Source organism: Nocardia sp. NPDC052254 (genome assembly GCF_040679495.1).
Classification (GTDB): Bacteria; Actinomycetota; Actinomycetes; order Mycobacteriales; family Mycobacteriaceae; genus Nocardia.
In genome coordinates, this window is record NZ_JBFAUW010000004.1 from 395805 (window position 1) to 492653 (window position 96849).

Here is a 96849-nt window from a genome sequence, read left to right on the forward strand (position 1 = left end):
AACGGCAGCGACACTCTGACCTTCCGCGACCCGAACACCTTCGCCGTGACCGGATCGATCACCCTCACCAGCCACCACGACGCCCGGCTCAACGAACTCGATTGCGCGGCAGACGGTTCGGTCTACGCCAATGTCTGGCCCACCGAGCACATTCTGCGCATCGACCCCGACAGCGGGGCCGTGCTGGCCGACATCGATGCCGGCGGCCTGCTGAAACCCACCGAGAGCGCGGGCGCCGATGTACTCAACGGCATCGCTCAGCTACCCGGCACCGACAACTTCCTCGTGACCGGGAAATACTGGCCCACCATGTTCGAGGTCCGATTCGTCCCGGCCTGAGCAGACCGTGCGCAGCCCGCGATCGGACACCCGGCGCGCCCGGATCGACGACACGCATGGGATCACAGCCCGGCCGGAGTACACGAGTCTGCGGCGTGCGAGAGAATCGACATGTGACTGCCTCCCGCGAACCCTCCGGTACCGAACCCGGTCCGTGGGACGGCGAGGAGTATCCCGCTACCCGGCGGCATCCCGGTTACGACCGGTACCCACCGCCGAACGCCCCGTCGTCGCACCCACCGTCGTCACGGCCACTGCCTCCGCTCCCCCGCCACGGTGGGGAACCGGATGTACCCGAATTCGTGACCCGGCGGATGTCGTCGGGGGAACCGCCGCCGGACCTGCCGCCGCGCACCAAGCCGATCGAGAACCCGGGCGGATCCGCCGAGCCGCACGACACCCTGGACGCGGGACGGCCCACCACCGAGCGCCCCCGCCCCAAGGACGCGAAAATAGCCGGACGCCAGCGGGTCCCGCGCAAGATGACGGTGACCCGGGTGATGGCGATGCGCACCAGGGACCTCACCGAGAAGGGTTTCCACACCTTCCAGCGCGCCGCCCGTGCCGACGGTGCGGGCGAATCCGGGCTCACCGCACTCGTTTACGCGACGATGGCCAATTTCGCCCTCGACGCGGCGATCGCGGTGGCGCTGGCGAACACCCTGTTCTTCGCGAGCGCCACCGCGGAATCCAAGACCAAGGTCGCGCTGTATCTGCTGATCACGATCGCGCCGTTCGCCGTCATCGCACCGCTGATCGGACCGTTGCTCGACCGTCTGCAACGCGGACGCCGGCTGGCGCTGGCGGCCTCGTTCGCCATCCGGATCCTGTTCGCGATCCTGCTGATCTTCAACTTCGACAGTTGGGCGCTGTACCCGCTGGCGCTGTGCATGATGATCTCCAGCAAGTCGTTCGCGGTACTCAAGAGCGCGGTGACACCGCGGGTCCTGCCACCCGGTATCGATCTGGTCCGCACCAACTCCCGATTGACGGTGTTCGGTCTGGTCGGCGGCACGCTGGGTGCGGGCGCGGTGGCCGGTATGGTCGCCGCCGTCGCCGGTTCGGTCGGCGCGCTGGTCTTCGCGGCGTTGATCGCCGGGGCCGGGACCTATCTGAGCCTGCGCATCCCGTCCTGGGTGGAGGTCACCGAGGGCGAGGTCCCCGCCACCCTGGGCTATCACGCCCGCCGGGGCGGTACCGAGGTACTCGACCGGGACGAGAGTTCGCCGGTGAAACCGAGCCGCCGGCGCCAGCCGCTGGGCCGATCGGTGGTGACCGGACTGTGGGGCAACAGTGCCATCCGTGTGCTCACCGGCTTCCTGACCTTCTACGTCGCCTTCGTCGCCAAATCGACCGAGCACCGCCCGGTACAGCAGGCCGCGATGCTCGGACTGGTGGGCGCGGCCGCGGCGATCGGCAACTTCGCCGGCAACGCCACCGGCGCCCGGCTGAAACTGGGCAGGCCCTCGCTGATCGTGGTGGAGTGCACCGCGGCGTGTACCGCGGCCGCGGTGATCGCGACCCTGCTCGACAATCTGCTCGGCGCCGCGGTCGCCGCCCTGGTCGCCTCCTGTGCGAGTGCACTGGCCAAGGTCTCGCTGGACGCCTCGATTCAGGACGATCTGCCCCCGGAGTCGATCGCCTCCGGATTCGGTCGTTCGGAGACGGTTCTGCAATTGTCCTGGGTGATCGGCGGTGCGGCGGGCGTGCTGCTGCCGACGGTCTATTGGGAGGGTTTCGCGGTGGTCACGGCACTGCTGGCGCTGGGACTCGCGCAGACCTTCGTCAGCTACCGTGGGCATTCGCTGCTCCCCGGATTGGGCGGTAACCGTCCGCAGCACGCCAAGCAGGAAGTCCCCCTAGCGACAGGAAATCAGCCACAGTGACCAAGCCCAGCACCCGCACGATCCTCGCGCTGGCCCTGGCGGCAGTTCTGGTGGTCGCCGCGGTCACCGCCGGCATCGTGGCGGTGGCGGTCCACGACGCACGCGAGCCCGATCCGGCGGTCACGGCCTACGCGCACGGTAGGACCGTGACGGTCCCGCCCTACCTCTACTGCACGATCGGGGAGCCCGATCAGCACGGCAGGGTCGAGCCCGCCTGCAAGCGCAGCGAGACCGTCGCGCAACTGAATCCGCCACTGGGCTATCCGGTACAGCTCTCGCTGCCGCGGCACGTCTCCGACGCACCGTGGGTGATGGTGCTCGAGTACGAACAGATCGGCCACCCCGGCAAGACCGTGCAGCACCTGGCCTCGTACCGCAATTATCCCGAGGGCACCCGGGCCGTCACCGTGGACAGCCATCCCGAACCGAATCTGCGCCTGATCGGGATCGAACTGCAGTTGCTGCTGCTGGTCCGCGACGAGGCCGGCAACGAATCGTTCGCGCCGTATCAGGCGTGGTCGATCATGGCTTCCTGACGCGACCTCTTCGCATGGCCGCTCGCGGACTCAGTGATCGAGTTCGCGAGCGACGCCGCGCACCACTTCGGCGATGCGCTGCGCGGTCTTGCGGTCGGGGTACTTGCCCTTGCGCAGATCCGGCTGCACCGTCGCCTCCAGCAGGGTGATCATGTCCTCGATCATCCCGTGCAGGTCGTCGGGCGCCTTGCGCGGATGCGAAGGGGCTTCCTTGCGCCCCTGGGCATTGCGGCCCTGCGAATTGCGCACCGAGGGCAGCGGATCGAGCAGCTTCAGGCTCAGCGCCTGCGGGCCGCGCCGGCCCGCGGCCATTCCGAATTCGACGCGCTGGCCGGGTTTGAGCGCCTCGACGCCCTCGGGCAAGGCAGAAGACCGAACGTAGACGTCCTCACCCTCATCCTGGGAAAGGAAGCCGAAGCCCTTGTCCACGTCGTACCACTTCACCTTGCCGGTCGGCACCGCACTCACCCGTTCGTCATCGTTGCCCGATCCGCCCCGCGGGACGAATCCGGACCCGGTCGTGATTCCGGCCGTTCGCCGGAACCTGTCTCTGTTCGACAAGAACGCGCCCCACACAGCTATGCAGGACGCGATTGCGACGAGTCTACCCCGGTGGGGGTATCGGTAGCACATCCGTTTTACGGTGCACCAATGCCGGATTCCCCCACCCCAGACTCTCCCGCACCCCGGACGCCCCGGCGTTCCGGTGAGGTGTTGTTGCGCGTGGCCGTAGGACTGTTCGCGGTCGGCGTGCTGGCGATCATCGCGATCTTCCTCACCCCGCTGGTGACCGACGCCGACCCCCCGCTGTGGCTCTATCTGGTCGCGATGGCGGCGACGCCGCTGGGCCTGCTGCTCGCCATCGTCTTCGCGCTCTGGTCCGGTCGTCGGGCGCGATGAAAGGACGGACGGCGCTGAATGAGATTTGCCAACACACCCATCATTTACACGTGTGACCTTCGTCACATAACAACAGTATAACGCCAGGGTCACGACCAGCACTCGACGCAGACACGCCGTACTCACCTGCACAGACGCCGATCCGGAAGCTATTGGGGCACAGCGCGACCGGTCATACACGCCGGTTACCAAATAGTGATTTTTCAGCCGGTTCGTCGTACCGTCTAACGCAGCCGGGGCATCCCGGCACCACCGGCCCGCCGCACCGAACCTCGCCCCGCGGGTACGGACCCCAAGGAAACCCAGGGGCGAGGGCGGGGAACCCACGTTCCCACAGAGGATTTCGGAGCCCACCGGATGTCGGGCCTCGAACCTTCGCAGGGAAGCGGGAACGTCCGGAAACGGTCGCTCCCTTGGGGTGAAGTCCCGGAAATCCGGGACCGGACGGCCTCTCAGTCCGAACCCGACAGCTCACCTCGCAGGCGCGTACGAGAGGAAGACGACCCGACATGAGTGGACGCCATCGCAAGCAGACCAACACCGGTCGCACCGTCGCCAAGGTCGCTGTCTCCACCGCGATCATGGGTGGCGCGGGTGTGGCTCTCGCTGGACACGCCGCCGCGGCTCCCGATGCGGAGTGGGACCAGCTCGCACAGTGTGAATCCGGTGGTAACTGGGGCATCAACACCGGCAACGGCTACCAGGGCGGTCTGCAGTTCTCGCAGTCGACTTGGGCTGCTCACGGTGGTACGCAGTACGCCCAGAGCGCCAACCAGGCCAGCCGCGAACAGCAGATCTCCGTCGCCGAGAAGGTGCTCGCCACCCAGGGCTGGGGCGCGTGGCCTTCCTGCTCCTCCAATCTCGGCCTGCACGGCAGCGCGACCCAGCGCGAAGTTCCGGCCTCCCCCGCGCAGAGCCCCCAGTGGCAGGCTGCCGCCCCCGAGACCCAGGCTTCGACCCAGGCCCCCGCAGACAGCAACCAGCAGGTCTTCTCGGCCGTGCAAAAGGCTGTCGACGCCGCCCAGTCGCAGGGCGTGCAGCTGCCGCAGCCGGCACTCGATGCCTACAACGCGTTCAAAGCCAGTGGCGCCAAACTCGATCCGTCGATCGTCGACTTCTACCAGGCGAACAAGGGCCTGTTGCCCAACTGATCGCCCGCGCGAGAACCTCCGCAACGAGAGAGGCCCGCATCCATTCCGGATGCGGGCCTCTCTCGTTTCGTGTCAGCGGTTGATGACCGTGTGCGGATGCACATACGGCAGATCGGTCGCCGGCACGGGAAATTCCGTCTCCTCGCCGTAAGGCGACAGGCCACCGGAACGAGCCGACGACAGTTCGGTGACCGCGTGGTCACCATGGTCCACCTGGGGCCAGCCGTTGTCGACGTAGGGTTTCTTCGATTTGTTCACCACGGCCTCATTCTGGCATGTTCACTCGCCGTAGTCTGGATTGGATGACCACGATCGATGCCCGGGCCTCCGACGACGGCGCCGGGACGCATTCCGATGCCGGCACCGGTGCCGGTGAGCCCGGCACGCTCACCGGCTGGCTGAGCGCACGCAGCGACGACGATCTCGTCCGGCTGCTCGATCTGCGCCCGGACCTGGCGGTGCCGCTACCGGGTTCGATGACCGTCCTGGCCGCCCGGGCCGAACAGCGGGCGTCGGTGCTGCGCGCCGCCGACGATCTGAACACGCTCGAATTCGCGATTCTCGAAACCCTCGCGGCGAACGGCGCATTCGGCGGCGACCGCCAGGATTCCCCGCTGTCCCGCGCGCGCCTGTTCGAAGCCCTCGCCGATCGAGCGCCGGTTCCCGCGGTCGAAGCGGCGCTGCACCGATTGATCGACCGTGCGCTCGTCTGGGGTACCGAGACACTGTTCACGGTGGCGGCCGCGCCGGACGCGCTGCCCTGGCAGCTGGGCGCCACCACCGAATTGCCCGATGCGCTCACCGAACCCGAGATCGAGACCGCCCTGCGCGAGATCGGCGGCACGGAACGGGCACTGCTCGACAAACTGGCCACCACCGGTCCACGCGGCCGCACCCGCGATGCCGCACCGGGCACCGACCCGGACCGGCCCGTGCAGCGCCTGCTGGCTCGCCGCCTGCTGAACCCGATCGACGACGAGACCGTGGAGCTCCCCCCGGCCGTGGGACAGGTGCTACGCGGCGAGCCGGTCACCGATCCCCAAACGCTCACACCCCCGCTGCCCCGGCAACGCGAGCACACCGCCGCCGATGTGAACGCCGCGGCCGCCGGTGAGGTCGGTGAGCTGCTGCGCCACAGTGACGACGTCCTCGAGGTGCTCTCGCGCATGCCGGCACCGGTACTGCGAGCGGGTGGCCTGGGCGTACGCGAACTGCGGCGGATCGCCAAACAGGCCGGTGTGGACGAGGCCCGGGTGAGCCTGCTGGTGGAGGTGCTCGCGGCGGCCCGACTGCTGGACAAGGGAATTCCCGATCCACCCCCGGACGGCGATACCGGCGAGGACCACTGGGCACCCACCATCGTTTCGGACGGCTGGCTGACCGGCCCCGCCGCACGGCGCTGGACGGTGCTGGCGCACGCCTGGCTCGAACTGGACCGCTTCCCGTGGATGATCGGGCTGCGCGATGTCAACGACAAGCCGCTGGCCGCGCTCTCGGCCGAACTACGCTCCGCGCACGCCGTCCCGGACCGCCGCGCCATCCTCGCGGTGACCGCGGAGTATCCACCGGGTACCGCGATTTCCGGCGCGGATGTGGCGCGACTGCTCGCCTGGCGAATGCCGCGCCGGCGCAGGCATTTCCGCATCGAGGCGGTGGAGCGGACGCTCGCGGAGGCAGCGGCCCTGGGCATACTCGGCCGGGGGGCGCTGACCTCGGCCGGACGCGCACTGTTACACGGCACCGTCGCCGATGCCGAGGCGGAGATGGATGCGGCGCTACCGGAACCGGTCGACCATGTGCTCGTCCAAGCCGATCTGACGATCGTCGCTCCCGGCCCGCTCACACCGGATCTGCGCGAGCGGGTCGAGCTGGTCGCCGACATCGAATCCGCCGGCGCCGCGACGGTCTACCGGATCGGCGAGGGATCGGTACGCCGCGCGCTGGACGCCGGAATGACCGCGGCCGAACTGCATCAGCTGTTCACCGCCCATTCGCGTACACCGGTTCCCCAATCGCTGACCTACCTGATCGACGATGTCGCGCGCCGGCACGGGCGGTTGCGGGCCGGAATGGCGCAATCGTTCGTGCGCAGTGAAGATCCGGCCCTGCTGGCCGAGGTACTGGCCGCGCCGGTGGCCGGTGAGCTGGCACTGCGCGCGGTCGCACCGACGGTGGCGATATCGCAGGCCCCACTGGGCGAGGTACTCGAACATCTGCGCGCCGCCGGATTCAGCCCGGCCGGTGAGGATTCCGCGGGGGCCATCGTGGATCTGCGGCCTCGTGGGGCGCGGCTGTCCACCCGGACCGGCGAGCGCCAGGCCTGGCGGCCCACACCACCCAGTACCGAACAGCTCCGGCTGCTGGTGGGCGAGCTACGAGCCGGTGAGAAGGCCGCGCGCAGCCGATCCGGGCAGCGGGTACGCAGTGACGGCACCCGCACCAGCACGGCCGCGGCCCTGGCACTGCTGCAATTGGCTGTCCGGGTGCGCCGTCCCGTGCACATCGGCTATGTCGACGCGCAAGGGGTGGCCACCCAGCGGATCGTCGAACCCGTACGCGTGGCCGGCGGTCAGCTGGATGCGACCGATCCCGACACCGGTGCGATCCGGCACTTCACGTTGCACCGGATCGCGTCGGTGGCCCTGGTCGAGTGATACCGGGGCGGAGCCGGCTCAGCTCTTGGGGTTGGCCAGGCAGAACGTCGTCTTGGGATCGGACAGGGTCAGGAAGGTCGAATTCGCGTCACAGAGGAATTCGTCGCTCTGCCCGTCGACCCGCTTGACGACCTTCACCGTGGCCTCGGTCGAATCGCATTCGGCGACGGAGAATCCGGTCGTCTTGTCGTCGTGATAACAGCTGCCCTGTTTGAGATTGGGAGCCAGGCACAGATAAGCCGTGGTACCGCCATTGAAGGTCTCCTCGTACGAGGAGTATTCGGTCCCACAGTCCTGCTTCTTCTCGGAGGACGACTTCACCGTGTACACGGCGTCGGCCGAGGAACAATCCACCGGCTCGGTCTTGGAGTCGGCGGGCGATCCCTCCCGCACATTGATGCACTCTCCGACCTTCGCGCGGGCGGTGTCGGATTTGGCAGCATCGGAAACCATCGAACAGCCGGTCACTGCCAGAGCGGCAACCGCCGTCAGTACCAGCACGAGACCCGCAATCGGTCTCGGTCCTGCGAACTTCACCTACGAAAACCTTTCTCGCCGAACCGTTCACCCACGGCGAACGTGGTGGGGAGAATACCCGCCCGCCCTGCCGGGCGGGTTCCGCCTCACATATGCAGCGCATGCAGGCCATTCATGGCCCACAGGGAATAATTGATGACACTGGGCAGCAGGTGGCTCAACATCTGGAGCCCGAGGGAATTCACGATCGACACCTTTCGAAAATCCGTACGTATCGGACCACACGCACGCGATCAGTAGTCGATATCGTCGCCCGAATCGTTACGCTCGGCACCATGCAGCTCGAGGAGATCGCCGCTGAGCTCTATGCCCTCGATCCGGCACAATTCGTGTCCGCGCGCGACGGGCGGGCCCGCGCCGCCCGCGCGGCGGGAGACAAGCCGCTGGCCACGGCGATCACCCGGCTGCGGCGGCCGACCGTCGCGGCCTGGGCGGTGAATCTACTGGCACGCAACGCATCTCGAGAACTGGGCGCACTACTCGATCTCGGCGAGGCACTGGGCCGGGCGCAGCGAACGCTGGCCGCGGAGCAGATGCGGACGCTGGCCGGACAACGGCGCACGGCGGTGAACGCGTTGACGCACACGGCCGCTCACCTGGCCGCCGAATCCGGGAAGACCCTCACCGAACCGGTCCTGCAGGCGGTGGCCCGGACACTCAACGCTGCGCTGGCCGAACCGGAACTGGCCGAACGGGTCCGCGCCGGAGTGGTGGCGGCGGCGGCCGACTACGCCGGTTTCGGCCCCGCCGGACCGGAACTGGCCGCGGTGCCCGATGCCGACGCGGCTCCGCCACCGCCGGTGGTGCCGGGCGATGCGCTCACGGCCGCGACGAGCGCGCTGGAATCCGCCCGGACGGAGCGGGATTCGGCCCGGGCCGAACTCGACCGCAGACGCGCAGACGTCGCCGGTCTCGCCGAGCGGATCGCCGCGGCCCGGGCCGAACTGGACCGGGCCGAGGAAGCACACCGGTTCGCCGCGACCGGCCTGACCGCCGCCGAGATCGCGGTGGATCGGGCCGAAGCGGAACTCGGGCGGGCCGAGGCAGCCGTCGAGGACCTGCGCGACTGATCCGCCACTGGAACGGTTGCCGCCCGGCCGTTTCCGATCAACCGCGCAGGTCACCCGGGTAGAGGTACTGATCCGGCGGCGGCGTGGCGGAGTCGAGCCAGGCCGCGAAGAACCCGGTCAGATCCGTGGCCGTCTTGGATTGGATGTAGCTGCGGAATTCCGGCATCGAGGCATTGCCGTAGGCATGCGCCTGCACGAATTGAGCCACCGCCGGGAAGAACACATCGTCGCCGAGTTCGTGCCGCAGCGCGTGCAGGAACAGCGGCCCCCGGGAGTAGACCGTGGTGAATTCGTTTCCGGCGCCGGGATTCTGCAGCGGGATTTCCCAATACTTGGGCTTGTCCAGCATCTTGGCGATCGTCTTGCGATAGAGGGCGTCGACATCTTCGCCCTCCTTGCGTTCGGGCCACAGGTAATCGGCGGTATAGCTGGCGAAGCATTCGTTGAGGCACACATCGGACCAATTCCGCACCGACATGGAATCACCCCACCACTGGTGGGTGTTCTCGTGGATGACGGTGTTGAGATCGGTCCACGGCGCATAGATCGGCCGGGTCTGGGTTTCCAGGGAGAATTGCAGATCGGTGTCGACGTAGATACCGCCACCGCTCTCGAAAGGATAAGGGCCGTAAATGGATTCGATGAAGTCCAGGATCTCCGGCAATCGCTGTTCCAACGCCTTGCCCTTCTCGGCGCCGGGAGCGAAGGCGCTGATCAGCGGGGTGCCGTTGGCGCGCTGCTGATCGAGGAAATCGAAGTGGTCGATCGCGACCGTGGTCAGATATCCGATGCTCGGGTGTTTCGAACTCCACGTGACCGTGCGCCGGTTGCCGTCCACCCGATCGCTGACCCGCAATCCGTTGGACATCGCCTGCCACTCCTGCGGCACGGTGACCCGCAGATCGAAGGTCGCCTTGTCCAGCGGGGTGTCGTTGAGCGGGTACCACGATGTCGCCGAATGTGGTTCGCCCGCAGCGAAGGCGCCGCCGCTGGGCGAGATGGTCCAGCCGGAGTCGGGGGTGTCGCTCTCGGTACCGCCGTACTCGACCATGACGGTGAACGGCAGCCCGGGCAGGATCGGCAGCGCGGGAGTGACGGTGAGCTCGTGCTCACCATTGCGGGAGAAGCCGGCCGGGAGATTGTTCACCGATACCCGGGACACCGCGGGCCCCGCGTAATCGAGATTGAACGCGCGCAACGCCTGGGTCGACGTCGCGTCGATCCGGGCCGTGCCGGTGAGATGGCGGCTGGGCGGGTCGTAGTCGATGGCCACGTCGTAGTGCCCGACGTCGTAACCGCCGTTACCGTCGTCGGGATAGTAGGGATCGCCGAGACCCGGTGCGCCGGTGAACGGATCGGCGGCCGGTTGTGCGTGCGCCGGCACCGGCTGTGCCTGCGCGGGTAACACCAGCGCGACCCCGAACAACGCGCCGGAAACCAGATATCGTGCCCATACTCGCGATTTCACCCCAGCCACCTTCCCACCCACGGCGTGCGGACCAACCGACGATGCTAGTCGGCGGCGGACACCACCGGTGCGAAGGCCTCGTCAGCCGCGCAATTCCTCCGGCAACTGCTGCGGATCCAGCAGCAGCCGTTTGGAATCCACCCGGCCGACCTTCTCCGCGAGACCGAGATTGTCGGCCAGCAGCTTCCACTCCACATCGCTGATGGCGGCCCGCGCGCGTTCGACGACACCGAGATCGCGCGTGCCCCAGGCGATCGGCATCGCGGTGATCGGCTGGCGCAGATCGCCGACCGACCGCGGCGCCCGATCGGCCCGTACGGTGACCGCGGGTACCTGCTCGCCCGCATCGGTCCGATGCCCGGGTAGCGCCCGCACCACCCGGGTGATCAGCGCGTAGCGCGGAACCGCACCCGGCTTGGCCAGATTGACCAGCGCCAGCAGCGTGACGCCCTTCCCCTGCCGGCCCGAGACCACCGCCGGAACCAGCTCGCCCTCGGCGTAGAGCTTCTCGATGCGCGAGCGATACGGCGTCCACAGGGCCACGAACAAAGCCGTGATGGTCCCCAGTGCGAAGGCGACCGCCAGCAGGAAGGAATAGGGATGGTTGAGCCAGATCAGTCCGGCTGTCCCCAGTCCCAGCAGCACGGCCGCGGTGAAGGCCAGTACGCGCAGCCGCCGGATATCGCGGACGACCTCGTTCACCGCCCGGGCATGATCGCGATCGACCGCGAATTCGAAGCGTCGCACGTGTCAAATCCTCATATCTGTCGGCCGTGCCTTTCCGATCGGCGGCGCTTACCCGATCGCCGGGCCCAGTAGGTCGTCCGCATCCGTTATGCGATAGGCATATCCCTGTTCTGCCAGGAAACGTTGCCGATGTGCCGCATATTCGGCATCCAGCGTGTCACGCGCCACCACGGAATAGAAGTGCGCCTGGCCGCCGTCTGCTTTCGGACGGAGCAAACGCCCCAGCCGTTGTGCTTCTTCCTGGCGGGAGCCGAACGTGCCCGAAACCTGTACCGCCACGGATGCTTCCGGCAGATCGATGGAGAAATTGGCGACCTTGCTGACCACCAGCACCGGAATCTCGCCGTTGCGGAAGGCGTCGAACAATGACTCGCGTTCCTTCGTCCGGGTCGAGCCCTGGATGACCGGGGCATTCAGGTGTTCCCCCAGCTCGTCGAGCTGATCGAGATAGGCGCCGATCACCAGGCTGGGCGCATCCCCGTGCCGGGCCAGGATCGATTCGACAACGGGCAGTTTCGTGCGCGCGGTGGAACAGAGTTTGTAGCGCTCCTCTGGTTCCGCGGTGGCATAGGCCATACGTTCGGCCTCGGTGAGCGTGACGCGCACCTCGACACAGTCGGCGGGAGCGATCCACCCCTGCGCCTCGATGTCCTTCCACGGGGCGTCGTAGCGTTTCGGGCCGATCAGGGAGAAGACATCACCCTCGCGACCGTCCTCGCGCACCAGTGTGGCGGTCAGCCCCAGCCGCCGCCGCGACTGCAGATCCGCGGTCATCCGGAAGACCGGTGCGGGCAGCAGATGGACCTCGTCGTAGATGACCAGACCCCAGTCCCGGCTGTCGAACAGTTCCAGATGTTTGTATTCGCCCTTGGTCTTGCGGGTGATCACCTGATAGGTGGCGATGGTGACCGGCCGGATCTCCTTGCGCTCACCGGAGTACTCCCCGATCTCCTCCTCGGTCAGCGAGGTACGCGCGATCAGCTCGCGCTTCCACTGCCGGCCGGCCACGGTATTGGTGACCAGAATCAGCGTCGTGGCCTGTGCCTTGGCCATCGCGGCCGCGCCGACCATGGTCTTACCCGCGCCGCAGGGCAGTACCACGACTCCGGATCCACCGGCCCAGAACGAGTCTGCCGCCAGCTCCTGATAGTCGCGCAGCTCCCATTCGTTGGTGCCGAAATCCAGATCGATACGGTGGGCCTCGCCGTCGACGTAGCCCGCGAGATCCTCGGCGGGCCAGCCGATCTTCAGCAGCATCTGCTTGATCCGGCCCCGCTCGGAGGGATGCACCGCGACCGTGTCGTCATCGATGCGGGAGCCGAGCATCGGCTGGATCTTCTTGTGCCGCAGCACCTCTTCGAGCACCGCTCGGTCCAGGCTCGCCAGCATCAGGCCGTGCGCGGGATGTTTGACCAGTTGCAGCCTGCCGTAGCGGGCCATGGTCTCGACCACGTCGACCAGCAGCGGCTGCGGTACCGCGTAGCGCGAGTAGTTGACCAGCGCGTCGACGACCTGTTCGGCGTCGTGCCCGGCCGCGCGCGCATTCCACAGCGCCAGCGGCGTCACCCGGTAGGTGTGCACGTGCTCGGGCGCGCGTTCGAGTTCGGCGAAGGGTGCGATCGCCTGCCGCGCCGCGCCGGCCTGCTCGTGATCCACCTCGAGCAGCAGGGTTTTGTCGCTCTGCACGATGAGCGGTCCGTCCGTCACGGCACCTCCTCCAGATTCTCGGGCCGGCCCCCGTCGCAATTGTTGCCGGACCCCCCGACAAACCTTCATCAACCCTACGCGAGCTGCGCAGATGTTCGCCGATAGCGGATCCGGGCCGGGATCGCGCGTCTTATCCGCTGGTCAGCGGCGGCCAGTCCAGCGCGGGGCCCGGCGGGTCGGTGCGCAGGCGGGCGGCGATCCAGGAATCGCGGCGCACACCGCGCTGCAGCCCCGCCCGGCGCAGGTAGCCCTCGTAGTGGAAACCCGCCCGCCGGGCCACGGCCGCGGAGGCGACATTTCCGACGAAGGCACGCCATTCGATCCGGGTCAGCGCGAGGCCGCCGGTGGCGAAGCCGAAATCACAGGCCAATCGCACACTTCTGGTCATCAGACCGCGACCACGCGCCGTGGCAGCGAGCCAGAAGCCGATTTCCGCGGCACCGTCGTCCGATCTGGCATCCAGGCCGAGCATGCCCACGACCGGCCCACCGGCGGCGGTCCGGACCGCCCACACCGGGCTTCGCCCCGCCCAGCCGGGCGCGACGACATCGGACAGGAATCCCATGGCATCGGCACGCCGATAGGGCACCGGAACCACCGTCCACTCGGCGATGGACGGCTCCCGGCAGCAGTCGACGACGGTGTCGGCATCGGCCGCCACCGGGCGCGACAACCACACCGTGCCATCACTCAGTACACAGTCCCGCACCCCGCCCATGCTGGCATGCGACCCGGCGGTGGCCCAGCCGATTTCCGGCGATCGTAGAATCCCACACGATGGTTGCCGCTCTACTCGCCGATCTGTTCGAATCCCATCGGGCGCACCTGCTCTCGGTGGGATACCGGCTGACCGGCAGCGTGGCCGATGCGGAGGACGCGGTCCAGGAGAGCTGGCTGCGGCTGGCGACCGCTCATCAGTCCGAGATCGAGGATCTGCGCGCCTGGCTGACCACCGTGGTCAGCCGGATCTGCCTGGACCGGCTGCGCAGTGCCGCGTCCCGGCGCGAAAACTATGTGGGACAGTGGCTTCCGGAGCCGATCGTGACCGGTCCGGTGCCGTCGAGTCGGCCCGACCCGCTGGAATCGGTGATCCGGAAACAGGACTGCCGATTCGCCGCCCTGGTCGTCCTCGACGCGCTCACCCCGCCGCAGCGGGTGGCCTTCGTCCTGCACGATGCCTTCTCCGTACCCTTCGACGAGATCGCCGAACTGCTCGAGGTCACCCCGGAGGCGGCGCGGCAACTGGCGGTACGGGCGCGAAAATCGCTGTCCCGCGGCCCGGAACCGGTTGCCGACGCCGAGCACCTGGCGGCGGTTCAGCAGTTGCTGACCGCCATGGCCACCGGTGATGTGAACGCGGTGGCGGCCGCGCTGCATCCGGATTCGGTCTTCATCGGCGACACCGGCGGCACGGCCCGCACGGCGCCGCGGGCGATTGTGGGGCCGGACAAGATCGCGCGGTTCGCGCTGGGACTGGTCCGGATGTACCGGATGGCGCCGGAAGAACTGTCGCCCGCCGGGTCGGGCCCTTTCGAATTCGTCAGCGTCAACGGGCAACTCGGCCTGCTGATGCACGAGCGCGCGCCGCACGACGGCGCCCCGGGCTCACCGGAACGTGTGATCGGATTCGCCGTGCGCGACGGATTGGTATGGGGCACTTACGACATCGCCAATCCCGCGAAGCTCGGCGGAGTCCGTCTGCCGCCCGGGACGATGTAACCGCCGGAACACACGTCGGGCGCTCCGGCGGCTCGACCTTCCTCGTAACCCACACCACGACAAGGTCATTACGTCCCTGCCCCCTTACGAGGTCGATCCGGTCCACATATCCGGCGTACTGGAGCCCAGGCCCCAATTGCCGGTCGTCGATCCGGTGCCCCAGTTCGGCGTCGAGGAACCCCAGCCCCAATCGTTGCCGAAGATGTTGTGCAGGGTGTCGTTGATGTATCCGATTACCGTGCCCGCCGCCGGATGCAGCAGAAGGTCGAGATACGAGGCCATACTTCGCCCCTTTCGAGCCACCACCGAAGTGGTTGTGAGATAGAACACGGGGAGGCTAGCTGCCGCTAGGACACCTGACAACCATGCAGGTCAGAGCGATCAAACTAATGTGAAACATAGTTGTTCGCTATCACATCGCAACTGTGGCGAACGACCGGCAAGCGGGCCGGCACGGGCGGGTCGCTACGTTGAGACCATGTCAGCCATCCCCACCGTCGCTCGCCTGCGGCCATTCGGTGCCACGATCTTCGCGGAAATGACCGAACTGGCGGTGCGGCACGACGCGGTCAATCTCGGCCAGGGGTTTCCCGATACCGACGGCCCCGCCGCGATGCTGGAGGTCGCCCGCACCGCGATCGCCGAGGGCGGCAACCAGTACCCGCCCGGTCGCGGGATGCCGGTGCTGCGCCGTGCGATCGCCACGGACCGGCGCCTGCGCTACGGCACCGACTACGACGTGGACCGCGAGGTGCTGGTGACCGTCGGCGCGACCGAAGCGCTGGCAGCGGCAGTGCTGGGCCTGGCGGAACCGGGTTCGGAAGTGGTCCTGATCGAGCCGTACTACGACTCCTACGCCGCGGTCGTCGCGCTCGCCGGCGCCACCCGCCGCACCGCACGCCTGGTGCCCGACGGCCCCGGATTCGCTCTCGACCTCGACAGTCTGCGCGCCGCGATCACCCCGAAAACCCGGATGCTGCTACTGAACACACCGCACAATCCCACCGGCGCGGTGTTCTCCCGGACCGATCTGGAGGCGATCGCCGATCTCGCCCGGGAGCACGATCTGGTGGTCGTCTCCGACGAGGTCTACGAACATCTCGTCTACGACGGCAACACCCACATCAGTATTTCGACGCTACCGGGCATGTACGAGCGCACCGTCGTGGTCTCCAGTGCCGCCAAGACCTTCAGCGTCACCGGCTGGAAGATCGGCTGGGCCTGCGGACCGGCCCCGCTGATCGATGGCGTGATCGCCGCCAAACAGTTCCTGAGTTTCGTCGGCGGCGGGCCGTTCCAGCCGGCCGTCGCCTACGCGCTCGAACACGAGCAGGCATGGGTGCGGGAGCTGCGGGACAGTCTGTCGGACAAACGCATTCGCCTGTCCGAGGCACTCGACGACGCCGGATTCACGGTGAAACGCAGCGATGCGACCTACTTCGTCTGCGCCGACATCAGCGCGCTGACATCCGCCGACGCGCTGACCTTCTGCCGCGAGCTACCGGAGCGGCTGGGCGTGGCCGCGGTGCCGCTGAGCGTCTTCGCCGACGATCGCGCGGCCTGGGACCGCTCGATCCGCTTCGCATTCTGCAAGCGGGACGACACCTTGGACGAGGCGGTCCGCAGATTGCACGCGGCCCACGGCCCGAACCGGTCCTGAGCCGCCGCCGGTGACGAAAGACGACGGCCCGTAACCGATTTCGGAACGGATGAAGTCAGCGGCGGCGAGCCACCGCGTCGGCCAGCCGATCCAGCTGGATGGCGGTGGTGTCCCAGTCCAGGCACGCGTCGGTGATCGACTGACCGTAGGTCAGCTCCGCGGCATGTCCCAGTGTGAGGTCCTGACGCCCCGCGACCAGGAAGCTTTCCATCATCACACCGACCACCGTGCGATCGCCGGCGGCGATCCGGTTCGCGATGTCGGTGACCACGTCGACCTGCTTGGCATGGTCCTTGTTGCTGTTGCCGTGGCTGGCATCGACCACCACTCGCCGCGGCAGTCCGGCCTTCTCCAACCGCAGGCACGCCTGGGCCACGGATTCCGCGTCGTAATTGGTGCCCGAGCTGCCGCCGCGCAGGATCACATGGCAGTCCGGATTACCGCTGGTACGGATGAGTGCCGAGCGGCCGTCGAGATCGGTACCCGGGAAGACGTGGCTGGCTCCGGCCGCGCGCACACCGTCCACGGCCACCTGAACGTCGCCGTCGGTGCCGTTCTTGATGCCGACCGGCATCGACAGCGCGCTCGACAGCTGCCGGTGGACCTGGCTGGCCGCGGTCCGTGCCCCGATCGCGCCGTAGGAGACGAGATCCGCGATGTACTGCGGGGTGATGGGATCGAGGAATTCACAGGCCACGGGTAGTCCGAGCCCGGTGATGTCGACCAGCAGCCGCCGGCCGAGTCCGAGCCCGGTTTTCACATCGAACGAACCATCCAGATGCGGATCGTTGATCAGGCCCTTCCACCCCAGCGTGGTCCGCGGCTTCTCGAAGTACACCCGCATCACCACATGCAGACGATCCGACAGTTCGGCACTCTTGGCGGCGAGGCGGCGGGCGTAGTCGAGGGCGGCCTCGGGATCGTGGACCGAACACGGGCCCACGACCACCATCAGGCGATCGTCGGCGCCGTCGAGCACCTGGACGGTAGCGGCGCGACCGGCGCGCACGGTGTCGGCGAGCGCATCGTCGATGGGATGTTCGCGGCGCACCTCGGCGGGCGAGAGCAGAGGACTGATCTTCAGCGTGCGCTGATCGTCGAGGTCACTGTGCGGCGCATCGACATCTGCTGCTGTGGTCATGGTGATGGGTTCCTTATCTCAGGCCGACCCATCCGAGCGAATCCCGTGGAGCCGGTCTGTCATCCGGCTCGTGGGTGGGTGAAGGTCAGCGCGGGTCACCGACCGACCCACCCGGGGCCGGCTCGATAAACCAGAAATACGCGCGCTGCACGAGGGCGACTGTACCAGGACGGCCGGAGCCGAATCGGTGGACAGGTCGCCGAACGTGACCATCCCCACACCTCGCCCGGGAAGCGGCGGGGCCCGGCCGGGATCGAAAGATCCTGTGCCGGGCCCGGATTCGTCCGCAACCGATCAGCCGAACATACCGGGCTGGTATTCACCGGCCGGGGTTCCGGCGATGACATTGAGCCGGTTGTAGGCGTTGATCAGGGCGATCAGCGCGATCAGCGCGGCGATCTGATCCTCGTCGTAGTGCTTGCGGACCTGCTGCCAGGTCTCGTCGCTGATACCGCGGTGGATATCGGCGAGACGGGTGCCCTCTTCGGTGAGTGCGAGCGCGGCACGCTCGGCCTCGGTGAAGACGACGGCCTCACGCCAGGCGGCGACCAGGTTCAGCCGCACCGAGGTCTCGCCCGCGGCGGCCGCGTCCTTGGAGTGCATATCGGTGCAGAAGCCACAGCCGTTGATCTGGCTGGCACGCAGTTTCACCAGCTCCTGGGTGGGCTTGGGCAGGGTGCTGTTGTCGACCACCTGGCCGGCGTTGCCGATCCGCTTGACGAACTTCATCGCGAGGTCGTTGCCGAAAGAATTGAAACGGGGTTCCATGACCGGTGTCCTCCTGTTGTGGCGTTGCTACATGAGGGAGACGACGTCGCCACACCCAGTGTGACACCACCGGATGTGACGCCGGTCACATTCCGATATTCGCGACCCGCAACCGGCCCGGCCCCGGCGTCAGCGCCGGGCGAACGAGAAATCGACCTGGGTGAGTTTCTCCGACAGATCCCACAGCCGACGCGCGGTGACCTCGTCTCGCGAAGCCGCCGAAGAACCGGATCGGGTCGGATGGCCACGCAAGCCACCCAACGAACCGGGACCGTAGAACGCACCCGGCTCGACCTTCGCGGTTGCCGCGTAAAGACTTGGCAGGGCACCCATTTCGGCGGACTGGGCGAGAATTCGGTTACCCAGCGACATGATCGAATCCAGGAAGGATTCGGTATGCGACTGCAGTTCGGTCGAGGCATAGCCCGGATGCGCGGCCACCGAGACCTTCGACGACCCCGACGCCGTGAGCCGGCGCTGCAGTTCGTAGGCGAACATCAGATTCGCCAGCTTGGATTGACCGTAGGCACGCCAGCGCTCGTAGCGACGATGTTCGTAATTCGGATCGGTCAGGTCGATCCGGCCGATCAGATGGGCCCCGCTGGCCACCGTCACAACCCGCTCGGAGATCTTGTCCAGCAGCAGGCCGGTCAGCGCGAAATGGCCCAGATGGTTGGTGCCGAACTGCATTTCGAATCCGTCGGCGGTACGGCGCAGTGGCAGCGCCATCACACCGGCGTTGTTGATCAGCACGTCGACACCGTCGCCGTCGATTCCGCGCGCGAATTCGCGGATCGAGGACAGATCGGCGAGGTCCAGTCTGCGCACCTGCACCCGGCCGCCGATGCTGTCGGCGACCGCGCGGGCCTTCACCTCGTCGCGGCAGGCCATGATCACCTGCGCGCCGGCGCCCGCCAGGGCCCTGGTCGTCACCGCGCCGAGACCGCTGTTGGCACCGGTCACAATGACCGTGCGACCGCTCTGGTCCGGAATATCGGAGATGTTCCAACCGCTCACCCGGTCGAGTCTAGGCCGGTCGCAGCCACGATGTGTCGTTGTGGGCATGCGGGCGGTCGCGGCGGCGGGGCGGCCGGGCGGGCCTGCGGCCCCGCGCTGATATAGGGTTGCCTAACCTATCTAACGGCGGCAGCGACGCTGCGCAGCTCGACCCGGGAGGCGTACCCGTGACTTCGACAAGCTCGGACCGGCAGGATCTGCTCGATGGTTTCGTACCGTTTCCCCCCGAATTCGCCGACCGCTGTCGCGCCGCGGGCCATTGGCGCGGCGAGCCACTGGGTGAACTGCTGCGCACCGCGGCGCGTACCTGGCCCCAGCGAACCGCCGTACACACCGGCAGCGGATCGCTCGACTACGCCGAACTGGACCGGCGCTCCGATCGAATGGCGGCCGGACTACTCGGCGCCGGTATCGAATCCGGTGATCGCGTGGTGGTTCAGCTACCGAATGTGAGCGAATTCGTCGAGGTGCTGTTCGGCGCGCTCCGCGCGGGAATCGTGCCGGTACTGGCATTGCCCGCGCATCGGCAGGCCGAGATCGAACATCTGACGCGGCTGGCGGGCGCGGTGGGATACATCGCTGCCGACCGGGTCGGCGACTTCGACTATCGCGATCTCGCCGGCACGGTCGCCGAACGGGTGCCGTCGCTGCGGAAGATCTTCATCCTCGGTGACCCCGGCCCGCATCTGGACCTGGGTTCCGTTCCACGCGAGGATGTTTCGCTACCGAAGGTCGATGCTTCCGGTATCGCGCTGATGCTCGTCTCCGGTGGCACCACCGGGCTGCCCAAACTGATCGCGCGCACCCACGACGACTACGCCTACAACGCCCGAGCCAGTGCCGAACTGTGCGAACTCACCCCCGACGACGTGTACATGGCGACCCTGCCGGCCGCGCACAACTTCCCGCTGTCGTGCCCGGGCATCCTCGGGACGATCTCCGCCGGCGCGTCGATCGTCATGTTGTCGGATCCGAGTCCGGAGAACGCATTCGCCACCATCGAGCGGTCCCGCGTCACGGTCACCGCGGTGGTCCCGCCGCTGGCCCAGTTGTGGTGCGCGGCAACCGAATGGGAGGAAGCCGATCTGTCGAGCCTGCGGCTGCTGCAGGTCGGCGGGGCGAAACTGGCCGAGGTCAACGCCCGCGAGGTCACTCCCGCGCTGGGTGCGAAACTGCAGCAGGTCTTCGGCATGGCAGAAGGACTGATCAATTACACCCGGCTCGACGACCCCGACGACCTGATCTGCATCTCCCAGGGCCGCCCGCTCTCACCGGCCGACGAGGTACGAGTCGTCGACGGCGAGGGCAATGACGTGGCGCCCGGCGAGGAGGGTGAGCTGCTGACCCGCGGCCCTTACACCATCCGCGGCTACTACCGTGCGCCGGAACACAATTCCCGCGGCTTCACGCCGGACGGTTTCTACCGCAGCGGCGATCTGGTGCGACTGCTGCCCAGCGGCCATCTGATCGTCTCCGGCCGCATCAAGGATGTGATCAACCGGGGCGGGGAGAACATCTCCTGCGACGAGCTCGAGGAGCATCTGCTCGCCCATCCGGCGGTCCGGCACGCCGCGGCGGTGGGCCTGCCCGATCCGGCCCTCGGCGAAAAGGTCTGCGCCGTACTGGTGATCGATGGTGCGATGCCCGGCCTGGTGGAGATCAAGAACTTCCTCACCGAGCGCGGACTGGCGACCTACAAGCTGCCCGACATCCTGCGGCAGGCCGACACCCTGCCGTTCACCGCCGTCGGGAAGATCGACAAGAAGATATTGCGGGCGACCCACGACACCGCGAACGAAGCCTGAGCAGAGATCGGGCCGGAACCAACGAGTCCCGGCGGGTGGCACCCGCCGGGACTCGTTCCGGATTCCGGTCGCTCAGGCTTCGACCACGTAAGGCGCTACGCTGCCGAGCTTTTCGCAGGTCTCGGTGAATTCACGCTCGGGCTGCGACTGCGACACGATCCCCGCGCCCGCACGCAACCAGGCACCCTCGGTGGTCTGATAGATCGCGCGCAGCACCAACGTCGCCTCGAGCGCGCCCGTCGGCGACACGGTCACCACCGCACCGGAATACAGTCCGCGCGAATCGTGGTCCAACCGGAACACCGCGTCCACGCCGGCGCGCTTGGGAATTCCCGAGGCGGTCACCGAGGGGAACAGCGTCTCGAGCGCGTCCCACGAGGTCTTCCCGTCCGCCAGCGCACCCCGCACCGTGGAGGCCAGATGCTGCACACTGCCACGCTCGCGCACCGCCATGAAATCGGATACCGCGGTACTGCCGGGCACGGCCACCTCGGCGATCTCACCGAACGAGGTCTGCACCGAGATCGCGTGCTCGACGATCTCCTTGGGATCGCCGACCAGTTCCGCGCGGGCCGCGGCATCGGCCTGGGCGCCGCGACCGAAGGCACGGGTACCGGCCAGCGGTTCGGTGGTCACCACCCGGTGGTCGTCGACCGAGGCCACCAGTTCCGGACTGAATCCCGCCGCTTCCAATCCGCCCAGTCGCAGCAGGAAGGAGCGAGCGGGGGTGTTGTTGGCACGGCCCAGCCGGTAGGTCTGCGGAACATCCACGGGGAACGGCAGATCCACCTTGCGCGACAGAATCACCTTCTGATAGCGCCCGGACCGGATCTCGGCGACGGCCTCGGCGACCCGGCCCCGGTAATCGGTCGGATCGATGTTCACATCGATCGGGCGAGCCTGTACCGGTGCCGCATCGCCCGCGTGGGCGATCAGCTCGTGGATCTCGCCGGTCTCGTGCGGCGTCGCACCCGACACCCGCACGCCCGCGGCGTCGATACGCACCTCGATGCGCGGAATCATCAAATGCGCCAGCGTGGTCCGCTCGGGAACGTGTGCCGCCGCGTCCAGCGCCCAGGCACAGAATTCGAAGCCGATCCAGCCATAGGCATTGCGGCCCGCCAGCGGCAATTTCGCCAGCGCCGCGTCGATCACCGCGGCCGGGCGTCCCCGCCAGGGCTCGACGGTGGTGCTGCCCTCCCATTCGACCCGCAGTTCGCCGGAATCCAGTTCGATACCGCCGATCGGATCGGCGGCGAACACCCAGCCGCCGGGGCCCTCGTAGCAGACGTACTCACCGAATCGGTCGGCCGCGGCCAGCGCGGCCATGGCATCGGCGGGTGCGACCGCCGCCCGACCCATCGCCACCGGACCGTCTTCATAACCGCTTCGCACCCGCTCGTCCGTGGTCGACACCGTTCCTCCAAGGTTATGCTTACCTAACTACCAGAGGTGAGGTTAGCATTACCTGCCCTTGCAGGTCTTGTGCCGGATCGCACACCGATCTCGCTTTTCGTGCGTCGCGCCCAACTTCCTGCGGGAATGCGCATCCGGGGGCTTGAATGGTGGAGCGCCGTAGAGGGAGGGTCCGCCATGATCGATCACGTCGCCGGGATTCCGGCTCCGATTACCGCGAACGATATGCCGCGTTCGGTGGTCGCCCTGGTGGACGCGGTATCGGCGGTCGAGCGCGAACTGATCGGCGGCTGGCTGGCCGAAGGAGGCGTCACCGCGGAACTCGGCGTCGACGCCGCGGTCACCCAGATCGATCTGGACCCCACCGCCGTGGCCGCCCGGCTGGTGGGCCGGCGCGACGATCCGCTGGTGCTCCCGGTCCGGGTGCTGTGGCTGCCGGCGGAGCGAGACGGGGTGCGCCGCACCACCTTCGCCGATCTGGCCCTGATGAGCAATCCGCGCCGTCCGCGCCGCATCCTGCAGCGCCGGCTCGTGGACAAGGCACCCGACCGGCATCTGATCCTCACCGGCCAACCGGCCCGCCTCAGCGATCTGCGCGCGAACAACCCCACCGTCGCCGGCAGTTCGGAGCCGTTCGCGCGCGCGATCGTCCGTGCGGGAACGGTGGCCCTGGAACGCGCCGAACGCGCCGTGATCGGCGACCGGTACAAGGTGCCGCGGCTGGTGGTAGAGGAAATCCTCGACTCCCCCGAATTCCTGCGCCGGCTCGACACCATCGCGACCGAATCCGGCGGCGAGCCCCGGGAGGTGTACCGGCGCGCGGAGAAGGCGCTTCGCGAGCTCGTCGCCGCGCAGAGCCGGCTGGTGTCGGACCTGTTCACCCAGGCCATGCGGCCGGTGCACGCCTCGACCTGGAAGGTCGACGCCGACCGCACCGGGCTGGCCGCACTGCGGCGGCTCAACCGCAATCATCCACTGGTGTTCCTGCCCTCGCACCGGTCCTACGTGGACGCCTTCGTCCTCGGGGATGCCCTGGCCCGCAACGATTTCCCGCCCAATCACGTCATCGGCGGCGCGAATCTGAGCTTCTGGCCGATGGGACCGATCGCGCGGCGCACGGGCACGGTCTTCATTCGCCGCAGCTTCGGTGACGACGAGGTCTACAAGGCTGTGGTCGAGGAGTACTTCGCGTATCTGCTGGCCAAGCGATTCAATCTGGAGTGGTACTTCGAGGGCGGGCGCACCCGCACGGGCAAGCTGCGCCCACCCCGGTTCGGACTGCTCAACTATCTGGCCGCCGCCATCCGCGCCCGGCGGATCGACGATGTGATGCTGGTACCAGTCTCGATCACCTACGAGCGGCTCAATGAACTCGGTTCCATCGCGACCGAGCAGGTCGGCGGCACCAAGAAGGCCGAGGGGCTCACCTGGCTGGCCCGCTACATCCGCAGTCAGCAGCATTCCGCCGGACGGGTGTACGTCCGCTTCGGCGAGCCGCTGTCGGCGCGCAACCGGCTCACCGTCCATGGTGACCCGCTGCAGCAGGCATCGGGCCACGCGCACGACGACGATCTGTCGGAACGGGAACGTAAGGCCGTGCAGCGCTTGGCCTTCGAGGTCGCGGTCGGGATCAACGCGGTCACGCCGATCACGGTCAACGCGCTCGTGACACTGACCCTGCTCGGCGTGCACGAGCGCGCCCTCACCCTCGGCGAGGTGCGCCATGTGCTGGAGCCGCTGCTGGGCTACATTCGCCGCCGCGCCCTGCCCACGGGCGAACTCGAGACACTGCGCGACGATCAGGGGCTCGCGGTCGTGCTGGAACAGTTGTCGACGGCGAAGGTGGTCACCGTCTACCGCGGCGGCCTGGAACCGGTGTACTCGATCGAGACCGGCGCCCATCTGGAGGCGGCGTTCTATCGCAACAGTGCGGTGCACTGGTTCGTGGACCGGGCGATTCTGGAGCTGGCGATCCTCGAAGTGGCCGATCAGCAGGCCGGTGCGGCACCGGGTATCGAGGCGATCTGGGATGCCGCCTATCGCCTGCGGGATCTGCTGAAATTCGAGTTCTTCTTCCCCGACCGCATCGAGTTCGCCGCCGCGATGAGCGCGGAAATGCTTCTGGTGGATCGAGATTGGGAACAGCGCGACAACGCCGGCGAACTCGTCTGCGCCCTGGCCGATTCCGGCTTCATCATGGCCCACCGCGTGGTGCGGTCGTTCTTCGATGCCCAGCTCGTGGTCGCCGAGCGCCTGGCCGCCGCCGATCCGGCCGAACCACTGGACCGCAAGCAGTTCATCGACGAATGCCTGGCCGTCGGACGCCAGATGCTGCTACAGCAGCGACTGCACAGCCCGGAATCGGTGTCGTCCGAATTGTTCTCCAGTGCACTGAAACTCGCGGAGAACTACGGCCTGCTCGATCCGGGAACCCCCGATCTGGCCACCCGCCGCCGCGAACTGGCCGAGGAGCTGGCCACCATCGGCGCCCGGATCTCGCGTGCCGCCACCCTCGACCCGTCCAATCGCGCACCACGGGAGACCGTGTGAATCTCGACGAAGCGATCTCGGCCATCCGGACGGGCCCGCAGGGGCCGCGGGTGGCCGCCGTATTCGATTTCGGCGGAACGGTGGTGGCCGGATTCACTCCTGCCGCCGCACCGCTGCGGATGCTACGGCACCGCGACGCCGGACACGCCCTCGCCGATACGCTGCTGACCAGTATCCGCGGTTCCCGCACCGAGGGCGAATACGAGCGATTCCTGCAACGCACCACCCATGTGTGGGCAGGGCATTCGCCGGACGAGCTCACCGACATCGGCGAGCGACTGTTCCGCAGCACCATCCACGGCCATGTGTATCCCGAAGCGTGGCAACTGATTCGGGAACACCGGGACGCCGGGCACACCGTCGTGCTGGCGAGCAGTCTCACCCGGTTCCAGGTGCTGCCCACGGCCCGCGAGCTCGGCATCGACCACGTACTGTGCACGGAAATGGCGGTCTCGGAGGGCGTTCTCACCGGTTTCACCGAGGGGAAACCGCTGTGGCGCAACGAGAAAGCTGCCGCGGTCCGGCGTTTCGCGCTCGAGCACGACATCGATCCGGCCGAGAGTTACGCCTATGCCGATGCCGCACCCGATATTCCGCTGCTGGAGTCGGTCGGCCATCCGGTCGCGGTGAATCCGGGCCCGCGTATGGCCATGACCGCGGGGGAACAGGACTGGCCCATACTGACCTTCCGGCCACGCGAATCGGCGCGCGCCGGCGATTACGCCCGCACCGCAATCGGTTTCGCGGGCCTGCTGAGCGGCGCCGCCGCCGGGGTCGCCGCCAGGGCAACGACCCGCGACCATCGATCCATGGCCGACGCCATGATCGCCACCGCCGCCGATGCCACGCTGCGCACCACCGGTGTGCGCATCCGGGTGACCGGCGCCGAATACGCCCGGCGGCCCCGGCCGGCGGTGTTCCTGTTCAATCATCAGAGCCAGTTCGACATGGTGGTGCTGGCACAGGTCCTGCGTTCCGGATTCACGGCGATAGTGAAGAAGGAGGTCACTGCCAATCCGGTCTTCGGCCCGCTGCTGCGGTTCGCCGACGCGACCTTCATCGATCGCTCCGATACGACGAGTGCGAAGGCGGCGCTCGAACCGGTCGTCGATACGCTGCGCGGCGGCTTGTCGCTCGTGGTGGCACCGGAAGGCACGCGGTCGTTGACGCCGCGGATCGGCCCGTTCAAGAAAGGCGCCTTCCACATCGCGATCGCGGCCGGGGTTCCCGTCATTCCGATCGTGATCCGCAATGCGGGCGAAATCGCCTGGCGGAATTCGGCGATCGTCCGCAAGGGCACGGTGGATGTGGCGGTACTACCGCCGATCGATGTCGGCGACTGGGATCCGGGCGAGATGGATGCCGAGATCGCGGGCGTGCGTCAGCTGTTCATCGATACGCTGCGCGACTGGCCGGACAGCGACTAGCTGTACCCGGCCATCAGGTTGGTGACAACTAGACGCTGCGGCCGACCAGCAGCTTCCACGGCATGAGGGCCGATTCCAGCTGCACCTTCAGGCTCATCTTCGACGCGCCCTTGGTGCGCTCCTCGAAGCGGATCGGCACCTCGGCGATCGAGATCCCCTGCTTGATCGTGCGGTAGTTCATCTCGACCTGGAAGGAGTAGCCGTTGCTGTGGATGGAGGCCACATCGATGGCCCGCAGCGTATCGGCCTTCCACGCCTTGAATCCGGCGGTCGCGTCCTTGACGCCGAGCCGCAGGATCGCGTTCACGTAGAAGTTCGCCCAGGCCGACAGCGCCTTGCGGTACCACTTCCACTCCGCGGCGGTGGAACCCCCGGGAACGTAACGCGAGCCCAGCACCACTCCGGCGCCGGAGCTCTCGAGCTTGTCCAGCATGGCGGGAATCACCTCGGCCGGGTGGGACAGATCGGCGTCCATCTGGATGATCACATCGGCGCCTTCGTCGAGCGCCTGGGTGATACCGGCGATGTAGGCGCGGCCCAGGCCGTCCTTCTCGGTGCGGTGCAGCACACTCACGGTGTCCGGGAGTTCGACGGCCAGCTTGTCGGCAACCTCACCGGTACCGTCCGGTGAGTTGTCGTCGACGACGAGAACGTGCAGGTCGGCAACCGATAATGCGGTGAGTCGCTCCACCGCCACCGGCAGGTTCTCCCGCTCGTTGTAGGTCGGCACCACCACGGTCACCTTCACAAGTCGCCCTCCGCTCGAATCGACCTGACTGCGCGCCCACTCCGGATTCGGGCACAACGCTGCTGTGGAGAACCGTAGCCCACCTCCCTGAGGGCCGACGAGCTGCCCGGGAGCACCTCAATCCTTGCCGTCGCGGGCATCCTCACGGGCATTGCGCTCACGCACGATCTCCAACGCGCGTTCGGCGGTGGCCCGATCGGGGTAGGGACCCATCCGATCGGCGAACCAGCAGCGTTTGCCCTGTTCGGGACGGTTGTGCTTGAGGCAGTAGTACCAGCGGTCGTCGGAATCGCCCATACCGATCATCGTTGCATCCGCCCGGCGAGCTGTCAGCGAACCCACGATTCCCGGCGCCTTGTGGCCCTTGACACATCAACGGCGTTGAATGTACGTTCATTCACAACAAATGCCAATTCACTCACACCCCTATTCGCGAGGACAGGCCATGGATTTCTCGACCTATGAGCAGCTGACGTTCAAACGCCTCGAAGACGGCGTCCTGCTCATCACCATCGACCGGCCGGAGAAGTACAACGCCGCCGATGAGCAGATGCACGCCGAGCTGGCGCGGGTCTGGTCGGATGTGTCCGCCGACCAGGAGACCCGGGTCGCGGTGATCACGGGCGCGGGTAAGGCCTTCTCCGCCGGCGGCGATCTGGCCATGGTCGAGCGGATGGCCGGTAACCACGAGCGGGTCGCGAACATGCTCCAGGAGATGAGCGATCTGGTCTACAACATGATCAATTGCGAGAAGCCGGTCGTGGCCGCCGTCAACGGCGTCGCCGTCGGCGCGGGTCTCGTGGTGGCCCTGCTCTCGGACATCTCGATCTGCGCCGAGGACGCCAAGCTCGGCGACGGGCATGTGAAGCTCGGCGTCGCCGCCGGCGATCACGCCGCGATCCTGTGGCCACTGCTGTCCGGTATGGCCAAGGCCAAGTACTACCTGCTGACCGGCGAGATGGTCGTCGGCGCCGAGGCGGAGCGGATCGGCATGGTCACCAGCGCGGTGCCCCGCGAGCAGGTACTCGACGACGCACTGGCCGTCGCGAACAAGCTCGCCGGCGGTTCCCAGCTGGCGATCCGGTGGACCAAGAAGGCGCTCAACAACTGGCTCAAGCAGGCCGGTCCGATCTTCGACCAGTCCGCCGCCTACGAAATGCTCTGCTTCATGGGCCCCGACGTCACCGAGGGTTACACCGCTCTGCGCGAGAAGCGCGCACCCAATTTCCCCTCCGCCCGCGCGGTCACCAGCAACTGAGGAACGAAATATCATGAGCGACAACAACATTGCAGTCGTCACCGGAGCGGGTTCGGGTATCGGGCGCGCGATCACGCTGGCGCTGGCCGCACGCGGCGACAAGGTCGTGGCCGCCGACCTCGACCTCGATGCCGCCAAGCGCACCGCCGAGGAGCGGTCCGATCGCATCTTCGCCATGAAGGTGGACATCGCCGACGCCGCCCAGGTCGCCGCCCTGCGCGACCAGGTGCACGCCGAGGTCGGCGTCCCCTCCGTGCTGGTCAACGCCGCCGGCTGGGATCGCACCGACAAATTCCTCAATGCCACACCGGAATTCGCACAGAAGGTCGTCGCGATCAACTACCTCGGACCGGTCCACATGTGCAGCGCGTTCCTGCCCGGCATGGTGGAGGCCGGCGGCGGACGGGTGATCAACCTCGCCAGCGACGCCGGCCGGGTCGGCAGCTCCGGCGAAACCATCTATGCCGGCGCCAAGGGTGGTGTCATCGCGCTCACCAAGTCGCTGGCCCGGGAGATGGCCCGGCACTCGATCACCGTCAACTGTGTCTGCCCCGGCCCGACCGACACCCCGCTGTTCCAGTCGCAGGACGAGAAGCTGAAAGAGGCTCTCATCAAGGCGATTCCGTTCCGCCGCCTCGCCCGGCCCGAGGAGGTCGCCGCACCCGCCCTCTTCTTCGCCTCCGCCGACGCGTCGTTCATCACCGGTCAGGTGATCAGCGTCAGCGGCGGCCTCACCATGGCCGGCTGACCGGCCGGCGGAGATCTCGGAGGACGAATCAGATGTACGACGCGCATGCCTACCGGCAGTATTTCGAACACGATTTCACCTATCTCAACGGTTTTCGGCGCAACGTCCACCGCTACGCCCACCGCCCGGCGATCGAGGACCCCCTGACCGGGACCACCCTCACCTACGCCAAACTCGGCGAGCAGGTCGACCGGCTGGCCACCGGCCTCGTCGACGCGGGCGCGGCACCGGACGATGTCGTGGCCTATCAGCTGTTCAACGGAATCGAGTTCGCCAGCCTGTATCTGGCGACGCAGGCCGCGGGCGCGGTCGGTTCACCGATGAACTTCCGGCTCGCGGCCGGTGAGACGTCGTACATCCTGAACTCGAGCCGGCCGCGGATCTTCGTCTACGACACCGATCTCACCGAGATGGTGCGAGATGCGCTGGAGCGCAGCACTCATCGCCCGCAGGTGCTGGTCGCGGTCGGTGCGGGCGAACCGCTACCGGGCGCCATCCGCTTCGGCGAGCTGTTCGCCGAGACGGCGCGGCCGCTCGACATCCAGCGCACGGTGTGGAACGAGACCACCCGCCTCTACACCTCCGGCACCACCGGAATGCCGAAGGGCGTCCCGCTCAACAGCATGGCCGAGATCTTCAGCGCCCACGACGTGATCATGCACTTCCCGCTGTCGCCCGAGGACAAGACGCTGAACATGACACCGTGGTTCCATCGAGGCGGATTGTATTGCGCCGGACCCAACCCCACGTTCTATCTGGGCTCGTCGCTGGTGCCGATGCGGGCCTTCGACGCCGACGCCACGCTCGACTACGTGCAGCGTTACGGACTGACCTTCCTCATCGGCGCGCCGACGAATCTGGCGATGCTCGCGCACGCGCAGGAAGCCAGGCCGCGTGACCTGTCCACGCTGCGCGGCATCGTCACCATGGGCGCCCCGCTGGAACGGGAGGCGGCCCTGCGGTATCAGAAGGTGTTGAATCCCAACATCTTCAACGGCTACGGCAGCACCGAGGGCTTCTGGAACACCTTCCTTCGGCCCACCGATCTGCCCGCGATGGCCGGTACCGCGGGACGCGCGTGCATCGATGACGATGTCGCGGTGGTGCGGGTCTTCGACGATCGGCTCGCCGAACCGCACGAGACGGTGGCCAAGGACGGTAGCGAGGTCGGTGAGGTCATCGTCCGCTCCCCCAAGGGCGCCAACGCCTACTCCGATTCACCCGATCAGGAGGCCCGCAAGTTCCACAACGGCTGGCTCTACATCGGTGACCTCGCCACCTGGGACGAGCGGGAATTCGTCACCATCGTCGGCCGCAAGGACGACATGGTGATCTCCGGCGGTGAGAATGTCCATCCGGTCCAGGTCGAGGAGGCGCTCAACGAGCACCCCGGCGTGGATGATGCACTGGTGGTGGGAATTCCGGATGACCGCTGGGGACAGCTCGTCGTCGCCTATGTGGTCGCCGGAGATCCGGGACTCGGCGTCGCGGATCTGGATCGTCACTGCCGCGACCATCCGATGCTCTCGGCCTTCAAGCGCCCGCGGGCCTACCGGTTCGTCGACTCGCTGCCGGTATCGGCCACCGGCAAGAAGTTGCATTACAAAGTCACCGAACAGGCCCGCGCCGATGCCGCGGCCGGCCTGTTCACCTATCCGGACAAGGAAAACGCATGAGCGCCAACCGCCCACCCGCATTCGACGCACTCGATCCGCTGAGTCTCGATTCGCTGCTCACCGAGGACGAACGGGCCGTACGCGACAGCGTGCGCGGCTTCTGTGCCGAGCACATCACCCCGCACATCGCCGAGTGGTTCGAGGCCGGAGACCTCCCGTCGGCTCGCGAACTGGCCAGGGAGTTCGGCAAACTCGGTGTCCTGGGGATGCATCTGGAAGGCTACGGCTGCGGAGGTTCCTCCGCGGTGCACTACGGCCTGGCCTGCCTGGAACTCGAGGCCTGCGATTCCGGAATTCGCTCGCTGGTCTCGGTGCAGGGTTCGCTGGCGATGTTCTCCATCTGGAACAACGGTTCCGAGGAGCAGAAACAGCGGTGGCTGCCGGGGATGGCGGCGGGTGAGATCATCGGTTGTTTCGGTCTGACCGAGCCCGATGTCGGTAGCGATCCATCGGCCATGCAGACCCGTGCCAAGCGCGACGGCGACGACTGGATCCTCAACGGCCGCAAGATGTGGATCACCAACGGCTCGATCGCCGATGTCGCGGTGGTGTGGGCGAATACCGACGAGGGCATCCGCGGCTTCATCGTGCCCACCGACACCGAAGGCTTCACCGCGCACACCATCAAGCACAAGCTCTCGCTGCGGGCCTCCATCACCAGCGAACTGGTTCTCGACGAGGTGCGCCTGCCCGCCGATGCGATGATGCCCGAAGGCCGCGGGGTGAAGGCGCCGCTGTCGAGTCTGTCCGAGGCGCGTTACGGCATCATCTGGGGTGCGATGGGCGCGGCCCGCTCGGCATGGCAGGCCGCCCGGGACTATTCGATGCAGCGCAACCAGTTCGGGCGGCCGATCGCCGGATTCCAGCTCACGCAGGCCAAACTCGCCGACATGGCGGTCGAGTTGCACAAGGGCCAGCTGCTCTCGCTGCATCTGGGCCGGCTCAAGGATTCGGTCGGGCTGCGTCCGGAGCAGGTGAGCTTCGGCAAGCTCAACAACACCCGCGAGGCCATCGAGATCTGCCGCACCGCGCGAACCATCCTGGGCGGCAACGGTATATCGCTCGAATTCCCCATCATCCGGCACATGGTCAACCTGGAGTCCGTCCTCACCTACGAGGGGACTCCGGAGATGCACCAGCTCGTTCTCGGCCAAGCCTTCACCGGCCAGAACGCCTTCCGCTGACAGATTTTCCGTTGACAAGAGGTCATCACCGATGAACGCACGACTCGAGTACGACTCCGAACACCGCCAGTTCCGCCAGGTGGTCCGGGATTTCGTGCAGCAGACCGTCACCCCGGTGCACGAGGATTGGGAGCGGGCGGGCTGTCTGGACCGATCACTGTTCACCGAGGCCGGCAAGCTCGGCCTGCTGGGATTCCCGGTGCCGGAGCCGTTCGGCGGTCCGGGAGTGGAGGATTTCCGCTATCACGCCATCGTGATCGAGGAGATCAACCGGGCCGGTGCGGCATCGGCCGGCATCGCCTTCTCACTGCAGAACGATGTGGTGCTGCCCTATCTGACCGACCTGACCGACGACGCGCAGAAGGCCCGCTGGCTTCCCGGCGTCGTCACCGGCGAGACGGTGCTCGGGATCGCCATGACCGAGCCGGGCACCGGTAGCGACCTGACCGGCATCCGCACCACCGCGGTACGCGACGGCGACGACTACATCGTCAACGGCAGCAAGACCTTCATCTCCAACGGCCAGAACGGCGATCTGTTCGTCGTCGCGGTACGGACCTCGCAGGACAAGCACAAGGGACTCACCCTGCTGGTGGTCGAGTCGAGCACCCCCGGATTCGAGCGCGGCCGCAATCTGGAGAAGATCGGCCTGCACGCACAGGACACCAGCGAGCTGACCTTCACCGATATGCGGGTGCCGGTCGCCAATCGGCTGGGCGAGGAGGGGGCGGGCTTCTACCAACTGGTCCGCAACCTGCCCCAGGAGCGGTTGTCGCTGTCGATCGGCGCGGTCGCCGCGGCCGAGGGGGTGCTGGCACAGACCCTCGACTACGTCCGGGAACGCACGGCGTTCGGCAGTCCGGTCTCGTCCTTCCAGAACACCCAGTTCGTCCTCGCCGAGCTGGACACCGAACTGGATATCGCGCGAACCTTCATCGACGACTGCCTCGCCGAACATATCGATGGCGGCCTCACCGCGGCCCGCGCGGCGCGGCTGAAATGGTGGACCACCGAACTGCAGATGCGCGTCGCCGACAGGTGCCTGCAACTGCACGGTGGCTACGGCTACATGCGCGAATACGCGGTGTCGCGGGCCTTCGTCGATGCGCGCATCCAGAGCATCTACGGCGGAACCACCGAGATCATGAAGACGATCATCGCCAAGGACCTGGGGATCTGATCGACGGCCGGCCACTCTACAGTTGAGTGAATCGTCGTTCATTCGACTGCATTACAGAAGGGTATGCCCGATGGCGAAGAGAACCGCACCGATGGAACTCGAGGAGGCGGTGCGCGCGGTGCGGACGAGTTCGCGCCGACGCCAGCTCCTCAATGCCGCCGTCGCCGTCATGCAGACCACCGGATTTCATCAGATGTCGATGCAGGCACTCGCGGAACAGGCCGATGTCAGTGTCGGGCTGATCTACAAGTATTTCGGCGGTAAGGAAGATCTGCTGCTGGCCGCCATCGTCGATATTCTCGACTCCTTCCGGGACGAGCTCGATCCGGCAATGGACGCCGTCGGCGAGGACCCGGTGGAGCGGCTCGCGGCGGGATTCCGGCGCTATGTGGAGATCGTCGAGGAGAACCTCGACGCGGTCGTTCTCACCTACCGTGAGAGCCGGACGCTGGATCCGGAGGGACGGGACCGGATCAAGGAACTCGAGGTCGAGACCTCGGCACCGCTGCGCACCGCCGTCGAGAGCGGTATCGCGGCCGGGCTGATGAACGATCTGGATCCGGATCTGGTGGTGTTCAACCTGATGATGCTGGCCCACACCTGGGCACTCAAACATTGGCATTTCGCGTCGCGCTACACCGTCGACGAGTACATCCGGGCACAGCTGCGTTTCGTGCTGCCGACATTGCTCACTTCCGGTGCCGCGCAGACATATCGACATCTCATGGAGTGAAATACAGTGACAGTCACCACTTCTCGCAACGGCGCCGTGGGCACCATCACCCTGGATCGCGCACCGGTGAATGCCTTCGACGAACAGCAGGCTCACGAATTCGCCCTGGCAACAGCAGAACTGGACGCTGATCCGGCGGTCGGAGCGATCGTGGTCCGCAGTGCCAGGAAGGTGTTCTGCGCCGGCGCGGACATCGCCATGATGGATTCCTGGCGGGAACTGCCCGACCGTGGACAGCGCCTGGAGAAGTTCTGCCTGCTGCTCCAGGAGGCATTCGCGACGGTCGCGGCATCGGCCAAGCCCACCATCGCGGCGATCGACGGTGCGGCCACCGGAGGCGGTTTCGAACTGGCGCTGTCCTGTGACTTCCGGATCGCGCGCACCGGCGCCAAGATCGGGCTGCCCGAAGTGGGGATCGGTCTGCTGCCGGGCGCGGGCGGCACCCAGCGATTGACCCGCCTGGTCGGCCCGGCCACCGCGTACCGGCTGATTCTCGGCGCCGAGCTGGTCGACGGCGCCACGGCCGAACGCCTCGGAGTGGTGCAGTGGGCGGTCGACGATGTCGATTCCGCCGCAACGGCCCTCGCCGAGCGCCTGGCCGGACTGCCACCCGCGGCGTATGCCGCCGCCAAACGCTGCATCGACGCGGCCGGGACGGGCGACGGGTATGCCCTGGAACGCAGCGAAATCGGCGCCCTCATTCACACCGAGGAGACCGCCCGCCGCCTCGACCGGTTCATCTCCGGATAACGAATTCGGCATTCCGGACGGCCGGGTGGTGCATAAGGTACGCCCATGGGTAGAGCGTCCGCCTTGGTTCGAGTAACAGCCGCCTATGTGATCGCCGTCCTTGCCGGGCTCGCATGGCTGGTGTGGGGGCCGGGCAGTGGTCGGGCATGGCTCGACGGGTTGATCGCGGATCTGATCGCCACCGTCGTCATCTTCGTGGCGAGCCGGATCTACCGGAATTCCAGTTTCTACGATCCGTATTGGAGCGTCGCACCGCCACTGCTGGCCTTCTACTGGTGGATCGACGCCGGCGAGATCGCCGACACCGCGCGCTGGTGGCTGATGATGGTGATCATGCTGGTGTGGGCCGTGCGCCTCACCGGCAACTGGATCCATACGTTCACCGGTCTGCGGCACGAGGATTGGCGATATCCGATGGTGCGCGAGCGGGCGGGCCGATTCGAAATCGCCGCCGATCTCTTCGGTATCCATGTCTTTCCGACACTGCAGGTCTTCCTCGGGCTGATACCGGTGTACGTCGTGGCCACCAGGGCCGGCGAGGCATTCGGAGTACTCGACATCGTCGCCTTCGTGATCGGAGTCGGTGCGGTCACCATCGAAACCGTCGCCGATCTGCAGATGCATCGCTTCGCGGCCACCAAATCCCCGGGACAGGTCATGGATCAGGGGGTATGGGCCTGGTCGCGGCACCCGAACTATTTCGGCGAGGTCTGTGTCTGGCTGTCGTTCGCACTGTTCGGCCTGGCCGCGGCACCGGGTAGCTGGTGGGTACTCGTCGGCGCCCTCACCATGCTGGCCATGTTCCTCGGCGTCAGCATTCCGATGATGGAGCAGCGCAGTCTGCAACGACGGCCCGCCTACCACGATGTGGTGCAACGGGTTTCGGTGTTCGTGCCGCTGCCGCCTCGCAAGCGCGCGGCATGACCAGGCCCCGGGTACTGATCGTCGGGTTGGGCGATACCGGCATCCTCACCGGTATCGGGCTCGCGCGCTTCGCCGACGTCACGGGCATCACCGCGAAACCGGGTTTGGTCAGCGGTCAGGAACTCGGCATGCGGCTGGCCCGGCCGCAGGAGTGGATGCGCGACCACCGCATCGCCTACGACCGATTCCGGGGCCTCGACCGGATGCGGATCGTGCACGGCAGCGCCGTCGCGATCGACACCTCCGCCCGAACCGTGCGGGTACACCACCCCGATGGGTCGACCGACGACGAACCGTACGAACTCCTGGTGATCGCCACCGGCGTGACCAACGGCTTCTGGCGGCACCCCACCGTGCAAAGCGATGCCGAGGTGGACGCGGATCTCGCTGCGGCACATCAGCGTGTCGCCGATGCCGGGACGGTGGCGGTCATCGGCGGTGGTGCTGCCGCGATGAGCTGCGCGGCGCAAGTGTCCGAACGCTGGCCCGCGAAAGACGTTCATCTCTATTTTCCCGGGGAACGCGCTCTGCCCGAACACCACTCGCGCGTGTGGCGGCGGATCGAGGCTCGGCTCACCGGACTCGGCGTCACACTCCACCCCGGGCACCGCGCGATACCGCCGCCGGGCGACGAGGCCCGGCAGCTCACCTCCGGTCCCGTCGGCTGGTCCACCGGACAACCGCCCACAGCGGCGGATGTCGTCGTCTGGGCAATCGGACGGGTCCGGCCCAATACCGCCTGGGTACCGCCGGACATCCTCGACGATCGGGGTTTCGTGCGAGTGCTCCCGACCCTGCGCGTCGAGGGCCACGACGACATCTTCGCGGTGGGCGATGTCGCGGCCACCGATCGACTGCGCACCTCGGCGCGTAACCAGGGACACAAGCTGCTGGTCCGCAATATCCGTTCGGCGATGGCCGGTTCGCCGCTGCGGGCCTACCGCCCACCGCGACGGCGGTGGGGATCGGTGCTCGGCGTCCAGCACGACGGCCTGCTGGTGTTCGCCCCGAACGGCCGCGGCTTCCGCTTCCCCCGGTGGACCATCGGTTCGCTGCAGCGCTACATCGTCCGCCGCGGTATCTACGGCGGGGTGCGCACGGCACCGAAACGGAGCGGATCGGGCGAGCGCACGGCCTCGTCGGCGTGACTCGACCACGTGGCCGGCCGGGGTGGACCGGCTACGGAACCCAGGTGGTGACGACGCCGGGTGTGTACCTACCACCGGAGAGGACGACGACGGCGACCTGCCCACTGCCCGTGTCGACAATGGCCGCGGGCGGAATGCCGTTCAACCCGTCGGAGAGCCGGGCCGCACCCGAGGCGCCGGTGGAAAGATTCACCCACCGCAACGGCGCCGAATAGCATCCCCAGCCCCTCGGATCCGCCCCGGTGATCCTGATCTCGCCGGGCCGCTCACCGGTGATGGCGACACAGTGGGCGGGCAGCGAATCGACACTGCCGTTCGGATTCCCGTACGGGGCGGGGTCGAGCTGGAACGGAATCGTGTCCGCGCGCGCGACACCCGCCGACAAGCCCAGTAGCACAGCGATCGCACCGGCCGATGCGAGTCCGCGAACCGATGTCATGACCTCGTACCTCCATGGTGCCGACGGACCCCGGTTGGAACTCCTCACAATACGACGGGCCCGGGGCATACCGGTCGATTCACCACACCCGGCTCGATCTTCGACGCCGCACCGGGCGGCGGCTTCCGCGTTCCTGCGGGTGAACCCGGTGGCCGCGGGCAATACTTGCTCAGGTGAGCGGCTCCGAGAACGACAGTTCCACCGGCGACAACAGCTCTCGTGGAAGCAGTTCCGCGGACGACTCCGGCGACCAGGTCCCCGCCTGGGCGCGCCGCACCGCGGGCGAATCACGCTGGGCGGCAACGGCCGCCATCGTCGGCATCATCGTCCTGCAACTGCTGCTGCCCGCACATTTCCAGCTGCGACCGGTCTGGCTGCTCCCCGCACTCGAGGTGCTGCTGCTGATCGTGCTCGTGGTGAGCAGCCCGGTTCGCCTGGACCGGGAGGAGGTCTGGCTGCGCTGGTGCAGCCTGGGTATGGCCGCACTGCTGGGTTTCGCCACCGCCTGGCAGGTGTTCGGCCTCGTGGCGGGCCTGCTCGACGGCACCCTCAGCAACGACCCACCCGTCCTCCTCGGCTCGGGTGCGGCCATCTGGCTGACCAATGTCACCGTATTCGCGCTCTGGTACTGGGAATTCGACCGCGGCGGCCCCGCCGCCAGGGCCCACGCCCGCAAGCCTCTCCCCGACTTCCTCTTCGTCCAGATGCAGAACCCCGACCTGTCCCCCGCGGACTGGGAACCCGAATTCCTCGACTACCTCTACCTGTCGTTCACCAACGCCACCGCCTTCAGCCCCACCGACGTGATGCCCATGTCCCGCTGGGCCAAGACGCTGATGATGGCCGAATCGGCACTGTCGCTGATCACCGCCGCCCTGGTCATCGCCCGCGCGGTGAATGTGCTGAAGTAGCCGGCCGGCACCTCGGGCGAGCGACATCGATTGCCGGGCACCGTCGCTCGCCGTGCGTCCCGGCCACGCCGCCCCGATCAGGACAGCCCGGTGGAGGCGTCCAGGGCCGCGGTGATCTTGCGGGCCATCTCGTCCCGGACGGGGCTGGGGTCGTCCCGGCGGGTCCGGGTGGCCTCGACGGCGACCAGAACGGCGCTGCGGAAGTTGTCGGCCTCGACACGATCCTGTCGCGCGAGGGTGTCCATGGCGGCGGTCAGTGCCGGCAGGACGTGGTCGGCGAGTTCGGCGACGGATTTGCCGGTCAGTGTGATGTCACGCGATTTCGCGGCGAGTACGTGCCCGACCGGACCGGTCACGGAGGTCAGCGCGAGGGCGCCCCGGGTCGAGGCCCGGTGGGGTTTGCCGGTGACATCGGCGGCGGCCATCAGCGATACGGCGCCGTAGGCGGCGGTCCGCAGGGTGGCCTTGTCCTGGTCGGTGAGGGTGACGATGATCGACATGATGGTGTGCTCCTTCGAATCTGTCCGGCTCGACGTCGTTGCCGCCGAGCCGGAACCGGTGACGGAAGAAACCATCGCGTGCGGTCCTGACATCGAGCTGTCACCGTCCTGACAAGACCCCTGACAGGATGCGCACGCACTCACCATGACGACTCGCGCCCCGGCACCGGCCGCGCGAATGATCCCGCCCCGGTCGCGAGCTCCTCCGAGAACGCGGTCGCACAGCGCGCCGTGTGTCGCTGCCATCGCACAGCCACTCGACGCCGGAGCCCGATCCGGCGATCTCGCGCCCGCAAGATACCCCGGTGCAACCGGGTGTCCTGTGGCGCATCGCCCCCGCTGCCGCTCCAGCCGGGCAGACCGGCCGGTGAATTCACCGTGGTCCGCCCGTGCAACGAACGTGCGACACAGGGCGGGTCAGGCCGGACAACAGCGGTCAATCCTGGCACCGACCCCGGTTGCCGAAGAACACGAAAAATCCCCCCGACCAGGTGATCGAGGGGATTGAAAGTGGCCAAGGCCGGGATCGAACCGGCGACCTTCCGCTTTTCAGGCGGACGCTCGTACCAACTGAGCTACCTGGCCGGAGGCACCCGTACCGAATGCCGTATAACAAAGCGACCCTGACGGGACTCGAACCCGCGACCTCCGCCGTGACAGGGCGGCGCGCTAACCAACTGCGCTACAGGGCCTTGCATGCTCCAACAGTGTTGCCACCGTACCCCCTACGGGATTCGAACCCGCGCTACCGCCTTGAAAGGGCGGCGTCCTAGGCCGCTAGACGAAGGGGGCCCGCCGGATCTCTCCGGCCGTTTCTCAACGGCTTCCGTTGGGAGCTCGCATAGCTTATGACAGGGGTTGCGCTATTCCCAAATCGGCTGGTCAGAGGCCCAGATTCAGGTCCTCGAGGCGAGCGGAGGCACGCCAGCCGTGGCGGCGGAATTCATCGAGCCACTCGGGAGTGGCCATCGCCTCGATGATCACCTCCAGCGCCTCGGTGAATCGAGTGCGCAGATCGACACCACCGCCGAGAAGATCGACGATGTAGCGCTGCCCGGCGAGCGAGGCCGCCAGGGTGCGGGTGAACCGATCCGGGTCGGCGTCCGGGCGCAACTGTTTGCGGTCCACAGCCCGCACCGCGAGCTCGCGCGTCGTGCGGCCGACGATCCGGCTGCCTCCGACACGCGCGTCCTGATAGAACTCCGGTTCGATGACGAGCCGGAACTCCGCCTGGGTGATGATGTCGTTGTCCAGCCGCAGGGCCACCTCGTCGATCATCCCGTGCAGGATGTCCAGCGGCTCGAGATCCGTTCGCGCCTGCCATCTTTCACTGGTGGATCGATAGCGTTCGAGGGCAGCGTCCAGCACCGCCCGGGCCAGATCTTCCTTGGAATCGAAATGGAAGTACATCGCACCCTTGGTCGCGCGGGAGCCTTCCAATATGCGATTCAGCGATGCCGCGGCATAACCGCTCTTGCCGAATTCAACGGCGGCGGACCTGATGATCGCCGCTCGTGTCCGGCGGGCCCGCTCTTGCTGCCGTGCCATGCTCGAAACGCCTCCGAAGCTGCTTGCCGCCCGAGGAACCGAGAAGGACGGCCCTCGACGAGAAGTCATAAGATTTTCAATTACTTTGAGTCCGGGCCACTGCCCGGTTTTCAGACTTTGGTTCGAAAATTCGCAGGAATACCTGAAACACACCGGCTGGTATAGTTTCGACGCCCGGGTGCGCCGCAGGGGGTGCGCACCCGGGTTCATTCGTCTCGGATACGCCTCCCGCGACGTCGCCTCTGCGGCGCCGTGACCACCCTGGCCGGTCGCGACACTTTCGGATATAACAACCTTCGGCCGATTCCCAACCGCCGGAAGAGTTCCCGGTTCCGCCGGAATTCACCAAGCGATAACCGTACCCGTAATCCGAGACCGGCGTGTCGGGTACCGGAAAGTCATCCGGGCCGGAAATCGCGACCGATCGCGGCAAATGCCTTGTTGGCGGCCGCACACGTGAATCTCGCCTCGCCCCAGCAATGTTCATCGTCACACACCGACACCGCATCGATCCGCCACTCGCTCCGGCCGCTGCGCCGCCTGCCGGGCGGTTCCATCGATACGACCACCTCCGTACCAAATATGTTGCCACGCACTACGTTTGGCTAATGCTTCCATACTTCCGCGCTGAAACAAATTGTTGAGCAAGGAGATTGCCAGGCCATCACCCCACGACGCACCATTCGCCGGGGCTCGTTCCCCCGCCGAATGACCCCGGCTCGACGCCACCGCCGCGGCCGGCGCGCAGTCGGCATCGGCCCTCCCGGGCCGCACACCGCGGCTCGAACCGGGCCGCGACACCCGTCCGCGACCAGCGCGGATACCCACCGCCACACCGCCACCCAGATACCGGTTACCACTTCCGCGCGCGAAACACTTAGACTTGCGCCTCGCGCCCCTATAGCTCAGTTGGTAGAGCTACGGACTTTTAATCCGCAGGTCCCAGGTTCGAGCCCTGGTGGGGGCACCAGCGGGAGGCCGGAGCGACGTCGCTCCGGCCCTCCGTCGATCTACCCCCCGGCCGCGTCATGAAACAACCGCGACCAGCAAATTTCACCGAGAGTCCGGATTCGAAGCTAACGTTCGGATTTCTCCCGCGATACACCGTGACGCACAGGTTCACCACTTACACTCCATGCGGTCGGTACCGTGTGCCAACACCCCATATGAGTGGTCAGCAACGCTGTGAACTCGTACAGGTGCGCTTCGCATCACACCTACGGTGCCGTAAGGTATGGGCGGCGGCGGCAGGCCACAAGGGGGCGACCAGCTATATAGCAGGACAACATCGAAGGGCATATGTATGGCAAGGGATCTGACTCAACTCGAGCTGCTGACGGAGTTGGAGCCGGTTGCCGAAGAGAACGTCAACCGGCACCTCTCGATGGCCAAGGAATGGCACCCGCACGACTATGTGCCGTGGGATCAGGGCCGCAACTTCGCCGCCATGGGTGGTGTCGACTGGGATCCGGAGCAGTCCACACTCAGCGAAGTCGCCAAGGCCGCGATGATCACCAACCTGCTCACCGAGGACAACCTGCCCTCCTACCACCGCGAGATCGCCGAGAACTTCTCCATGGACGGCGCCTGGGGCACCTGGGTCGGCCGGTGGACCGCCGAGGAGAACCGGCACGGCATCGTGATGCGTGACTACCTGGTGGTCACCCGCGGTGTGGACCCGGTCGCCCTCGAACAGGCCCGCATGATCCACATGACCAACGGTTTCGCCTCTCCTGCCGAGGCCGACGCCGGATTCCTGCATTCGGTCGCCTACGTGACCTTCCAGGAGCTCGCCACCCGGGTCAGCCACCGCAACACCGGCAAGGTCTGCGACGACCCGATCGCCGACCGCATGCTGCAGCGCGTCGCCGCCGACGAGAACCTGCACATGATCTTCTACCGCAACATGTGCGGCGCGGCGCTGGACCTGGCGCCCGACCAGGCCCTCGACGCGATCACCCTGATCCTCGAGAACTTCCAGATGCCCGGCGCCGGAATGCCGAACTTCCGCCGCAACGGTGTGCTGATGGCCAAGCACGGCATCTACGACCTGCGCCAGCACCTGGAAGAGGTCGTCCAGCCGGTGCTGAAGAAGTGGCGTGTCTTCGAGCGCGACGACTTCACCGCCCGCGGCGAGCAGACCCGCGAGCGGCTCGGTGAGTTCTTGGAGAAGCTGAGCAAGGACGTGGTCAAGTTCGAGGAGCAGCGCGACCGCTCGCTGGCCCGCGAGGCCGCCAAGCGCGAACGCAACCTCACCGCCGCCAGCTGATCAGACATTTCTATTCCGGCCGGGACCGGTGCCTGTGGGCGCCGGTCCCGTCCGCACGCACAGGGTGCGGATACGTCATCGCAGGTAGCGGGCTGCCTGTGAGCCCGACCACTCCAGCACGGATGGGACACTGGAACTCGTGACCGCGGCACTAGACACCAGAACCGGATTGCGGATCGGCCCCTACTCGGTCGATCCGCCGGTGGTGCTCGCGCCGATGGCGGGCATCACCAATGTCGCGTTCCGGAAATTGTGCCGGGAGTTCGGCAGCCGGACCTCCATCTACGTCTGCGAGATGATCACCGCCCGCGCGGTGGTGGAGCGGCACGAGAAGACGCTGCACATGATGGCCTTCGACGCCGACGAGCAGCCGCGCTCGATGCAGCTCTACGGCGTGGATCCCAAAACCCTCGGTGAGGCGGTCCGCATCATCGTGGGCGAAGGCTGGGCCGATCACATCGATCTCAATCTCGGCTGCCCGGTGAAGAAGGTGACCAGGCTCGGCGGCGGAGCGGCGCTGCCCTACAAGCGCCGGTTGTTCGCCGATATCGTGCGGGAGATGGTCGCCGCGGCCGAGCCCGCCGGTGTTCCGGTGACGTTCAAGTTCCGCATCGGCATCGACGACGATCATCTGACCTATCTGGATACCGGCCGGATCGCCGAGGCGGAGGGCGCGGCCGCGGTGTCGCTGCACGCCCGCACGGCCGCCCAGCTGTATTCCGGTCAGGCCGACTGGTCGGCCATCGCCCGGCTCAAGGAGGCCGTCACCACGATTCCGGTTCTCGGCAACGGCGATATCTTCTCCGCCGCCGATGCGCTGACGATGATCGCCGAAACCGGTTGTGACGGTGTCGTGGTCGGTCGCGGATGCCTCGGGCGCCCCTGGCTGTTCGCCGAGCTCAGCGCCGCACTGCGCGGTGAGCCCATCCCCGAGGGCCCGAACCTGGGACGAGTCGGTGAAATCCTGTATCGGCACGCGACCCTGCTCGTCGACCATGACGGCGAAGACAAGGCCATGCGCGATATCCGCAAGCACATGGCCTGGTACTTCATGGGCTTCCCGCTCGGCTCGCAACTGCGCCGCAGTTTCGCGACCGTGAGCAGTCTCACGCGGCTGCGCGAACTCATCGACCAGCTGCCCCCCGATGTCCCGTTCCCCGCGGATGCCCAGGGACCGCGCGGACGACAGGGCTCGCCGGCGGCGAAGGTGGTGCTACCCGAGGGGTGGCTCGACGACCCGGAGGACCGGACGGTTCCCTCGGCCGCCGATGTCATGCACAGCGGAGGCTGAATCAAATACTCTCTGACCTGCTCGGACAGTTATTCCTGGTTTAGAAGTGGCCAACTGTGGCGTAATCGTTATCATGGCGTGGGCCGCCGCGTAGCGGGCGATGTCCGCGCGTGTCGACTGTGACGAAGTAATGGAATGAAGTGAGGTTCGTTGGTGGGTGACGACGATCGGCGCGGGCGTGCGTCCCGGCCCGGAGGTCGCGCCCCGTGGGAGCGCTACCCCGGCCCCGAATCCGGTGAGAACGCCGCCGCCCCTCGCAATCGGCGCACGGACGAGCCCAAGCCCACCAAGCAACTGACTGTCCAGGATCTGGTGCAGCGGGTCGACAGCGAGCGCACCACCCGTCGGCGCAAGGACGACGCCGGGGACGGTGGACGGAAAGCGCCGGGCGAGACCACCGGGCGCCCCGCACAACCCGAACGCGGCACCCGCCAGCCTGGAAAACGCAGCCGTGCAACGGATGACGCCGCGCGTCCGGCCGCACCGACCGGTGCGAACCGTGCCGCTCCTCGCGGCGGGCGCAACGCGCAACCACCGGCCGCACCCCCCGCCCGCGGCGGCGCACCGCGCGTGGGCGACGCCGGAATGCCTGCCGACCGCGGACGCACTGCGACGCCGCCCGCCCGCCCCGGCCGCGCCGCAGCACCCGGCGCACCGGCGAACGCGCCGCGTCCCGCCGAGACCGGCGCCACCCCGCGTAGCCGCAAGGGCGCCGACCCTCGTGCCGCACAGTCCAATCGCGCCGCCGCGCCCGAGCAGACCACCCGGGGCAAGCGCCCGGCCCCGCGCCGGCCCGGACCCGATCCGCATGCGTCGGCCCCCGCTCCCGCGCTCGATGCCGCGGGTGCCGCCGCCGGGCGAGCCGCGACCGGCGGAACTCGTACCGCCGCACCGGCTTCCGAGGATGCCCAGCCCACCACCGTGTACCGGGCCCCCGGCCCCGACACCCCGCCGGATCGGCAAGCACCCGGCGGGCCGGCACCCGTGCCCGAGCAGGTCACCGATCAACTCCCCATGCCCGACGACGAATCCGGCTCCACCGCAGCATCTTCCGCGGCGGATGCGGACCCCGAGGAGAAGCCGAAGCTCTCACGCCTGGCGGCGAGCCGGCAGCGGCGTAGCCGCCGGGTCCGGCTGGCGGCCCGGTCCACCTCGACGTTGTGCGCGGTCGTCGCACTGCTGGCGACCGGGATCGGCTGGAACTACCTGCGCGCCACCGACAACAGCTTCACCCAGGTGTCGGCGCTGGACGGCGACTCCGGCGACGTCGTCGATCCCGGTGGCCAGACCGGTGACGAGAACTTCCTCATCGTCGGCACCGACACTCGCGCGGGTGTGGACAGCAGTCTGGGCGCCGGAACCACCGAGGATGCCGAGGGCGCACGGTCGGACACCGTGATGATGGTTCACATTCCGAAGGACCGCTCTCGCGTGGTGGCAGTGTCCTTCCCACGTGATCTCGATGTCAGCCGCCCCGAATGTGCGGGCTGGGACAACGACACGGCCAAATACACCGACTCGACCTTCCCGGCTGCCAACGGCGACAAGCTCAATGCCACCTACGCACTCGGCGGGCCGAAATGCCTGACGAATGTCATCAGGCGACTGTCCGGGCTCAAGATCAACCATTTCGTGGGTATCGACTTCAGCGGTTTTCAATCGATGGTCGACACCATCGGCGGCGTCGAGGTGTGCACCAACCGGCCGCTGGTGGACGACGAACTCGGAACCGTTCTCCCCAACCCGGGCCGCCAGATTCTGAACGGTCCCACCGCGTTGGATTACGTCCGCGCCCGCCACGTCCAGGGCGAGGAACGCAGCGACTACGACCGCATCCATCGCCAGCAGTTGTTCCTGTCCTCGCTGCTGCGCAGTGCGCTGTCGTCGAAGGTGCTGTTCGACATCGGCAAGCTCAACGGCTTCATCGGCGCATTCAGCAGCCATGCCTTCATGGACAACGTCAGCACCAAGGACTTGCTGATGCTCGGACGATCGATGCAGAAGATGAGCAGTGGTGCCATCACCTTCCTGACCGTCCCGACCGCCGGTACCACGTCCTACGGCAACGAGATTCCGCGCGAATCCGATATCAAGGCGATCTTCCAGGCGATCATCGACGATCAGCCGCTGCCCGGGGAGAAGAAGGCCCCCGAGGCACCCAAGCCCAGCCAGGCACCGACGCCACCGCAGCTCAGTGCGGTCGATCCGAGCACGGTGTCGGTGCAGGTGTCCAACGGATCGGGCCAGACCGGTATCGCCGGTACCGCGGCGACCCGTTTCGGCGCCGAGGGATTCCAGATCTACAACGTCGGCAACTACTCCGGCGGCACGATCGACACCACCACCGTGCGGTACTCGGCCGGTCACGAGGCGGAGGCGGCCACGGTCGCCTCGGCGCTGCCGGGCGCCAAGCTCGCGAGCGCACCCGGGCTCGGAAGTATCGTCGAGGTCGCACTCGGCGCAGACTTCTCCGGCACGGTCGGTACACCGGCCGAGTTCGGCTCCCCGGTCGCGGCACCGGACGGGTCCGCCGACGCCGCACCGGTCGAACTCCCCTCCGACCTCGAACACGTCAACGCCGCCGACGATCAGTGCAAGTGACAGTTGCCCGGTCGGCCGGGCGCTGACACGGCGAAATGCCCTGCGGAACCGGGTCGGTCTCCTGGATCGCAGGGCACTGTCTTCTCCCCGGCCCGGTCGCAGCGGGGACGCCGAGCGGCTTCGACACAATGGTGGCGCGGATTCCGCGGGCACGGCGCGCTCTGCTCGATCGCGGTGAGCCGCGCTCACCTGCGCAGACGGCGCGCGAGACCGGCACCGATGATTCACTCACCGTTCGTGACTTGGTCAGCACCGCTGACTAGTCTTTGGTTTCATGCGTGTCATCTACAACGAACAAATGGCCGATCTCGCCGATATGCTCGGCGAGATGGCCGGACTGGCCGGTACGGCCATGGAGCAGGCCACCCAGGCGCTGCTGCAGGCCGATATCGCGCTGGCCGAGCAGGTGATCACCGAATCCGACCGGATCGCCGGGATGATCACGCAGTCCGAGGAGAAGGCCTTCGCGCTGCTGGCACTGCAGGCGCCCGTTGCCGGTGATCTGCGGCAGGTGGTGAGCGCGATCCAGATCGTCGCCGATGTGAATCGCATGGGTGTGCTGGCGCTGCACGTCGCCAAGGTCGCCCGGCGCCGTCACCCCAACCACGCGCTGCCGGAGGCCGTCAACGGCTACTTCGCCGAGATGGGCCGGATCGCGGTGAACATGGGTGCGACGGCCAAGGAAGTCCTCGAATCGCGCGATCCGGAACGGGCCGCACAGCTCAACGAGGACGACGAGGCGATGGACGATCTGCATCGCCACCTGTTCTCGCTGCTGATGGACCGGGAGTGGAAGCACGGGGTCGCCGCGGCGGTCGATGTCACGCTGCTGGGCCGCTACTACGAGCGCTTCGCCGACCACGCCGTGGAGATCGGCCGCCGGGTGGTCTTCCTGGTCACCGGCGTGCTGCCCCCTGATCCCGACGCCCAGGACTGAGCGTTTCCGAACTGACCGGACACGGCAGCATCGGCACACAGGACTCCGCAAAGAAAGATCCCCGGCCCACCTGGGCCGGGGATCTTCGTGCGTGAACGGCGGCGAGGCGGCCCGGCTCTAGCCGAAGCGGCCGGAGATGTAGTCCTCGGTCGCCTTCTGGGTGGGGTTGGAGAAGATCCGCTCGGTCTCGTCGATCTCGATCAACTTGCCGGGCTTGCCCTGCGCCTCCAGGTTGAAGAACGCCGTCTGGTCACTCACACGTGCGGCCTGCTGCATGTTGTGGGTGACGATGACGATCGTGTACTCCTTCTTCAACTCGGAGATCAGATCCTCGATCGCGAGCGTGGAGATCGGGTCCAGCGCCGAACACGGCTCGTCCATCAGCAGCACATCGGGCGAGACCGCGATGGCGCGGGCGATGCACAGACGCTGCTGCTGACCACCGGACAGACCACCGCCGGGCTTGTCGAGTCGATCCTTGACCTCGTTCCACAGGTTCGCACCGCGCAACGACCGCTCGGCGACCTCGTCGAGATCCTTGCGGCTGCGTACGCCCTGCAGCTTCAGCCCGGCCACGACGTTGTCGCGAATCGACATGGTGGGGAACGGATTCGGCCGCTGGAACACCATGCCGATGGTGCGGCGCACGCCGACCGGGTCCACGGTCGCGCCGTAGATGTCCTCGCCGTCGAGCAGTACCGCACCCTCGACCCGGGCGCTCGGAGTCACCTCGTGCATGCGGTTCAGCGACCGCAGCACGGTGGACTTACCGCAACCCGAGGGGCCGATGAACGCGGTGACGCTGCGCGGCAATACGGTCAGCGACACCTCGGACACAGCATGGAATTTGCCGTAGAAGATGTTGAGATCTTTGACGTCGATCCGCTTGGCCATTGTCGTATTTCCGTTCGCTTCTATCGATTCCGCGTGAGCAATTTGTTGGCCACGGCCGCAGCGACGTACAGCAGTGCGATGAGCAGGATCAGCGTCAGCGACGCACCCCAGACTCGCATCCGGCCGGCGGGCTCCGGGTTGGCCAGCTCCTGATAGATCAGCAGCGGTAGCGAGGCCATGTTCCCGTTGAAGATGTCGAAGTTGATCGACTTCGAGTAGCCGACCAATACCAGGACCGGCGCGGTCTCACCCATGACGCGGGCGACCGCGAGCAGCATGCCGCTGATCATGCCCGGCAGTGCGGTGGGTACCACGATCCGCAGGATCGTCTTCCACTTCGGAATGCCCAGGGCGTAGGACGCTTCACGCAGTTCGTCCGGGACCAGCTTGAGCATCTCCTCGGTGCTGCGCACCACCACCGGCAACATCAGCAGCACCAGTGCCAGCGAGACCGCGAAGGCCGACTGCGGGAAACCGAGCGTGGCGATCCACAGGGCGAAGACGAACAGCGCGGCGACGATCGACGGCACACCGGCGAGGATGTCGACCATGAAGGTCGTGGTCTTGGCCAGCCAGCCGCGCCCGTATTCGACCAGGAAGACCGCGGCCATGATGCCCAGTGGCACCGCGATCACCGCGGCGACCGCGGACTGCACGATGGTGCCGTAGATCGCGTGGTACACACCGCCCGCGAACTGATCGGGCAGCACACCCTTCTGCGATTTGGACCACCAGCCGCTGCTGACGATCGCGTGGAAACCCTTGTTCAGCACCAGGATCAGCACCCAGCCCAGCGGGATCAGCGCGATACCGAAGGAGGCCCACATGACTCCGGTGGCGGCATTGTTGCGGACCTTGCGGGTGAGGCTGACGTGCCGGAAGGTCGGTGCCTTGATCGGCTTGTCGAGTGTGGTCGTACTCATTACCCGTTCACCTTCCCGCCGGCGGCGATCCGAGCCAGCGCGTTGACCACGAAGGTCAGCGCGAACAGTACGAAACCGGCTGCGATGTAGGCGCCGGTCGGCAGCGCCTGGCTGAATTCCGATGCGGCCGCGGCGATCTTGGAGGCGAAGGTGTAGCCACCGTCGAACAGCGACCAGCTGCCCGGCTTGGCCGCGGTGCGCAGCACCAGCAGCACCGCGATGGTCTCACCGAGCGCGCGGCCCAGGCCCAGCATGGATCCGGCGATCACGCCGCTGCGCCCGTAGGGCAGCACCGTCATCCGCACGACTTCCCATTTGGTGGCGCCCAGCGCCTGCGCCGCCTCGACATGAGCGCGCGGGGTGAGCTGGAAGACCTCCCGGCTGACCGAGGTGATGATCGGCAGGATCATCACGGCCAGCACGACACCGGCGGTGAAGATGGTGCCGCCACCGCTGATCGAGACGTTGCCCTGGCTGAACAGGAAGAACCAGCCCAGGTTGTCGTTGAGGAATTGCTCGAATGGCGCCAGCTTCTCGGCCAGCACCAGGAAACCCCACAGACCGAACACGATCGAAGGCACCGCCGCGAGCAGATCCACCAGCATCGTGAACGGGCGGGCCAGCACCTTCGGCGCGTACTGCGTGAGGAACAACGCGATCCCGACACCGAGCGGTACCGCGATCAGCAGTGCCAGCAGCGAACTCAGCACCGTGACCATGAACAGATCACGGATACCGAAGTGCATGTCGTCGGCGTTGCCGACGTTGAATTCCGCACTGCCGAAGAAGTTCGCCTTGTTCGCCGCTATCGACGGCACCGCGCGGATCAGCAGAAACAGTGCGATGAGCGCGATGGCCGCAACGATCGTGGCACCGGCCGCGGTGGCCAGCGAACGGAAGATGGTCTCCGCGCGCTGACTGTTGCCGCCTGGGCGGCCGGCCGGTTTGTTGCTCGACTCACTCGGCATGGAGGAAGTATCTCCCGGGGGGACTTCACTGCCCGTCCGCGGGCCGGTCGAATCGGCCTGGCCCGCGGCGGTGACATCGTCGTGGACGGTCATGTGGGGTTCGCAATCAGGAGATGGCGTTGATCGCTGTGGTCAGCTTGGTCTTGAACGCGTCCGGAATCGGCACGTAGCCGGAATTCTCGAGCCCGTTCTGACCGTTGTCGATCGCAGAGGTCAGGAACGCTTTGACGGCCTTGCCGGTATCGGCGTCGGAATACTTCGAGCACACGATTTCGTAGGTGGCCAGCATGATCGGGTAGGCGCCCGGATCGGTCGGCTTGTAGAACGAGTTGGTGTCGATGATGAGGTCGTTGCCCGCACCGGTGATCTTCGCGGCGGCGATCGCCTTACCCGCGGACTCGACCGACAGCGGCACCGGCTTGACGGCGGCATCGGTGATGATCTGCGCGGTGGCCAGGTTCTGCGACTTGGCGAACGACCACTCGTTGTAGGTGACGGCGCCCTTGGTGTTCTTGATCGCGGCCGAGGTGCCCTCGTTGCCCTTGGCGCCCTCACCGACGCCACCGACGAAGGCCTTGCCCGCACCCTTGCCCCAGGCACCGTTCGAGGCGGCGTCGAGGTAGCGCTGGAAGTTGTCGGTGGTGCCCGACTCGTCACTGCGGAAGATCACGTGGATGTCGTCACCGGGCAGATTCACACCCTGGTTCAGGCCCTTGATCGCCGGATCGTCCCACTTCTTGATGGTGCCGTTGAAGACCTTGGCAGCCGTCGGGCCGTCGAGCGTCAGGTTGGTGACACCGTCGAGGTTGTAGGTGATGGCGATCGGGCCGAACACGGTGGGCAGGTTCCACGCCGGAGCGCCGCATCGGTCGGCGGCCTTCTTCGGCTCGTCCTTCTTCGGATCCAGCGCGGAGTCCGAACCGCCGAAGTCGGTCTGGCCGCCGACGAATTCGTTCACGCCGGCACCGGAACCACTGGAGGTGTAGTCCAGCTTGGCGCCGTCGCAGTTCTGCTCGTACGCGGCGACGAAGTGGTCCATCGCGTTCTTCTGCGCAGAGGATCCGCTGGCCTTCAGCGCCTTCTTGCCGCCACAGGCGACATCGACCTTGGCGGCATTGCCGGTCGCGGCCGTGTTGTCGTCGCTGCCACAGGCAGACAGGGTCAGAGCACCGGCTGCCGCCAGCACGCCGAGGAGGGCGCCACTGCGCTTGAGATTCACCTGTTCCTCCGGGAATCGCTTCGTACACGTCCGATCCCTCAACGACCGGACGGGTCCTGGGTGCCGTTCGCAGAGAACTTGCGCACCGAGCAGCGAATGCCGCCCACAAGTAAGTTAGGTTGGGCTGGTTGACAGGGGGACCTGGGCAAGTGAACGCGGGGTGAACAACCCGGCGCGATTGCGGTTCAAACATGTGAGATTTGCCGCATCGTTACTGCAATTGAGTGACCGGACACTCTCGGAGCACCCGGTGGCGCCCGCACGAGAGGTACGGCCCGCCCGCCAATCCCTCTCGCGGGCGCGGGGTCAGCGGGACGAGTAGGCGGCGTCGATGTGCGCGGTCTCGAAACCCAGCCGGGTGTAGGTGTGCACCGCGGCGGTGTTGTCGGCCTCGGTGTAGAGGATCACCGTGCCCAGACCGCGATTCCGCAGATGATGCAGGCCCGCGAGCGTCAGCAGTCTCCCCAGCCCACGCCCTTGCGCGGCGGGATCGACGGCGACCACGTACACCTCGCCGACCGCCTCGGAGGTCTCGTCCGCGGGATGCACCTTGGTCCAGTGGAATCCCAGAATGCGTTCCGGGGCGGCGGCGTCGACGGCGATGAACAGGCCCGCCGGATCGAACCAGGGCGATTCCCGCCGCACCGCGACATCGGCCTCGGTCCAGCCACCCTGTTCCGGATGCCAGTCGAACGCGGCATTGTTGACCCGCAGGATCTCGGCATCGTCACCGGGTCCGGCGTAGGTGCGCAGCGTGATGTCCTCCGGAACCGAAAGTTCCGGTAGCTCGACGGTTGCCAAAAGGCGCATCTGCCACAGCTCACGGGCCACCGACAGACCCAGCCGACCGGCCACCGCGCGCGCCGGAGCGAGATTGCCGTGCGCCCAGATCCGCGCACCCGCACCGCCGGTCTCGAGCGCCGCGGCCACCAGGGCCGCACCGATCCCCCGGCCCCGCGCCCGGGGATCCACGACGGCCTCCGCCATCGCGGGGTGATCACCGTGTGCCGGAACGAGATTGGCGTAGGCGACCACTTCGCCGTCACGCTCCACCGTCAGGTGCCGCGCGGCCGACTGCGGGGAATCCTGTTCGCCGTCTTCGGATTTCCCCGGCTGGGGCCGCTGCACCGACAGCACGGCCTGCTCGGAAACAGGCGCCACGCCGTCGGACGCGCCGGCTCGTTCGACCAGTGCCACCACCTCGGCCGCCACCTCGGCGGACACCTCTGCGACCCAGCCCGGCACCTGTGCGCTCACACCCATCCCTACTCTTGTATCCCGATCGTCACCTGTCGCGAACGCCACGAATCTACGGCGAGGTGCCGTTGACCTGGGTCAGCTGCGCATCCTCGGCGCCGCCGTCGCCCTCGTCGGCCGGTGCGCCCGCCGACTCGGCGGTCTTCGCACCGGAGGACCGCGCCGGGCGAACCGCCTTGTATCCCACATTGCGCACGGTACCGATCAGCGATTCGTATTCACTGCCGAGTTTGGCGCGCAACCGCCGCACGTGTACATCGACCGTGCGGGTGCCGCCGAAGAAGTCGTAGCCCCACACCTCCTGCAGCAGCTGCGCGCGGGTGAAGACCCGGCCCGCGTGCTGCGCGAGGTATTTCAGCAGCTCGAATTCCTTGTAGGTCAGATCCAGCGGACGTCCGCGCAGGCGCGCGGTGTAGGTGCCCTCGTCGATGACCAGCTCGCCGAGGGTGATCTTTCCGGTGTTCTCCGGGCTGGCCGCACCACCGTTGCGCGCCACCAGCAACCGCAGGCGGGCATCGAGTTCGGCGGGGCCGGTGCCGGGCAGCAGGATGTCGTCGAGACCCCAGTCCGCGTTGACCGCCACCAGGCCGCCCTCGGTGAGCACGGCGACCACCGGCACCGAGGATCCGGTGCTGCCCAGCAACCGGCACAGCCCGCGGGCGGCGGCCAGATCGGTGCGGGCGTCGACGAGCGCAATATCCGCGGTGCCGGCCTCGAGCAGCGAGGCCACCTCGGTGGGTGCGGGACGCACATTGTGCGGAAGCAGTGCCAGCGACGGCAATACGGCTTCCGGATTCGGATCGGAGGTCAGCAGGAGTAACTCCACCGGCTCTCCTCCCACTCGGGCATGTCCGCGGGCAACCTCGACGTCAATCGCGAATCCATGCGCGTCGGCACAGGTAATTCGGTGCCTACATTAGCGCGTGCAACGTAACGATCACGTTTCCTGAAAGCCGCCACGCCCGGCGCGGGCAGCCTGCGCGGACCAGCCACGATGCCCGGCCCGGCACGATGCCCGCGCACCCGGCACACCACCGGCAGATATCGTGCCTACCCGGGTAGCCTCTCACCGAACCTCGTATACCTCCGCGCGCGAGCGATGTTCCGCGCGCGTGGACGGCCTGGAACTCGGAGCTGTGGATGAGAAAACTGATCGTCGGACTGCTGCTGGTGGTCGCGATCGCCGTCGTGGTCGATTTCACCGCGGCGGCCTACTCGGAGTACCGGGTATCGCGGTCGCTGCGCGCGGGCGGCGAACTCAGCGCCGATCCCGAGGTGACCATTCACGGCTTCCCGTTCCTCGCGCAGACCGCCCGCGGCAACTACCGCAACATCGAGGTCCGGGCCCGCGCGAACCGACCGGACATCCCCGGCGAGATCCTGGTCGAGTCGACCCTCAACGGTGTGCATCTGTCGATGCACGATCTCGTGAACAACGACATGCGCTCGGTGATGGTGGATCAGGTCGCCGGGCGTATGCGGATCGAACCCACCGAACTGGGCCGGCTGTTCAACATCCCGGATCTCGAGGTGGTGACCCGGCCCGCCGACAAATCCGACGGTACCGGCGGCTCCGGCGGCTCGGGCATGACCACCCAGGGCGCGCTCGTACTCACCGGAACCATCCAGCTCGGCCCGGAAACCCGCAGTACCGACCGGGTGAGCGTGAAGGCCGACCTGTTCCTGGACGGTGATCAGATCAAGCTCGTCGCCACCGATCTCTACCACGGCGGCGTGGATACCACGGCCCCCACGACCACCGCCGCGGAACTGGGTCCCGACCTCGACAAGGCCGCCGTGCTGGCCCGCTTCACCCGCACCATCGACACCCGGGATCTGCCCTTCGGCGTGCCCCCGAAGACCGTGCAGGCCGTCGGCGGGAATATCGTGGTGGAAGGGGAAGGGGAGAACATCCGCATTGATATGGACAGGTTTGCCCGACCATGATTCAACTCACGATCCTCGCCGTCGTCCTGCTGGCCGCTGTGGCCGTGGGAGTCGCCCTGAAGTTGCGTGAGGGTCGGGTCCGCACCGCGAAGACCATCGATATCGCGGGTTCGCGGACCGAACTGCTCAGCGCCGTCGGTGTCGACGAGGCCGTGCCGACCGTCCTGCACTTCTCCGCGGACTGGTGCGGTCCGTGCGCGGCGGTGCGGCGGGTGGTCGCCGGTGTGGTCGCCGATCTGGCCGATACCGATCAGCCGCCGCGCGATATCGAGGTCGACATCGACGCGGAGGCGGAGCTGGCGCGCGAACTGAACGTGCTGTCGCTGCCCACCACATTCGTCTTCGATGCCCGCGGACGCGAGCGCTTCCGGATCTCCGGGGTCCCCAAGGCCACCGATCTGCGTAGTGCGCTGGCCCCGCTCACAGTTCCCGAAGCCGCCTGAACTCCTGCTCACAAGCCCTTTCAGGACCACCGTATCCCCCGCTTGTCAGCCTGATTTCGGACCCCGGGTCCAATTCCCTCCCGAAACCGGGTAAACTGCTCTGCGTGCAAACCCGCCGAGAGCTGATGCTCACCCGACGCCGCACAGTCGATCTGTGCCGCCTCGGCGGTTGTTGCTGCCTGTGCATGTAGCCGGTCGGCCTTTCGTATCCTTTGCGCCCGACCGGTTTTCACCGAGTGCGTGATCTCGCAGATCCCCCGGTGATCAGCCCTATCTGATGGATTACCCCGCATACAGATGAGCCTTCTTTCAGCGCAGGAGCGTTCCGTGTCCCAGAACCCCAACCCCACCGCCGGTCAGGTGGATGTCCGCGGGCCGCGGTTCGCGGCCTGGATCACCACCGGTGTTCTCGTGCTGGTCCTGCTCGTTTCCGCATTCTCGGTGCCCGCCGCGGCGGTACTGATCGGATTGCAGGCGATCGTCTTCGCGATCGGCGCGCTGCACGGCCCGCGTCGCAGCCCGTACGGCCGGCTGTTCGCGACACTCGTCGCACCGCGGCTCGGTCCCACCACCGACACCGAGCCGATCCCACCGCTGCGGTTCGCGCAGCTGGTCGGATTCGTCTTCGCGGCCGTCGGCTTCATCGGCTTCGTCGCCGGAGCCGGTGTCGTCGGCGCGATCTTCACCGCGTTCGCCCTGTTCGCGGCGTTCCTGAACGCGGCCTTCGGCATCTGCCTGGGCTGCCTGATCTACCCGCTGGCACAGCGGCTGATCCAGCGTTCGCCGGCCGAATCGACCGGGGTCACCAGCTGATCCCGCCCACTGTCCCTGTCCGCCATCTCCACATACCCCGGCAAGTCACATCGAAAGGAACAACATGGCTCGCTCCGATGTCCTGGTCTCCGCAGACTGGGTCGAAGAGAACCTCAACACCCCCGGCGTCGTGATCGTCGAGGTCGACGAGGACACCTCGGCCTACGACACGGGCCATATCGAGGGTGCCGTCAAGCTCGACTGGAAGAAGGACCTGCAGGATCCGGTTCGGCGTGACTTCGTCAACCGGGAGCAGTTCTCGGATCTGCTGTCGGCCCGCGGTATCGGCAACGACGACACCGTCGTCCTCTACGGTGGCAACAACAACTGGTTCGCCGCCTACGCCTACTGGTACTTCAAGCTGTACGGCCACCAGGACGTGAAGCTGCTCGACGGCGGCCGCAAGAAGTGGGAGCTCGACGCCCGCCCGCTGTCGACCGATGCGGTGACCCGTCCGGGCACCAGCTACAAGGCCGGCGAGCAGGATCTGGCGATCCGCGCCTTCCGCGACGACGCCATCCAGGCGATCGGCGTCAAGAACCTCGTCGACGTGCGGTCTCCTGACGAGTTCTCCGGCAAGATCCTGGCTCCCGCGCACCTGCCGCAGGAGCAGAGCCAGCGTCCCGGCCACATCCCCGGCGCCATCAACGTGCCGTGGAGCAAGGCCGCGAACGAGGACGGCACCTTCAAGTCCGATGAGGAACTGGCCACCATCTACGCCGATGCGGGCCTCGACGGCGAGAAGGAGACCATCGCCTACTGCCGCATCGGCGAGCGTTCCTCGCACACCTGGTTCGTGCTGCAGGAGCTGCTGGGCCACAAGAACGTCAAGAACTACGACGGGAGCTGGACCGAATACGGCTCCCTCGTCGGTGCACCGATCGAGTTGGGAGCGTAAATAGATATGTGTGCAGCACCTACCCAGGGTCAGGCCCTTCCGGCCAACGTCGACACCGAGAAGGAGACCGTCATCACCGGACGCGTCCTCGATGCGGACGGTAACCCGGTAGGCGGCGCCTTCGTCCGCCTGCTGGACTCGAGCGACGAGTTCACCGCCGAGGTCGTGGCCTCCGGCACCGGTGATTTCCGCTTCTTCGCCGCGCCCGGCACCTGGACCCTCCGCGCCCTGTCCTCCACGGGCAACGGCGCGGCCCAGGTCAGCCCGGAGGGTGCGGGCGTTCACAACGTCGACGTGACCGTCGCGAAGTAACTCCGCACCAGTCCGCGAGGGCGCCGAAAACTCTGCGCTCATTGCACGCGAACGGCCCCGGGAATTGTTTTCCCGGGGCCGTTTTCGTATCCGGCGGACAGGTCGTTAAACTCCGATATGTGGTCTTAACCTTCGAGATTCTGCTGGTTCTGTGCTCCGTGCTGATCGCTTGGTTCGGGCTCTACGTCCTCTACCGGCTCTTCACCGAGTCGTGAGCGAGTCGGCGAGCGAGAACGTCGACAACACAACGACCAGCGGTCACGCCGGAAAGGCGCAGACCGAGGGGCACAACGGTGCCGATGAAGCGGCTCGCCGCGGCACCGGCGATTCGGCACGCCGCAGTGGCGAAGATGCGGCACGCCGCAGTGGCGACGAGGCCGTGGCCGAGGCCGCCGAGCGTGCGAAATCCACCGCCGGCCGCAATGTGCCGCAGCTGCCGGATCTGCCGCTGCCCGAGGACACCGCGAATCTGCGGCTCGGTCCCGATCTGAGCGCCTCCATGCTCGCGCTGCTGCCGCTGGTCGGCGTATGGCGCGGCGAGGGCGAAGGCAATGATCCCGAGCGCGGCGGCGACTATCACTTCGGTCAGCAGATCATCGTCTCGCACGATGGTGGCGACTATCTGAACTGGGAATCCCGCTCCTGGGTCATCGACGAAGAGGGCACCTACGCCGGCCCCGATCTGCGGGAGAGCGGTTTCTGGCGCGTCGGCATCGACGGCGACGACGAGGTCATCGAACTGCTGCTGACCCACAGCTCCGGTGTCGTCGAACTGTTCTACGGCCAGGCCCTGACCCAGTCCTCCTGGGAGCTGGCCACCGACGTGGTGATCCGCAGCCAGTCCGGCGCGGTCGTCGGCGGCGCCAAACGCCTCTACGGCATCGTCGAAGGCGGCGACCTGGGCTACGTCGAGGAGCGAGTGGAAGCCGACGGAGCCTTGAAGCCCCGCCTGTCGGCTCGCCTCCAGCGCTACATCGGCTGAATTCGGCGCCCACGCACCCGATCCCGACGCGACGCCGCCCGCGAAAACCCAGTTCAGTGCGCTGAATTCAGACGATCGTGCAGTGCTCGCGGGCTGCCGTCAGGCGTCGGCCGGTCCGATCCGTGCGTGAATCGCGCGCAGCGGGCGCTCCTCCCGGCGACGCTGTGGTCGCCGCGGTCGCCCTGAGGACGCCGGTCGCGCGGTATCGGGTCGACGACGCCGCCACCGGCTGGCAAGTCCGGTGGCGGACCGATTCCCGAACACTCCCGAGGAAGACCGGGCCGAGCTCGTCGACGGCGCCGAACGGGCTGCCCGGAGATGCGTAACGGCCCCCGAGCCTTCCGCGGAGATCTGATCTCGTCGCGGTTCCCGGTCGGACAACCGGGGGCTCGGGGGCCGGGTGACTGCCTTGGATTAGCTCAGCGCTGACGCGGAGAGGAAATCCTCTGCAGCGTGCCGTGGTACGCGACCACGGCTGTGGCGCTCAACCGGCAGCCACCTCACGCGTCCTATGAATAACCATTCTTCGAACCACCTCCTTTCCCGTGTACAGATGAAGTTACCGGCGACAGGCGACGAACCGCAACGGATTTTCCGCAGCGCATAATTTCGCTCCCACCTGGGGTTTCCGCAGGGTCAGTCGACAGCTTCCCGGTGGGTGATCGACACCACACCACCCGGCTGGACGGTGATCACGGTGTCGGCCCTGTGGTCCGGAGGCAGCTGATGGGTCACGACGACCACGGTGCGATCCGGTGCGATCACACCGCTGGTCTCGTCGAGGAGCGCGCGCAGCAGATCGGCACCGGCCGCGGCGTCCATATGTTCGGTGGGTTCGTCGAGCAGCAGGGTGTCGGCCGGTGCGACGAGCGCACGGGCCAGCAGCAGCCGGCGGCGCTGGCCGCCCGATATCGCCGCGGCGCCGCCGACCAGATCGGTGTCGACACCGGCCGGTTGTGCAGCGAGCCAGTCGCCCGATCCCACCGCCCGCAGAGCAGCCTCGGCCTGCTCGGCGGTCAGGTCACCCCGCGCGACGCGGAGGTTCTCCAGCACGGTGGTTCCGAACAGATGCGCGTCCTCGGCGAAGAAGGTACGGCCCGGGCGCGGCGTATCGAACAGGCCCGCCCATGTCATGAGCAAGGTGGTCTTTCCTGCCCCGCTCGGGCCGACGACCGCGATCCGGCGGCCCGGCGGCAGGTCCGGGAGAGCGCGAATCAGCCTGTCGCGCGAATCCTCCGATGCGGTGTCCGTGCGCACGGACGCGGCCGGCCGGTGGTCGGAGCCACCCGATGCGACCTCGTTCAGGGCCCGGACGCGGTGCAGCGCGGCACGCCCCTTGGTGAGTGCCTGTGCGGCGCCGGGCAATACCGCGACCGCTTCGAAGGCCGACAACGGCAGCAATACCAGGACGGCGAAGGCCATCGGGGTGATACCGCCGGGCGGCGCGGGCTGCAACGGCTCGGCGGGCGCGCCGGAACCACTGCCGTACAGCACGATTCCGATGAGCAGTGCGCCGAGCACACTGACACCGATCGACAGCGGAGTCGCGGCGGCGGCCCAGGCGCTGTGTGTCGCGGCACGATCCTCCGCCACCACCGCCCGTCGAGCGGCCGCTGAGGCGTTGTTCATCGCCTCATCGAGCCGGCCCGCGACCCGCAACTCGGCGGCGTGATCGAGCACCGTGACGGCGGCCGCCCGGAATTCGGCACGATCGGACTGCACCGCGAGTTCGGCCTCGCGCGCTGCCCGGGCGGACAACCAGGGCGCGAAGGCCCCCGAAACCAGCAGTGTGGCAGCCAGAATCGCGGCAGCCGGCAGGGAGATGGTGGCCAGCAACGCGGCGGCGGCCACGGACAACAACACCGCGACCGCGATCGGCACCAGTGCCCGGACCACCACCGCGCCGAGATCGTCGATATCCGAGCCGATCCGGGTGAGCAGATCGCCGCGGCGCAGGAGAGCCACCGAATCGGTGCGCTCCCCGGACAGCAGCTGATCCTTCCGCCCGCGACCGCCGGATGCGGCCGGACTCACCCCGGTGCCGCCCGTGGTCACCCGACCGGTGTCCGCTGATCCGCCGAGAGTGCCGCGCCGCACGGTCCAGATATCGGCACGTGCCAGCGCCGTATACACCGCGGTTCGCGCGGTCGTCATCGCGCGCAGGGCGACATCATGGGTAGCGAGCCGCTCGATGTAGCGGAACAGCCCCCGCGAGATTCCCAGCGCCCGCACCGCGACCACCGCGACACTCAGATCCAGCACCGGCGGCATCTGCCACGCCCGCGCGATCAACCACGCCGCCAACGCCGCGAGTCCGAGTCCACTCCCCAACGCGATCGTGCCCCAGCAGATCGACACCAGCACCCGCCACGGTGAAATCTCCGACACCCGCCGCAATTCGCGCAGATCCGACCACACACCCTTCACGATTGCCCGCCCTCCCCCGGACCGTGCCGATCCGCATCCGAGGGCCCCCGGCCGGATCCGACTCGCGCGTAGGCCGAAACCGGCCGAGCGGTGGTGGAGAGACTCGCCGCCGGGGCCACCGCCACCGGATCACTCGCGACATCGGCGTCGTTCACCGCCCGCCGCTCCGCCTGCACCTCGACGAGGTGGTCTGCGATGGCAAGAACGGTCGGGCGGTGGGCGACCACGACTACGGTGGCGCCGCAGCGGGCTCGTTCCGCCAGGGCGGCGAGAACGGTTGCCTCACTGTGGTCGTCGAGGTGGGCCGTCGGTTCGTCCAGGAGGAGAACGGTGCGGTCCGCGGCCAGAACTCGCACCAGGGCCAGGCGTTGACGCTGGCCCAGAGACAGTCCCAGTCCACCGGAACCCACGACGGTGTCCCAGCCGTCCGGCAATTCGGCCAGTACGGCATCGAAACCTGTGGCGGCACAGGCACGGTCGATATCCCGAGCATCCGAACGGGCACCGAACAGCTCGAGGTTCTCCCGCAGCGTGCCGGGCAGCAGGACCGGCCGCTGCGGCAACCAGGCGATCCGCGCCCACCAGTCGTCGGGAGCCAGGTCGCCGACCGGATGCCCGGCCACGAGAACCCGGCCGTGCTCGGGGGCGGTCAATCCCAGAACAACCTGCAACGCAGTCGATTTCCCGCTGCCGTTCGGTCCGGTGAGAACCGTGACCTCGCCCGGCCGGATCACCGCGGACAGCTCCGCCGGGGCATACCCGTCCCTGGACCGCACCCCGACGTCACACAGTTCGATCGGTCCGGACGAGGCAGGTAGTGACCTGCGCGCGGATGACTCGGCGGCCGGGCATCTCCGGTCCGCGCGGGTATCGGAGTCCTTCGGGTCCAGTACGGCGAAAGCCCGTTCGGCAGCGGCCATTCCGTCCTGGGCCGCGTGGAACCGCTCCCCCACCGCACGCAGCGGCAGATACACCTCGGGAGCGAGAATCAATCCGAGCAGGCCCGCGTGGAGCCCCATGTGCCCGAACACCAGCCGCATACCGATCGAGACCGCGACCAGTGCGACACACAGCGTGGCGAGCATCTCGAGCACCATCGAGGACAGAAATGCCATCCGCAGTGTGGCCATGGTGCGGACGCGCAGCGCCTCGCCCAGTTCCCGCACCCGATGCCGCATGGTCGGTGCATCATCATCGGCCGCACCGGATTCCCGGCCGAGCGCGCGCAGCGTCGGCATTCCCGCGAACAGGTCCAGCATCTGGTCCGACAGCCGGGTGGTGGCGGTCAGGGCCGCATCCGCCCGGCCCTGCGTCATCAGTCCGATCAGGATCATGAAGATCGGGATCAACGGCAGGGTCACCAGGATGATGATCGCCGCGGTGAGATCGTGTGCGGCGATGACCGCCAGCACGATCGGCGGCACCAGTGCGGCGAGCAGCAGCGCGGGCAGGTATCCGGTCAGATAGGCCCGTAGTCCACCCAGTCCGTCTCCCACCACCACCGCGAGTTCGGTTCGGCGCGAATCCGATTCCCGCGGCGGCAGGGCCGCACCGGCGGCGAGTACGGAGGTCTCCAATTCGGAGACCACCCGTGCTCCCGCGCGGTGTGCCAGCCGGGACTGCCACCAGGTCGCGACCACCCGCGCCGCGATCGCGACCACCAGAACCACCAGCTCGGCCGTCCAGGCTGCGAGTGTGCGCCGCCCGGGATCGGTGATCACCCCCGCCGCGATCCGGGCCAGCGCGAGTGCACCGACCACGATTGCGGCCGTGATCACCAGCGAAAGCGCCACGCTGACAATCAGATAGCGGCGTGCCGAACGGGCGTGCCGCCACAGCCGGGGATCGACGGGCCGAGCCATGACCGCTCCGATTACCGGCTGCGCATCGGCAGGCCGATGGGCGCGGGGATCTGCTCGACGGTGATGCGCTTGCGGAACACCCAGTACGTCCAGCCCTGGTAGATCAGCACGACCGGGGTCAGCACCACCGCGACCCAGCTCATCACCACCAGTGTGTAGTGAGTGGAGGAGGCACTCACGGTGGCGTGCCCGTCGACCGTCCGGCCGTCGACGGTCAATCCGTAAGCGGCATCGATGGTCGACGGCAGTACGTACGGGAACAGCGCTCCGAACAACAGCACGATCGCGGCGACCACGGTGAGGGCGGTGCCGGTGAAGGCCCAGCCGTCGCGGTGGCGCAGGACCGCCGCACCGGCCAGCAGCAATCCGACCACCGCCAGGGCCAGCGGAATCCAGGTCCAGCCCTTTCCGTGCGCGAACTGTGTCCACAGCCCGAAGGCCGCGACCACCGCCACCGTCGGCACCCACACGCCCCGGGCGATGCGCTCGGCGGTCTCGCGGATCTCACCGCCGGTCTTGAGCGCGATGAACACCGCGCCGTGCAGGATGAACAGCAACAGCAGGGTCAGCGCGCCGAGCAGGGCGTACGGGGTGAGCAGAGCCAGGAACCCGCCCTCGACCTGCCGACGCTCGTTCAGCTTCACACCGTGCACGATGTTGGCGAACGCGAGCCCCCAGGCCAGCGCGGGCACCCAGGAACCGAAGATGATGGCCGCATCACACCACCACCGCCAGCGCGGATCGTTGATCTTGCCGCGCCATTCGATCGACACCGCCCGCACGATCAATGCCACCAGAATCAGCAGCAGCGCCAGATAGAACCCGGAGAACAGGCTGGCGTACCACTCGGGGAAGGCCGCGAACATGGCGCCACCCGCGGTGATCAGCCACACCTCGTTACCGTCCCAGACCGGCCCGATCGTGTTGAGTACGGCACGCTTTCGCGTCTCGTCGCCACGGCCGATGATCGGCATCAGGATGCCGACACCGAAATCGAAACCCTCGAGTACGAAATATCCGGTGAACAGCACACCGATCAGCAAGAACCAGAATTCGGGAAGACTCATCCTCGGCTCCTCAGTACGCGAACGAAAGCTTGTCCACCGCAGCCGAATCCGACTCCGACGGCGGTTGTTCGGGTCCGGCGATCACATAGCGGCGCATCAGGAAGAACCACACGACCGCGAGGACGCCGTAGAGCAGGGTGAACACGATCAGCGAGGTCAGGACGGTGCCGGCGGTATGGCCGGATACCGCCTGCTGCACCGTCATCCGGATATCCGGATTGCCGGTCGGATTGGGTGCGACCACCCAGGGCTGGCGGCCCATCTCGGTGAAGACCCAGCCCGCGCTGTTGGCCAGGAACGGCGTCGGGATACAGATCAGGCTCAGCCATTTGAACCAGGTCTGATCGGGGACTCTGCCGCGCCGGGTCATCCAGAAGCCCAGCAGTGCGATGGCCGCCGAGCCGATCGCCCAGCCGATCATGGCGCGGAAGGTCCAGTAGGTGACGAACAGGTTGGGCCGATAGTCTCCCGGACCGAACTTCTGCTCGTAACTGAGCTGCAGATCCTTCACGCCCTGCAGCGTCACGCCACTGAACTTGCCCTCGGCCAGGAACGGCAGCACGCCCGGCACCTCGATGACGTGGGTGACGCTGTCACAGTTGTTGTGGGTGCCGACCGTCAGTACCGAGAATTTCGGGTCGGTTTCGGTGTGGCAGAGCGATTCCGCCGAGGCCATCTTCATCGGCTGCTGCTTGAACATCAGCTTGCCCTGCATATCACCGGTGATGGCGAGGGCGATACCGGAGATCACGATCACCCACATCCCGCAGCGGGCGGCGGGCCGCCACATCCGGCGGGCCTCGGTCATCCGGTCCGCATCACCCGAACGGGCATTGCGCACCATCCACCAGCCGCCGATACCGGCCACGAAGGTGCCCGCGGTGAGCAGCGCACCCGCGACTACGTGCGGGAAGGCCGCCAGCGCGGTGTTGTTGGTGAGCAGTGTGCCGATGCTCTTCAGTTCGGCACGGCCGGTCTCCGGGTTGTAGGTCGCCCCGACCGGATGCTGCATGAACGAATTGGCGGCGATGATGAAGTAGGCCGAGGCGTTCACGCCGATCGCGACCAGCCAGATGGTCGCCAGATGAACCACTTTCGGCAGCCGCGACCAGCCGAAGATCCACAACCCCAGGAACGTCGATTCCAGGAAGAACGCGGCCAGCCCCTCCATCGCCAGCGGAGCACCGAACACATCCCCGACGAAGCGGGAGTACTCGCTCCAGTTCATGCCGAACTGGAACTCCTGCACGATGCCGGTGGCGACACCCAGTGCGAAGTTGATCATGAACAGCTTGCCGAAGAACTTCGTCAGCCGATACCAATGATCCTTACCCGTGATCACCCATGCCGTCTGCATTCCGGCGACCAGGGGCGCGAGCCCGATGGTCAGCGGCACGAAGATGAAGTGATAGACGGTCGTGATCCCGAACTGCCAACGTGAGACGTCGACGACATCCATCCCGGCGGCCTCCTGTGTCATGCGGGATATCCACACGTACTACGACATGTCGTAGTAGAGCCTACGCCGGAACGGTCGCGGAGCAACGAGTCCTACGTCACGACACTCCAACAATCTTTGCTGTGCGATAACGGGTTCGGCGTTCCGGATCTGTTCCAGCAGGTCACTCGACTGTCGCCGAATTCGGGAAATCTAGTTCCAGTCGGCGATATTCCAGGCGCGATCGATCCCGCGGCCCACCATCTCGACGATCTCCTCGGCGCAGTCGGGAGCCGACATCCGCAGCCCGTCCAGCCGAGACACCCGCGCCGCCAGCGTGACACTACCCAGTAACCAAACACTGTCGGCGGTAACGAGATCGGCGGTGAACAGCGACTTGTACTTGCATTCCCACCCGGCCTTCTCGGCCTCGGCGAACAACGCGCGCTGGGTGATTCCGGGCAGCACGCCATCGCGAGCCGGCGGGGTGAGCAGTTGTTTGTCCCGCTGGATGACCACCGTCGACCGCGGCCCCTCGAGGACCCGATGTTCGGTGCTGGTGAAGATCACATCGTCGGCATCCATACGAGCGGCGAACCGCAGGGCCGCCATATTCGTCGCGTAGGACAGCGTTTTGGCGCCCATCAGCAGCCACGGCGCGTTGGTGGCCAATTCGGTGGAGACGCCCCGCGCCAGGGTGATCACCGAAATCCCCTCCGCGCGAGCCTTGTTCACCCGCTCGGGGACGGGGACGACCAGCACGTAGCCGGTCGGATCCGGGGTGGGACCGGACAGCCCGCCGGACCCCGGCCGGGCGGATTCGGCGCCGTCCCGTCCGCGGGTCACGATCATGCGCAGCATGCCCTGGCGCTCGCTGCCCCATTCCTTGGCCGCGGCCTCCACCGCCGTACGCCACTGCCCGACATCGGGATCGGGGAGGTCCAATGCCTGCGCGGAACGACGAAGCCGAGCCAGATGCAATTCCAATGCACCCGCCTTGCCGTCACGTATCAGTACAGTCTCGAAAACACCGTCGCCCCGCAGTGCGCCGATATCATCCGCGAAGAGAAACGGCGCGTCCGCATCCTGGACCGCGCCGTCGAGTGTCACCAGAACTCGATCCACCATGCGTCGCAGCCTAGGCGAATAAAGCGCCCGACGAGTGGGTACGCGAGGCCCGCAGGTTGCGTTCGCACGACTGCGCGTCCCAGATCGAGCCCCGCGTATTCCGGGCATCCTCAGCGCACACCCCTGGCTAACGTCCGCGCGGCGCGGATGGCCGGGACCGCCTATTGTGGAAAACGTGTCCGTGGTTGCCGCCCCCAGTCCACTGCTCGGTCTCGCAGGGGCCGTGCCCGGTCCGCCCGATGGCCCCGATGCGGCGGTGGCCTGGCATTACGGCGATCCCTTCGGCGAGCAGCGCGCCGCAGCTCAGCGTGCGGCGATCATCGATCGCTCGCATCGGTTCGTCGCCACGATCACCGGTGCGGAGCGGCTCAGCTGGTTGCACACGATCTCGAGCCAGCACATCGCCGAACTCCCCGACGGGCGGTCCGCGGAGAACCTCGACCTGGACCTGAACGGCCGTGTCCAGCATCACTTCGTGATGACCGAACTCGACGGCACGGTGTGGGCGGATACCGAGGGCGACCGCGGTCCGGAGTTGCTCGGCTTCCTGCAGAAGATGGTGTTCTGGGCGGCCGCCGAACCGAAGGCGGCACCGGATCACGCGGTCGTGAGTCTGCTCGGTCCGCGCGTGTCGGAACTGACCGGCGCGCTCGGCATCGACGAGTTGCCCGGTATCTACGACGCGGTCCCCTTGCCCGATGGCGGATTCCTGCGCCGGATGCCCTGGCCGACCGTGGATTCCTACGATCTGATCATCCCGCGCGAGCAGCTGAGCGACCGGTGGGCGGCACTCACCGCGGCCGGCGCCGAGCCGGCGGGGCTGTGGGCCTTCGAGGCCCTGCGCGTCGCCGCGCTGCGCCCGCGGATCGGCGCCGACACCGACGATCGCACCATTCCGCAGGAGGCCGGCTGGATCGGCGGACCGGAGGAATTCGGCGCGGTACACCTGAACAAGGGCTGCTACCGGGGTCAGGAGACCGTCGCGCGAGTGCACAACCTCGGCAAACCGCCGCGGAATCTGGTGCTGCTGCACCTCGACGGTTCCGCGGACAGCCGCCCCACGACCGGCGACGCGGTCACCGCCGGCGGCCGGACAGTGGGACGGCTCGGCACCGTGATCGACCATTTCGAACTGGGACCGATCGCCCTGGCGCTGATCAAACGGAATATCGCCGCGGATACCCGGGTGGAGGCGGGCCCGATGGCCGCGGCCATCGACCCCGATTCGATTCCGTCCGATGACGAGCCCCAGGCCGGGCGGCTCGCCGTGGACAAGTTGCGCGGCCGGTGAACCGTCCCGCGGCGCCCCGGGACACCGGCGTGGCCGGTGAGGTGCTGGCGGTCTGTGTCCTGTACGCCGAATTGGAACTGCCCGCGAAGGTGAGCAGGGTCGGACGCACCGCGATCGACAAACGCCCGGTCACCGGACGGGTGGCCGTGCGCGCTGTAGGCCTGGACGGCGACCACGTCTGCGACACCACCCATCACGGCGGTGTGCACCAGGCCGTGTACGCCTACTCCGACGAGGACGCCCGCGGCTGGGGCGAACGCCTGCGACGCACACTGGCGCCGGGCTGGTTCGGCGAGAATCTGCGGCTGTCCGGGCTGCCGGTCAGCGATGCCGTCATCGGTGAGCGCTGGCGCATCGGCGACACCGTGCTCGAGGTCTCCGCGCCGCGTGTGCCGTGCGCGACCTTCGGCCACTGGTCCGGTGAGCGGCAGTGGGTCAAGCGGTTCACCTTGCAGGCCGACACCGGCGCCTACCTGCGAGTGCTCACCGAGGGCACGATCGGTGCCGGCGATCCGGTGCGCGTCGATCACATTCCCGCCCATGGCATCACGGTGCGCGACCTGTTCACCGGCGCGGATCCGGATCGGCTCGCGCACCTGCTGACCTCGGAACCGACCGTCTCCGACGATGTCCGCATGCAGGTCGCCCGGCATACGCGTCGGGCGGCGGGCCGAGCAGCGAGCAGTGCCGCGCGCGGCACTCGCAGCGGAACGGCCGCCACCGCGCCCGACAACGGAGGTCCGCGATGAGCGTCGAACTGGTCGAGGTGGTCCGCTCCGGATTCCGTGAATGCGTCCACCGCGGTTCGGTGGTGATCATCGAACCCGACGGGGAGCCGTCGATGGCCCTCGGTGAGGTGCATCTACCGATCTTCCCGCGCTCGACGAACAAACCGATGCAGGCGATCACGCTGCTCCGCAACGGTTTCGAACCCGCCGACGAGGCCGAGCTGGCGATCTCGACCGCCTCGCACTACGGCGAATCCGATCACCTGGCCCTGGTGCGGCGACTGCTGGAGCGCTTCGGTTTCGACGAGGACCGGCTGGAGTGCCCGCCGGATCTGCCGATGGGCGAGATCGCCCGCGCCGACGCCCTGGCCGGCCGTGAGCACTCGGCCGCCATGCGCAGGATCTACATGAACTGTTCGGGCAAACACGCCGCGATGCTCGCGACCTGCGCGGTCAACGCCTGGCCGACAACCGGATACACCGATTCGGCCCATCCGCTGCAGCAGGCGGTGACCGCCACCATCGCCGACATCACCGGCGAACCCGAGACCGATCTCGGTATCGACGGCTGCGGCCTGCCCATCGTCCCGGTGTCACTGATCAATCTCGCCCGCTCCTACGCGCGGCTGGCCACCGCCGCCCCGGAATCACCGGAACGCCGGGTCGCGGACGCGATTCGGCACCATCCGCGAGTGATTTCGGGCACGGATGCGCCGGATCTCGAAACCATGAACGCCACCCCGGGACTGGTCTGCAAAATCGGGGCGGACGGAGTGCACGCGGGCGCTCTTCCGGACGGCCGCGCCTTCGCCTACAAGATCGACGACGGCCACGACCGGGCGCGCATGCCGCTGACGCAGGCGATTCTCCAGCGTATGGGGGTCGATTGGACCGAGGCCCACGCCGAGCTCGCGGCGGCGCCGGTACTCGGCGGCGGGGTGCGGGTCGGCATCATCCGGGCAATCCCCGGGGTCGTGTAGTCCGTCACAGTGCGGTCGAGGCCGCGAACCCCGGCCCGGCATTCGGCGGATGTTCCGGAGTCTTCACCCACTCCTGGGAGCGCGACCGCCTGACACACGCTAAAGTGTCTGTCAGGAAGATTATTAATCGAACGGGGCCGCCAAACCACCCCAGGCCGCTCCGCAGTGACGTGAGGGGGTCAGCCATGGGCCGTGGCCGGGCTAAGGCAAAGCAGACCAAGGTTGCACGCGAGCTGAAGTACAGCTCTCCGTCTACCGACTTCACGAGCCTTCAGCGCGAGCTGTCGGGGAGTTCGCACTCCCCCCAGCGAGGCGGTGTGCTGTCCGAAGAGCACGAGTCGGACGAGCCGCTCAAGCGCTGGGATGACGACGAGGACCACGACGACTGGCGCCGCTGACCCGGATCGATGTGCGGAGGGGGAGGCCTGAGGGGCCTCCCCCTCCGCACGTCGACCAGCAGTTCTCGGCTGGCAGATCGACGAATCCCCGTATCGATCAGGGCTCGTAGGATGGGTTGTCGCCACTGATATCGCCGGTGATCCCGCGCGATATCCGCGGCGGCGGAACCCGGATCCGATGTACCTTTCACCGGACCGCCATGCGGATGTTCATGCCGCGAGCCGTCCATGCGTAATCTGTCTCCGCAACGAGAAAACCTCCCCGGATCGGGCTGAATCGCCCGGCCGAGGAGGCTTTTCCCGTATGAACCTCGTCGTTCAGAACCGTGGATGTTCACCGACGAGCGCCACGCGGTCGGCCGCCGCATCCTTGGCCTTCTTGACCGTACCGAGGGTCCAGCAGGCGATGTGCCGGGCGGTCAACACAGCGAGAGCGCGATCGGCATCTTCGGGCGCGACGACGGCGACCATGCCGACGCCCATGTTGAAGGTCTTCTCCATCTCCACCCGCTCCACCCGGCCACGCTGAGCGATCAATTTGAAGATCGGCGCGGGATTCCAGGTGCCACGGTCGAGTTCGGCGACGAGACCGGCCGGCAGCACACGGGCCAGGTTGTTCGCCAAACCGCCACCGGTGACATGGGCGAAGGTCCGGACATCGGTCTCCGCGATCAACGCCAGACAATCCTTGGCATAGATCTTGGTAGGTTCCAGCAACTCTTCGCCCAGAGTGCGGCCGAACTCCTCGACATGTCCGGTGAGCGACATCCGGTCGATTTCCAGCAGAACCCGGCGCGCCAGGCTGTAGCCGTTGGAGTGCAGACCCGAGGACCCCATCGCGATGACCACATCGCCCGGCCGGACCCGATCGGGACCCAGAACCGCATCGGCCTCGACCACACCGACGCCGGTCGCGGAGATGTCGTAGTCGTCGGAGCCCATCAGGCCGGGATGTTCGGCCGTTTCACCGCCGAGCAACGCGCAGCCGGCCTGCACGCAACCGTCGGCGATACCGGAGACGATCTGCGCGACCCGCTCCGGGACCACCTTGCCGACAGCGATGTAGTCCTGCAGGAACAGGGGTTCGGCGCCGCAGACGACCAGATCGTCGACCACCATGGCGACCAGATCCAGACCGACCGTGTCGTGCTTGTCCAGCGCCTGCGCGACGGCGATCTTGGTACCGACACCGTCGGTGGAGGCCGCCAGCATGGGTTCCCGGTAGTCGCCCTTGAGTGCGAACAATCCGGCGAAACCACCCAGGCCGCCCTGTACCTCGGGCCGAGTGGCCTTCTTGGCCAGCGGCGCGAACAACTCGACTGCGCGGTCGCCGGCCTCGATGTCGACACCGGCAGCGGCGTAGGAGGCGCCCCCGGATTGGGCCACGTCGGAACCGGTGTCGTTCACACCGGCACCACTCGGGGTCTGCTCAGTCATTGTTCGGGAAAGCTCCAAACCGAATCGGCGGATAGATGCCTGATCACGCTACCGGAGATGGATAACGAGACTGCACCGGTATTGGCCTGCAAGCACGGATTCGAGGCTACTGTCACATCCACCATTGACATACATACCGTATGTAGGTAACTCTGAAGGGACCTCACACCCCCATCCGGAAGGCATGTCATGGGAATCAGCACCAGCCTCGGCCCGATTCGGGAAGTCGATCTGCCCGGCGGGCGCATTCGCTATCACGACACCGGGTCCGGATCACCCGTCGTCTTCGTGCACGGTCTGCTCGTCAATGCCGATCTCTGGCGGAAGGTGGTTCCGGAGGTCGCGGCCGCCGGTCACCGCTGCCTCACGCCGGATTGGCCGTTCGGCTCCCATTCGGTGCCGATGCCCGACGCCGATCTGTCTCCCACCGGCGCGGCCGATCTCATCTCGGCATTTCTGCGCGAACTCGACCTGTCCGACGTGACTCTGGTCGCCAACGACACCGGCGGCGCGATCACGCAGATCATGTTGTCGCGCGATCACAGCCGAGTCGGGCGCGTCGTATTCACCAACTGCGACGCCTACGAGAAGTTCTTCCCGCAACCGTTCACCCTGCTGCCGACACTCGCACGGGTCCCGGGCCTGCTCGACACGATCCTGCAGGGCCTGCGATTCCGCCCGGCCCAGCGGCTGCCGTTGGCCTTCGGCCTGGTCACCAAGCGGCCGATGCCGCCGCAGATCGCGGACTCCTATCTCGTGCCGAGCCGCACCTCCGGGCCCATCCGAGCCGATCTGCGACGCTTCCTGCGCGGTATCCACAAGCGCCACACGATGGCGGCCGCGCGCAGCTTCCCCTCGATCGACCTGCCGGTCCTGCTGGCCTGGGCACCCGAGGACAAGGTGTTCCGTATCGACTTCGCGCGCCGGCTGGCCGGCGACTTCCCCGACGCGACGCTGCGCACGATCGACAATTCACTGACCTTCATCGCCGAGGATCAGCCCGAGTTGCTCAGCGAGATGATCGTGGAGTTCACTCGGCTGCATGCCACGCCGTAGTCAGGAGGACCGTTCGCGCGCCACGCGTGCCGATCTGGAGGCGGCCGGGCGGCGACTGTTCGCCGATCGCGGATACGCCGCGGTGTCGGCGGAGGAGATCGTCGCCGCGGCCGGAGTCACGCGTGGCGCGCTGCATCACCACTACGGAGACAAACGTGGACTGTTCATCGCGGTGCTGGAACAACTCGAGGCCGACAACACCGAGGAGATCCGGCGTATCCTCGCCGATCAGCCCGATTCGACCGATCCATTGGCCGCGATGGCACTGGGCCTGCACACCTTTCTCGTGATCAGCCGACGCCCGGAAACCGTCCGGATAGCCATGTCCGACGGGCCCGCGGTACTGGGCTGGCAAGGCTGGCGGGAGATGGAATCGCGGCACGGCCTCGGCCTGATCACCGATCAACTGCAGGAGGCGGTCGACAGCGGGCTCGCTCCCGCCCTACCGGTACGGACACTGGCCCAGCTGATCCTGGCAGCGATCATCGAGGCGGGCATGATCGTCGCCCACGCCGAGGATCCCGAAGCTGCCGGCGCCGAGGCCGAGCAGTGCATCCTGATGATGGTCGCCGGACTGCTCACACCGCCGAACGCGGCACCGGCACAGTAGGCCGCCGATCCGGAAGACACCGCACGGCAATCACGTCCGACCGCCGCCGCGGTACATATCCGGCCGCGCCGGCACTCACGGACGGCTCAGCGCACTCGCATTCGCGTTGTCGCTCAGCAACTCCGCCTCCGGCTTACCACTCAGCAGACCCTCGAGTACGTTCTTGCCCACCGAGGCCTCGGTGGGCAGCGGGATCGGATACTTGCCGTCGAAGCAGGCGCAGCACAGCCGGGTACGTGGCTGTTCGGTGGCCGCGACCATTCCGTCGAGGGAGATGTAGCCGAGACTGTCGGCGCCGATGGACCGGCGCACATTCTCGACCATCGCCGCCTCCGAGTCCGTGCCCTCCGGCAGTTCCGGTCCCGCGCCGTTGGCGATCAGCTCCGCGGGCGACGCGAAATCGATGCCGTAGAAGCACGGCCACTTCACCGGCGGCGAGGCGATGCGCACGTGGATCTCCAGCGCCCCGGCCTCCCGCAGCATCCGGATCAGCGCGCGCTGGGTATTGCCGCGCACGATCGAGTCGTCGACGACGATGAGCCGCTTACCGCGGATGACCTCGCGCAGCGGATTGAGTTTGAGCCGGATACCGAGCTGGCGAATGGTCTGGCTGGGCTGGATGAAGGTGCGGCCGACGTAGGCGTTCTTCATCAGGCCCTGGCCGTAGGGCATACCCGAGCCCTGGGCGTATCCGACCGCGGCGGGAGTGCCGGATTCCGGAACCGGAATCACCAGGTCCGCCTCGACCGGATGTTCGGCGGCCAGCCGGCGGCCGATCTCCACCCGGGTGGCGTGCACCGAACGGCCGGAGATCGCCGAATCGGGGCGGGCCAGATAGACGTACTCGAAGACGCAGCCCTTGGGTTCCGGGTTGGCGAAGCGCAACGAGCGCACACCGTCGGCGTCGATCGCCAGCAGTTCGCCCGGTTCGATCTCGCGCACGAAGGAGGCGCCGACGATATCGAGGGCGGCGGTTTCACTGGCCACCACCCAGCCACGGTCGAGGCGGCCCAGGCACAGCGGCCGCACACCCTGCGGGTCGCGGGCGGCGTAGAGGGTGTGCTCGTCCATGAACGTCAGGCAGAAGGCGCCGCGCAGGGTGGGCAGCAACTCCATCGCCGCCTGCTCGATGCTCTTGTCGGCCGCGGCGTGTGCCAGCAGCGCGGTCATCACGTCCGAATCCGAGGTGGCGGTGATGGAGGTGCCCGGCAATCGGCCGTTGATCAGGCCCGACTCTCGCGCGCGCTCCGCCAGCTCGGCGGTGTTGACCAGATTTCCGTTGTGTCCCAGCGCAAGTCCGGTCCCCACGGCGGTGGTGCGGAAGATCGGCTGCGCGTTCTCCCAGATGGTGGAGCCGGTGGTCGAGTAGCGGCAGTGACCGATGGCAATATGCCCCGGCATGGCCGCCAGGGTCTGCTCGTCGAACACCTGCGAGACCAGGCCCAGATCCTTGAACACCAGCACCTGTGAACCGTCGGCGACCGCGATACCGGCCGCCTCCTGCCCGCGGTGCTGCAATGCGTAGAGGCCGTAGTACGTGAGCTTTGCCACATCCTCGCCCGGAGCCCAGACGCCGAAGACGCCACACTCCTCGCGGGGCTCGTTTTCCGGCTCGTCGACCGGGGCGGTATTCGAAACAGACAGATCGGCGTTGGTCACCGTTTGCTCCCTGTTAGTCGGGCGGGGGGCAAACAACAGTCTACGGGTCATCCGACCGAAACCCACGTCCGGATCGGACGGTTGACGGGCTGTTTGCTGCTACGGTGCCACCGTGGCGACCAACGACATCGCACCCGAGAGTCGAAATACCCGGCGGCTGACGCCGTTTCGCTGGTTGTTCCCGGTCGCGGTCGTCTCGTTGGTGGCCGCGTTATTGGGGTTGCTGTATCTCGACTACGTCGTCGATCCGGAGCGAAATCTGCACGATTTCCCGATTGCGCTGGTCAATCAGGACGTCGGTGAGACTTTGGGCACACCCGGTCACGAGCAGCGGGTGAACTTCGGCGATCAGGTCGCCGCCGGGCTGCGTTCGGCCGTCCCCTCCGACGAGATCGATCTGCGTGTCCTCGGCCTCCCGGAGGCCCAGCAGCAGATGCAGAACGCCGAGGTGTACGGCACAGTCATCATTCCCAGCGATTTCAGCAAGCGACTGGGAATCCTCGGTGTCGGCAGCGTGATCCCGGGCGATATCGAGCAGCCCATCATCACGTTGCAGACCAATCCGCGCACCGGCGCCTTCGCCACCCAGATCGTGGTCCGGTTCGGCAATCAGGCGCTGCCGCAGATCAACCAGCAGGTCGGTAAACAGCTCATCGAACAGGTGCAGGCCCAGTTGGCGCCACAACCGGGCGGACCGCCCGCGCCGGAACTGACCGGCGCCACCCGGCTCGCACTGCAGCAACCGCTGCAGATCGTGGTGCAGGAATTCCACCCGCTGCCCGGCGGCTCGGGTGAGGGGCTGACCGCCTTCTTCTATTCGCTGTTGCTGCTGCTGGCCGGCATGGTCGGCGCGATGATCGTGCACACCCTCATCGATTCGAGACTCGGCTTCATCCCCACCGAGTACGGGCCCTGGTACGTGCACTACCCCGCGACGCCGGTATCGCGAACCCGGACGTTGCTGATCAAATGGGGCGTCATGGCCGTCGCCGCGCTCGTGGTGTCCGGGATCTTCGTCGGGATCGGCGCCGCGCTGGGAATGCCACTGGACAATCCGCTGGGGCTGTATCTCTATGGGGTGCTGGCCATCATCGCGGTCGGCATCACCGGGATCTCGATTCTGGCGGCCATCGGTTCGGCCGGTCTGCTCGTGAACATGATCCTGTTCATCGTGCTGGGCCTGCCGTCGTCCGGCGGCACGGTACCGATCGAGGCAACACCGAAATATCTGGGCTGGCTGGCCACCTTCGAACCCATGCACCAGGTGTTCCTGGCAGTGCGGTCGCTGCTGTATTTCGACGGGAGTGGGCCCGCCGGGTTCACGCGCGGATTCTGGATGACGGTGCTGGGACTGGTCGTGGGACTGGTGCTGGGCTTGGTGGTGACGCGCTTCTACGATCGAAAAGGCCTGGAGCGCAAACCGATCAATCGAACCACCGAGCCGATCACGGCCGACTAGGCCCGGGTCACAGCGGCACGAGCGGAAGCCAGCGGGCCAGCTCGCTCGCACGGATACCCGACGCGGTCAGCGCGCCGGACTCCACCGCGGACTCGAAGTCCAGCAGCCCCGTCGCCAGCAACAACCAGGTGCGCGGATCGGTCTCGACCACATTCGGCGGGGTACCCCGGGTGTGCCGCGGGCCCTCGATACACTGCACCGCCACGAACGGTGGCACCCGGACTTCCACCGAGGCGCCGGGCGCCGCGGCGGCCAGGGATCGCGCGGTGCCGCGCACGGCCGCGGCCAGCTCGGCACGCTCGGGCCGCGGCCGCGTTTCGTCCTGAAGCCACTCCCCGAGCGCCGTCACCGCCGCGCGCACCTGCGCGGGGTCGACCGAGTGTCGTGCCATATCTTCTGCCTCCGCTGGTTCGTCTGCCTTCGCTTCGCTCCGGCGGGGTTTCGGCCCCTTGTGCCTCGATTTTTCACTCCTCCGGTCGCTGCAAAATCGAGGCGGGCCGAAACCCATCCAGGAATACCATTTCGGGAACGCCGATCTCGAAAGTGACCTGGACAGGCTGACTCGCGGGCCGTCGCCGGGTGGAGCGCCATCATCGAAACGCTCACCTCGAAATCCGACGCCGGACCGGCCCGCAGGCCACAACCAAGTGGGTCCGCCATTGTCGAAGGCCGACCTCGAAGGTGGCCGGCACCAGGCTGACCTACCAGCCGTAACCACGTAGGCGCGGCATTTCGGGGCGCCGGCCACGGCAGGAGTCGGGTCAGGCTGCCTGGTGGCGGCTGCTGGGCGCTACCGGTGGCGGTTGCTCATTGCGCCGGCCGCTCGGGGGGCGAGTGCACCGCCGGCGTTCAGAGCCAGGTGCGCGAGGGCAGCGGCGGTGGCACTGTCCGTCCGACGGCGCAACCAGGAGAAGATCAGGCCGCCGGCCGTGGTCGCGGCGACGGTGGCCGCGACGTTGTCACCCGCGGCGCGAGCGGGATGGATGTGCCACAGCCCGAAAATCAGTGCACCGCAGCACCTCCCCAGTGGACCGGCCGCCTCGTCCAGCAGCGGATCGAGAGTGCCGCGGAAGATCGTCTCCTCGCTGTACACCGTGCCCAGCGGGATGTGGATCGTCACCCATTCCGCCACATCGACTTCCGGTTCCCGACCGGTGACAGCGGCCAGCCGCTTCCGAATGGGCGGGATCGCCACCGCCGCGGCGTACCCCACGGCGATCGCACCGGCGGCCGCTCCGCCCCAACGCCATCCACGCGCGGACACCCATTTCGGGTGGCCGCCGAATATCGCGGCATACCCGGTGGCGAACGCCGCATTCGCAACAGTCCGCCCCCGCACGCCCAACCCGCTGCGCGGCAACACCACATTGCTCCACGTCAGTGCTGCGGCCGTCGCACTCACGGCACGCACACCATGGGACACACACGACGAACTCACCACACCTCGCCTTCCTTTCGAGACCCTGTACCTGGGCGTTTTCGGCCCGCCTCGATTTTGCAGCGACTGACCGGAGGAGTGAAAAATCGAGGCCCGAAGGGCCGAAAACCAGCCGTAGCGACGCGGAGGCCGAGAACCCAGCCCATCTACTTCACCGCACGCTCGTACGCTTCCGACAATTCCAGCTGGGTCCGGATCTTCTCCTGCAGTTCGGCATTCCAGCCCGGTGGGGGCAGTACCGCCGCCCACCCGTCGAGGACCAGGGTCCCGTAGTTGTGGCCGTGGCCGTCGCTGACCCCCTGGGCATTGGTGAGATCCGCGGCCACCTGCCAGAAGGTGACCAGTGGCCACCATCTCATCTGCGTCGACACATCCGAACCGCGGCGCTCGGACAGCCAATCCGGCTGGGAGAAGATCAGATCCGGCGACCACCACACGATGGGGTCGGACGGGTGTTGCAGGTAGGCGATGCGCGGCTGCCGCCATTCCGGCGAGGGCTTGGTCAAATCCGGTTCGCCGGAAGCGAATCGGACCACGAGGCCATCGGCGTAGATCGGCTCGACCTCGCGGGTGCCGGGATCGCGGCGCTGGACGAACTGCTTCCAGAGCCGATTCGTATTCGGCGGCCCGACCCACAGGGCTCCATCGACCTTCGTGCGCAGATCGGCCAGGCCGCCGAAGGCCGATTCCGACCCCTGCGATCCCAGGCTCTCCCCGTACACCAGCAGTTTCGGCCGCGACTGCGGCGGCCGCCGCGACCACTCGGCGTAGACGGCGTCGAACATCTTCTTCCCCGCCGCCGCGACCTTCTCGCGGTCCGCCAGGAAGGACAGCACGCTGGGCAGATACGAGTACTGCGAGGCCACGATGGCGGTATCGCCGCCGTACATGTACTCGAGCGCGCCCGCGGTCGTCGAATTCACCCAGCCGGTTCCGGTGGTCGTGACGATCGCCAGCACCTTGCGATCGAAGGCATGGGTGCGCTCGAGTTCGGCGACGGCCAGCTCTTCCTGGCTCTGGTCGTCGTGTGCCGAACCCAGTCCCACGTAGACCCGGATCGGTTCGCGTGCGGGCTTTCCCGTGACGGCGCCGATCCGAAAGGCATCTGGTCCGTTCGACACGAACCACCGGCCCTCCGAACCGAGGGTGTCCCAATCGGCCAATGATTGCGGGCTGCCGGACCGTTCGGGTTCGGTGGGCTGCACCGCATACGGCGTCATCTTGTCGTTGCGCACGCTGAAGGCGGAGTTGGCGATGCTGAACAGCGCTTCCGACAGCACACCGTTGAACAACAGAACCGCCACCACGGCCAGCACGATCGCGCCGACACTCGGGGCCAGTTGTGAAGGCACCCGCACCCATCGGCTCAGCAGCCGGGCGAAGAATCCGACGATCCAGCGCAGCGTCCGGTAGATCGCGACGACCAGCGCGGCGACGGCCAGGCTCAAGGCTCCCGTGCGCAGATAGGCGGCGCGGGTCGTGCCCTCCATGTCCATCAGACCGTAGATCTGGCGTTGCCAATCGGCCGACAGCACCAGCATGTACATCGCGGTGAGGACACAGATCACGAGGATCGTCACCTTGACCGCGTAGCGAACCCGCAGCGACGGAGTGCGAAAGCGCAGACGCGGCCTGATGAGTGTGCGGAAACCCCACTCCAGCAGGCAGCCCACGCCGTACCCGATCGCGGCGTTGAGGCCACTGATCAAACCCTGGAACAACCAGTCCCGCGGCAACAGCGACGGTGTCACCGACCAGGCGAAGAAGACGGTAGCGCTCACCAGGCCCACGTAGTTGAGGGCGATGATGTCGTCCTCGATACGCCGCAGCAGTCGCAGGCCTCGCCGGTACACCACATCGCCGCGCGTGCGCAGCGATGTGAGAGTCTCGGTGGTATCGAGCACCCGTCAAGTATGGCGGTCGCCACCTCGAATCCGCCGGACCACCGCACGTGAGGCAAACAACTGCCGGGTCGGGAATTACCCGGACCACTCGAGTAGTTCTACGCGCGTGCGCGCCGGCCCCGGCACCGCACACTCGACGGTATGAGCACTCCCACCCAGCACAAGAGCAGCCCCGCCTTCCTCGCCCAGGCCGCCATCGCCTTCGGGGTCAGTTTCGTCGCCACCACGATCGGCATCATCTATCTGCCGCTGGATGTCTGGCAGCGCGGATTCCTCCTGATGACATCGCTGTTCATGGTGTCCAGCGCGTTCACCCTCGCCAAGGTGATCCGCGACCAGTTCGAATCGACCCGGGTCCATCAGCGAATCGACGAGGCGCGCGTCGAAAAGCTGATGGCCGAACACGATCCGTTCCGGGTCTCGTGACCTACTTCGCGCTCGCGCCGAACAGTGCGGGCAACGTGCCCTCGTGGGCGGCGCGCAGATCGTCCAGGGTGACCGAGAACTGGCCCTGCACCTCGACCGAATCCGACCCCTGGTCCACCACACCGATACGCACCCAGGGCAATTCGCGAGCGGTGCACATCTTGGTGAAGCGGGTCTCCTCCGAACGCGGCACCGCGACCAGCACTCGGCCGGCCGATTCGGAGAACAGCAGAACGAAGGGATCGGCAGCAGCGTCATCTCCCTCGGGAAGCAGGATGCGGCAACCGGTCTCACCGGCCAGCGCCCCTTCCACGACCGCCTGAATCAGGCCACCCTCGCTGAGATCGTGTGCGGCGCTGATCATTCCGTCGCGCGAACCGGCGGTCAGCACCTCGGCCAGCAGCTGCTCGCGTGCGAAGTCGACCTGCGGCGGGACACCACCGAGATGATCGTGTTCGACCTGCGACCAGATCGAACCGTCGAACTCGTCGCGGGTCTCGCCGAGCAGGATCAGCGTCTCACCGGGCTCACTGCCGAAACCGGTGGGAATGCGGCGATGGACATCGTCGATCACGCCCAGTACGCCCACGACCGGGGTCGGCAGGATCGCGGTCTGCCCGGTCTGGTTGTAGAAGCTGACGTTGCCGCCGGTGACCGGAATTCCCAGCGCCACACAGCCGTCCGCGAGGCCGCGAACGGCCTGCTGGAACTGCCACATCACACCCGGATCCTCGGGGGAGCCGAAGTTCAGGCAGTTGGTGACGGCCTTCGGACTGGCGCCGGTACTCGCCACGTTGCGGTAGGCCTCGGCGAGCGCCAGCTGCGCACCGGCGTAGGGGTCGAGTTTGGTGTAGCGGCCCGAGGCGTCGGTGGCCAGCGAGATACCGCGGCCGGATGCCTCGTCGATGCGGATGACGCCGGCATCGGCATGCTCGGCCAGCACGGTGTTGCCGCGCACATAGCGGTCGTACTGCTCGACGATCCATTTGCGGCTGCACAGCTGCGGGCTGGAGATCAGCTTCAGCAGGGTCGCGCGCAGTTCGTCACCGGACTTCGGGCGATCGAGACCGGCGGTGGTATCGGCGACCAGCGCGTCCTGCTCCTCCGGACGCTGCACCGGGCGCTCGTAGACCGGGCCCTCGTGCGCGACCGTACGCGGCGGCACATCCACCACGGTCTCACCGCGCCAGTTCACCACCAGGCGCTCACCGTCGGTGACCTCACCGATCACGGTGGCCAGCACATCCCACTTCCGGCAGACGTCCATGAACGCGTCGACATTGTCCGGCGTCACCACCGCGCACATGCGCTCCTGGGATTCGCTGGACAGGATCTCGGCGGGCGTCATATTCGCCGCGCGCAGCGGCACCCGGTCCAGATCGATACGCATTCCTCCGTCACCGGCCGCCGCCAGTTCCGACGTGGCACAGGACAATCCGGCACCGCCGAGATCCTGGATACCGACCACCAGACCGGCGTGATAGAGATCGAGGCAGCACTCGATGAGCACCTTCTCGGCGAACGGGTCGCCAACCTGCACGCTCGGCAGTTTCTTCCGAGAAGCGCTCGCGCCTTCGAGAATCGAATCCGTCCCGGAATCCGCTTCATCTCCGGAGAAGGTGTCCGAAGCCAGGACCGATACGCCGCCGATGCCGTCGAGGCCGGTGCGCGCGCCGAAGAGCACGATCTTGTTGCCGGTGCCCGAGGCGAAGGCCAGATGCAGATCCTCCACCCGCATCACACCCGCGCACAACGCATTGACCAGCGGATTGCCCTGGTAGGACGGGTCGAAGACGGTCTCACCGCCGACATTCGGCAGGCCGAGGGAGTTGCCGTAACCACCGACACCGCGCACCACACCGTCGACGACGCGGCGGGTGTCGGGATGGTCGGCCGCGCCGAACCGCAACTGATCCATCACCGCGATCGGGCGCGCGCCCATCGCCATGATGTCGCGCACGATACCGCCGACACCGGTGGCCGCACCCTGGTAGGGCTCGACATAGGACGGGTGGTTGTGGCTCTCGACCTTGAAGGTGACCGCCCAGCCGTCACCGATGTCCACCACGCCCGCGTTCTCGCCGATACCGGCCAGCATGGCGGAGCGCATCTCGTCGGTGGTGGTCTCGCCGAAGTAGCGCAGATGCACCTTCGAAGATTTGTAGGAGCAGTGCTCGCTCCACATCACCGAATACATCGCGAGCTCGGCATCGGTGGGCCGGCGGCCCAGAATGTCGCGGATGCGGGCGTATTCGTCGTCCTTGAGACCCAGCTCCTTGTACGGCTGCGGGGTATCCGGGGTGGCTGCGGCGGCGCTGACGGTGTCGACGTGGACAGTCACGGTGGGTACCAAGGTCCTTTCGGCCGGGCAAACGTGCAGCAACGATCTCCGGCGCTGGTGTGAGACGAAATGCTCGCGGGTGGAAGTCCTGCCCAGTCTAATGGGACAGCGCCCGGAGGCGGCAGCGGAGCGTAACCACGGGGGCGCCCCATTGGACTGCAAACCAGCACAGTCTATGCGGGCCGAACCGACCCCGACCAGGCAGCACCCTCCCCACCGGTACGCTGAGCCGGTGAACGATCGATCCAGGGTCGCGGACCCGGACGAATTGCCTGCGACCGCCCCCGCCGAGCGGTCCTCCGGGACACTGACGACCCGGCAACGTCGGCTGCTCCTGATCGCGATCGCACTGTTCGTCGTCTCGGCGATCGTGTCGCTGGTTTCGCACACCTGGGGCGGCTTCATCGATCTGCAGGTCTACCGCAACGGTGCGCGCACCTGGCTCGACGGCGGCGATCTCTACGGCCCCATGCCCAAGGTCGAGGGCATCGGACTGCCGTTCACCTATCCCCCGCTGGCCGCCCTCTTCTTCGCTCCGCTCGCGCTGCTGCCATTGATCCCGGCCGAATGGCTCGTGCTGATCACCTCCATGGCGGCACTGGCCGTCACGATGTGGCTGGTGCTGACTCGGATCCGGCCGAACATGGATCGCGCCACCCGGGTGATCCTGCTGCTCGGAGCGCTCGCGATCCTCGGCCTGTCCGAACCCGTGCGCCAGACCTACAACTTCGGCCAGATCAACCTGGTCCTGATGGTCGCGGTCGCGTTGGACGCCCTGGTCCGCAAACCGTTCTGGCCGCGCGGCATGTTGATCGGCATCACCGTGTCGGTGAAACTGATTCCGGGCGGCTATCTGCTGTATTTCCTGCTGCGGCGGGACTGGCGGGCCTGCGCGACGCTGATCGGATCGGCCATCGGTGCGGTCGCGGTGGGCTTCCTGCTGTTCCCCAGCGATTCCACCGAGTACTGGTTCCACACCCTGGCCGACACCGGCCGGATCGGGCCGCCGCAATACGCGGGAAACCAGTCGCTCAAGGGTTTCGCCTTCCGGCTCGGAGTCTCCGATTCGGCTGCCACGATCATCTGGATCGTGCTGTCGCTGATCGCGATCGGCCTCGCCGCGCTCTGGATGAAGCGGCTGCTCGCGGGCGGCCACAATGTATCCGCGCTGCTGGTCAATTCGGCGGCGGTACTGCTGGTCTCCCCGGTGTCGTGGTCACATCACTGGGTCTGGATCGCGCCGGCGCTACTGGTCGCCGGTGATCTGATCGCCCGGATGCCTGCCACCGGCGGCAGCGCACTGCGCCGGCGGCTGTGGATCGGCCTGACCACCGCGATCACCGTGATGTTCATGGTCGGCCCGCAATGGCTGCTCCCGCACAACGCCGACCGGGAACTGCGCTGGTCCTGGTGGGAGCAGATCATCGGCAGCAGTTATGTACTGGTGGCCTTCGCCGCCCTGGTGATCGCGGCGATCGCCTACCGGCCGGGTGTCAAGAAGGCCGTGAGCGCCGCGGCGTAGGAACCCACATCGGCCGCACCCATCAGCTCGCGCGAGGAATGCATGGCCAGCTGCGGTGCGCCGACATCGACGGTCGGCATACCGGTGCGGGCAGCGGTCATCGGGCCGATGGTCGATCCGCACGGCAGATCCGCCCGATGCACATACCGCTGCAGTGGCACACCGGCCTGCGCGCAGGCGAGTGCGAAGGCCCCGGCTCCCACCGCATCGGTGGCGTAGCGCAGATTCTGATTGACCTTCAGTACGGGGCCGCCGCCGACCTCGATGCGATGCGCGGGTTCGTGCCGCTCGGGGTAGTTCGGATGGGTGGCATGGGCCATGTCACCGGAGGCGCAGATCGACCCCGCAAGGGCTGCAAGATAATCCGCGCGACCGCCGTCGCGGGTCAGCACGATCCGCTCCAGAATCGCGGGTAGCAGATCCGACTGAGCACCGCGATCGGACTGGCTGCCGACCTCCTCGTGATCGAACATCGCCAGCACCGGGGTGGTGTTCCCGTCGAATTCGGCGGCGGCCAGGAAGGCCCGCAGCCCCGCGTAGCAGGTGGCCTGATTGTCCAGGCGCGGCGCGCTCACCAGATCCTGATCCCGGCCGACCAGCCGACTCGGCTCCAGATCGTGGGTCATCAGCTCCCAGCCGAGGACGTCGTCCACCGGCACACCTGCCCACTCGGCGATGTAGGTGATGAACGAGCGCGGCCGCTCGCCCAGACCCCAGATCCCGTTCACGTGCCGTTGCGGGTCGAGGGTGACCCCGCGCCGGTCCTCGGACAGATGGATCGCCAGCTGCGGCACCCGCACCAGCGGATCGTCGATTCGCACCAGCCGCTCCCCGAGCCCGTCGCCCGCGCGCATCGTGAGCCGGCCGGAGATCCCCAGATCACGGTCCAGCCAGGAATTGAGCCAGGCCCCGCCGTACGGTTCCAGACCGACCAGCTGCCAGCCCGCCGTCGCCAGATCGGGATGCTGCTTGACCCGCAGATTCGGACTGTCGGTATGGGCGCCGACCACGCGGAACGCCCTGGCCGGATCCTTGCCCGCGCTCACCCACGCCACCAGCGAACCGCCGCGGATCACGAAGTAACGTCCGGCCGCCTGCGCTGTGGTCCAGGGCCGCGCCTCGGACAGCTCGGTGAATCCTTGTGCGGCCAATTCGGCTGCGACCGTGCGGCATACGTGGAACGGAGAGGGAGAGGAATCGACGAAGGCGCATAATCCGGACGCCGTCGCGGTGGTGGGGACCGACATACCGCAATCCTAACGGCCGCCGGAATTGCCCCGATTATTCCGTAATGATCAGTCCACCGACGTCTCGTTCATCAACTCCAGCAATCGCAGCAATTCCGCGTGATTGCGGCTGCCGATTCGTTTCCGCAATTCCTCTTCTGCGAGTGCTTCCTGCTCACGCACCGAATCGACCAGGTCTCTGCCGCGATGAGTCAGGCCGATGAGAATGCGGCGCCGATCGTCCTCGGCGGCGATCCGAAAGATCAGACCGCGCTCGGCCAGAGCATCGGCATGCCGGGTGGCCGACGACGGTGCGAGCTGGGCGCGAACGGCCAGCTCACTCATGGTGGTGCCGGAGCTGTCGGACAGATTCGCCAACATCGCCCACTGGTCGGCGGTCAGTTGCCGGGCGCACAGCGCGGCATCCAGATGTCGTAGCCAACCGCGTTCGGCGGCTCGCAGCGCCCCGTGCAGCGTGGCGACGCCACTGACCATGGTCGACATTTTGTTACGCCCCATCATTTCGCTCGGCTATGAAGAAGAGTACCGAATGTTCTTCTTCTGCGAGAGTCCGCTCGAAGCGGACCGGGGCCCGCTTACCGCAATGCGGCGACAGCGGCGAAATTCATGGTTTTCACCATGTTCGACGCGACCGGCGATCAGGCCGCGACCAGGCTGTCGAGCACCGACAGGAACATTCCCAGACCGTCGTCACTCGGACCGGTGAGCGGTTCGGTGGCGTGCTCGGGATGCGGCATCAGGCCGACCACGCGGCCGTTCGCCGAGGCGATGCCCGCGATATCGCGCTGCGAACCGTTCGGGTTGCCGCCCGTGTAGCGGAACACCACCCGGCCCTCACCCTCCAGTTCGTCGAGCACGGCGTCGGAGGCCTGGTAGCGCCCCTCGGCGTTCTTGACCGGGATGAGAATCTGCGCGTCGGCGTCGTAGCGCGAGGACCAGGCGGTCGCGGTGGACTCCACCCGCAGCCACTGATCGCGGCAGATGAAGTGCAGGCCCTCGTTACGGGTCAGCGCACCCGGCAGCAGCCCGGCCTCGCACAGCACCTGGAAGCCGTTGCAGATCCCCAGGACCGGCATGCCCTTACCGGCCGCCTCGACCACCTTGCCCATGGCCGGTGCGAACCGTGCGATGGCACCGGCCCGCAGATAGTCGCCGTAGGAGAAACCGCCCGGCACGATCACCGCGTCGACACCCTTGAGGTCGGCGTCGGCATGCCACAGGCTCACGGCCTCGGCGCCGGACAACCGGACGGCCCGCGCCGCGTCCACATCGTCGAGCGTGCCCGGGAAGGTGATGACACCGATTCGCGCAGTGCTCACGGCAGCCGCACCACTTTCCAGTCCTCGATCACCGTGTTGGCCAGCAGACCCTCGGCGATCTTCTCGAGCTCGGCATCGCTGACGCTTTCGTCGATGTCGAGTTCGAACCGCTTGCCCTGCCGCACATCCGACACACCTGGGAAACCCAGGCGTCCGAGCGCGCCGACAATGGCCTGACCCTGCGGATCCAGGATCTCGGCCTTCGGCATCACCTCGACGACAACTCGTGCCACGCGTTGCTCCTCAAGCTGGTGGGGGATTACCGCCACAGCTTAATCGGCGCTGCTCGCGGGCGCCGCGCCGGGCTGTGCCGATGGCCGGTACCGGCTAGCGTGGGCATATGCGCATCGCCCACTTCGGTCATTCCTGCGTTCTCGTCGAGGTCAACGGCGCGAAGATCCTGTTCGATCCGGGCAATTTCTCGCACGGATTCGAGGGCATCACGGGACTCGACGCGATCGCGGTCACCCATCAGCATCCCGACCACATCGATCCGAACCGGATCGAGGCACTGATCGACGCCAATCCCGGCGCCCGGCTGCTCAGTGATCCACAGACCGCACAGCTGCGCGGCGAATCCTGGGAGGCCGTGCACGCGGGAAATATCGTGACGATCGGCGACCTGCAGATCACCGGCGGTGGTGGCCGGCACGCGGTCATCCATCCGGAACTGCCGGTGATCGACAACACGGTCTTCCAGCTCGGCACTCCCGACGATCCGGCGCAGTTCGTCCATCCTGGCGATTCGCTGTGGGTGCCGCCGGTGCGGGTGGGCGTGCTGGCCGTTCCGGCGGCGGCGCCGTGGATGAAGCTCAGCGAGGCGGTGGACTATCTGCGCGCGGTCTCGCCGCGTACCGCCATCCCGATCCACTACGGCATCATCGAGCCGCAGGCCCAGGGCATCTATTTCGGCCGGCTCTCCGAAATGCGCCCGGCCGATACCGAATTCGCGCTCATCGAGCCCGAGGACCAGGCGCAATTCTGATTCATCGGCCACTCATCGCGTGTACGAGGTGAGAAACAACGCCTCGGTCAGTGCCATGTGCTCGATCTCGCCGGGATCCACGCTCTCGTTCGGGGCGTGGATCAGGCACTTCGGCTCCTCCACACCGATCAGCATGATCTCGGCGTCCGGGAAGGTGTCGGCGAAGACATTGCACAGCGGAATGGAGCCGCCCTGGCCCTCAGTGGTCGCGGCACGACCGTAGGCGGCGGCGAATGCATCCTCCATCGCGCGGCGCGCGGGACCACCGGTCCCGGAGCGGAACGGCGAGCCGGTGCCCTCGGTCTCGATGTGCACTCGCGCACCCCACGGCACCTGCGATTCCAGATGCGCGGTGAGGGTTTTCAGCGCCGCGTCCGGATCGGCTCCGGGCGGGATCCGCAGATTCAGCCGCGCGCGGGCGCTGGGCTGGATGGCGGCCGCCGAGCCGACCACCGGCGGAACGTCGATACCGAGTACGGTCAGCGCCGGCCGGGCCCAGAGCATGTCCGAGACGGTCCCACCGCCGAGCAGTCCGACACCGTCGAGCACACCGGCGTCGGCACGGAACTGATCGGCCGGATACTGCACGCCGTCCCAGACCTGATCGGCCGGCAGACCGGCGACCGTGGTGTTTCCATCCGCGTCGCGCAGGGTGGCCAGCAGGTGGATCAGCGCCGCCACGGCATCGGGCGCCGCACCACCGAACATGCCGGAATGTACAGGGCCGGAGAGTGTTTCGACCGTGACGAGCACATTCACATTGCCGCGCAGGGTCTGGGTGAAGGTCGGCACACCGACGGCGAAATTACCGCAGTCGGCGATCACCAGCGCGTCGGCACGCAGCAGGTCCGCGTGCCCGGGAACGAAGGCTTCCAGTCCGCCGGTCCCCTGCTCCTCCGACCCCTCCGCCACCACGGTGATTCCGACCGGATAACCGTTGCCGTCCAGCGTATTTCGCAGCGCGCGCAGGGCCGTCAGATGGGTGACGATGTTGCCCTTGCAGTCCGCGACGCCACGGCCGTACCACCGGCCGTCGTGTTCGGTCAGTTCCCAGACCGGAGTGCGCCAGGCGGCGTCGTCGAGCGGCGGCTGGACGTCGTAGTGGCAGTACAGCAGCACGGTGGGCGCACCAGCGGGCGCCGGGTACCGGGCCACGACCGCCGCACTGCCGTCGGGTGTTTCGTGGAGATCCGCATCGGACAGGCCCAGTTCGGCGAAGGCGTCGGCCACCCACTGCGCGGCCCGATGACATTCCGCCGGCGGGAACTGCCGGGCATCGGCCACCGAGCGATACGAAACCAGCTGGGCCAGATCGGCTTTCGCCCGCGGCATGAGTGAGCGTACCTGCGCCCGCAGTTCGGCGGTCCGCGCGTCATCGGTCATCACACACCGAACCTCTCATTTGGTGGTATCTCCGAGTTTCAGGTTCGCGACCTGATCGAGGTACGCGGGCAGGTGGTCGGGACAGTAGGTGTCGACCGCTATCTCGGTGGCGGCCAGTACGTCCCGGTCGAGGATCACCGGACGACTGCCGGGGCCGGCCGCACCGGTGGCGATCGCATCCCGATACCTGGCCGCGACCAGTGGAGAGGACGGGTCAGAGCAGATCAGGCCGCCGTCGTCACCCAGGATGTCGGCGATGCGATCCGGATCGGGCGCGGGTAGTCCGACCTCGACCAGGCGATCGTGCAATTCGTGTGCGAGTTCCGCGGCACGCGCGTCATCGCGCTTCTGCTCGAACACCAGCAGCCCGACGATCGCCATCGCCACCAGCACCACCGCCACCACCACGTTCACCACCCGCCGATTCCGGGTCTGCTCAGCGGATTCGGTGGGATGCGTGATCACCGGGCCGGTCATGACAGCGCCTCCGCCGGTACCTCGATCTTCCAGTTCGGCCGCCGCATCCGCAGGAACAGGTACGGAATCAACAGGCCCACGATGCCCATCCCCAGGCCGACGACCAGGATGTAACTCCACGCTCCCCCACTGCCGTACTGCGAGGGCGGGACGAATCCGATCAGGAACGCGGCCACCGACGCGGCGCTTCCCAAGCCGCACAGCGCGATCAGCCACGGTGCGCGGTATCCGCGTGGATGATCCGGCTGCTTGCGACGCAACTGCACGGCCGCGGCGAACAGCAGGACATACATGATCAGATAGACCTGCGTGGTGATCACCGACAGAATCCAATAAGCACTGGAGACGTTCGGGATGAATGCGTACAGCAACGCCAGCAACGTCGTGAACACACCCTGCGCGACCAGCATGTTCTGCTGGACACCATGTTTGTTCACCCGGGTCAGCACCGGCGGGAGATACCCCTCGGACCGGCCGATGAGCAGCAGCCCCTTGGACGGCCCGGCCAGCCAGGTGAGCATGCCGCCCAGGGCCGCGGCGACCAGCATGATGCCGAGAACCGGTGTGAGGAAACCGATTCCGAAATGATTGAAGAATCCGTCGAAGGCCTGCATCACCCCGGCGGTGAGGCTCAGACTCGCCGAGGGCACCACCCAGCTGATCACGACCGCGGGCACGATGAAGATGGCGAGCACGAGTCCCACCGCCAGCACCATGGCACGCGGATACTCGCGGGCCGGATTGCGCAGGGACGACACATGCACCGCGTTCATCTCCATCCCCGCGTAGGACAGGAAGTTGTTGACGATCAGCACCAGACTCGCCACCCCCGTCCACTGCGGTAGCAGATGACCGGCGTCCATGGGTGCCGCCGACGAATTGCCCTGTGCGAGAAACACGACGCCCAGCACCACCAGAAGGACGCCGGGTATCAGCGTTCCGATGACAAGTCCCATACTCGACAGGCCCGCAACGGTTTTCGTGCCCTGCGCGGAGACGAACACACCCGCCCAGTAGATGACGATGATGACGATCGCCACGTAGAGGCCGTTCGACGCGAGCGACGGGTCGATGATGTAGGCGAATGTGCTGGCGACGTAGGCCAGCAGACTCGGGTAGTAGAAGATCGTCATCGCGAACTGGCACCACACGGCCAGGAAACCCAGCTGCTTGGACAGCCCCTCACCGACCCACTTGTAAACCCCGCCCTCCCAGCCGGACGCCAGCTCCGCCGAGACGAAGGCCGTCGGCAACAGGAACAGCAGGGCCGGGACGATGTAGAGGAATACACAAGCCAGCCCGTAGACCGCCATCGTCGGCGCGGACCGCAGGCTGGCCACCGAACTGGTCGTCATCAGGGCCAGCGTCACCCACGATATGTACTTGGTGACCATGGGCTTCTTCGCGGCGGTCGCCACCGTATCCGTCATCACTCCTCCAGTCGCACAGTCCTGACGACTCGAACATCACCGGTAGAGCAAACGATCACAGCAACATCGCCGCAGGCGATACTCTGCCACCTCAATAGGCGATATGACCGAAGATCGACCCGTTCTTCCGTGCGTTCGTTAACGATCCGCAACCTCGAGCGACCGGCGCGGAGCATGATGGATGGCGACAGCGCTCCAGGCGATCCGACCCATCGGAGAGGACGAGATGGCTGCATCATCGAAATCATCGGAATCCGACGACCTGTTCGCGATGCCCGGTCTGGATCGCGGCGCCCCCAAGAAGACCTTCCCGCACCACGAGATGATGCCGCAGGAGGCGTATCAGATCGTGCACGACGAACTCATGCTCGACGGGGTTTCCCGGATGAACCTGGCGACCTTCTGCACCACGTGGATCGACCCGTACGCCGAACTGCTGATGGCACAGAGCGTGGCCAAGAACATCGTCGACAAGGACGAATACCCGCAGACGGCCGAGGTGGAGCGGCGTTGTGTGCGGATGGTCGCAGATCTCTGGCACGCACCGCACCCCGAAAACGCGCACGGCACCTCCACCATCGGGTCCAGTGAGGCGGCCATGCTCGGCGGGCTGGCGGCCAAGACCCGCTGGCGCAAGGCCGGCGGACAGGGTGTCCCCAACTTCGTCTGCGGGCCCGTTCAGGTCTGCTGGGAGAAGTTCGCGCGCTACTTCGATGTGGAGATCCGCCAGGTGCGGCTGCGCGGTGACCGCTACACCCTGCATCCGGACGATATTGCGGCCCATTGCGATTCGAACACCATCATGGTGGTGGCGACGATGGGACAGACCTTCACCGGACTGTTCGAGGACATCGCCGCGATCAGTTCGGCACTCGACGAATTCCAGTCCCGCACCGGGAACGACATTCCCCTGCACGTCGATGCCGCCAGCGGCGGATTCCTGGCCCCGTTCACCGCGCCGGATCTGGTGTGGGACTTCCGGTTACCGCGGGTGAAGTCGATCAACGCCTCCGGGCACAAGACCGGTCTGGCGCCGCTGGGCGCGGGATGGGCGGTCTGGCGCGATGTCGGCGATCTGCCCCAGGAACTGATCTTCGACGTCGACTACCTGGGCGGCAACATGCCGACCTTCAACCTCAACTTCTCCCGGCCGGGCGGACAGGCGATCACCCAGTACTACGAGTTCATCCGGCTGGGCCACGAGGGATACGCCCGGCTGCAGCAGGCCATCTACCGGGTCGGGGAACATCTCGCCCACGGACTGCGGAAAACCGGGCTGTTCGACATGATCCACGACAGTTCACCCGAGCGCGGCATCAGCGCGGTGTGCTGGCGGCTGCGCGAAGACCCCGGATTCAACCTCTACGACCTGGCCGAACGCCTGCGCTCCCGCGGCTGGTTGATCGCGGCCTATCCCCTGCCCGCCGACCGGCAGGACGAGACGATCATGCGCGCGGTGATCCGGCACGGCTTCACCCACGACATGGCCGACCTGCTCCTCGCCGATATCGAACGCTGCATCGATCAATTGCGCAAGCATCCGGTGTCGGTGCCGCTCACCCGCGAGGACGCGGGCGGCTTCACCCACAGCGCCACCGCGGTCGTCTCGGACGAATCGATCGCACACGCCCGCGATCTGCGGAAGTAGCGATCAGGCCGCGCGCGCCAGGGGCGATCAGACCGCGCGCGGCGGAGCCGATCACGCCGCGCGCGGCAGGGTGAACGGGTGCCAGCGGTACACCTCCGGAACCGCCTCGTGGAACAACGCGAGGTCGACCGCGTCGAGCATGGCCTGATGCGGGCCCGGGCGCGAGAGCTGGGCGGCCGAGACCGCCAGACGCAGGGTGCCGCCGCGGCGGGCGATCCGGGCGGCGCTCATCACCAGGGCATGACACCACCACGGCTCGGCGCGGAATCCCTCACCGACGCCGTGCACCCAACACCGTTGTGCCACATCGCGTTCCAGGTCGTGCACCGCGGTCAGCCCGAGAGCCAGCCGGAAACCGACATCGGGCAGGGCGGCGAGCGCGCCGTCGGAGATCGTCCAGCGCGGGGCGGCGAACAGCCGGGTGCGCAAGCCGATCTGTTCCATCACCCGGTCGGCGGCCGTGAGCCGAAGGCGCGCTTCGTGTCCGGGCAGTGTGGCGAATTCGGCACGGCGGCGTTTGGTCGCGGCCTGGTCGTAGCCGTGCAGCACGATCGCGTCCCCACACTCGCGGCGCTCGCGCAGCCATTGCTGGGTGTGCGCATCCTCCGCGAGCCGGTATTTCCCCTTCAACCGCGGCGCCACCAGCAGCGACAGGCGTACCCCGCGACTGTCCATTTCGGCGGCGAAAGCGCTCGCACGCTCCACCGTGGTGTCGCGAATACCCGACACCGAGACGATCAGCTGCCCGAACCCCCGGTCGTTGCCGCTCATACCTACACCTCGCCGGCGCTCGGCTCCGGCATGCGCGCGGCGCGCTGTGACAATGATTCACTCGCAAGCTCGCTCATGCCTACACTCTGAGCCGCGCAGGTGTCGCCCCCGTGCAGCTGAAGTGACGCGCCGACGAATTCCCGGCCGCATATGATCGGCCTGGTGAGAGCAGCCATCCTGACCGCCCTGGCGGTACCGCTGATGATCGCCGCATCCGGCCCGGCCCAGGCGGATCCGGGTGATCCACCGCCGATCTACACCCAGGACGAACAGTGCGCCACCACCAAGGAATTCGTGGACAAGGTGCATCAATCGAATCCCGGCGCGAATCCGGACGAGCTGGCCGACACGTTCACGCGAATCATGGACGAGCACAACGCCTATCGCGGAGACGCGGCGGCCCGGGAGCGCGACCGGCAATATCTGCTGGACAGCATCTCGCGCTGCGGTCTGGCCTAGGCCGATCACTCGGATCGCGGATTCACATCCGAAACGTCGAATCGGACCCCGGCATGGAGCAGGTCGGTGACCGACAGCCCGAACGTGTGCCGGAATGTATCGCTGAAGTGCGACGGTGACGCGAACCCGGAATCGACGGCACTACGGGTCAGGTCGTGGCCGGATGCGAGGCCCTGCACGACTCGGCGCAGGCGGGCCCACTGCTGATATCTGCGGAATGTGGTGCCGGTGGCGCGCGCGAACAGCCGCAGGAAATGCGAGGTCGACAGTCCGAGCAGGGCAGCGACATCCGGGGCCCGGTAAGCGCGGTCGGGTGCGTGCCGGATGCTCTCGGCGAGCCGTGCGATCCGCGGGTCGGCGGCCGGGGCGGTGCGCACCCGGGCGTAGCGCCCGATCGATTCGGGCACCGCGCCATCGCGGCAGGCCGCGGCGATGGCGGCCTGGGCCCGATGACCGGCGCCGAAGACTCCGAGGGACTCGCTCATGGCATCGGCCGGATCGACGGCCGGACGGCAGGCGGGATCCGGGAACAGCAGCAGCACCCTCCCCTCGGGAACCAGGACCCGGTGTGGCGCACGGGCGGGCGCGTAGACACTGCGCAACCGCACCGAGCCGACTGCCGCGGACTCGAAGACCAGTGGCCCATCGACACCCACGTTGAGAACATCCACCGCCGCCGCATGCTGCCGCACCTGGATGTTCGGGCCCAGATAGCCGGCGTGATCCGGCCTGAGCCACACCACCGGGCGCGGTAGGTCACCGCACGTTTTCGGAAGTCCCGCGGGGCACACACCTGCAACGCTAGTAGCACGACGGCCACGCGTCGAACCCTCGGAAATGAGTGATGACCATGCTGCCTGCTCGTGCCGACGCGGCGATACGGACCCGTGTCCAGCGCATCCACGCGACCGCGGACGCGTTTCGGCTGTCGGCGACGACCACACTGCGGGCGCATGCGCAGTCGGACTTCGATGCCACCGAACTCCGCCTGTACCGACCGTGGTACCCGGTTGCCGACATCCGGGCGGCCGATCGAGTGCTGTTGAGCGTCAACGAGTTCCGTCCTCATCGCCGCTCCGATCTGATCGAGATAGCGACGATTTCCGCGCGACTGGAGAAACAGGTGCTGCGGACCGACGGTGCGCTCGCGATCGTGACCAGCTATCAACCGTGGGGGCGAATCACGTACTCGTTGTCGCTGTGGGCGGATGCGGCCGCGCTCGAGGAGTTCACCGCGAGCCCGGAACACGTCACGGTGATGAACACCTACCGCTCCCGCGGATATCTGCGCCACATCCACTGGTGGGGCAGGCACCGATCGATCGGCGCTTCGATGGCGGAGGCGCGCCACCGCCTCGACGCGGGCCAAGGGCGGCGCGTGGGCGAACCGCACGACCGATGGGCCCGCCGGGATCAGCGGCGCCTGGCCGTATCGGATTCGGCGCGATGACCTGCACGATCCGGGTGATCGAGGGACCGTGGTGGGTCGTCCGGACCGGCGGGGCTCGGCATCAGCGTGCCGGGCCCCGCGGTCCGAACCCGCACGGCCGCTTCAGTTCTCGCCGAGGCCCAGGGTGTCGAGCACCCAGGCGTATTCGAAGGCGACTTCCTTCCACTTCTCGTACCGGCCGCTGACGCCACCGTGACCGGCGCTCATCTCGGTCTTCAGCAGCAACTGGGAGTCACCGGTCTTCGTGGCCCGCAGCGCGGCGACCCATTTCGCGGGTTCGACGTAGAGCACGCGGGTGTCGTTGATGCTGGTGATCGCGAGGATCGCCGGGTACTTCTTCGCCGCGACGTTCTCGTACGGCGAATATTCCTTCATATAGGCGTAGACCTGCGGGTCCTCCAGCGGATTACCCCACTCGTCCCATTCGATCACCGTCAGCGGAAGGGAGGGATCCAGGATCGAGGTGAGCGGATCGACGAACGGCACATTGGCGAGGATGCCGGTGAACAGTTCGGGGGCGAGATTCGCCACCGCACCCATCAGGAGGCCGCCGGCGCTGCCGCCGTCGGCCACCATCAGCTCGGGGCGGGTGACCCCGGTGTCGACGAGATGCCGTGCGCAGGAAACGAAATCGGTGAAGGTGTTCTTCTTGGTGAGCGTCTTGCCGTGCTCGTACCAGAGCCGGCCCATCTCACCGCCGCCGCGTACGTGCGCGACGGCGAACACCATGCCGCGATCCAGCAGCGACAGCCGCGACACCGAGAATCCCGGATCGATGCTGGCCTCGTAGGAGCCGTATCCGTAGAGCAACAACGGTTTCGGGTCCGAACCTTCGCTGTCGCGCCGTCGCACCACCGAGATCGGAATCCGGGTACCGTCGTCGGCGACGGCCCAATCCCGGTGCTGCACATAGTCGTCCGGATCGTAGCCGCCGAGCACCTGCTGTTGTTTGCGCAGCATCATCTCGCCGGTGGCCGGGACGTAGTCGAAGACCTGCATCGGCGTGATGAACGAGGTCACGCCCAGCCGCAGGGTCGGCTGGGCCCATTCCGGATTCGAGCCCACACCGGCGGCGAACAATTCCAGGCCGAAATCCAGCTCGCGCAACTCGCCGTACCCGTCGGAGGTCAACGGCCACACCGCGACCCGCGGTAGCGCCTCGCGCCGGTAGGACAGCACCAGATGGTCGGCGAAACAGTCGACATCCTCGAGCCGTACATCGTCGCGATGGCCGATGAGCATCGTCATCGCGGCGGGATCGTCCACCGGCGCCTCGGCCAGAACGAAGTTCTCGGCCTTCACACCGTCGACCACGTCGTTGTGCAGGACCAGCAGCCGGTCGCGGCCGCCGATCACCGCGTGCTCGGCCGAGTACTCCACCCCCTCGCGCCGCGGCAGCAGCACCCGGAACTCGCCCTCGGGATCATCGGATTCGAGAATCCAGCCCTCGCTGGTGATCTTCGAACCCACCCAGATCATCAGATACTTCTCGGAGCGGGTGGCCCCGACACTGACCCAGTACCGCTCGTCGGGTTCGTGGAAGACCCGCACATCGCCGGACGGCTCGGTGCCCAGGCGATGCCGCCACACGGTATCGGGCCGCCAAGATTCGTCGACGGTCTGATAGAAGACGTGGGTGCCGTCCAGCGACCAGGTCGCGCCGGGCGCGGTGCCCGCGACCTCGTCGCCGAGCAGTTCACCGGACCGCAGATCCTTGAACCGCAGCACGTAGCGCTCGTCACCGACGGTGTCGGTGGAATATGCCAGCAGGGTGCCGTCGTGGCTGATCGAATACGCGCCCAGAGCGAAGAATTCGTGTCCCTCGGCGAGCACATTGCTGTCGAGCAGGATCTCCTCGTCGGCGATCTCGGTATCGACATCGAGCTGCGGCGGTGTCCAGTCGTCGCGATCGGCGATCGGGCAGCGGCAGTGGACACCGTACTGTTTGCCCTCGAAACTACGGGAGTAGTACCAGTAGCCGCCCAGCCGCGAAGGGACCGACAGATCGGTCTCCTGGGTACGCGATTTGATCTCGTCGAAGATCCGCGCACGTAGCGGCGCCAGATGTGCGGTCTGGACATCGGTGTAGGCGTTCTCCGCCTCCAGATAGGCGATGACCTCGGGATCGTCCTTGTCGCGCAGCCACTCGTAGGGATCGGCGAAGGTGTCGCCATGATGGGTGCGTTCGGACGGCACCTTCTTGGCGATCGGCGGGATCACCGCCGCTGCAGTTTCGAGAGCCATGGACTCCACCGTAATGGCGGTGGTCGCCCACTCGGCGTATGCCCCCGCGTATGCCGGTGTCATGCGACACCGGCATACGCGATCGGACCATGCTCGATGGTGAAGCCCTGCGTGGTGACGCTGCGCTACCGCCTCCGGGCCACCACCATCAGGCCGTACTCGATGGGCCTGATGGTGAAGCCCTGCGTGGTGACGCTGCGCTACCGCCTCCGGGCCACCACCATCAGGCCGTACTCGATGGGCCTGATGGTGAAGCCCTGCGTGGA

Annotated in this window: 90 protein-coding genes, 4 tRNA genes and 1 riboswitch (1 of these 95 cut by a window edge); of the genes, 47 read left to right on the forward strand and 47 right to left on the reverse strand. The window is 67.1% G+C overall.

Going from position 1 to position 96849, the window contains the following annotated elements; genetic code table 11:
- The 3 genes from AB0L57_RS13840 to AB0L57_RS13850 all read left to right on the forward strand — a co-directional run.
- Positions 1-339 carry the end of a glutaminyl-peptide cyclotransferase gene (locus tag AB0L57_RS13840; RefSeq protein ID WP_364961178.1) on the forward strand. It extends 444 nt beyond the left edge of the window, so the window shows 339 of its 783 coding nt (coding positions 445-783); its start codon lies beyond the left edge, outside the window; its stop codon occupies positions 337-339.
- A gap of 113 nt (positions 340-452) precedes the next feature.
- Complete coding sequence (locus AB0L57_RS13845) at positions 453-2225, forward strand: MFS transporter (RefSeq protein ID WP_364961180.1); 1773 nt, start codon at positions 453-455, stop codon at positions 2223-2225.
- Positions 2222-2761 (forward strand): DUF2771 domain-containing protein, encoded by a 540-nt coding sequence (locus AB0L57_RS13850; protein WP_364961181.1) that lies wholly within the window; start codon positions 2222-2224, stop codon positions 2759-2761. The genes AB0L57_RS13845 and AB0L57_RS13850 overlap by 4 nt, the downstream gene beginning before the upstream one ends.
- Positions 2762-2791: 30 nt before the next feature.
- Here the strand turns inward: AB0L57_RS13850 and AB0L57_RS13855 are convergent, their stop codons facing one another.
- Positions 2792-3220 carry a cold-shock protein gene (locus tag AB0L57_RS13855; RefSeq protein ID WP_364961383.1) on the reverse strand — a complete coding sequence of 143 codons (429 nt, stop codon included), beginning with the start codon at positions 3218-3220 and terminating at the stop codon, positions 2792-2794.
- A 264-nt stretch (positions 3221-3484) separates the two neighbouring features.
- Here AB0L57_RS13855 and AB0L57_RS13860 point away from each other — a divergent pair, with 264 nt between their 5' ends.
- Positions 3485-3661 carry a hypothetical protein gene (locus AB0L57_RS13860; protein ID WP_364961183.1) on the forward strand — a complete coding sequence of 59 codons (177 nt, stop codon included), beginning with the start codon at positions 3485-3487 and terminating at the stop codon, positions 3659-3661.
- A 341-nt stretch (positions 3662-4002) separates the two neighbouring features.
- A riboswitch (cyclic di-AMP (ydaO/yuaA leader) is annotated at positions 4003-4161 on the forward strand.
- Between the two features lie 9 nt (positions 4162-4170).
- Positions 4171-4812, forward strand: coding sequence for a resuscitation-promoting factor Rpf1 domain-containing protein (locus tag AB0L57_RS13865; RefSeq protein WP_364961185.1), 642 nt, complete (start codon positions 4171-4173; stop codon positions 4810-4812).
- A 72-nt stretch (positions 4813-4884) separates the two neighbouring features.
- Here AB0L57_RS13865 and AB0L57_RS13870 read toward each other — a convergent pair whose 3' ends face one another.
- Complete coding sequence (locus AB0L57_RS13870; protein WP_364961187.1) at positions 4885-5073, reverse strand: hypothetical protein; 189 nt, start codon at positions 5071-5073, stop codon at positions 4885-4887.
- A 41-nt stretch (positions 5074-5114) separates the two neighbouring features.
- Between AB0L57_RS13870 and AB0L57_RS13875 the strand changes: the two genes are divergently transcribed.
- Positions 5115-7466: a helicase-associated domain-containing protein gene (locus AB0L57_RS13875; protein WP_364961189.1), complete on the forward strand. Its 2352-nt coding sequence runs from the start codon at positions 5115-5117 to the stop codon at positions 7464-7466.
- A gap of 18 nt (positions 7467-7484) precedes the next feature.
- Here the strand turns inward: AB0L57_RS13875 and AB0L57_RS13880 are convergent, their stop codons facing one another.
- Positions 7485-8003 carry a hypothetical protein gene (locus AB0L57_RS13880; protein ID WP_364961191.1) on the reverse strand — a complete coding sequence of 173 codons (519 nt, stop codon included), beginning with the start codon at positions 8001-8003 and terminating at the stop codon, positions 7485-7487.
- A 275-nt stretch (positions 8004-8278) separates the two neighbouring features.
- On the opposite strand from AB0L57_RS13880, the gene AB0L57_RS13885 reads away from it, so the two are divergent.
- Positions 8279-9073, forward strand: coding sequence for a hypothetical protein (locus tag AB0L57_RS13885; RefSeq protein ID WP_364961193.1), 795 nt, complete (start codon positions 8279-8281; stop codon positions 9071-9073).
- Between the two features lie 37 nt (positions 9074-9110).
- Here AB0L57_RS13885 and AB0L57_RS13890 read toward each other — a convergent pair whose 3' ends face one another.
- The 4 genes from AB0L57_RS13890 to AB0L57_RS13905 all read right to left on the reverse strand — a co-directional run bounded on the left by AB0L57_RS13890 (position 9111) and on the right by AB0L57_RS13905 (position 13713).
- The gene (locus AB0L57_RS13890; protein ID WP_364961195.1) at positions 9111-10541 is read right to left on the reverse strand and encodes a M1 family metallopeptidase; all 1431 of its coding nucleotides are present in this window, start codon (positions 10539-10541) and stop codon (positions 9111-9113) included.
- Between the two features lie 81 nt (positions 10542-10622).
- Entirely contained in the window at positions 10623-11288 is a 666-nt protein-coding gene (locus tag AB0L57_RS13895; RefSeq protein WP_364961197.1) for a DUF3239 domain-containing protein, read from the reverse strand.
- Between the two features lie 48 nt (positions 11289-11336).
- The gene (locus AB0L57_RS13900) at positions 11337-12995 is read right to left on the reverse strand and encodes a DNA repair helicase XPB (protein ID WP_364961199.1); all 1659 of its coding nucleotides are present in this window, start codon (positions 12993-12995) and stop codon (positions 11337-11339) included.
- 130 nt (positions 12996-13125) lie between these two features.
- The gene (locus AB0L57_RS13905; protein ID WP_364961201.1) at positions 13126-13713 is read right to left on the reverse strand and encodes a GNAT family N-acetyltransferase; all 588 of its coding nucleotides are present in this window, start codon (positions 13711-13713) and stop codon (positions 13126-13128) included.
- 59 nt (positions 13714-13772) lie between these two features.
- On the opposite strand from AB0L57_RS13905, the gene AB0L57_RS13910 reads away from it, so the two are divergent.
- Entirely contained in the window at positions 13773-14714 is a 942-nt protein-coding gene (locus AB0L57_RS13910; RefSeq protein WP_364961203.1) for a sigma-70 family RNA polymerase sigma factor, read from the forward strand.
- Between the two features lie 84 nt (positions 14715-14798).
- On the opposite strand, the gene AB0L57_RS13915 is transcribed toward AB0L57_RS13910, so the two are convergent.
- Positions 14799-14996 (reverse strand): hypothetical protein, encoded by a 198-nt coding sequence (locus AB0L57_RS13915; protein ID WP_364961205.1) that lies wholly within the window; start codon positions 14994-14996, stop codon positions 14799-14801.
- A gap of 196 nt (positions 14997-15192) precedes the next feature.
- Between AB0L57_RS13915 and AB0L57_RS13920 the strand changes: the two genes are divergently transcribed.
- Complete coding sequence (locus AB0L57_RS13920) at positions 15193-16374, forward strand: pyridoxal phosphate-dependent aminotransferase (RefSeq protein ID WP_364961206.1); 1182 nt, start codon at positions 15193-15195, stop codon at positions 16372-16374.
- Positions 16375-16429: 55 nt separating this feature from the next.
- Here AB0L57_RS13920 and AB0L57_RS13925 read toward each other — a convergent pair whose 3' ends face one another.
- The 3 genes from AB0L57_RS13925 to AB0L57_RS13935 form a co-directional block, all read right to left on the reverse strand.
- Positions 16430-17515 carry a 3-deoxy-7-phosphoheptulonate synthase gene (locus tag AB0L57_RS13925; protein ID WP_364961208.1) on the reverse strand — a complete coding sequence of 362 codons (1086 nt, stop codon included), beginning with the start codon at positions 17513-17515 and terminating at the stop codon, positions 16430-16432.
- A gap of 294 nt (positions 17516-17809) precedes the next feature.
- Positions 17810-18283, reverse strand: coding sequence for a carboxymuconolactone decarboxylase family protein (locus AB0L57_RS13930; RefSeq protein WP_364961210.1), 474 nt, complete (start codon positions 18281-18283; stop codon positions 17810-17812).
- Positions 18284-18412: 129 nt separating this feature from the next.
- Positions 18413-19300, reverse strand: coding sequence for an oxidoreductase (locus AB0L57_RS13935; RefSeq protein WP_364961212.1), 888 nt, complete (start codon positions 19298-19300; stop codon positions 18413-18415).
- Positions 19301-19467: 167 nt separating this feature from the next.
- Here AB0L57_RS13935 and AB0L57_RS13940 point away from each other — a divergent pair, with 167 nt between their 5' ends.
- The gene (locus tag AB0L57_RS13940) at positions 19468-21105 is read left to right on the forward strand and encodes an AMP-binding protein (protein WP_364961214.1); all 1638 of its coding nucleotides are present in this window, start codon (positions 19468-19470) and stop codon (positions 21103-21105) included.
- A 72-nt stretch (positions 21106-21177) separates the two neighbouring features.
- Here AB0L57_RS13940 and AB0L57_RS13945 read toward each other — a convergent pair whose 3' ends face one another.
- Entirely contained in the window at positions 21178-22521 is a 1344-nt protein-coding gene (locus tag AB0L57_RS13945; RefSeq protein ID WP_364961215.1) for a salicylate synthase, read from the reverse strand.
- A 177-nt stretch (positions 22522-22698) separates the two neighbouring features.
- On the opposite strand from AB0L57_RS13945, the gene AB0L57_RS13950 reads away from it, so the two are divergent.
- Positions 22699-25071, forward strand: coding sequence for a glycerol-3-phosphate 1-O-acyltransferase (locus AB0L57_RS13950; RefSeq protein ID WP_364961217.1), 2373 nt, complete (start codon positions 22699-22701; stop codon positions 25069-25071).
- Positions 25068-26498: an HAD-IB family hydrolase gene (locus AB0L57_RS13955; RefSeq protein ID WP_364961219.1), complete on the forward strand. Its 1431-nt coding sequence runs from the start codon at positions 25068-25070 to the stop codon at positions 26496-26498. Before AB0L57_RS13950 ends, AB0L57_RS13955 begins: the two co-directional genes overlap by 4 nt.
- A gap of 28 nt (positions 26499-26526) precedes the next feature.
- On the opposite strand, the gene AB0L57_RS13960 is transcribed toward AB0L57_RS13955, so the two are convergent.
- Both AB0L57_RS13960 and AB0L57_RS13965 read right to left on the reverse strand, forming a co-directional pair.
- Positions 26527-27228, reverse strand: a complete 702-nt coding sequence (locus AB0L57_RS13960) for a polyprenol monophosphomannose synthase (RefSeq protein ID WP_364961384.1) — start codon at positions 27226-27228, stop codon at positions 26527-26529.
- Positions 27229-27363: 135 nt separating this feature from the next.
- Positions 27364-27543 (reverse strand): hypothetical protein, encoded by a 180-nt coding sequence (locus AB0L57_RS13965; RefSeq protein ID WP_364961221.1) that lies wholly within the window; start codon positions 27541-27543, stop codon positions 27364-27366.
- Between the two features lie 148 nt (positions 27544-27691).
- Between AB0L57_RS13965 and AB0L57_RS13970 the strand changes: the two genes are divergently transcribed.
- The 9 genes from AB0L57_RS13970 to AB0L57_RS14010 all read left to right on the forward strand — a co-directional run bounded on the left by AB0L57_RS13970 (position 27692) and on the right by AB0L57_RS14010 (position 36847).
- Positions 27692-28504, forward strand: a complete 813-nt coding sequence (locus AB0L57_RS13970; RefSeq protein ID WP_364961222.1) for an enoyl-CoA hydratase/isomerase family protein — start codon at positions 27692-27694, stop codon at positions 28502-28504.
- 13 nt (positions 28505-28517) lie between these two features.
- Positions 28518-29252 carry an SDR family oxidoreductase gene (locus AB0L57_RS13975; RefSeq protein ID WP_364961223.1) on the forward strand — a complete coding sequence of 245 codons (735 nt, stop codon included), beginning with the start codon at positions 28518-28520 and terminating at the stop codon, positions 29250-29252.
- A gap of 32 nt (positions 29253-29284) precedes the next feature.
- Positions 29285-30928 carry an AMP-binding protein gene (locus AB0L57_RS13980; RefSeq protein WP_364961224.1) on the forward strand — a complete coding sequence of 548 codons (1644 nt, stop codon included), beginning with the start codon at positions 29285-29287 and terminating at the stop codon, positions 30926-30928.
- Positions 30925-32112 carry an acyl-CoA dehydrogenase family protein gene (locus AB0L57_RS13985; RefSeq protein WP_364961225.1) on the forward strand — a complete coding sequence of 396 codons (1188 nt, stop codon included), beginning with the start codon at positions 30925-30927 and terminating at the stop codon, positions 32110-32112. The genes AB0L57_RS13980 and AB0L57_RS13985 overlap by 4 nt, the downstream gene beginning before the upstream one ends.
- 31 nt (positions 32113-32143) lie before the next feature.
- Positions 32144-33292 carry an acyl-CoA dehydrogenase family protein gene (locus AB0L57_RS13990; protein ID WP_364961227.1) on the forward strand — a complete coding sequence of 383 codons (1149 nt, stop codon included), beginning with the start codon at positions 32144-32146 and terminating at the stop codon, positions 33290-33292.
- A gap of 70 nt (positions 33293-33362) precedes the next feature.
- Positions 33363-34025 carry a TetR/AcrR family transcriptional regulator gene (locus AB0L57_RS13995; RefSeq protein ID WP_364961229.1) on the forward strand — a complete coding sequence of 221 codons (663 nt, stop codon included), beginning with the start codon at positions 33363-33365 and terminating at the stop codon, positions 34023-34025.
- A gap of 6 nt (positions 34026-34031) precedes the next feature.
- Complete coding sequence (locus tag AB0L57_RS14000) at positions 34032-34775, forward strand: enoyl-CoA hydratase/isomerase family protein (protein WP_364961231.1); 744 nt, start codon at positions 34032-34034, stop codon at positions 34773-34775.
- 45 nt (positions 34776-34820) lie between these two features.
- On the forward strand, positions 34821-35699 hold the full coding sequence (locus AB0L57_RS14005) for a DUF1295 domain-containing protein (protein WP_364961233.1): 879 nt from the start codon (positions 34821-34823) through the stop codon (positions 35697-35699).
- A complete protein-coding gene (locus AB0L57_RS14010; RefSeq protein ID WP_364961235.1) occupies positions 35696-36847 on the forward strand; it encodes an FAD-dependent oxidoreductase in 1152 nt (383 codons plus the stop codon). Before AB0L57_RS14005 ends, AB0L57_RS14010 begins: the two co-directional genes overlap by 4 nt.
- Positions 36848-36878: 31 nt before the next feature.
- On the opposite strand, the gene AB0L57_RS14015 is transcribed toward AB0L57_RS14010, so the two are convergent.
- Entirely contained in the window at positions 36879-37286 is a 408-nt protein-coding gene (locus tag AB0L57_RS14015; protein WP_364961237.1) for a hypothetical protein, read from the reverse strand.
- Between the two features lie 173 nt (positions 37287-37459).
- On the opposite strand from AB0L57_RS14015, the gene AB0L57_RS14020 reads away from it, so the two are divergent.
- Entirely contained in the window at positions 37460-38197 is a 738-nt protein-coding gene (locus tag AB0L57_RS14020; protein WP_364961239.1) for a hypothetical protein, read from the forward strand.
- A 77-nt stretch (positions 38198-38274) separates the two neighbouring features.
- Here AB0L57_RS14020 and AB0L57_RS14025 read toward each other — a convergent pair whose 3' ends face one another.
- Entirely contained in the window at positions 38275-38697 is a 423-nt protein-coding gene (locus tag AB0L57_RS14025; protein ID WP_364961241.1) for a hypothetical protein, read from the reverse strand.
- Here AB0L57_RS14025 and AB0L57_RS14030 point away from each other — a divergent pair.
- Positions 38687-38809 (forward strand): hypothetical protein, encoded by a 123-nt coding sequence (locus AB0L57_RS14030; RefSeq protein WP_364961243.1) that lies wholly within the window; start codon positions 38687-38689, stop codon positions 38807-38809. The genes AB0L57_RS14025 and AB0L57_RS14030 overlap by 11 nt on opposite strands.
- A gap of 399 nt (positions 38810-39208) precedes the next feature.
- Here the strand turns inward: AB0L57_RS14030 and AB0L57_RS14035 are convergent.
- The 4 genes from AB0L57_RS14035 to AB0L57_RS14050 all read right to left on the reverse strand — a co-directional run bounded on the left by AB0L57_RS14035 (position 39209) and on the right by AB0L57_RS14050 (position 40245).
- Positions 39209-39282, reverse strand: a tRNA-Phe gene (locus AB0L57_RS14035).
- A 33-nt stretch (positions 39283-39315) separates the two neighbouring features.
- A tRNA-Asp gene (locus AB0L57_RS14040) sits at positions 39316-39389 on the reverse strand.
- Positions 39390-39416: 27 nt separating this feature from the next.
- Positions 39417-39489: transfer RNA gene (locus AB0L57_RS14045), tRNA-Glu, on the reverse strand.
- A 90-nt stretch (positions 39490-39579) separates the two neighbouring features.
- Positions 39580-40245: a TetR family transcriptional regulator gene (locus tag AB0L57_RS14050; RefSeq protein ID WP_364961245.1), complete on the reverse strand. Its 666-nt coding sequence runs from the start codon at positions 40243-40245 to the stop codon at positions 39580-39582.
- Between the two features lie 894 nt (positions 40246-41139).
- On the opposite strand from AB0L57_RS14050, the gene AB0L57_RS14055 reads away from it, so the two are divergent.
- The 5 genes from AB0L57_RS14055 to phoU all read left to right on the forward strand — a co-directional run bounded on the left by AB0L57_RS14055 (position 41140) and on the right by phoU (position 47343).
- A tRNA-Lys gene (locus tag AB0L57_RS14055) sits at positions 41140-41215 on the forward strand.
- A gap of 333 nt (positions 41216-41548) precedes the next feature.
- Entirely contained in the window at positions 41549-42514 is a 966-nt protein-coding gene (locus tag AB0L57_RS14060) for an acyl-ACP desaturase (RefSeq protein ID WP_364961247.1), read from the forward strand.
- Between the two features lie 169 nt (positions 42515-42683).
- A complete protein-coding gene (gene dusB / locus AB0L57_RS14065) occupies positions 42684-43805 on the forward strand; it encodes a tRNA dihydrouridine synthase DusB (RefSeq protein WP_364961386.1) in 1122 nt (373 codons plus the stop codon).
- Positions 43806-43958: 153 nt separating this feature from the next.
- Positions 43959-46406: an LCP family protein gene (locus tag AB0L57_RS14070; protein WP_364961249.1), complete on the forward strand. Its 2448-nt coding sequence runs from the start codon at positions 43959-43961 to the stop codon at positions 46404-46406.
- Positions 46407-46680: 274 nt separating this feature from the next.
- Positions 46681-47343 (forward strand): phosphate signaling complex protein PhoU, encoded by a 663-nt coding sequence (gene phoU, locus AB0L57_RS14075; RefSeq protein ID WP_364961251.1) that lies wholly within the window; start codon positions 46681-46683, stop codon positions 47341-47343.
- Between the two features lie 117 nt (positions 47344-47460).
- Here phoU and pstB read toward each other — a convergent pair whose 3' ends face one another.
- From pstB to AB0L57_RS14105, 6 genes are all read right to left on the reverse strand, one after another.
- Positions 47461-48237: a phosphate ABC transporter ATP-binding protein PstB gene (gene pstB, locus AB0L57_RS14080; RefSeq protein WP_364961253.1), complete on the reverse strand. Its 777-nt coding sequence runs from the start codon at positions 48235-48237 to the stop codon at positions 47461-47463.
- Positions 48238-48257: 20 nt separating this feature from the next.
- Positions 48258-49160 (reverse strand): phosphate ABC transporter permease PstA, encoded by a 903-nt coding sequence (gene pstA / locus AB0L57_RS14085; RefSeq protein WP_364961255.1) that lies wholly within the window; start codon positions 49158-49160, stop codon positions 48258-48260.
- Positions 49160-50128, reverse strand: a complete 969-nt coding sequence (pstC, locus tag AB0L57_RS14090; RefSeq protein WP_364961257.1) for a phosphate ABC transporter permease subunit PstC — start codon at positions 50126-50128, stop codon at positions 49160-49162. Before pstC ends, pstA begins: the two co-directional genes overlap by 1 nt.
- 106 nt (positions 50129-50234) lie before the next feature.
- Positions 50235-51347: a phosphate ABC transporter substrate-binding protein PstS gene (gene pstS / locus AB0L57_RS14095; protein WP_364961259.1), complete on the reverse strand. Its 1113-nt coding sequence runs from the start codon at positions 51345-51347 to the stop codon at positions 50235-50237.
- Positions 51348-51653: 306 nt separating this feature from the next.
- Positions 51654-52610 (reverse strand): mycothiol synthase, encoded by a 957-nt coding sequence (mshD, locus tag AB0L57_RS14100; RefSeq protein WP_364961261.1) that lies wholly within the window; start codon positions 52608-52610, stop codon positions 51654-51656.
- A gap of 46 nt (positions 52611-52656) precedes the next feature.
- A complete protein-coding gene (locus AB0L57_RS14105) occupies positions 52657-53430 on the reverse strand; it encodes a response regulator transcription factor (RefSeq protein ID WP_364961263.1) in 774 nt (257 codons plus the stop codon).
- Between the two features lie 314 nt (positions 53431-53744).
- On the opposite strand from AB0L57_RS14105, the gene AB0L57_RS14110 reads away from it, so the two are divergent.
- The 6 genes from AB0L57_RS14110 (at position 53745) to AB0L57_RS14135 (ending at position 57999) form a co-directional block, all read left to right on the forward strand.
- Positions 53745-54551 carry an LmeA family phospholipid-binding protein gene (locus tag AB0L57_RS14110; protein WP_364961265.1) on the forward strand — a complete coding sequence of 269 codons (807 nt, stop codon included), beginning with the start codon at positions 53745-53747 and terminating at the stop codon, positions 54549-54551.
- A complete protein-coding gene (locus tag AB0L57_RS14115; protein ID WP_364961267.1) occupies positions 54548-54994 on the forward strand; it encodes a thioredoxin family protein in 447 nt (148 codons plus the stop codon). Before AB0L57_RS14110 ends, AB0L57_RS14115 begins: the two co-directional genes overlap by 4 nt.
- Before the next feature lie 297 nt (positions 54995-55291).
- Positions 55292-55807, forward strand: a complete 516-nt coding sequence (locus AB0L57_RS14120; RefSeq protein ID WP_364961269.1) for a DUF4395 domain-containing protein — start codon at positions 55292-55294, stop codon at positions 55805-55807.
- 64 nt (positions 55808-55871) lie between these two features.
- Positions 55872-56705 (forward strand): sulfurtransferase, encoded by an 834-nt coding sequence (locus tag AB0L57_RS14125; RefSeq protein WP_364961271.1) that lies wholly within the window; start codon positions 55872-55874, stop codon positions 56703-56705.
- A gap of 6 nt (positions 56706-56711) precedes the next feature.
- Positions 56712-57017 carry a DUF1416 domain-containing protein gene (locus tag AB0L57_RS14130; RefSeq protein ID WP_364961273.1) on the forward strand — a complete coding sequence of 102 codons (306 nt, stop codon included), beginning with the start codon at positions 56712-56714 and terminating at the stop codon, positions 57015-57017.
- Between the two features lie 379 nt (positions 57018-57396).
- Entirely contained in the window at positions 57397-57999 is a 603-nt protein-coding gene (locus AB0L57_RS14135) for an FABP family protein (RefSeq protein ID WP_364961388.1), read from the forward strand.
- Between the two features lie 636 nt (positions 58000-58635).
- Here the strand turns inward: AB0L57_RS14135 and cydC are convergent.
- The 5 genes from cydC to AB0L57_RS14160 form a co-directional block, all read right to left on the reverse strand.
- The gene (gene cydC / locus AB0L57_RS14140; RefSeq protein ID WP_364961390.1) at positions 58636-60387 is read right to left on the reverse strand and encodes a thiol reductant ABC exporter subunit CydC; all 1752 of its coding nucleotides are present in this window, start codon (positions 60385-60387) and stop codon (positions 58636-58638) included.
- 35 nt (positions 60388-60422) lie between these two features.
- Positions 60423-62288, reverse strand: coding sequence for a thiol reductant ABC exporter subunit CydD (cydD, locus tag AB0L57_RS14145; protein WP_364961275.1), 1866 nt, complete (start codon positions 62286-62288; stop codon positions 60423-60425).
- A gap of 11 nt (positions 62289-62299) precedes the next feature.
- Positions 62300-63355, reverse strand: a complete 1056-nt coding sequence (gene cydB / locus AB0L57_RS14150; protein WP_364961277.1) for a cytochrome d ubiquinol oxidase subunit II — start codon at positions 63353-63355, stop codon at positions 62300-62302.
- Between the two features lie 10 nt (positions 63356-63365).
- A complete protein-coding gene (locus AB0L57_RS14155; RefSeq protein ID WP_364961392.1) occupies positions 63366-64814 on the reverse strand; it encodes a cytochrome ubiquinol oxidase subunit I in 1449 nt (482 codons plus the stop codon).
- A gap of 192 nt (positions 64815-65006) precedes the next feature.
- A complete protein-coding gene (locus tag AB0L57_RS14160) occupies positions 65007-65921 on the reverse strand; it encodes an aminodeoxychorismate lyase (RefSeq protein ID WP_364961279.1) in 915 nt (304 codons plus the stop codon).
- 163 nt (positions 65922-66084) lie between these two features.
- Here AB0L57_RS14160 and AB0L57_RS14165 point away from each other — a divergent pair, with 163 nt between their 5' ends.
- The 4 genes from AB0L57_RS14165 (at position 66085) to AB0L57_RS14180 (ending at position 69318) form a co-directional block, all read left to right on the forward strand.
- Positions 66085-67212 (forward strand): folate-binding protein, encoded by a 1128-nt coding sequence (locus AB0L57_RS14165; protein WP_364961394.1) that lies wholly within the window; start codon positions 66085-66087, stop codon positions 67210-67212.
- Complete coding sequence (locus AB0L57_RS14170; protein ID WP_364961281.1) at positions 67209-67961, forward strand: MOSC domain-containing protein; 753 nt, start codon at positions 67209-67211, stop codon at positions 67959-67961. The genes AB0L57_RS14165 and AB0L57_RS14170 overlap by 4 nt, the downstream gene beginning before the upstream one ends.
- The gene (locus AB0L57_RS14175) at positions 67958-68920 is read left to right on the forward strand and encodes an asparaginase (protein WP_364961283.1); all 963 of its coding nucleotides are present in this window, start codon (positions 67958-67960) and stop codon (positions 68918-68920) included. The genes AB0L57_RS14170 and AB0L57_RS14175 overlap by 4 nt, the downstream gene beginning before the upstream one ends.
- Positions 68921-69105: 185 nt before the next feature.
- Positions 69106-69318 (forward strand): DUF3073 domain-containing protein, encoded by a 213-nt coding sequence (locus AB0L57_RS14180; protein ID WP_364961285.1) that lies wholly within the window; start codon positions 69106-69108, stop codon positions 69316-69318.
- Positions 69319-69636: 318 nt separating this feature from the next.
- On the opposite strand, the gene purM is transcribed toward AB0L57_RS14180, so the two are convergent.
- Positions 69637-70755, reverse strand: coding sequence for a phosphoribosylformylglycinamidine cyclo-ligase (gene purM / locus AB0L57_RS14185; protein ID WP_364961287.1), 1119 nt, complete (start codon positions 70753-70755; stop codon positions 69637-69639).
- A 189-nt stretch (positions 70756-70944) separates the two neighbouring features.
- Between purM and AB0L57_RS14190 the strand changes: the two genes are divergently transcribed.
- Positions 70945-71811: an alpha/beta hydrolase gene (locus AB0L57_RS14190; RefSeq protein WP_364961288.1), complete on the forward strand. Its 867-nt coding sequence runs from the start codon at positions 70945-70947 to the stop codon at positions 71809-71811.
- Positions 71798-72421: a TetR/AcrR family transcriptional regulator gene (locus AB0L57_RS14195; protein ID WP_364961290.1), complete on the forward strand. Its 624-nt coding sequence runs from the start codon at positions 71798-71800 to the stop codon at positions 72419-72421. The genes AB0L57_RS14190 and AB0L57_RS14195 overlap by 14 nt, the downstream gene beginning before the upstream one ends.
- Positions 72422-72496: 75 nt before the next feature.
- Here AB0L57_RS14195 and purF read toward each other — a convergent pair whose 3' ends face one another.
- On the reverse strand, positions 72497-74080 hold the full coding sequence (purF, locus tag AB0L57_RS14200) for an amidophosphoribosyltransferase (protein WP_364961292.1): 1584 nt from the start codon (positions 74078-74080) through the stop codon (positions 72497-72499).
- A 112-nt stretch (positions 74081-74192) separates the two neighbouring features.
- Here purF and AB0L57_RS14205 point away from each other — a divergent pair, with 112 nt between their 5' ends.
- The gene (locus AB0L57_RS14205; protein ID WP_364961293.1) at positions 74193-75539 is read left to right on the forward strand and encodes an ABC transporter permease; all 1347 of its coding nucleotides are present in this window, start codon (positions 74193-74195) and stop codon (positions 75537-75539) included.
- Positions 75540-75546: 7 nt separating this feature from the next.
- Here AB0L57_RS14205 and AB0L57_RS14210 read toward each other — a convergent pair whose 3' ends face one another.
- From AB0L57_RS14210 to AB0L57_RS14220, 3 genes are all read right to left on the reverse strand, one after another.
- Positions 75547-75930, reverse strand: a complete 384-nt coding sequence (locus tag AB0L57_RS14210) for a sterol carrier family protein (protein ID WP_364961296.1) — start codon at positions 75928-75930, stop codon at positions 75547-75549.
- A 399-nt stretch (positions 75931-76329) separates the two neighbouring features.
- Positions 76330-76941, reverse strand: coding sequence for a CPBP family intramembrane glutamic endopeptidase (locus AB0L57_RS14215; protein ID WP_364961298.1), 612 nt, complete (start codon positions 76939-76941; stop codon positions 76330-76332).
- 182 nt (positions 76942-77123) lie between these two features.
- On the reverse strand, positions 77124-78881 hold the full coding sequence (locus tag AB0L57_RS14220; protein WP_364961300.1) for an alpha/beta-hydrolase family protein: 1758 nt from the start codon (positions 78879-78881) through the stop codon (positions 77124-77126).
- Positions 78882-79022: 141 nt separating this feature from the next.
- Between AB0L57_RS14220 and AB0L57_RS14225 the strand changes: the two genes are divergently transcribed.
- Entirely contained in the window at positions 79023-79307 is a 285-nt protein-coding gene (locus tag AB0L57_RS14225) for a YiaA/YiaB family inner membrane protein (RefSeq protein WP_364961302.1), read from the forward strand.
- 1 nt (position 79308) lies between these two features.
- Here AB0L57_RS14225 and purL read toward each other — a convergent pair whose 3' ends face one another.
- Positions 79309-81648: a phosphoribosylformylglycinamidine synthase subunit PurL gene (gene purL, locus AB0L57_RS14230; RefSeq protein ID WP_364961304.1), complete on the reverse strand. Its 2340-nt coding sequence runs from the start codon at positions 81646-81648 to the stop codon at positions 79309-79311.
- A gap of 232 nt (positions 81649-81880) precedes the next feature.
- Here purL and AB0L57_RS14235 point away from each other — a divergent pair, with 232 nt between their 5' ends.
- Complete coding sequence (locus tag AB0L57_RS14235; RefSeq protein WP_364961306.1) at positions 81881-83170, forward strand: glycosyltransferase 87 family protein; 1290 nt, start codon at positions 81881-81883, stop codon at positions 83168-83170.
- Here the strand turns inward: AB0L57_RS14235 and AB0L57_RS14240 are convergent.
- The 4 genes from AB0L57_RS14240 to purS form a co-directional block, all read right to left on the reverse strand.
- Positions 83128-84417: a M18 family aminopeptidase gene (locus AB0L57_RS14240; protein ID WP_364961308.1), complete on the reverse strand. Its 1290-nt coding sequence runs from the start codon at positions 84415-84417 to the stop codon at positions 83128-83130. The two genes, AB0L57_RS14235 and AB0L57_RS14240, sit on opposite strands and share 43 nt — an antisense overlap.
- 48 nt (positions 84418-84465) lie before the next feature.
- Positions 84466-84891, reverse strand: coding sequence for a MarR family transcriptional regulator (locus tag AB0L57_RS14245; protein ID WP_364961310.1), 426 nt, complete (start codon positions 84889-84891; stop codon positions 84466-84468).
- Between the two features lie 164 nt (positions 84892-85055).
- Positions 85056-85736 carry a phosphoribosylformylglycinamidine synthase subunit PurQ gene (gene purQ / locus AB0L57_RS14250; RefSeq protein WP_364961312.1) on the reverse strand — a complete coding sequence of 227 codons (681 nt, stop codon included), beginning with the start codon at positions 85734-85736 and terminating at the stop codon, positions 85056-85058.
- The gene (purS, locus tag AB0L57_RS14255; protein WP_227984589.1) at positions 85733-85969 is read right to left on the reverse strand and encodes a phosphoribosylformylglycinamidine synthase subunit PurS; all 237 of its coding nucleotides are present in this window, start codon (positions 85967-85969) and stop codon (positions 85733-85735) included. The genes purQ and purS overlap by 4 nt, the downstream gene beginning before the upstream one ends.
- A 107-nt stretch (positions 85970-86076) precedes the next feature.
- Here purS and AB0L57_RS14260 point away from each other — a divergent pair, with 107 nt between their 5' ends.
- Positions 86077-86721: an MBL fold metallo-hydrolase gene (locus AB0L57_RS14260; RefSeq protein ID WP_364961315.1), complete on the forward strand. Its 645-nt coding sequence runs from the start codon at positions 86077-86079 to the stop codon at positions 86719-86721.
- A 12-nt stretch (positions 86722-86733) separates the two neighbouring features.
- Here the strand turns inward: AB0L57_RS14260 and AB0L57_RS14265 are convergent, their stop codons facing one another.
- From AB0L57_RS14265 to AB0L57_RS14275, 3 genes are read right to left on the reverse strand one after another with little or no spacing between them, the layout of a single operon-like run.
- On the reverse strand, positions 86734-88104 hold the full coding sequence (locus AB0L57_RS14265) for a dipeptidase (RefSeq protein ID WP_364961317.1): 1371 nt from the start codon (positions 88102-88104) through the stop codon (positions 86734-86736).
- Positions 88105-88119: 15 nt separating this feature from the next.
- Entirely contained in the window at positions 88120-88581 is a 462-nt protein-coding gene (locus AB0L57_RS14270; RefSeq protein ID WP_364961319.1) for a hypothetical protein, read from the reverse strand.
- Entirely contained in the window at positions 88578-90011 is a 1434-nt protein-coding gene (locus AB0L57_RS14275) for an APC family permease (RefSeq protein WP_364961321.1), read from the reverse strand. Before AB0L57_RS14275 ends, AB0L57_RS14270 begins: the two co-directional genes overlap by 4 nt.
- A gap of 226 nt (positions 90012-90237) precedes the next feature.
- On the opposite strand from AB0L57_RS14275, the gene AB0L57_RS14280 reads away from it, so the two are divergent.
- Positions 90238-91659: a glutamate decarboxylase gene (locus AB0L57_RS14280; RefSeq protein ID WP_364961323.1), complete on the forward strand. Its 1422-nt coding sequence runs from the start codon at positions 90238-90240 to the stop codon at positions 91657-91659.
- Positions 91660-91710: 51 nt separating this feature from the next.
- Here the strand turns inward: AB0L57_RS14280 and AB0L57_RS14285 are convergent, their stop codons facing one another.
- The gene (locus AB0L57_RS14285; protein ID WP_364961325.1) at positions 91711-92430 is read right to left on the reverse strand and encodes a DUF2334 domain-containing protein; all 720 of its coding nucleotides are present in this window, start codon (positions 92428-92430) and stop codon (positions 91711-91713) included.
- 162 nt (positions 92431-92592) lie between these two features.
- On the opposite strand from AB0L57_RS14285, the gene AB0L57_RS14290 reads away from it, so the two are divergent.
- On the forward strand, positions 92593-92889 hold the full coding sequence (locus tag AB0L57_RS14290) for a hypothetical protein (RefSeq protein ID WP_364961327.1): 297 nt from the start codon (positions 92593-92595) through the stop codon (positions 92887-92889).
- 5 nt (positions 92890-92894) lie between these two features.
- Here AB0L57_RS14290 and AB0L57_RS14295 read toward each other — a convergent pair whose 3' ends face one another.
- On the reverse strand, positions 92895-93632 hold the full coding sequence (locus tag AB0L57_RS14295; protein ID WP_364961329.1) for an AraC family transcriptional regulator: 738 nt from the start codon (positions 93630-93632) through the stop codon (positions 92895-92897).
- Between the two features lie 101 nt (positions 93633-93733).
- Here AB0L57_RS14295 and AB0L57_RS14300 point away from each other — a divergent pair, with 101 nt between their 5' ends.
- Positions 93734-94339, forward strand: coding sequence for a hypothetical protein (locus AB0L57_RS14300; protein WP_364961331.1), 606 nt, complete (start codon positions 93734-93736; stop codon positions 94337-94339).
- A gap of 102 nt (positions 94340-94441) precedes the next feature.
- On the opposite strand, the gene AB0L57_RS14305 is transcribed toward AB0L57_RS14300, so the two are convergent.
- Positions 94442-96583: a S9 family peptidase gene (locus AB0L57_RS14305; RefSeq protein ID WP_364961333.1), complete on the reverse strand. Its 2142-nt coding sequence runs from the start codon at positions 96581-96583 to the stop codon at positions 94442-94444.
- Positions 96584-96849: the final 266 nt, after the last annotated feature.

Bases quoted from the DNA above. Each gene is read 5' to 3' on its own strand.
- AB0L57_RS13865 (WP_364961185.1), top strand. From the start codon at position 4,171: ATGAGTGGACGCCATCGCAAGCAGACCAACACCGGTCGCACCGTCGCC.
- AB0L57_RS13875 (WP_364961189.1), top strand. From the start codon at position 5,115: ATGACCACGATCGATGCCCGGGCCTCCGACGACGGCGCCGGGACGCAT.
- AB0L57_RS13885 (WP_364961193.1), top strand. From the start codon at position 8,279: ATGCAGCTCGAGGAGATCGCCGCTGAGCTCTATGCCCTCGATCCGGCA.
- AB0L57_RS13905 (WP_364961201.1), bottom strand. From the start codon at position 13,713: ATGGGCGGGGTGCGGGACTGTGTACTGAGTGATGGCACGGTGTGGTTG.
- AB0L57_RS13910 (WP_364961203.1), top strand. From the start codon at position 13,773: ATGGTTGCCGCTCTACTCGCCGATCTGTTCGAATCCCATCGGGCGCAC.
- AB0L57_RS13915 (WP_364961205.1), bottom strand. From the start codon at position 14,996: ATGGCCTCGTATCTCGACCTTCTGCTGCATCCGGCGGCGGGCACGGTA.
- AB0L57_RS13920 (WP_364961206.1), top strand. From the start codon at position 15,193: ATGTCAGCCATCCCCACCGTCGCTCGCCTGCGGCCATTCGGTGCCACG.
- AB0L57_RS13925 (WP_364961208.1), bottom strand. From the start codon at position 17,515: ATGACCACAGCAGCAGATGTCGATGCGCCGCACAGTGACCTCGACGAT.
- AB0L57_RS13930 (WP_364961210.1), bottom strand. From the start codon at position 18,283: ATGGAACCCCGTTTCAATTCTTTCGGCAACGACCTCGCGATGAAGTTC.
- AB0L57_RS13950 (WP_364961217.1), top strand. From the start codon at position 22,699: ATGATCGATCACGTCGCCGGGATTCCGGCTCCGATTACCGCGAACGAT.
- AB0L57_RS13965 (WP_364961221.1), bottom strand. From the start codon at position 27,543: ATGGGCGATTCCGACGACCGCTGGTACTACTGCCTCAAGCACAACCGT.
- AB0L57_RS13970 (WP_364961222.1), top strand. From the start codon at position 27,692: ATGGATTTCTCGACCTATGAGCAGCTGACGTTCAAACGCCTCGAAGAC.
- AB0L57_RS13975 (WP_364961223.1), top strand. From the start codon at position 28,518: ATGAGCGACAACAACATTGCAGTCGTCACCGGAGCGGGTTCGGGTATC.
- AB0L57_RS13980 (WP_364961224.1), top strand. From the start codon at position 29,285: ATGTACGACGCGCATGCCTACCGGCAGTATTTCGAACACGATTTCACC.
- AB0L57_RS13985 (WP_364961225.1), top strand. From the start codon at position 30,925: ATGAGCGCCAACCGCCCACCCGCATTCGACGCACTCGATCCGCTGAGT.
- AB0L57_RS13990 (WP_364961227.1), top strand. From the start codon at position 32,144: ATGAACGCACGACTCGAGTACGACTCCGAACACCGCCAGTTCCGCCAG.
- AB0L57_RS13995 (WP_364961229.1), top strand. From the start codon at position 33,363: ATGGCGAAGAGAACCGCACCGATGGAACTCGAGGAGGCGGTGCGCGCG.
- AB0L57_RS14005 (WP_364961233.1), top strand. From the start codon at position 34,821: ATGGGTAGAGCGTCCGCCTTGGTTCGAGTAACAGCCGCCTATGTGATC.
- AB0L57_RS14010 (WP_364961235.1), top strand. From the start codon at position 35,696: ATGACCAGGCCCCGGGTACTGATCGTCGGGTTGGGCGATACCGGCATC.
- AB0L57_RS14015 (WP_364961237.1), bottom strand. From the start codon at position 37,286: ATGACATCGGTTCGCGGACTCGCATCGGCCGGTGCGATCGCTGTGCTA.
- AB0L57_RS14030 (WP_364961243.1), top strand. From the start codon at position 38,687: ATGATCGACATGATGGTGTGCTCCTTCGAATCTGTCCGGCTCGACGTC.
- AB0L57_RS14025 (WP_364961241.1), bottom strand. From the start codon at position 38,697: ATGTCGATCATCGTCACCCTCACCGACCAGGACAAGGCCACCCTGCGG.
- AB0L57_RS14050 (WP_364961245.1), bottom strand. From the start codon at position 40,245: ATGGCACGGCAGCAAGAGCGGGCCCGCCGGACACGAGCGGCGATCATC.
- AB0L57_RS14060 (WP_364961247.1), top strand. From the start codon at position 41,549: ATGGCAAGGGATCTGACTCAACTCGAGCTGCTGACGGAGTTGGAGCCG.
- phoU (WP_364961251.1), top strand. From the start codon at position 46,681: ATGCGTGTCATCTACAACGAACAAATGGCCGATCTCGCCGATATGCTC.
- pstB (WP_364961253.1), bottom strand. From the start codon at position 48,237: ATGGCCAAGCGGATCGACGTCAAAGATCTCAACATCTTCTACGGCAAA.
- pstA (WP_364961255.1), bottom strand. From the start codon at position 49,160: ATGAGTACGACCACACTCGACAAGCCGATCAAGGCACCGACCTTCCGG.
- pstC (WP_364961257.1), bottom strand. From the start codon at position 50,128: ATGCCGAGTGAGTCGAGCAACAAACCGGCCGGCCGCCCAGGCGGCAAC.
- mshD (WP_364961261.1), bottom strand. From the start codon at position 52,610: ATGGGTGTGAGCGCACAGGTGCCGGGCTGGGTCGCAGAGGTGTCCGCC.
- AB0L57_RS14110 (WP_364961265.1), top strand. From the start codon at position 53,745: ATGAGAAAACTGATCGTCGGACTGCTGCTGGTGGTCGCGATCGCCGTC.
- AB0L57_RS14115 (WP_364961267.1), top strand. From the start codon at position 54,548: ATGATTCAACTCACGATCCTCGCCGTCGTCCTGCTGGCCGCTGTGGCC.
- AB0L57_RS14120 (WP_364961269.1), top strand. From the start codon at position 55,292: ATGAGCCTTCTTTCAGCGCAGGAGCGTTCCGTGTCCCAGAACCCCAAC.
- AB0L57_RS14125 (WP_364961271.1), top strand. From the start codon at position 55,872: ATGGCTCGCTCCGATGTCCTGGTCTCCGCAGACTGGGTCGAAGAGAAC.
- AB0L57_RS14130 (WP_364961273.1), top strand. From the start codon at position 56,712: ATGTGTGCAGCACCTACCCAGGGTCAGGCCCTTCCGGCCAACGTCGAC.
- cydD (WP_364961275.1), bottom strand. From the start codon at position 62,288: ATGGCTCGGCCCGTCGATCCCCGGCTGTGGCGGCACGCCCGTTCGGCA.
- cydB (WP_364961277.1), bottom strand. From the start codon at position 63,355: ATGAGTCTTCCCGAATTCTGGTTCTTGCTGATCGGTGTGCTGTTCACC.
- AB0L57_RS14155 (WP_364961392.1), bottom strand. From the start codon at position 64,814: ATGGATGTCGTCGACGTCTCACGTTGGCAGTTCGGGATCACGACCGTC.
- AB0L57_RS14160 (WP_364961279.1), bottom strand. From the start codon at position 65,921: ATGGTGGATCGAGTTCTGGTGACACTCGACGGCGCGGTCCAGGATGCG.
- AB0L57_RS14175 (WP_364961283.1), top strand. From the start codon at position 67,958: ATGAGCGTCGAACTGGTCGAGGTGGTCCGCTCCGGATTCCGTGAATGC.
- AB0L57_RS14180 (WP_364961285.1), top strand. From the start codon at position 69,106: ATGGGCCGTGGCCGGGCTAAGGCAAAGCAGACCAAGGTTGCACGCGAG.
- purM (WP_364961287.1), bottom strand. From the start codon at position 70,755: ATGACTGAGCAGACCCCGAGTGGTGCCGGTGTGAACGACACCGGTTCC.
- AB0L57_RS14190 (WP_364961288.1), top strand. From the start codon at position 70,945: ATGGGAATCAGCACCAGCCTCGGCCCGATTCGGGAAGTCGATCTGCCC.
- AB0L57_RS14195 (WP_364961290.1), top strand. From the start codon at position 71,798: ATGCCACGCCGTAGTCAGGAGGACCGTTCGCGCGCCACGCGTGCCGAT.
- AB0L57_RS14210 (WP_364961296.1), bottom strand. From the start codon at position 75,930: ATGGCACGACACTCGGTCGACCCCGCGCAGGTGCGCGCGGCGGTGACG.
- AB0L57_RS14225 (WP_364961302.1), top strand. From the start codon at position 79,023: ATGAGCACTCCCACCCAGCACAAGAGCAGCCCCGCCTTCCTCGCCCAG.
- AB0L57_RS14240 (WP_364961308.1), bottom strand. From the start codon at position 84,417: ATGTCGGTCCCCACCACCGCGACGGCGTCCGGATTATGCGCCTTCGTC.
- AB0L57_RS14245 (WP_364961310.1), bottom strand. From the start codon at position 84,891: ATGGTCAGTGGCGTCGCCACGCTGCACGGGGCGCTGCGAGCCGCCGAA.
- AB0L57_RS14260 (WP_364961315.1), top strand. From the start codon at position 86,077: ATGCGCATCGCCCACTTCGGTCATTCCTGCGTTCTCGTCGAGGTCAAC.
- AB0L57_RS14265 (WP_364961317.1), bottom strand. From the start codon at position 88,104: ATGACCGATGACGCGCGGACCGCCGAACTGCGGGCGCAGGTACGCTCA.
- AB0L57_RS14270 (WP_364961319.1), bottom strand. From the start codon at position 88,581: ATGACCGGCCCGGTGATCACGCATCCCACCGAATCCGCTGAGCAGACC.
- AB0L57_RS14275 (WP_364961321.1), bottom strand. From the start codon at position 90,011: ATGACGGATACGGTGGCGACCGCCGCGAAGAAGCCCATGGTCACCAAG.
- AB0L57_RS14280 (WP_364961323.1), top strand. From the start codon at position 90,238: ATGGCTGCATCATCGAAATCATCGGAATCCGACGACCTGTTCGCGATG.
- AB0L57_RS14285 (WP_364961325.1), bottom strand. From the start codon at position 92,430: ATGAGCGGCAACGACCGGGGGTTCGGGCAGCTGATCGTCTCGGTGTCG.
- AB0L57_RS14300 (WP_364961331.1), top strand. From the start codon at position 93,734: ATGACCATGCTGCCTGCTCGTGCCGACGCGGCGATACGGACCCGTGTC.
- AB0L57_RS14305 (WP_364961333.1), bottom strand. From the start codon at position 96,583: ATGGCTCTCGAAACTGCAGCGGCGGTGATCCCGCCGATCGCCAAGAAG.